The 111,472-nt window shown below is 63.4% G+C and carries 110 protein-coding genes, 2 tRNA genes, 1 pseudogene and 1 riboswitch (1 of these 114 running past the window's edge); of the genes and pseudogenes, 58 read left to right on the forward strand and 55 right to left on the reverse strand.

Annotation, left to right across the window (positions count from 1 at the left end):
• From M1D43_RS14160 to M1D43_RS14170, 3 genes are all read left to right on the forward strand, one after another.
• Positions 1–822, forward strand: partial view of an ABC transporter substrate-binding protein gene (locus M1D43_RS14160; RefSeq protein WP_003529687.1) — the 3' portion only. It extends 132 nt beyond the left edge of the window; only the last 822 of its 954 coding nucleotides appear in the window; its start codon lies off the left edge, out of view; the stop codon is at positions 820–822.
• A gap of 170 nt (positions 823–992) precedes the next feature.
• The gene (locus M1D43_RS14165; RefSeq protein ID WP_010970498.1) at positions 993–1,871 is read left to right on the forward strand and encodes an ABC transporter permease; all 879 of its coding nucleotides are present in this window, start codon (positions 993–995) and stop codon (positions 1,869–1,871) included.
• Positions 1,868–2,662 carry an ABC transporter ATP-binding protein gene (locus M1D43_RS14170; RefSeq protein ID WP_003529683.1) on the forward strand — a complete coding sequence of 265 codons (795 nt, stop codon included), beginning with the start codon at positions 1,868–1,870 and terminating at the stop codon, positions 2,660–2,662. The genes M1D43_RS14165 and M1D43_RS14170 overlap by 4 nt, the downstream gene beginning before the upstream one ends.
• 133 nt (positions 2,663–2,795) lie before the next feature.
• Here M1D43_RS14170 and M1D43_RS14175 read toward each other — a convergent pair whose 3' ends face one another.
• The gene (locus M1D43_RS14175; RefSeq protein ID WP_153315080.1) at positions 2,796–3,437 is read right to left on the reverse strand and encodes a LysE family translocator; all 642 of its coding nucleotides are present in this window, start codon (positions 3,435–3,437) and stop codon (positions 2,796–2,798) included.
• 212 nt (positions 3,438–3,649) lie between these two features.
• On the opposite strand from M1D43_RS14175, the gene M1D43_RS14180 reads away from it, so the two are divergent.
• Positions 3,650–4,867 carry an argininosuccinate synthase gene (locus M1D43_RS14180; RefSeq protein WP_003529681.1) on the forward strand — a complete coding sequence of 406 codons (1,218 nt, stop codon included), beginning with the start codon at positions 3,650–3,652 and terminating at the stop codon, positions 4,865–4,867.
• Between the two features lie 62 nt (positions 4,868–4,929).
• On the opposite strand, the gene M1D43_RS14185 is transcribed toward M1D43_RS14180, so the two are convergent.
• Both M1D43_RS14185 and M1D43_RS14190 read right to left on the reverse strand, forming a co-directional pair.
• A complete protein-coding gene (locus tag M1D43_RS14185; protein WP_003529680.1) occupies positions 4,930–6,168 on the reverse strand; it encodes a multidrug effflux MFS transporter in 1,239 nt (412 codons plus the stop codon).
• Positions 6,165–6,644 carry a MarR family winged helix-turn-helix transcriptional regulator gene (locus M1D43_RS14190; protein WP_003529679.1) on the reverse strand — a complete coding sequence of 160 codons (480 nt, stop codon included), beginning with the start codon at positions 6,642–6,644 and terminating at the stop codon, positions 6,165–6,167. Before M1D43_RS14190 ends, M1D43_RS14185 begins: the two co-directional genes overlap by 4 nt.
• 335 nt (positions 6,645–6,979) lie before the next feature.
• Here M1D43_RS14190 and leuC point away from each other — a divergent pair, with 335 nt between their 5' ends.
• On the forward strand, positions 6,980–8,389 hold the full coding sequence (leuC, locus tag M1D43_RS14195) for a 3-isopropylmalate dehydratase large subunit (RefSeq protein WP_027993221.1): 1,410 nt from the start codon (positions 6,980–6,982) through the stop codon (positions 8,387–8,389).
• Between the two features lie 112 nt (positions 8,390–8,501).
• Positions 8,502–9,053: a SixA phosphatase family protein gene (locus M1D43_RS14200; protein WP_027993222.1), complete on the forward strand. Its 552-nt coding sequence runs from the start codon at positions 8,502–8,504 to the stop codon at positions 9,051–9,053.
• Between the two features lie 37 nt (positions 9,054–9,090).
• Here the strand turns inward: M1D43_RS14200 and M1D43_RS14205 are convergent, their stop codons facing one another.
• Complete coding sequence (locus M1D43_RS14205; protein ID WP_027993223.1) at positions 9,091–9,639, reverse strand: L,D-transpeptidase family protein; 549 nt, start codon at positions 9,637–9,639, stop codon at positions 9,091–9,093.
• 246 nt (positions 9,640–9,885) lie between these two features.
• Between M1D43_RS14205 and M1D43_RS14210 the strand changes: the two genes are divergently transcribed.
• Positions 9,886–10,569, forward strand: a complete 684-nt coding sequence (locus tag M1D43_RS14210) for a response regulator transcription factor (protein WP_003529672.1) — start codon at positions 9,886–9,888, stop codon at positions 10,567–10,569.
• A gap of 32 nt (positions 10,570–10,601) precedes the next feature.
• Positions 10,602–11,057, forward strand: coding sequence for a cyclic nucleotide-binding domain-containing protein (locus M1D43_RS14215; protein WP_003529671.1), 456 nt, complete (start codon positions 10,602–10,604; stop codon positions 11,055–11,057).
• Between the two features lie 13 nt (positions 11,058–11,070).
• Here the strand turns inward: M1D43_RS14215 and M1D43_RS14220 are convergent, their stop codons facing one another.
• From M1D43_RS14220 to M1D43_RS14230, 3 genes are all read right to left on the reverse strand, one after another.
• A complete protein-coding gene (locus tag M1D43_RS14220; protein WP_003529670.1) occupies positions 11,071–11,877 on the reverse strand; it encodes an exodeoxyribonuclease III in 807 nt (268 codons plus the stop codon).
• 189 nt (positions 11,878–12,066) lie between these two features.
• Positions 12,067–12,969, reverse strand: coding sequence for an ROK family protein (locus M1D43_RS14225; RefSeq protein ID WP_153315079.1), 903 nt, complete (start codon positions 12,967–12,969; stop codon positions 12,067–12,069).
• Between the two features lie 15 nt (positions 12,970–12,984).
• Positions 12,985–14,271, reverse strand: coding sequence for an ROK family transcriptional regulator (locus M1D43_RS14230; RefSeq protein WP_192923499.1), 1,287 nt, complete (start codon positions 14,269–14,271; stop codon positions 12,985–12,987).
• 81 nt (positions 14,272–14,352) lie between these two features.
• On the opposite strand from M1D43_RS14230, the gene M1D43_RS14235 reads away from it, so the two are divergent.
• From M1D43_RS14235 to M1D43_RS14260, 6 genes are all read left to right on the forward strand, one after another.
• Entirely contained in the window at positions 14,353–15,096 is a 744-nt protein-coding gene (locus tag M1D43_RS14235) for an ATP-binding cassette domain-containing protein (protein WP_028010545.1), read from the forward strand.
• Between the two features lie 44 nt (positions 15,097–15,140).
• A complete protein-coding gene (locus tag M1D43_RS14240; protein WP_028010544.1) occupies positions 15,141–16,121 on the forward strand; it encodes an ABC transporter permease in 981 nt (326 codons plus the stop codon).
• Between the two features lie 38 nt (positions 16,122–16,159).
• On the forward strand, positions 16,160–17,173 hold the full coding sequence (locus tag M1D43_RS14245; RefSeq protein WP_153315078.1) for a sugar-binding protein: 1,014 nt from the start codon (positions 16,160–16,162) through the stop codon (positions 17,171–17,173).
• Positions 17,174–17,665: 492 nt separating this feature from the next.
• Entirely contained in the window at positions 17,666–18,742 is a 1,077-nt protein-coding gene (locus tag M1D43_RS14250; protein WP_153315076.1) for a Gfo/Idh/MocA family protein, read from the forward strand.
• Positions 18,742–19,572 carry a sugar phosphate isomerase/epimerase family protein gene (locus tag M1D43_RS14255; RefSeq protein ID WP_153315074.1) on the forward strand — a complete coding sequence of 277 codons (831 nt, stop codon included), beginning with the start codon at positions 18,742–18,744 and terminating at the stop codon, positions 19,570–19,572. Before M1D43_RS14250 ends, M1D43_RS14255 begins: the two co-directional genes overlap by 1 nt.
• The gene (locus M1D43_RS14260; protein WP_153315072.1) at positions 19,569–20,378 is read left to right on the forward strand and encodes an alpha/beta fold hydrolase; all 810 of its coding nucleotides are present in this window, start codon (positions 19,569–19,571) and stop codon (positions 20,376–20,378) included. Before M1D43_RS14255 ends, M1D43_RS14260 begins: the two co-directional genes overlap by 4 nt.
• A gap of 208 nt (positions 20,379–20,586) precedes the next feature.
• On the opposite strand, the gene M1D43_RS14265 is transcribed toward M1D43_RS14260, so the two are convergent.
• The 5 genes from M1D43_RS14265 to tesB form a co-directional block, all read right to left on the reverse strand.
• Positions 20,587–21,249 (reverse strand): outer membrane lipoprotein carrier protein LolA, encoded by a 663-nt coding sequence (locus M1D43_RS14265; RefSeq protein WP_003529654.1) that lies wholly within the window; start codon positions 21,247–21,249, stop codon positions 20,587–20,589.
• A 135-nt stretch (positions 21,250–21,384) separates the two neighbouring features.
• Positions 21,385–24,036: an FtsK/SpoIIIE family DNA translocase gene (locus M1D43_RS14270; RefSeq protein ID WP_003529653.1), complete on the reverse strand. Its 2,652-nt coding sequence runs from the start codon at positions 24,034–24,036 to the stop codon at positions 21,385–21,387.
• A 327-nt stretch (positions 24,037–24,363) separates the two neighbouring features.
• Positions 24,364–25,719 (reverse strand): ammonium transporter, encoded by a 1,356-nt coding sequence (locus M1D43_RS14275; protein WP_127597017.1) that lies wholly within the window; start codon positions 25,717–25,719, stop codon positions 24,364–24,366.
• A 27-nt stretch (positions 25,720–25,746) separates the two neighbouring features.
• Positions 25,747–26,085, reverse strand: coding sequence for a P-II family nitrogen regulator (locus M1D43_RS14280; protein ID WP_003529649.1), 339 nt, complete (start codon positions 26,083–26,085; stop codon positions 25,747–25,749).
• A gap of 236 nt (positions 26,086–26,321) precedes the next feature.
• On the reverse strand, positions 26,322–27,206 hold the full coding sequence (gene tesB / locus M1D43_RS14285; RefSeq protein WP_003529647.1) for an acyl-CoA thioesterase II: 885 nt from the start codon (positions 27,204–27,206) through the stop codon (positions 26,322–26,324).
• 88 nt (positions 27,207–27,294) lie between these two features.
• Between tesB and M1D43_RS14290 the strand changes: the two genes are divergently transcribed.
• Entirely contained in the window at positions 27,295–28,521 is a 1,227-nt protein-coding gene (locus M1D43_RS14290) for a ubiquinone biosynthesis hydroxylase (protein WP_234889502.1), read from the forward strand.
• Positions 28,522–28,700: 179 nt separating this feature from the next.
• Here the strand turns inward: M1D43_RS14290 and M1D43_RS14295 are convergent, their stop codons facing one another.
• The 5 genes from M1D43_RS14295 to M1D43_RS14315 all read right to left on the reverse strand — a co-directional run bounded on the left by M1D43_RS14295 (position 28,701) and on the right by M1D43_RS14315 (position 32,840).
• Complete coding sequence (locus M1D43_RS14295) at positions 28,701–29,864, reverse strand: IS4-like element ISRm16 family transposase (RefSeq protein WP_003537933.1); 1,164 nt, start codon at positions 29,862–29,864, stop codon at positions 28,701–28,703.
• A gap of 392 nt (positions 29,865–30,256) precedes the next feature.
• Positions 30,257–30,445, reverse strand: a complete 189-nt coding sequence (locus M1D43_RS14300) for a Trm112 family protein (protein ID WP_003537577.1) — start codon at positions 30,443–30,445, stop codon at positions 30,257–30,259.
• 8 nt (positions 30,446–30,453) lie between these two features.
• Positions 30,454–31,134 carry an LON peptidase substrate-binding domain-containing protein gene (locus M1D43_RS14305; protein ID WP_003537574.1) on the reverse strand — a complete coding sequence of 227 codons (681 nt, stop codon included), beginning with the start codon at positions 31,132–31,134 and terminating at the stop codon, positions 30,454–30,456.
• A 144-nt stretch (positions 31,135–31,278) separates the two neighbouring features.
• Positions 31,279–32,271 carry a thioredoxin gene (gene trxA, locus M1D43_RS14310; RefSeq protein WP_153313652.1) on the reverse strand — a complete coding sequence of 331 codons (993 nt, stop codon included), beginning with the start codon at positions 32,269–32,271 and terminating at the stop codon, positions 31,279–31,281.
• A 59-nt stretch (positions 32,272–32,330) separates the two neighbouring features.
• Positions 32,331–32,840, reverse strand: a complete 510-nt coding sequence (locus tag M1D43_RS14315) for a prolyl-tRNA synthetase associated domain-containing protein (protein WP_033049458.1) — start codon at positions 32,838–32,840, stop codon at positions 32,331–32,333.
• Positions 32,841–33,096: 256 nt separating this feature from the next.
• On the opposite strand from M1D43_RS14315, the gene M1D43_RS14320 reads away from it, so the two are divergent.
• Positions 33,097–33,171, forward strand: a tRNA-Gly gene (locus M1D43_RS14320).
• 256 nt (positions 33,172–33,427) lie between these two features.
• Here the strand turns inward: M1D43_RS14320 and M1D43_RS14325 are convergent.
• The 6 genes from M1D43_RS14325 to M1D43_RS14350 all read right to left on the reverse strand — a co-directional run bounded on the left by M1D43_RS14325 (position 33,428) and on the right by M1D43_RS14350 (position 38,422).
• Positions 33,428–34,417: a CobW family GTP-binding protein gene (locus M1D43_RS14325; RefSeq protein ID WP_003537568.1), complete on the reverse strand. Its 990-nt coding sequence runs from the start codon at positions 34,415–34,417 to the stop codon at positions 33,428–33,430.
• Positions 34,418–34,674: 257 nt separating this feature from the next.
• Positions 34,675–35,691: an aldose epimerase family protein gene (locus tag M1D43_RS14330; RefSeq protein WP_153313651.1), complete on the reverse strand. Its 1,017-nt coding sequence runs from the start codon at positions 35,689–35,691 to the stop codon at positions 34,675–34,677.
• A gap of 80 nt (positions 35,692–35,771) precedes the next feature.
• Complete coding sequence (gene metA / locus M1D43_RS14335) at positions 35,772–36,767, reverse strand: homoserine O-acetyltransferase MetA (RefSeq protein ID WP_107608530.1); 996 nt, start codon at positions 36,765–36,767, stop codon at positions 35,772–35,774.
• Positions 36,763–36,840, reverse strand: a riboswitch (SAM riboswitch). Its footprint overlaps the gene before it by 5 nt.
• A gap of 188 nt (positions 36,841–37,028) precedes the next feature.
• Positions 37,029–37,409, reverse strand: coding sequence for a RidA family protein (locus M1D43_RS14340; RefSeq protein ID WP_153313650.1), 381 nt, complete (start codon positions 37,407–37,409; stop codon positions 37,029–37,031).
• Positions 37,410–37,417: 8 nt separating this feature from the next.
• Positions 37,418–38,023 carry a 3-isopropylmalate dehydratase small subunit gene (gene leuD / locus M1D43_RS14345; protein WP_003531292.1) on the reverse strand — a complete coding sequence of 202 codons (606 nt, stop codon included), beginning with the start codon at positions 38,021–38,023 and terminating at the stop codon, positions 37,418–37,420.
• A gap of 147 nt (positions 38,024–38,170) precedes the next feature.
• Entirely contained in the window at positions 38,171–38,422 is a 252-nt protein-coding gene (locus tag M1D43_RS14350) for a hypothetical protein (RefSeq protein WP_027992471.1), read from the reverse strand.
• A 121-nt stretch (positions 38,423–38,543) separates the two neighbouring features.
• On the opposite strand from M1D43_RS14350, the gene M1D43_RS14355 reads away from it, so the two are divergent.
• Positions 38,544–39,446, forward strand: coding sequence for an HpcH/HpaI aldolase/citrate lyase family protein (locus M1D43_RS14355; protein ID WP_003531287.1), 903 nt, complete (start codon positions 38,544–38,546; stop codon positions 39,444–39,446).
• Positions 39,443–39,649 carry a DUF1737 domain-containing protein gene (locus M1D43_RS14360; protein ID WP_003531285.1) on the forward strand — a complete coding sequence of 69 codons (207 nt, stop codon included), beginning with the start codon at positions 39,443–39,445 and terminating at the stop codon, positions 39,647–39,649. Before M1D43_RS14355 ends, M1D43_RS14360 begins: the two co-directional genes overlap by 4 nt.
• Positions 39,650–39,733: 84 nt before the next feature.
• Here M1D43_RS14360 and M1D43_RS14365 read toward each other — a convergent pair whose 3' ends face one another.
• Entirely contained in the window at positions 39,734–40,168 is a 435-nt protein-coding gene (locus M1D43_RS14365; RefSeq protein ID WP_003531284.1) for a metallopeptidase family protein, read from the reverse strand.
• Between the two features lie 142 nt (positions 40,169–40,310).
• Between M1D43_RS14365 and M1D43_RS14370 the strand changes: the two genes are divergently transcribed.
• The 5 genes from M1D43_RS14370 to bfr all read left to right on the forward strand — a co-directional run bounded on the left by M1D43_RS14370 (position 40,311) and on the right by bfr (position 47,141).
• Positions 40,311–41,291 carry an ImuA family protein gene (locus tag M1D43_RS14370; protein ID WP_017266097.1) on the forward strand — a complete coding sequence of 327 codons (981 nt, stop codon included), beginning with the start codon at positions 40,311–40,313 and terminating at the stop codon, positions 41,289–41,291.
• Between the two features lie 40 nt (positions 41,292–41,331).
• Positions 41,332–42,747 carry a DUF6504 family protein gene (locus M1D43_RS14375; RefSeq protein ID WP_234889469.1) on the forward strand — a complete coding sequence of 472 codons (1,416 nt, stop codon included), beginning with the start codon at positions 41,332–41,334 and terminating at the stop codon, positions 42,745–42,747.
• A complete protein-coding gene (locus M1D43_RS14380; RefSeq protein WP_153313648.1) occupies positions 42,744–46,097 on the forward strand; it encodes an error-prone DNA polymerase in 3,354 nt (1,117 codons plus the stop codon). The genes M1D43_RS14375 and M1D43_RS14380 overlap by 4 nt, the downstream gene beginning before the upstream one ends.
• Positions 46,098–46,378: 281 nt before the next feature.
• Positions 46,379–46,690 (forward strand): (2Fe-2S)-binding protein, encoded by a 312-nt coding sequence (locus M1D43_RS14385; protein WP_003531270.1) that lies wholly within the window; start codon positions 46,379–46,381, stop codon positions 46,688–46,690.
• Positions 46,656–47,141 (forward strand): bacterioferritin, encoded by a 486-nt coding sequence (gene bfr / locus M1D43_RS14390; protein ID WP_003531268.1) that lies wholly within the window; start codon positions 46,656–46,658, stop codon positions 47,139–47,141. Before M1D43_RS14385 ends, bfr begins: the two co-directional genes overlap by 35 nt.
• Before the next feature lie 216 nt (positions 47,142–47,357).
• Here the strand turns inward: bfr and M1D43_RS14395 are convergent, their stop codons facing one another.
• From M1D43_RS14395 to rplU, 14 genes are all read right to left on the reverse strand, one after another.
• A complete protein-coding gene (locus M1D43_RS14395; protein ID WP_107608525.1) occupies positions 47,358–47,885 on the reverse strand; it encodes an RNA pyrophosphohydrolase in 528 nt (175 codons plus the stop codon).
• Positions 47,886–47,945: 60 nt separating this feature from the next.
• A complete protein-coding gene (locus M1D43_RS14400; protein ID WP_153313647.1) occupies positions 47,946–49,148 on the reverse strand; it encodes a divergent polysaccharide deacetylase family protein in 1,203 nt (400 codons plus the stop codon).
• Positions 49,149–49,328: 180 nt separating this feature from the next.
• On the reverse strand, positions 49,329–50,651 hold the full coding sequence (locus M1D43_RS14405) for a S41 family peptidase (RefSeq protein ID WP_003531244.1): 1,323 nt from the start codon (positions 50,649–50,651) through the stop codon (positions 49,329–49,331).
• Complete coding sequence (locus tag M1D43_RS14410) at positions 50,641–52,065, reverse strand: murein hydrolase activator EnvC family protein (protein ID WP_498813997.1); 1,425 nt, start codon at positions 52,063–52,065, stop codon at positions 50,641–50,643. Before M1D43_RS14410 ends, M1D43_RS14405 begins: the two co-directional genes overlap by 11 nt.
• A gap of 105 nt (positions 52,066–52,170) precedes the next feature.
• On the reverse strand, positions 52,171–52,653 hold the full coding sequence (gene rlmH / locus M1D43_RS14415) for a 23S rRNA (pseudouridine(1915)-N(3))-methyltransferase RlmH (RefSeq protein ID WP_153313645.1): 483 nt from the start codon (positions 52,651–52,653) through the stop codon (positions 52,171–52,173).
• A gap of 152 nt (positions 52,654–52,805) precedes the next feature.
• Positions 52,806–53,297, reverse strand: coding sequence for a ribosome silencing factor (rsfS, locus tag M1D43_RS14420; RefSeq protein ID WP_003531234.1), 492 nt, complete (start codon positions 53,295–53,297; stop codon positions 52,806–52,808).
• A gap of 44 nt (positions 53,298–53,341) precedes the next feature.
• Positions 53,342–53,908: a nicotinate-nucleotide adenylyltransferase gene (locus tag M1D43_RS14425; protein WP_234833882.1), complete on the reverse strand. Its 567-nt coding sequence runs from the start codon at positions 53,906–53,908 to the stop codon at positions 53,342–53,344.
• A 56-nt stretch (positions 53,909–53,964) separates the two neighbouring features.
• Positions 53,965–55,248, reverse strand: a complete 1,284-nt coding sequence (locus M1D43_RS14430; RefSeq protein WP_153313644.1) for a glutamate-5-semialdehyde dehydrogenase — start codon at positions 55,246–55,248, stop codon at positions 53,965–53,967.
• Positions 55,241–56,422: a glutamate 5-kinase gene (gene proB, locus M1D43_RS14435; RefSeq protein ID WP_107608521.1), complete on the reverse strand. Its 1,182-nt coding sequence runs from the start codon at positions 56,420–56,422 to the stop codon at positions 55,241–55,243. The genes M1D43_RS14430 and proB overlap by 8 nt, the downstream gene beginning before the upstream one ends.
• A 2-nt stretch (positions 56,423–56,424) precedes the next feature.
• Complete coding sequence (gene obgE / locus M1D43_RS14440) at positions 56,425–57,435, reverse strand: GTPase ObgE (RefSeq protein WP_003531226.1); 1,011 nt, start codon at positions 57,433–57,435, stop codon at positions 56,425–56,427.
• A gap of 177 nt (positions 57,436–57,612) precedes the next feature.
• Positions 57,613–58,200, reverse strand: a complete 588-nt coding sequence (locus tag M1D43_RS14445; RefSeq protein ID WP_027992459.1) for a GNAT family N-acetyltransferase — start codon at positions 58,198–58,200, stop codon at positions 57,613–57,615.
• On the reverse strand, positions 58,197–58,829 hold the full coding sequence (locus M1D43_RS14450; RefSeq protein ID WP_003531222.1) for a GNAT family N-acetyltransferase: 633 nt from the start codon (positions 58,827–58,829) through the stop codon (positions 58,197–58,199). Before M1D43_RS14450 ends, M1D43_RS14445 begins: the two co-directional genes overlap by 4 nt.
• A 130-nt stretch (positions 58,830–58,959) precedes the next feature.
• Positions 58,960–59,229 carry a 50S ribosomal protein L27 gene (gene rpmA / locus M1D43_RS14455; RefSeq protein ID WP_003531206.1) on the reverse strand — a complete coding sequence of 90 codons (270 nt, stop codon included), beginning with the start codon at positions 59,227–59,229 and terminating at the stop codon, positions 58,960–58,962.
• 33 nt (positions 59,230–59,262) lie between these two features.
• Complete coding sequence (gene rplU, locus M1D43_RS14460; protein WP_003531204.1) at positions 59,263–59,634, reverse strand: 50S ribosomal protein L21; 372 nt, start codon at positions 59,632–59,634, stop codon at positions 59,263–59,265.
• Positions 59,635–59,935: 301 nt separating this feature from the next.
• Here rplU and M1D43_RS14465 point away from each other — a divergent pair.
• Positions 59,936–60,025: transfer RNA gene (locus M1D43_RS14465), tRNA-Ser, on the forward strand.
• A 71-nt stretch (positions 60,026–60,096) separates the two neighbouring features.
• Here M1D43_RS14465 and M1D43_RS14470 read toward each other — a convergent pair.
• From M1D43_RS14470 to M1D43_RS14485, 4 genes are all read right to left on the reverse strand, one after another.
• Positions 60,097–60,732, reverse strand: a complete 636-nt coding sequence (locus tag M1D43_RS14470; RefSeq protein WP_153313643.1) for a hypothetical protein — start codon at positions 60,730–60,732, stop codon at positions 60,097–60,099.
• A 42-nt stretch (positions 60,733–60,774) separates the two neighbouring features.
• Positions 60,775–61,500: a DUF6998 domain-containing protein gene (locus M1D43_RS14475; protein WP_234889468.1), complete on the reverse strand. Its 726-nt coding sequence runs from the start codon at positions 61,498–61,500 to the stop codon at positions 60,775–60,777.
• 8 nt (positions 61,501–61,508) lie between these two features.
• Positions 61,509–62,801, reverse strand: coding sequence for a PAN domain-containing protein (locus M1D43_RS14480; protein ID WP_234889467.1), 1,293 nt, complete (start codon positions 62,799–62,801; stop codon positions 61,509–61,511).
• 303 nt (positions 62,802–63,104) lie between these two features.
• Entirely contained in the window at positions 63,105–63,608 is a 504-nt protein-coding gene (locus tag M1D43_RS14485) for a hypothetical protein (RefSeq protein ID WP_153313641.1), read from the reverse strand.
• Positions 63,609–63,877: 269 nt separating this feature from the next.
• Between M1D43_RS14485 and M1D43_RS14490 the strand changes: the two genes are divergently transcribed.
• Positions 63,878–64,039: a hypothetical protein gene (locus M1D43_RS14490; protein ID WP_153313640.1), complete on the forward strand. Its 162-nt coding sequence runs from the start codon at positions 63,878–63,880 to the stop codon at positions 64,037–64,039.
• A gap of 61 nt (positions 64,040–64,100) precedes the next feature.
• Here M1D43_RS14490 and M1D43_RS14495 read toward each other — a convergent pair whose 3' ends face one another.
• Positions 64,101–65,408 (reverse strand): amidase, encoded by a 1,308-nt coding sequence (locus M1D43_RS14495; RefSeq protein WP_027992443.1) that lies wholly within the window; start codon positions 65,406–65,408, stop codon positions 64,101–64,103.
• A gap of 125 nt (positions 65,409–65,533) precedes the next feature.
• Between M1D43_RS14495 and M1D43_RS14500 the strand changes: the two genes are divergently transcribed.
• The 4 genes from M1D43_RS14500 (at position 65,534) to M1D43_RS14515 (ending at position 70,286) form a co-directional block, all read left to right on the forward strand.
• Entirely contained in the window at positions 65,534–65,755 is a 222-nt protein-coding gene (locus M1D43_RS14500) for a KTSC domain-containing protein (protein ID WP_003531190.1), read from the forward strand.
• Positions 65,756–65,911: 156 nt separating this feature from the next.
• Complete coding sequence (locus tag M1D43_RS14505) at positions 65,912–67,474, forward strand: alkaline phosphatase D family protein (RefSeq protein ID WP_153313639.1); 1,563 nt, start codon at positions 65,912–65,914, stop codon at positions 67,472–67,474.
• Positions 67,475–67,609: 135 nt separating this feature from the next.
• Positions 67,610–69,436, forward strand: a complete 1,827-nt coding sequence (typA, locus tag M1D43_RS14510; protein WP_010970399.1) for a translational GTPase TypA — start codon at positions 67,610–67,612, stop codon at positions 69,434–69,436.
• A 343-nt stretch (positions 69,437–69,779) separates the two neighbouring features.
• Positions 69,780–70,286: a GNAT family N-acetyltransferase gene (locus M1D43_RS14515; protein ID WP_003531187.1), complete on the forward strand. Its 507-nt coding sequence runs from the start codon at positions 69,780–69,782 to the stop codon at positions 70,284–70,286.
• A gap of 46 nt (positions 70,287–70,332) precedes the next feature.
• Here M1D43_RS14515 and M1D43_RS14520 read toward each other — a convergent pair whose 3' ends face one another.
• Positions 70,333–70,935: a hypothetical protein gene (locus tag M1D43_RS14520; protein WP_003531186.1), complete on the reverse strand. Its 603-nt coding sequence runs from the start codon at positions 70,933–70,935 to the stop codon at positions 70,333–70,335.
• A gap of 157 nt (positions 70,936–71,092) precedes the next feature.
• Here M1D43_RS14520 and ppa point away from each other — a divergent pair, with 157 nt between their 5' ends.
• Entirely contained in the window at positions 71,093–71,626 is a 534-nt protein-coding gene (ppa, locus tag M1D43_RS14525) for an inorganic diphosphatase (protein WP_003531185.1), read from the forward strand.
• Between the two features lie 143 nt (positions 71,627–71,769).
• Here the strand turns inward: ppa and M1D43_RS14530 are convergent, their stop codons facing one another.
• Entirely contained in the window at positions 71,770–72,063 is a 294-nt protein-coding gene (locus M1D43_RS14530) for a YggT family protein (RefSeq protein WP_003531184.1), read from the reverse strand.
• Between the two features lie 236 nt (positions 72,064–72,299).
• On the opposite strand from M1D43_RS14530, the gene M1D43_RS14535 reads away from it, so the two are divergent.
• The gene (locus M1D43_RS14535; protein WP_153313638.1) at positions 72,300–73,547 is read left to right on the forward strand and encodes an MFS transporter; all 1,248 of its coding nucleotides are present in this window, start codon (positions 72,300–72,302) and stop codon (positions 73,545–73,547) included.
• Positions 73,548–73,718: 171 nt separating this feature from the next.
• On the opposite strand, the gene M1D43_RS14540 is transcribed toward M1D43_RS14535, so the two are convergent.
• From M1D43_RS14540 to hemC, 6 genes are all read right to left on the reverse strand, one after another.
• Positions 73,719–74,477 carry a glutamine amidotransferase gene (locus tag M1D43_RS14540; RefSeq protein ID WP_107608514.1) on the reverse strand — a complete coding sequence of 253 codons (759 nt, stop codon included), beginning with the start codon at positions 74,475–74,477 and terminating at the stop codon, positions 73,719–73,721.
• A 2-nt stretch (positions 74,478–74,479) separates the two neighbouring features.
• Entirely contained in the window at positions 74,480–74,959 is a 480-nt protein-coding gene (locus M1D43_RS14545) for a tellurite resistance TerB family protein (protein ID WP_027992438.1), read from the reverse strand.
• A gap of 35 nt (positions 74,960–74,994) precedes the next feature.
• On the reverse strand, positions 74,995–76,692 hold the full coding sequence (locus tag M1D43_RS14550; protein ID WP_153313637.1) for a heme biosynthesis protein HemY: 1,698 nt from the start codon (positions 76,690–76,692) through the stop codon (positions 74,995–74,997).
• 18 nt (positions 76,693–76,710) lie between these two features.
• Positions 76,711–78,027, reverse strand: coding sequence for a COG4223 family protein (locus M1D43_RS14555; protein WP_153313636.1), 1,317 nt, complete (start codon positions 78,025–78,027; stop codon positions 76,711–76,713).
• A gap of 218 nt (positions 78,028–78,245) precedes the next feature.
• Positions 78,246–78,953 (reverse strand): uroporphyrinogen-III synthase, encoded by a 708-nt coding sequence (locus tag M1D43_RS14560; protein WP_153313635.1) that lies wholly within the window; start codon positions 78,951–78,953, stop codon positions 78,246–78,248.
• Between the two features lie 4 nt (positions 78,954–78,957).
• A complete protein-coding gene (gene hemC, locus M1D43_RS14565; protein WP_153313634.1) occupies positions 78,958–79,887 on the reverse strand; it encodes a hydroxymethylbilane synthase in 930 nt (309 codons plus the stop codon).
• A gap of 172 nt (positions 79,888–80,059) precedes the next feature.
• Between hemC and tsaD the strand changes: the two genes are divergently transcribed.
• The 5 genes and pseudogenes from tsaD (at position 80,060) to M1D43_RS14590 (ending at position 83,590) form a co-directional block, all read left to right on the forward strand.
• Positions 80,060–81,157, forward strand: a complete 1,098-nt coding sequence (gene tsaD / locus M1D43_RS14570) for a tRNA (adenosine(37)-N6)-threonylcarbamoyltransferase complex transferase subunit TsaD (protein ID WP_028003767.1) — start codon at positions 80,060–80,062, stop codon at positions 81,155–81,157.
• 10 nt (positions 81,158–81,167) lie between these two features.
• Positions 81,168–82,169, forward strand: a complete 1,002-nt coding sequence (locus M1D43_RS14575) for an NAD(P)H-dependent glycerol-3-phosphate dehydrogenase (protein WP_153313633.1) — start codon at positions 81,168–81,170, stop codon at positions 82,167–82,169.
• A 17-nt stretch (positions 82,170–82,186) separates the two neighbouring features.
• Positions 82,187–82,480, forward strand: coding sequence for a YciI-like protein (locus tag M1D43_RS14580; protein WP_003531173.1), 294 nt, complete (start codon positions 82,187–82,189; stop codon positions 82,478–82,480).
• A gap of 6 nt (positions 82,481–82,486) precedes the next feature.
• Entirely contained in the window at positions 82,487–82,918 is a 432-nt protein-coding gene (locus M1D43_RS14585; protein ID WP_003531172.1) for an EVE domain-containing protein, read from the forward strand.
• Between the two features lie 14 nt (positions 82,919–82,932).
• Positions 82,933–83,590, forward strand: a pseudogene (locus tag M1D43_RS14590) (class I SAM-dependent methyltransferase).
• 639 nt (positions 83,591–84,229) lie between these two features.
• Here the strand turns inward: M1D43_RS14590 and M1D43_RS14595 are convergent.
• Positions 84,230–84,850 (reverse strand): hypothetical protein, encoded by a 621-nt coding sequence (locus M1D43_RS14595; protein WP_153314820.1) that lies wholly within the window; start codon positions 84,848–84,850, stop codon positions 84,230–84,232.
• A gap of 304 nt (positions 84,851–85,154) precedes the next feature.
• Between M1D43_RS14595 and sdhC the strand changes: the two genes are divergently transcribed.
• The 5 genes from sdhC (at position 85,155) to msrA (ending at position 89,332) form a co-directional block, all read left to right on the forward strand.
• Complete coding sequence (sdhC, locus tag M1D43_RS14600; protein ID WP_003531169.1) at positions 85,155–85,547, forward strand: succinate dehydrogenase, cytochrome b556 subunit; 393 nt, start codon at positions 85,155–85,157, stop codon at positions 85,545–85,547.
• A gap of 10 nt (positions 85,548–85,557) precedes the next feature.
• Positions 85,558–85,938 carry a succinate dehydrogenase, hydrophobic membrane anchor protein gene (gene sdhD / locus M1D43_RS14605; protein WP_003531168.1) on the forward strand — a complete coding sequence of 127 codons (381 nt, stop codon included), beginning with the start codon at positions 85,558–85,560 and terminating at the stop codon, positions 85,936–85,938.
• A 7-nt stretch (positions 85,939–85,945) separates the two neighbouring features.
• Positions 85,946–87,787, forward strand: coding sequence for a succinate dehydrogenase flavoprotein subunit (sdhA, locus tag M1D43_RS14610; RefSeq protein WP_127596339.1), 1,842 nt, complete (start codon positions 85,946–85,948; stop codon positions 87,785–87,787).
• 18 nt (positions 87,788–87,805) lie between these two features.
• Positions 87,806–88,585, forward strand: coding sequence for a succinate dehydrogenase iron-sulfur subunit (locus M1D43_RS14615; RefSeq protein ID WP_003531162.1), 780 nt, complete (start codon positions 87,806–87,808; stop codon positions 88,583–88,585).
• A 150-nt stretch (positions 88,586–88,735) separates the two neighbouring features.
• Positions 88,736–89,332 carry a peptide-methionine (S)-S-oxide reductase MsrA gene (msrA, locus tag M1D43_RS14620; protein ID WP_153314818.1) on the forward strand — a complete coding sequence of 199 codons (597 nt, stop codon included), beginning with the start codon at positions 88,736–88,738 and terminating at the stop codon, positions 89,330–89,332.
• A 219-nt stretch (positions 89,333–89,551) separates the two neighbouring features.
• Here msrA and M1D43_RS14625 read toward each other — a convergent pair whose 3' ends face one another.
• The 3 genes from M1D43_RS14625 to M1D43_RS14635 are packed head-to-tail and all read right to left on the reverse strand — an operon-like array spanning position 89,552 to position 92,571.
• The gene (locus M1D43_RS14625) at positions 89,552–90,193 is read right to left on the reverse strand and encodes a ThuA domain-containing protein (protein ID WP_010970384.1); all 642 of its coding nucleotides are present in this window, start codon (positions 90,191–90,193) and stop codon (positions 89,552–89,554) included.
• Positions 90,194–90,222: 29 nt separating this feature from the next.
• Positions 90,223–91,323: a Gfo/Idh/MocA family protein gene (locus M1D43_RS14630; protein ID WP_153314816.1), complete on the reverse strand. Its 1,101-nt coding sequence runs from the start codon at positions 91,321–91,323 to the stop codon at positions 90,223–90,225.
• Between the two features lie 42 nt (positions 91,324–91,365).
• Entirely contained in the window at positions 91,366–92,571 is a 1,206-nt protein-coding gene (locus M1D43_RS14635) for an ROK family transcriptional regulator (RefSeq protein ID WP_003530236.1), read from the reverse strand.
• Between the two features lie 231 nt (positions 92,572–92,802).
• On the opposite strand from M1D43_RS14635, the gene M1D43_RS14640 reads away from it, so the two are divergent.
• The 17 genes from M1D43_RS14640 to lpdA all read left to right on the forward strand — a co-directional run bounded on the left by M1D43_RS14640 (position 92,803) and on the right by lpdA (position 111,302).
• Complete coding sequence (locus M1D43_RS14640) at positions 92,803–94,107, forward strand: ABC transporter substrate-binding protein (RefSeq protein ID WP_003530238.1); 1,305 nt, start codon at positions 92,803–92,805, stop codon at positions 94,105–94,107.
• A 78-nt stretch (positions 94,108–94,185) separates the two neighbouring features.
• The gene (locus M1D43_RS14645) at positions 94,186–95,124 is read left to right on the forward strand and encodes a carbohydrate ABC transporter permease (RefSeq protein WP_003530241.1); all 939 of its coding nucleotides are present in this window, start codon (positions 94,186–94,188) and stop codon (positions 95,122–95,124) included.
• Positions 95,117–95,965 (forward strand): carbohydrate ABC transporter permease, encoded by an 849-nt coding sequence (locus M1D43_RS14650; protein ID WP_003530243.1) that lies wholly within the window; start codon positions 95,117–95,119, stop codon positions 95,963–95,965. The genes M1D43_RS14645 and M1D43_RS14650 overlap by 8 nt, the downstream gene beginning before the upstream one ends.
• Before the next feature lie 36 nt (positions 95,966–96,001).
• On the forward strand, positions 96,002–97,072 hold the full coding sequence (locus tag M1D43_RS14655) for an ABC transporter ATP-binding protein (protein ID WP_013844902.1): 1,071 nt from the start codon (positions 96,002–96,004) through the stop codon (positions 97,070–97,072).
• Between the two features lie 195 nt (positions 97,073–97,267).
• On the forward strand, positions 97,268–97,807 hold the full coding sequence (locus M1D43_RS14660) for a protease inhibitor Inh/omp19 family protein (protein WP_003530248.1): 540 nt from the start codon (positions 97,268–97,270) through the stop codon (positions 97,805–97,807).
• 217 nt (positions 97,808–98,024) lie between these two features.
• Positions 98,025–98,303 carry a type II toxin-antitoxin system RelE/ParE family toxin gene (locus tag M1D43_RS14665; protein WP_003530250.1) on the forward strand — a complete coding sequence of 93 codons (279 nt, stop codon included), beginning with the start codon at positions 98,025–98,027 and terminating at the stop codon, positions 98,301–98,303.
• Complete coding sequence (locus tag M1D43_RS14670; RefSeq protein ID WP_003530252.1) at positions 98,278–98,577, forward strand: HigA family addiction module antitoxin; 300 nt, start codon at positions 98,278–98,280, stop codon at positions 98,575–98,577. Before M1D43_RS14665 ends, M1D43_RS14670 begins: the two co-directional genes overlap by 26 nt.
• 41 nt (positions 98,578–98,618) lie before the next feature.
• Positions 98,619–99,773 (forward strand): cell division protein ZapE, encoded by a 1,155-nt coding sequence (gene zapE / locus M1D43_RS14675; RefSeq protein ID WP_318854092.1) that lies wholly within the window; start codon positions 98,619–98,621, stop codon positions 99,771–99,773.
• Between the two features lie 182 nt (positions 99,774–99,955).
• Positions 99,956–100,918 carry a malate dehydrogenase gene (gene mdh, locus M1D43_RS14680; RefSeq protein ID WP_003530257.1) on the forward strand — a complete coding sequence of 321 codons (963 nt, stop codon included), beginning with the start codon at positions 99,956–99,958 and terminating at the stop codon, positions 100,916–100,918.
• A 33-nt stretch (positions 100,919–100,951) separates the two neighbouring features.
• Positions 100,952–102,148 (forward strand): ADP-forming succinate--CoA ligase subunit beta, encoded by a 1,197-nt coding sequence (gene sucC, locus M1D43_RS14685; protein WP_003530260.1) that lies wholly within the window; start codon positions 100,952–100,954, stop codon positions 102,146–102,148.
• Positions 102,149–102,154: 6 nt separating this feature from the next.
• Positions 102,155–103,057 carry a succinate--CoA ligase subunit alpha gene (sucD, locus tag M1D43_RS14690; RefSeq protein ID WP_003530262.1) on the forward strand — a complete coding sequence of 301 codons (903 nt, stop codon included), beginning with the start codon at positions 102,155–102,157 and terminating at the stop codon, positions 103,055–103,057.
• A gap of 280 nt (positions 103,058–103,337) precedes the next feature.
• The gene (locus M1D43_RS14695; protein WP_028011346.1) at positions 103,338–106,334 is read left to right on the forward strand and encodes a 2-oxoglutarate dehydrogenase E1 component; all 2,997 of its coding nucleotides are present in this window, start codon (positions 103,338–103,340) and stop codon (positions 106,332–106,334) included.
• A 122-nt stretch (positions 106,335–106,456) separates the two neighbouring features.
• Positions 106,457–107,710, forward strand: a complete 1,254-nt coding sequence (gene odhB / locus M1D43_RS14700) for a 2-oxoglutarate dehydrogenase complex dihydrolipoyllysine-residue succinyltransferase (protein ID WP_010970379.1) — start codon at positions 106,457–106,459, stop codon at positions 107,708–107,710.
• A 255-nt stretch (positions 107,711–107,965) separates the two neighbouring features.
• Positions 107,966–108,610: a LysE family transporter gene (locus tag M1D43_RS14705; protein WP_003530269.1), complete on the forward strand. Its 645-nt coding sequence runs from the start codon at positions 107,966–107,968 to the stop codon at positions 108,608–108,610.
• Positions 108,610–109,110 carry a hypothetical protein gene (locus tag M1D43_RS14710; protein WP_010970378.1) on the forward strand — a complete coding sequence of 167 codons (501 nt, stop codon included), beginning with the start codon at positions 108,610–108,612 and terminating at the stop codon, positions 109,108–109,110. The genes M1D43_RS14705 and M1D43_RS14710 overlap by 1 nt, the downstream gene beginning before the upstream one ends.
• Entirely contained in the window at positions 109,107–109,859 is a 753-nt protein-coding gene (locus M1D43_RS14715; RefSeq protein WP_153314814.1) for an SDR family oxidoreductase, read from the forward strand. The genes M1D43_RS14710 and M1D43_RS14715 overlap by 4 nt, the downstream gene beginning before the upstream one ends.
• Positions 109,860–109,895: 36 nt before the next feature.
• Positions 109,896–111,302 carry a dihydrolipoyl dehydrogenase gene (gene lpdA, locus M1D43_RS14720; RefSeq protein WP_153314812.1) on the forward strand — a complete coding sequence of 469 codons (1,407 nt, stop codon included), beginning with the start codon at positions 109,896–109,898 and terminating at the stop codon, positions 111,300–111,302.
• The last annotated feature ends 170 nt before the right edge of the window (positions 111,303–111,472 follow it).

A 111,472-nucleotide genomic window follows, 5' to 3' on the forward strand; every position in this document is an offset into this window, starting at 1 on the left:
GATGCGCTGGCCGCCGCCGGCTACAAGGAAGGCGAGAACCTCAAGTTCATCTACGAGTCGGCGCAGGGCAACCCGGCGACCGCAGCGCAGATCGCCCGTCAGTTCGCGGGCGAAGCCCCGAGCGTGATCGTGCCGATCTCCACCCCGTCGGCCCAGGCCGTGGTTTCCTCTACCCGCGATATTCCCGTTGTCTTCACCGCCGTTTCCGATCCGCTGGGCGCGCAGCTCGTCAAGGACATGGAGAAGCCCGGCGGCAACGTCACCGGTCTTTCCGACCTTTCCCCGGTTGCCGAGCACGTGGCGCTGATCAAGGAGATCCTGCCGAACGTCAAGACCATAGGCTATCTCTACAATTCGGGCGAAGCGAACTCCGTCTCGCTGCTGGCGGTCCTCAAGGAAGAGGCTGAAAAGGCCGGCCTGAGCGTGATCGAATCCGCCGCGACGAAATCGGCCGAGGTCCAGGGTGCGGCTCGTGCGCTCGTCGGCCGCGCCGACGCGATCTATATCCCGACGGACAACACCATCATCTCCGCCCTCGAAGGCGCTGTCGCCGTCGCCGAGGAAAGCAAGCTGCCGCTCTTCACTGCCGACACCGATTCCGTCTCCCGCGGCGCGGTTGCGGCGCTCGGCTTCAATTACTATGACGTCGGCAAGCAGACGGGCGAGGTCGTCGTTCGCGTCCTCAAGGGCGAAAACCCCGGGGATATCGCCGTCAAGGTCGCCGCCGGAACCGATCTCGTGATCAACAAGGGCGCCGCCACCCGGATGGGCGTCACGCTGCCGGAGAGCGTCGTCGGCCGGGCGACCCGCACGATCGAGTAGCGATCCGCCCTAACCGGACGATCATTGTCTTTTTGCCGCCCCCGTTTCATACGGGGGCGGTTCGCTTATCGAGCGGGATGCGGAAATGGTGTGCATCCTGCTTCAACTTCAGAATACGTGTTCCGCATGCGCCTTAGCCTGCGGAACATCCGAGAAGAGGACTACCGGCGTTGAGTCAAATCGCTTTCTGGGGAGCCGTGGAACTGGGGCTTGTCTATGCCTTCGTCGCCGTCGGCGTCTTTCTCGCCTTCCGGGTGCTCGACTTTCCGGATCTGACCGTTGACGGCTCCTTTCCGCTTGGCGCCGCAGTCACCGCGGTCCTGATCATCGCCGGCGTCAATCCCTGGCTTGCCGCAGCGGTGGCGATGGTCGCCGGTGCCGCCGCAGGCATGGTGACGGCCCTGTTGAACGTGCGGTTCAAGATCCTGAACCTGCTCGCCTCGATCCTGACGATGATTGCGCTTTTCTCGGTCAATCTCCGCGTCATGGGCAAGCCGAACGTCGCATTGATCAATGCCGACACGATGCTTTCGCCCTTCTACGGCCTCGGTCTGCGGGACTTCTATGTGCGCCCGCTTTTCGTCGGGATTCTGGTCGCCTTTGCCGTCGTTCTCGTCTGGCGCTTTCTTGAAAGCGATGCGGGCCTCGCGATGCGGGCGACCGGCGCCAATGCCCGCATGGCGCGGGCACAAGGGGTCGACACCAGCAGGCAGATCTATCTCGGCATGGCGATCTCCAACGCGCTCGTCGCCCTCGGCGGTGCGCTCTTTGCCCAGACCAACGGTTTTGCCGACGTGACCTCGGGTGTCGGGACGATCGTCGTCGGGCTTGCCGCCGTGATCATCGGCGAGACGCTGCTCGGCGCCCGCGGCATTCTGATCGCGCTCATCGGCTGCGTGCTCGGGTCGATCCTCTACCGCATCGCCATCCAGGTGGCGCTTTCGACCGATACGCTCGGCCTGCAGGCTTCCGATCTCAATTTCGTGACCGCGCTGCTGGTGACTATAGCGCTCATCCTGCCCCGTCTGCGCCGCGGAGGTGCCGCATGATCAACGTCGAAAACATCCAGGTCGTCTTCGGCAAGGGCACGCCGCTCCAGAAGCAGGCGTTGAACGGCGTCAGCCTGACCATCGAGGAAGGCTCCTTTGTCACGGTCATCGGCTCGAACGGCGCCGGCAAGTCGACGCTTCTCGGGGTTCTTGCCGGCGACGTGCTGCCGAGCGGCGGCCGCGTCACGATCGGCACGACCGACGTGACGCGCAAGGGCACGGCGGCCCGCGCCGGGCTGGTGGCGCGCGTCTTCCAGGATCCGCTTGCCGGCAGTTGCGGCGCTCTCTCGATCGAGGAAAACCTGGCGCTGGCCGCAAGGCGCGGCGAAAGCCGCGGCCTGACGCCGGCGCTCGGCTCGAAGCGGCGCGAGCATTTCCGCGAGCGCATCGCCGAACTCAATCTGGGTCTCGAAAACCGCATGCGCGACCGCATGGACCTGCTTTCGGGCGGCCAGCGCCAGGCGGTCTCGCTGGTGATGGCGACGCTTGCCGGCTCCGAGGTGCTGCTGCTCGACGAGCACACGGCGGCACTCGACCCGGGCATGGCCGAGTTCATCATGAACCTCACCCAGAAGATCGTCTCGGAGCGCAAGCTGACGACGCTGATGGTGACGCATTCGATGCGCCAGGCGCTCGATTTCGGCCACCGCACCATCATGCTCCATGGCGGCGAGATCGTGCTCGACGTCGCGGGCGATAGCCGCAAGACGCTTCAGGTCGAGGACCTCATCGCCATGTTCCGCCGCATCCGCGGGCAGACGCTGGACGACGATGCGCTACTGATCGGGTAGCGTTCCTTCCCGGACTTTGCCCCTCATCTGCCTGCCGGCATCTTCTCCCCGCTCGCGGGGAGAAGAGCGTATGCGGCAAGGCCGGAACAAGGCGGCAGCCGGATGAGGGGTCACGCTCCGGGAGCGACGAAACTCAGCGCGTCTGCGTGAAGAAGATCTTGACCGCGAATATGGAAAAGACGCCGGCGAAACCGTAGTCGATCGCCCGCATCACGCGCCTGTTGCGCTGCAGCCAGGCTGCGAGCCAGTCGGCAGCAAGAACGACCAATGCGTTCACCGGCATGCCTATCGCGATGAAGAAGAAGCCGAGGAAGAGCAGCTTGCCCGTCACGGCGGGATCGTTCGCAGTGACGAACTGCGGCAGGAAGGTCATGAAGAAGATCACCACCTTCGGGTTCAGAATGTTGACCGAGAAGCCGGTCGCGATGTTCGAAAGGATCGTACCCTTCGCCTCCGTCACCTTCGTCACCGACAGGCTGGACCCGTAGCGGATCGCCTGGATCGCGAGCCATAGGAGATAGGCGGCGCCCCCGGTCTTCAGCACCAGGAAGGCGGTCGGGGATGCGGTGATCAGCGCCGAGATGCCGAAGGCGACGAGCAGCGTATGGACGACGATGCCGAGCCCGGTGCCGACCACGACGAAAAGGGCGGCCTTCCTTCCCTGCGCCAACGCCCGGCTGATCGAAAGCGTCATGTCGGGACCCGGCGTCGCGGCGAGCAGGAGGCTTGCAGCGGCGAATGCGATGAGCGTCGGCAGGCTGGGAACGAAGTCCATGGCGCATTCCTCGAGAGGCGGTTCTTTCTGATACCGCCGGCCCGGCGCTTTTGCCAGCGGATTCGCGGGAGCTGGCCTACAGATCGGCTACGATCAGAGGAAACTTGCAGTTCCGCTTGTATCCCCGCAAGTTCTGGCTAAAGTGCCGCAGATTTTCGATGCGGCAGCGCCGCACCCGAGAGCCTGACAAAACGAGCAGACGGACAAAAACCATGGCATCGCATAAAGACGTGAAGAAGGTCGTTCTCGCCTATTCCGGCGGTCTCGACACCTCGATCATCCTCAAATGGCTGCAGACGGAACTGGGCGCCGAAGTGGTGACCTTCACCGCGGACCTCGGCCAGGGCGAAGAACTGGAGCCGGCGCGCAAGAAGGCGGAGATGCTCGGCATCAAGGAGATCTATATCGAGGACGTCCGCGAGGAATTCGTGAGGGACTTCGTGTTCCCGATGTTCCGCGCCAATGCCGTCTATGAAGGCGTCTACCTGCTCGGCACCTCCATCGCCCGTCCGCTGATCTCCAAACACCTCATCGATATCGCCAGGAAGACCGGCGCCGACGCGATCGCCCATGGCGCGACCGGCAAGGGCAACGACCAGGTCCGCTTCGAACTTTCGGCTTACGCGCTCAATCCGGACATCAAGATCATCGCCCCCTGGCGCGACTGGTCGTTCAAGAGCCGCACCGATCTGCTCGAATTCGCCGAGAAGCACCAGATTCCGGTCGCCAAGGACAAGAAGGGCGAGGCGCCTTTCTCCGTCGACGCCAACCTCCTGCACTCCTCCTCGGAAGGAAAAGTGCTGGAGGACCCGGCCCGGGAAGCTCCCGAATACGTGCACATGCGCACCATTTCGCCGGAAGCGGCACCCGACAAGGCAACCGTCATCAAGGTCGGCTTCGAACGTGGCGATGCCGTGTCGATCGACGGCGTGCGCATGTCGCCGGCAACGCTTCTTGCGAAGCTCAACGAATACGGCCGCGACAACGGCATCGGCCGCCTGGACCTCGTCGAGAACCGTTTCGTCGGCATGAAGTCGCGCGGCGTCTACGAAACCCCCGGCGGCACGATCCTGCTTGCGGCCCATCGTGCGATCGAGAGCATCACGCTCGACCGCGGCGCGGCGCATCTGAAGGACGAGCTGATGCCGCGCTATGCCGAGCTCATCTATTACGGCTTCTGGTTCTCTCCGGAGCGCGAAATGCTGCAGGCGGCGATCGACAGGAGCCAGGAGCATGTGGAAGGCGAAGTGACGCTGAAGCTCTACAAGGGCAATGTCATGGTCATCGGCCGCGAAAGCGGCAAGTCGCTCTATTCCGACAAGCTCGTCACCTTCGAGGACGATCAGGGCGCCTACGACCAGAAGGATGCCGCCGGCTTCATCAAGCTCAACGCGCTGCGTCTGCGCACGCTGGCAGCGCGCAACCGGTAAGCTCCGAGGGCATTACAAGTCGGGAGCCGCGGTGGATCACTCCGCCGCGGTTTTTTTCTTGCTCACTCCGCCGCTTCGCTCAGCGGCGTCTCCGCAGCCGCCGGCGCGACCAGCGGTCTCAGGCGAACCGTCCTGCGGTACCAGAAATAGCTTGCAAGCGAGAGAAGGCCGAAGCTCGGAATGATCGTTCCGAGCGCCATGGCCGGTACGCCGACGAGAGCGGCAAGCGCGCCGCCGAGAAGCCCGGCGCTCATCTGGATGAAGCCCATCATCGCCGAAGCCGTGCCGGCGATATGCGGGAAGGGGGCCATCGCCGCCGTCATCATGTAGGGCATGACGAAGGCGATGCCGAAGGCATAGATCCCGATCGGCGTCATCACCGAGAGGAAGGTCGGTTCCAGCGCATGCATGGTGAAGGCGAGGGCGAGGCTCGCCGCGCCGATGAAGAAGAGACCGGCCGGCACGAGCGCCTGCGGCGTGAAGCGACGCATCATGAGGCGCATCGTGACCGTGCCCGAAAAGAACAGGCCCGATTGCATGAGCATGCCGATGCCGAACTCGGTCGGGGTGAGCCCGACCTGGCTGATCAGCACGAAGGGCAGCATGGTCGCCCATGCGTAGAGCGCGCCGACCGCGCCGGCGATCACCAATGTCGAGGACACGAAGCGGCCGTCCCTCATAAGCTCGCCATAGGCTGCGAGAATGGGCCTGAAATGCCCCTTGCTGCGGTCCGGCGTCGTCGTTTCCGCCATGAAGAGCTGCACGATGAAGCACGCCATCAGCGCGAAGCCGACCATCAGCAGGAAGATCGACTGCCAGCCGAAGAGGCCGAGCGCGATACCGCCAAGGGTGGGCGAGACCGCCGGCCCGAGCGCCAGCATCATGCCGATCATGTTCATGATGCGCGCCGCCGTCGTGCCGGTGAACTGGTCGCGAACGATGGCGCGCGCCACGGTCATTCCGACGGAGGCGCCGATTCCCTGCACGAGGCGGCCCGCGAGCAGCACAGGGATGGAGGGCGCGAAGGCCGCCATCAGGCTGCCTGCGAGATAGATCGCCATGAAGATCAGCGTTGTCCGCCGCCGGCCGATAACGTCGGAAAGCGTTCCCGAGACGAGCTGGGCAAAGGCGAAGCCGCCGAAATAGAGCGACAGCGTCATCTTGATCGCTGCTTCGCTGGAGGCGAAGGCACGCACGAGCTCCGGCATCGCCGGCGTGTAGAGCGCCATCGAGATGGGGCCGAGCGCCACCAGGAAGGCGCCGATGATGCTCGTGCGCCGCTCGCTCATCCTGAGCGTCATTCGGCCGCCCCCTTCTCCCTGCCGGCGAGGCACGGGTCGAGGCGGCGGAGACTGTCCCGCAGGATTCTCAGGTTTGCGCGCAGGACCTCCCGTCCGTCGTCGCCCAGATCCTCGGTGTAAGCATTCATCATTTCACGCAGGCCCGACATCAGCTCGGTGATGAGCGGGTCGGCCTTGTCGGTCACGACGACGTTCTTGGCGCGCCGGTCCGCCGGATCCGGCACGCGCGCCACGAGGCCCATCGCTTCCAGGCGGTCGAGATAGGCGGAGAGGGTCATGGGCTCGATCCCCATGCGGGTCGCGATCTCCGCCTGCTTGATGCCCTCGGTGACGGCCACCTGGACCAAGGTGCGCGCCTCGCCGGGCGTGATCCCGAGGTCCATCGCATTGACCTTGCGATCGAAGGCACCGCGCAACAGGCGGGAGACATCGGTGAGAAGCATCCCGATCGTATCGGATTCGAGTTTCCTGGGCATTTGATCGATCGCGTTGGAAATAATAAGCTTTGCTTATCATATCCGTTCCGGCCATTCAACGCGAGCACACCCGTCATCGGGCGGCACTCCTCGTGCCGCCGGATTGCCGAACTGTCAAAAAATTGATATGAGCACGGTCATGGAATCCAAATTCGGATGTCGCGAGCAGAAGATCGTCGTGCTGCAGGATCACAAGCGCCTGCCGGCACGCTTTTTTGCGCGCGTTTCAGGGGCGCTCACCAGCCGCCTATCCTGATCGCACGATCAGCTGTTACCGGCCGCATTGGCGCCGGCCCCCATTCCACATTCTTGAAAATACGATGGATACATAAGCCATGAGCGCACCGCGTACTCTCTACGACAAGATCTGGGACGATCACCTGGTGGACAGCCAGGACGACGGAACCTGTCTTCTCTACATCGACCGTCACCTCGTTCACGAGGTGACGAGCCCGCAGGCCTTCGAGGGACTGCGCATGGCTGGGCGCAAGGTTCGCGCCCCGGAAAAGACGCTCGCCGTCGTCGATCACAACGTTCCGACTTCGCCGGACCGCCATCTCGGCATCAAGAACGAGGAAAGCCGCATCCAGGTCGAGGCGCTCGCCAGGAACGCCGCGGATTTCGGCGTCGAATATTATTCGGAAAATGACAAGCGCCAGGGGATCGTCCACATCGTCGGTCCGGAGCAGGGCTTCACGCTGCCGGGCATGACGATCGTCTGCGGCGACAGCCACACTTCGACGCACGGCGCTTTCGGTGCGCTGGCGCACGGCATCGGCACGTCCGAGGTCGAGCATGTGCTGGCGACGCAGACGCTGATCCAGAAAAAGGCGAAGAACATGCTGGTGCGCGTCGACGGCCAATTGCCGCCGGGCGTCACCGCAAAGGACATCATCCTTGCGATCATCGGCGAGATCGGCACCGCGGGCGGCACCGGCCACGTCATCGAATTCGCCGGTGAAGCGATCCGGTCGCTGTCGATGGAAGGCCGCATGACCGTCTGCAACATGACGATCGAAGGCGGCGCGCGCGCCGGGCTGATCGCACCGGACGAAACCACTTTCGAGTACATCAAGGACAAGCCGCGCGCTCCCAAAGGCGAGGCCTGGGACAGGGCGGTCGAATACTGGAAGACGCTGCACACGGACGAAGGCGCCCATTACGACCGCGTCGTCGTGCTCGATGCCGCCAATCTGCCGCCGATCGTTTCCTGGGGCTCCTCGCCGGAAGACGTCGTCTCCGTACAGGGGGTCGTTCCCAACCCTGACGACATCCAGGACGAGACGAAGCGGACCTCCAAGTGGCGTGCGCTCGACTATATGGGCCTGAAGCCCGGCACGAGGATCACCGATATCGCCATCGACCGGGTGTTCATCGGCTCCTGCACCAATGGCCGCATCGAGGACCTGCGCGCCGTCGCCGAGGTGGTCGAAGGCCGCAAGGTCGCCCCGACCGTTTCGGCGATGATCGTTCCGGGCTCCGGCCTCGTCAAGGAACAGGCGGAAGCGGAAGGCCTGGACAAGATCTTCAAGGAAGCGGGCTTCGACTGGCGCGAGCCCGGCTGCTCCATGTGCCTGGCGATGAACGACGACCGGCTGAAGCCTGGCGAACGTTGTGCCTCCACATCGAACCGCAACTTCGAAGGCCGTCAGGGCTTCAAGGGGCGCACGCATCTGCTTTCTCCGGCAATGGCGGCTGCGGCGGCGGTCGCCGGTCATTTTGTCGACATTCGCGAGTGGAAATAGCCGGTTCTGAGCTTTTCCGGCGTTTGAGCCGCCCTTCGGGGCGGCTTTTTTTATACTCATGATGATGCGACAATGCGCTGCCGCCCCCAATTCGCTGCCCTGAGGAGCTCTCATGCCCGATGACGCCCGGCCCTCGACACGCCGACTCATGCTGCTCCGCCATGCGAAGTCCGCCTGGCCGGACGGCGTTGCCGACCATCGCCGGCCGCTTTCGGAGCGCGGACGGAAAGCGGCGCCCGTTGTCGGCGCCTTCATGGCCCGGCAGGGGCTTGCTCCGGACCTGACGCTCGTTTCGACCGCGCGGCGCGCAAAGGAGACTTGGGAACTCGTCGCCGAGGCTTTGCCGCACAAGATCCCCGAGCGCGATGCGGTCGGCATCTACGAGGTCGCCGCAACGGCCATTCTCGACGCCATCCGCAGGATCGAGCCGACGGTGGAGAAACTGCTCCTCGTCGGCCACAATCCGGGAATGGCCGACCTCGCGCTCCTGCTTGCCGGGCGGGGCGATGCAGCTGCGCTGGAGCGGCTGAGGGAGAAGTTTCCGACAGCCGGGCTCGCGGTCATGGATTTCGACATCGAGCGCTGGTCGGACATAGAGCCCGGCACCGGCCGCCTGGTTCGCTTCGTGACGCCGCGCATGCTTGAGGAGGAACGGTCGGGCTGATTCGCAGTGCCCGTTCGGCTTTGTCGCGGGGCCGAAGCTAAACGACCTTCACGACCGTCCCGCGATGCATTTGCCGGATCAGTCGCCGCATTGCCGAAAGGCTGACGGCCACGCAGCCCTCGGTCGGCTCGTAACCCGGACGGATGAGGTGGAAGAAGATCGCCGAGCCGGCATTGCGCCTGCGGGAGGAAATGTTCCAATCCATGACGAGGCAGATGTCATAGAGCCCGTCGTCGCGCATCATGCGTTCATGTCCGGCACGAAACGGCGCCCTGACGGGGCGATTATAGCACGGATGCTGCGGGGCATCGCACCAGAGCATGTCGCCGCGGACGGCCCGCATCGGCAGGCGCGTCGGGGGCAACGGGACACGATCGCGCCTGACAAAGCCGCCGATGAGCCGCATCGCCGCGCGGGGCGTCGCCCCGTCGCCTTCGCGCTTGATGGCAGTGACGCCGCTTCGCCCGATCGCAGCCTGCTCGACCCGTCCGTCGAAAAGCACGAGGGCGCGCTTCCGGTCGCGCGGAGCGGTTCTGACGAGGATGGTCCCTTTTCTCGATCCTGTTGTCGACGCCTTCTTGCGCATCAGTCTCACAAATTCTTGCTTTGCCGTGATCTCGCCGCGACCTTAAGCCGGTTTTCATATATGACGATGCCTGCAGCGCCGTGCGTCTCATCAGACGCGCAGACGTCGCTGCGGCCACTTTCAGTTGCGGCCTGTCTCTATCCTAAATAGGTTAGGATTTAAGGAAACATGCGGCAGCGACCGCCGCGCTTGCCAAGATCGGCATTTGAGTTAGTTTTGATTCAGGAAGCAAACAGGAACTGTCCCATGGCGACTCGCACCATCCTCCTTGTCGACGACGACGATGATCTGCGTGAGACGTTGATAGAACAGCTCTCCCTTTACGAAGAGTTCGACCTACTGCAGGAATCGACCGCCGGGAAGGGCATTCAGATGGCGCGTGGCCGGCAGGTCGACCTCCTGATCATGGATGTAGGTCTGCCGGACATGGACGGGCGCGAGGCGGTGAAGCTCTTGCGCAAGGGCGGCTTCAAGGCCCCGATCATCATGCTGACCGGCCACGACACCGACTCCGATACGATCCTCGGCCTCGAAGCCGGTGCCAACGATTATGTGACGAAGCCGTTCCGCTTCGCCGTGCTGCTTGCCCGCATTCGCGCCCAGCTTCGCCAGCACGAGCAGAGCGAGGACGCGACCTTCAATGTCGGCCCCTACACATTCAAGCCGAGCCAGAAGCTGCTTACCATGGAGAACGGCCAGAAGATCCGCCTGACGGAAAAGGAAGCCGCAATCATCCGCTATCTCTACCGCGCCGACCAGAAAGTGGTCACCCGCGACGTGCTGCTCGAGGAGGTCTGGGGCTATAATTCCGGCGTCACGACCCATACGCTCGAGACGCATGTCTACCGGCTGCGCCAGAAAATCGAGCGCGACCCTTCCAATGCCGAGATATTGGTGACAGAAAACGGCGGCTACAAGATCGTTCCCTAAGCCGGACGACATGACCGGGGGAGATTTGCCGCTTGGCGCTCAATGACGACATCGCACTCTTGTCCAACGTGTCGCTCTTCGCCGACATCGGCGAGGACAAGCTGAGGCTGATCGCCTTCGGCGCCGAGCGCCGCCGGGTGGCCAAGGGGCACGAACTCTTCCGGGAAGGCGCGCCGGCCGATTGCGCCTATGCGGTTGCGGCCGGCAGCTTCGCGCTTTCGAATGCGAACGCGCAGGGCCGCCAGCAGCAGGTGATGACCGTCGGCCGTGGCGCGCTCCTGTCCGAGCTCGCGCTCATCTCGATGGTCGAGCGCAAGTTCACCGCGACGGCGCAAGAGGACAGCGAGGTGATCCGGATCAACCGGCCGCTCTTCCGCCGGATGCTCGAGGAATATCCCGAGGTGACCGCCATGGTGGAAGCCCGCATCCGGGAAAACATTCAGGCGATGATCCGCCGCGTGGAGGCGCTTGCCGGGCGGTTTGCGTAAGCGGACGGCGTCGTCAAAGCTCGAAATGCGCTATGACAGGCACATGGTCGGACGGGCGCTCCCAGCCGCGCGCTTCCTTGAGGATCTCGACGCGGACGAGCTGGCTTGCGAGATCGGCGGAGGACCAGATGTGGTCGAGGCGGCGTCCGCGGTCGGCGGCGGTCCAGTCCTTCGCCCGATAGCTCCACCAGGTGTAGAGCTTTTCCGGCGGCGGCGCGTGGCGGCGCATCAGGTCGACCCAGGCGCCTCCGGTCATCACCGAAACCAGGCCCTCGGTCTCGACCGGCGTATGGCTGACGATCTTGAGAAGCTGCTTGTGCGACCAGACGTCGTGCTCGAGCGGCGCGATGTTGAGATCGCCGACGAGGATCGACGAGACGCCGGCCTCGGCCTCCGCGTGCAGGAGCTTCATCTCGTCGACGAAGTCGAGCTTGTGTCCGAACTTCGGATTGACCGTGCGGTCCGGCTCGTCGCCGCCGGCCGGTACATAGAAATTATGGAGGCGGATCGTCTTTCCACCGGCCGCGAAGACCACGGAGAGATGACGTGCATCGCCGACGCCGCAGTAGTCGCGGCGGTCGGACAGCTCATGAAGCGGCAGGCGAGAGATGGTGGCGACGCCGTGATAGCCCTTCTGCCCGTGCATCTCGATATATTCGTAGCCGAGCTTCCTCAGCGGCGCGGAGGGGAACTGGTCGTTCCGACACTTGATTTCCTGCAGGCAGAGGATGTCCGGCTGCCATGTCTTGAGGAAATGTTCGACCAGCGGCATGCGCAGGCGAACGGAGTTGATGTTCCATGTGGCAATGGAAAGAGGCATTCCTCGTTCTCCCGGGAAATTGCCGGAAAAGGATCACGCGTCCGGCAACGGGAGCGTTTAAACAGGTTCGGCACCGATCGACAAGCTTGAAAAAGCCGCCGGTACGCAGATCGCGCAAGGCTTCCTTCGGGCGCTGCTTTCGCAGCCGGCAGTCAAGACGCATTGGAGCGCGGATCATGCCCGGCGGAATTAAGCCACCATGTCGCCAAGACGAACGGCACCGAAAATGGCTGCCTGCCACCCCAGTGTGGCCCAGCGTATGTCGATGGAATGAATCGAGCCGGCATGCGGTAATGCGCCAAAAACGCGCTGCGTGAGCGTGTCGCGTGGATAGTCGTCCATGTCGATGACGCCACCCCCCAGCAGAATGATGCGTGGCGAAAACAACACCGTCGCTCTGGCAACGGTTATCGCCTGCTGCCACAATATGTCATCAAGAGCGTCGTTTAATTTCGGCGACTGGGCAGCGGCCTGGAAGAGGTCCTTCACGGCGACGCCATGTGCAGATGCGAGGTCCACCAGAGTCGCACCAGAGGCGTACGCCTCGATCCGCTTGGGGGATTCCTGGCGGTCACCCGGCTCGAGCACCGGCATGTGGCCGATTTCAAGCGCCCACCCGCCGCCGCGAAAAATGCCGTTCTCGCCCAAGTAAGCTGCACCGATACCGGTGCCGAAGTAGACCGCCAACACCTCGCATTCGTTGGCAATTGCGCCGGAGGCGCTTTCCCCGAGCAACTGCAGAACCACGTCCCGCTCCAACTGGACGGGTACCGAAAGCGTGGAAGCCAGTTCGGAGGCCAGGCGAATCCCGTTTAGTTCGGGGATGTTTGCGGCATGGATGATTGTATCGCAGTCACGTCCGATGAACCCTGGGACAGTTGCCACTACCCGCTCGATGGTCAGGCCGGCATCGACTGACGCACATTGCAGGAGCCCGGCGAGTTGTGCCGCAGGAGCGCCGCGCCGAAGATCACTCGTCGAAAAGGTGCGCGTGACTTCGAGCGGCACACCATGATCCGCAAAACCGATCTTGACCGAGGTTCCCCCGATTTCAGCAACGGCGATCGTTCCGGAGACGGCTTTGAGCGTCATGAAAACTCCTGTCTGTCAAAGAGCGGCGACATCGCGCGTATGCGGGCGCGTATTGCCTGCAAGCATCGCCTGATGCAGAAGATAGGCAGCACCCAGGGCAGGCCCGTCATTGCCGGTGCTTGACGTTTCAATGCGCGGCATCGGATAGCCTTCAATGAGAGACGCGGCCAACGAAGCCTCCGCTTGTTCGGCCACGAAGGGATAGATCGCGCTGACCGATCCGGCGAGGATGATGCGGCCCGGCTGCAGGACGCAGGCAAGGGTCGCCAGCCCTCGAACCAGCCAGCGAGCCCAGTCGCGGGCGCAGGCAAGCGCGGTAGGGTCACCCGACGCCAGCACTGCGATAAACGCGTCAAGCGAACTGATGACGCCGCCGATATGCGCATATCGGGCAAGGATGGCGTCCTTGCCAATGAATGTTTCCCAACGACCAGGACGCACAGCGTCATAAACGAATCCGGCCTCTCCGATCGGCATGTGGCCGATCTCGCCAGCGCCGCCCAACTGCCCGCGATGCAGCTTGCCATGGCTGACGATGCCGCCCCCAACGCCATTCTCTATGAGAACGACGAGGCTGTCATCGCCCTCGCCGTACGGGGGAGCCGAACGATAGGTCTCGGCCACGGCCACCGCGTTGGCATCGTTTTCGAGGAGGACCGGGACATCGAGGTCGATGGACTCGGAAATCAGTTGCGCAAGGCTGACCCCGTGCCAGCCCAATATGGCGGCATGAAAGGTTTCGCCGTCCCCATCCAGGAAGCCCGGCAGCGCTACGTTGAGGCCATGGGGCCGTGCGCCGGAAGGCAACGTACTACGTACCTCGTCAACCAGTGCTACAATGAGTTCCATCGCTTGAGCGGGCCTGCTTGCCGGACCCGAGAATGGGCGAGTGGCCTTCGCGCGGACCGTTCCCGACAGGTCGATGGCGATGACGTCGATCCGGTTCACGCCGATGTAGGCGCCGAAAAAACAAACACCGCTGCCGGCGATTTCAACGATGATCCCGGGGCGCCCGACCTTGGCTTCTGCTTCGTTTCCCGTTGTCGAGTCGCGTTCCCGCACCAAACCAGCATCGACAAGGTTTTGCACCAGAATCCCCGTTGTCGAGCGGGTCAGATCGAGCTCACGCGCCAAGGATGCGCGAGTTAACCCACCCGTGCGAAACAGTGCCGAAAGCGCGCGCGCCTCGTTCGGACGAAAAAGCAGTGTGTTTGACAATTTGCAGCCTATTTGTTCGATAAAATTACTAATGTGCGCAGACGGGCCTGTCAATTGAGTCAATTTTTTGATGCATTGCAGCATCGAAAAGGACGTGTGGCGCATTGACGGTCGAGGGAAACGGTGTTTTGTTCGGAAACACTACAAAACTTCCGGTAGGGTGCGATGACGGTTTTGGCGCGACTCGAAAATATCGTGAAGGATTTCGGTGCCGTCCGCGCACTCGATGGTGTCACTCTCGAGATCACCCAGGGTGAGATTCTTGGCCTGATGGGGGACAATGGGGCCGGCAAGTCGACATTGGTGAAAACCATTGCCGGAAACTTCCAGCCGTCTTCCGGTTCCTACATCCTGGAAGGCGAGCCCGTGGTCTTTTCCGGACCGGCAGAAGCTCGTCGCCATGGAATAGAGGTCGTTTATCAGGATTTGGCGATCTGCGACAACCTGACCGCTTCGGCGAACGTTTTTCTCGGCCGCGAATTGATGCGGCAGGTCGGGCCGTTCAAGGTACTCGATCACAAGCGCATGAACGCCCGCTCGGCCGAGATATTCAAGGAACTCAAATCCGAGACCCGACCGGCCGATCTCGTGGTGCGCATGTCCGGCGGCCAGCGCCAAGCGGTGGCAATTGCTCGTACCCGGCTCGCCAGGTCGAAAATCGTCCTTATGGACGAGCCTACGGCGGCAATCAGTGTCCGGCAGGTCGCGGAGGTGCTGGCCCTGATCCGCCGCATGAAGGCACAAGGCCTCTCCGTGATCCTGATCAGCCATCGCATGCCCGACGTCTTCGAGGTCTGCGACAGGGTCGTGGTGATGCGTCGGGGTCGCAAGGTGGCCGACAAGATGATCGGGCAATCAAGCCCCGAAGAAGTGACCGGCCTGATAACCGGCGCGATCCAGACTGCCTGATCCCGGAGAAACAACGCATGAGTGCTCCCGAGGAAGTTCCCCACATGGATGTCGATCTCCTGAAGGGCTCCGACCGCCCTTTCTGGAGCCGCGTATTCCTTGCGCAGGAAACGTGGATAGCACTGGCTATCCTGGTGATCGGCTTGGTCGTGTCGGTCATCTCGGCAAAGTTCGCGACTTCGGGAAACCTCCTCAACATTTTCCAGAATGCCTGCTTCATCGGGATCATGGCGCTCGGCATGACGCCGGTGCTCATCAGCGGCGGTATCGATATCTCCGTCGGATCGATCCTTGGCATGTGCGGAGTGACGCTTGGCATCGTGCTCAATTCGGACATGCCGCTCGCCGTCGGCATCCTCGCGACTCTCGCGATGGGTGTCGCCTGCGGTATGGTCAACGGAATCATCATCTCCTACGTCAAGCTCCCGCCATTCATCGTCACTCTTGCCACCTTGTCCATCGGGCGCAGCCTCGCGCTGGTGCTCACGAACAACGAGGTGTTCTACGAATTCGGACGGGCCACCAACGGTATCATCGCGCTCGGCGGTGGCTACAGTTTCGGACTGCCTAATGTTGTCTATGCTCTCGTCGCGGGCGTGATCATCCTGCATTTCCTGCTGACCATGACGCGGTGGGGCCGCTACCTGTTCGCCATCGGCGGCAACGAGGCTGCGGCGCGACTGGCCGGTATCCCTGTGGACCTCATCAAGGTCTCGGCCTACGCCTTCAACGGCCTGATGGTCGCGATAACGGCCGTGTTCCTGGTCGGCTGGCTTGGCGCCGTCACCAACGCGATCGGAACCGGATACGAGTTGCAGGTCATCGCGTCGACGGTGATCGGCGGAGCGTCGCTGACAGGCGGGTTCGGCACGGCGCTCGGCGCAGCCATCGGCGCGATCCTCGTAGAGGTTATCCGCAACGCCCTGCTCATCGCAGGGGTAAACCCGTTCTGGCAGGGAATGTTCGTGGGAAGTTTCATTCTAGCCGCGGTCCTGCTCGAAAGAATCCGCTCGCTGCGTCGGTGAGCGCAATCCGCGTCAACAAGGAAAAGGGAGGAACTTCAATGCAACCAGTACGCACTCTCACGGCAGCCCTTTCGGTGGCCTGCCTGGCCGCCGGCTTGACTGCGCCCCAGGCCAACGCTGCCGATCGCGAATTCGCCCTCGTCTTCAAGGTGCTCAACAACGCCTTCAGCCCGCCGATCCAGCAGGGGTGCGAGGCCGCCGCGAAGAAGCTGGGCGACGTTACCTGCACCTATCTTGGCCCGACCGAGTATGACGAAGCCAAGCAGGTCCAGCTTGCCCAGGACATGGTCACCCGCGGTGTGGCCGGCCTCGGCGTTTCGGCCGGCAACCCGAAAGCCATGGCTCGCATCATGAAAATGGCCCAGGATAAAGGCATTCCGGTCGTGACTTTCGACACGGACGTACTGCCCGAAGATGCAGGCCTGCGCTCGACCTACATCGGAACCGACAATTATGAGTTCGGCATCGCGTTGGCGCAGAAGGTGCTCGAGAGCAAGAAGGACGGCGGTACCGTCTGCATCCAGTCGGGTGCGCCTGCATCCGAGAACCTGAAAGCCCGCGTCCAAGGCATCCGCGACACTCTTGCCGGCGTCACGAAGGACAAGGGTGCGGAAAAGCTGACAGGCCAGAACGGATGGACCGAGCCGGCAGGTTGCCCTGTCTACAACAATGACGACATCACGCTTGCCGCCCAGCAGGTGCGCGACGTCATGACGAACAACCCAGAGCTGAGCGCTTTCGTTGCGGTGGGCGGCTGGGCCCAGTATGCCCCGCAGGCTTACAAGCAGGCCATGGAGCCGCTCAAGGCACGCCTCGACAGAAAGGACCTGGTTGTGGTGTTCGGCGACAATTTCGGCCCGCAATTGCCGCTGCTGGCCGAAGGACTAAGCCATTACAACATCGGCCAGCGTCCCTATGATATGGGTTACGAAACCATCATGGCGCTGGACAAGCTGACCAAGGGCGAAAAGGTGGAGCCGTTCATCAAGACCGGTACCGAGGTGTGCACCCCCGAGGATGCGCTGACGACCTGCGGCAAGACTGCGAACTAGGCCTTTTCCATTCCCCATCTCGCCCTTGTTTCGGCCGGGATGGGGACTTGTACTCAGCAGACCGCCCGCCGGGCGCAGGCTCTCCATCATTCAAGGGCCGATGGCCTCGACGGACTTTTGCATGGCTTCTCGACGTTTCAGACGACTGCATGTTTCCTTTAATCCTATCCGATTAAAGGACAAAAACATGCAGCAGATCGAAGTGCTACAGCGACCTTTGCGCGTCTGATAAGACGCGCGGCGCTGTAGTGCATGTTTCCTTTAATCCTATCCGATTAAAGGACAAGAACATGCAGCAGATCGAAGTGCTACAGCGACCTTTGCGCGTCTGATAAGACGCGCGGCGCTGTAGGTATGGTGGGTGGCGGTCGGGGCGCCTTCTTGGTGCGGTCCACCGCCGCGCGGCGGCGATGACGCACCGTTTCGAGTTCGTCGCCGGTGCGCTGTCCGACGGGTTGCCGCTCTATGAACAAACCCTTGGGGAACTCTAGAATGCCAGCAAAACAGGAACGCCGCCTTCGAGTGGGTGTGCTCGGTGCCGGGCAGATCGCCCAGGCCGCTCATTTCGAGGCCTGCACGAAGGCTGCCAATGCCGATCTCCATGCTATCTGCGATGTCGCCGATGACCTGCGCGAACGCATGGCGATCACCCACGGTGCGGCGAAGACCTACAACGACTACGACAGGATGCTCGCCGATCCCGATCTCGAAGCCGTGATCATCGCGACCGCCGACGCCTTCCACGTCCCGGCCTCGCTGCGCGCACTCGAAGCCGGCAAGCATGTGCTCTGCGAAAAACCCGTCGGCGTGACGGTCGAGGAATGCATTGATCTCAAGGAGGCCGTCGAAAAGTCCGGCAAGATCTTTCAGGTCGGCCACATGAAGCGCTTTGATGCCGGCCTCCAGGCGGCGAAGGCCTTCATTGCCGACGAGATGGGCGAGATGATCGCCCTCAAGGCTTGGTATTGCGACAGCACGCACCGCTATGCGATGACGGATGCCGTCCAGCCGCTGATCGTCACCAGTGCCAAGGCGAAAAAGCCCTCGGCCAATCCGAAGGCGGATCTGCGCCGCTACTACATGCTAGCCCATGGCTGCCACCTGATCGACACCGCGCGTTACTTCGGCGGCGACATCGTTTCGGTGCAGGCGCGGCTTTCCGAGCGGGCCGGCATCTGGTGCTGGTTCGTCGACGCCGAGTTCGCTTCCGGCACGCTCGGCCACCTCGACCTCACCGTGCAAGTCCGCATGGACTGGCACGAGGGTTTCCAGATTTACGGCGAGAAGGGCAGCGTTCTCGGCAAGACCTATAACCCCTGGTACTACAAGACGAGCGAGGTGGACATTTTCCGCGAGGCCGATGGCGCGACGCATCGGGTGCTCGGTGCCGACGGTCACTTCTATCGCCGCCAGGTCGAAGGTTTTGCACGCACCATCCTCGATGGTGCGCCGATGGAAGGCGCCGGCATCGACGACGGCCTCGCCTCGGTCCGCGCCATGGTCGCCATCGCCCGTTCGGTGGAGAGCGGCAAGGCGGTTGCACTTTCTGATGTCGACGGTGGCGTCTGATGAAGCTCGGGGTCTTCGCCAAGACCTTTGAAGGTACGCAACCGGGTGCGGTGCTCGATGCCGTCGCGGCTGCCGGGTTTGCCGCCGCGCAGTACAACATGGCCTGCTCGGGCCTCGCCTCCATGCCTGAAGCCATCGACGAGGGGCAGGCGTGCGCGGTTGCCGACGCGGCGAAGAAGGCCGGCATCGAAATCGCGGCGGTCTCCGGCACCTACAACATGATCCATCCCGACCAGGCGATGCGCGAGGCCGGCCACCGCCGGTTAGCCGTTCTGGCGGAACGCAGCCACGCGATGTCCACCCGCCTCGTCACGCTTTGCACCGGCACGCGCGATCCACTCGACCAGTGGAGGGAGCACCCCGAAAACGACACGCCGGAAGCCTGGCGCGATCTGCTCCAGGCCATGGAAACGGCGATCGGCATTGCAGACCGCTGCGACGTCGATCTCGGCATCGAGCCGGAGCTTGCCAATGTCGTCAACTCGGCGCAAAAGGCCCGCCGGCTGATCGACGAGATGCGGAGCCCGCGTATAAAAATCGTGCTCGACCCCGCCAATCTCTTTGAAACGACAACGCTTGATGAGCAGCGGACGACCGTGTCCGCGGCAATCGATCTTCTCGCCGACCGCATCGTCATGGCGCATGCGAAGGACCGGAACCCGGACGGCAGCTTTGCGACCGCTGGAAAGGGTGTGCTCGACTACGCACATTATCTCGGTCGCCTGAAGGCCATCGGCTTTACCGGCAGCCTGATCACTCATGGGCTTGTAGCAAGCGAGGCCAAGGACGTTGCCCGCTTCCTCTCCGAAAAGCTTGAGGCGGGGCGATGAGCATCAACTTCGAGACAAGCGACGGCACGCGGCTGAATGTCGACACGGCGGGCGAGGGCATGCCGGTTGTCTTCCTGCACGGACTTTGCGGCGACGCGGGCCAGACCTCCGAAGCGTTTCCCACCGAACCCGGCTACCGCCGCGTCACGATCGAGGCTCGCGGTCATGGCCGATCGCAGTCCGGCGGACTCGACAGGCTTTCGATCGAAACCTTCGCGAATGACGTCGCTGCCTATGTCGAGGCCAATCTGGAAGTGCCTGTCATCATCGGCGGCATTTCCATGGGGGCGGCGATTTCGCTTCGCCTTGCCGTAAAGCGTCCCGATCTCGTCCGCGCGCTTGTCCTCGCCCGGCCCGCCTGGCTGACGGCATCGGCGCCGGAAAATATGATCCCGAATGCCGAAGTCGGCCACCTTTTGACCCATCTGCCGCCGCCAGCGGCAAAGGCCGCTTTCCTGGCAGGTCCCCTCGGGCAGCGTCTTGCGGCGGCCGCGCCGGACAATCTGGCCTCGCTGACCGGCTTTTTCGCGCGGGAACCCATCGAGGTCACCGCCGCGCTCCTCACCGCGGTTTCCAAGGACGGCCCGGGAGTCACGGAGGCCGATCTCGCCCGCATCGCCGTCCCGACGCTCGTCATCGGTCATGAACGCGATCTCGTCCATCCCATCGCCCACGCGCGTGCGCTGGCGGAGAAAATCCCCGCTGCACGCTTCGTCCAGATCACCCCCAAGGCGGAGGACAAGGCGCGATACGTCGCCGATTTCCACCGCGCCCTGCGCACGTTCCTGAAGGATGTTCAGAGATGACCGTCGCGACAAGCGGGCAAGGTTGTCGAGCGCGTCGGTCAGCGCGAGATTTGGGTCGACATGCCGCGTCTGCGGCGCGGGAAGCGTTCTTTCAGCCCAAGGACTTGGTCTGGCGGGATCCCGAACCCCAACAGGCTTACTTCCAGAAAAAGCGTGTAACGGTTTTCCGTTCGGAAGTGCCTCGCTTCAAAGTCGGAGCATTTCGTGATCAGCCGCCGCGGCGCTTGTTGCGCACCTCGTCATAGGGGATGCGGAAGACCTTGTCGTCGAGCGCGATGCCGGTCCGGACGTTGAAGATCATCACCGACGTGTCCTTCTTCTGCGCGTCGGTGATCGTCCACTGCCGCAGATTGTAGCTCTTCGGGTCGAACATCATCGTGATGGTCGAATCTCCGAAGATGGAGCGGTCGCCGAGTACGATGGTGATGAGGTCCGCTTCCACCCTCACGTCGCGTACCATCCTGCTTCTCAAGTCGATCCTTTCGCTGAGCAACAGATTGAGCGGGGTCTTCGAGAGCGGATAGATATCCCAGGTCTTGAGCTTCATATTGCCGATGACGACGGACTTGCCGTCGGCGATGACCCGCATCGGCGAGGGTGCTTCGTAATTGAAGCGGATGCGTCCCGGCCGGCGGATATAGAACTTGCCGCCCGTCTGTTCGCCGCGCGGGCCGAACTGGACGAATTCGCCGGCCATCGTCTTCACGGACGAGAAATGATCGGCGATCCTCTGGGCAACGGCGGACGCCTGAGCCGAAGCGTCGCCCGCGCCGAACGTCGTGGCGCCGAAGCCGGCGAGGGCCGCCAGGCCGCCAACGAAGACGCGCCGCGAGATTGCCCCGTTGCGGCCGTCGGTTTTGGTCTCCATCATCGCAGTCTCCTTCATTCGTGATCATTTGAAGGGCAAGTGGGGCGCCTTCAAGGCGTTGGAAAACCCCGAAAACACGACGCCTTCAAATGACCGTTACCGCCCGCCGCGCGCTGATCACGCCGCTGTGGCGCTGTCTTACCGGCCGGTGATCTCAGCCTCGGTCGGCACCAGTATCTCGCGCTTTCCGGCGTGGTTCGCGGGGCTGATGATGCCTTCCTGCTCCATCCGCTCGATCAGCGAGGCGGCCCTATTATAGCCGATACCGAGGCGCCGCTGCACGTAGGAGGTCGAAGCCTTGCCGTCGCGCAGCACGATCGCCACCGCCTGATCGTACGGGTCCTCGGAATCGGCGAGGTTGGAGGTGCCGGCCGGACCGCCGCCATCATTCTCGTCCTCGTCGTCCTCGGTGATCGCGTCGAGATATTGCGGCACGCCTTGCGTCTTCAGATAGGCAACGACCTCTTCGACCTCGGTGTCAGAGACGAAGGGTCCGTGCACGCGCTGGATACGGCCACCGCCGGCCATGTAGAGCATGTCGCCCATGCCCAGGAGCTGTTCGGCTCCCTGTTCGCCGAGGATGGTGCGGCTGTCGATCTTGGAGGTCACCTGGAAGGAGATGCGCGTCGGGAAGTTCGCCTTGATCGTACCGGTGATGACGTCGACCGAGGGACGCTGCGTCGCCATGATGACGTGGATGCCGGCGGCGCGCGCCATCTGGGCGAGCCGCTGGACGGCGCCTTCGATATCCTTGCCGGCGACCATCATCAGGTCGGCCATCTCATCGATGATGACGACGATATAGGGCATCGGCGAAAGGTCGAATTCCTCCGTCTCGTAGACGGCCTCGCCGGTCTGGCGGTCGAAGCCGGTCTGGACGGTGCGCGTGATCGCCTCGCCCTTGGCCAGCGCCTGCTCGACGCGGCTGTTGAAGCCGTCGATGTTGCGCACGCCGATCTTCGACATCTTCTTGTAGCGCTCTTCCATCTCGCGCACGGTCCATTTCAGCGCCACGACCGCCTTCTTGGGGTCGGTCACGACCGGCGAGAGAAGGTGCGGGATGCCGTCATAGACGGAAAGCTCGAGCATCTTCGGATCGATCATGATGAGGCGGCACTGATCGGGTCTCAGCCGGTAGAGCAGCGACAGGATCATGGTGTTGATCGCCACCGACTTGCCCGAGCCGGTGGTGCCGGCGACGAGCAGATGCGGCATCTTGGCCAGATCGGCAACGACGGATTCGCCGCCGATCGTCTTGCCGAGCGCCATGGCGAGCTTCGTCTTGGTCGTCTCGAAGTCGCGGGAGCCGATCAGTTCGCGCAGATAGACCATCTCGCGCCGCTGGTTCGGCAGCTCGATGCCGATGGCGTTGCGGCCGGGTACGACGGCGACACGTGCGGCGATCGCGCTCATGGAACGGGCGATGTCGTCGGCGAGACCGATGACCCGCGACGATTTGATCCCGGGCGCCGGTTCCAGCTCATAGAGGGTGACGACGGGGCCGGGACGGACATGGATGATCTCGCCCTTGACGCCGAAATCCTCGAGAACGCCTTCGAGCATGCGGGCGTTCTGCTCGAGCGCATCGGCAGAAAGCGAGGCATCGCGCGCGACATTCTTCGGCTCGGCAAGGAAGTGGATCGGCGGAAGCGTGAAATCGCCGTCTTCATCGACGAACGAGCGCTGCGCCTCGCGTTCGACGCGCTGCCCGGCTTTCGGCCGCGGCGGCGGCGGGGCCACGCGCGAACCCGCCATTGCCAGAGCCGGCTTCGGCGGTGCAGGCCGCGGAGCCCAGTCTGCGGCGACGTCGTCTTCGTCGTCGTCCGGCAGGATGCCGGCAGGCCGTCGCTCGTCGATATCGAAGGGCGGGTCGTCTTCGTCGCCCATGATCGGCGGCGGTGTGACGATGCGGCGCTCGGAACGATCGAGCGAGGGCTCGATACGACCGGCCTGCGCCTTCGGCCGGACCGGCTCGTTCAATGTGCCGAATTCGTCGTTGTTGAAGTCGTAGGGCTCGTCATACTGACGCTTCGCCGGCTTTGCTCCCATGCCGAAGGCGCGGCGCAGCCTCGCCTGCGCCGTGTAGCGCATATGGGCGAGCGACCCCATCAGCACAGTAAGAGGGCCTTCTTCGTCTTCCTCTTCGAGTTCGTCGCGTATGGTGCGCGCCTTGCTGGGTGCGGGCTCCGGCGCCGGTTCCGCCTCTTCATCCTCGCTGACGCCGATGAGGCCGGCGCTGTAGACGAGGCACCAGGCGGCTGGTGCGGTGAAGAGGCAGGCGAGGACGGTCGCAAAGGTGCCCGTCGGGAAGGTTCCGGTGAAGAGCGCCGGAAAACGCAGGATCATGTCGCCGAAGACGCCTCCGAGGCCGTTCGGCAACGGCCAGGTGATCGGCGCCGGAACGCAGCTCAAGGCCGCGCTCGCCAGTACCGAGCCGGCGAACCACAGGCCGAGCCGCTTGAGCACCTTGTCGAAATGCGTGCCCCGGATGAGAACGAGAGCCCAGGCGACGGCCGGGAGCAGCGCCACGACGCTCGCAAGGCCGAAGAACTGCATGAAGATATCCGCGAAGACGGCGCCGCCATAGCCGAGCAGGTTGGTCGGCTCGTTCGAAGTTGCATAGGAAAAGCTCGGATCCGCGACGTTCCATGTCGAAAGGGCAGCAATGGCGAGTGCCAGCGCACCGACGAGTACGAACCCCGCCAGCGAGGCGATCTGCCGCCAGACGAAGTGGGTCAGCACGAACCGGTTGGAACGGCTGTCAAGCGTTGCGGTATTGCTTCTGCTCATGTTGCCTGCTTTGCCCGTTTCGATCCGCCGGAACGAGAGCGCGCGAGAAGGCCGCCCATGAATATTCCAGCCCTTTTGGTGAGGAGCAGCCTTCTCACCCTTAATCCGGGCGAAAAGCGGGATGCTCCGGGCACATTGCGTGCCCATGGAATCAACCTAAGCGAAGTAGGGTTAATGTGACATTAACCATCCGCGTGTGCCGGAAAAATTGCGGCTGGGATGCGTATGCAGCGCAAAAAAAGCCCGGATCGCGAGATCCGGGCCAAGGGCGATCCGCAGGATGCGGACCGCGACGGGACTGTTGGCGGCGTCGTTTGACGACGCTGCTCAGCTCGCGTGATAGGCGGCTTCGCCATGCGAGGAGAGGTCGAGCCCTTCCCGCTCCGCTTCCATCGATACGCGAAGGCCGACAAGCGCATCGACCACCTTGTAGAGGATGGCGGAAACGACACCGCACCAGACGATCGTGATGGCGACGGCGGTGATCTGGGTCATCAGCTGGCTTCCCATGGTCACGCCGTCGGCATAGCCGATGCCGCCGAGCGAGGAGGAGGCGAAGACGCCGGTCGCGATCGCGCCGAAGAAGCCGCCGACGCCGTGCACGCCGAAGACGTCTGCCGTGTCGTCATAGTGGAACTTGTTCTTGATCACCGATACGAAGAAGTAGCAGAGCGGCGAGACGATCAGGCCCATGATGATCGCGCCCATCGGACCGGCGATACCGGCCGCCGGCGTGACGGCGACGAGCCCGGCGATCATGCCCGAAGCGGCGCCGAGCATCGACGCCTTGCCGCGCGTCAGCGTCTCGACGAGCGACCACGAAAGGACTGCGGCAGCCGTTGCGAGGAAGGTGTTGACGGTGGCGAGAACCGCACCGCCGGAGGCTTCGAGATTGGAGCCGGCATTGAAGCCGAACCATCCGAACCACAGCATGGCAGCGCCGACGAGCGTCAGGGTCATGGAATGCGGGGCCATCATGTCCCGGCCGTAGCCGGTGCGCTTGCCGACCATGAATGCACCGACGAGGCCGGCCACGCCGGCATTGATGTGGACCACGGTGCCGCCGGCGAAATCGAGCGCGCCCATGCCGAAGAGCAGGCCGTTTGCGTCCCAGACCATGTGCGCGATCGGGAAATAGACGAATGTCGCCCAGAGGATGGCGAAGAGGATCGCGGCCGAGAACTTGATGCGCTCGGCAAAGGCGCCGACGATGAGCGCCGGGGTGATCGCGGCGAAGGTCATCTGGAACAGCATGAACAGATATTCCGGAATGACGACGCCATCGGAGAAGGTCGCCGCGGTGCTGTCGACGGTCACGCCCGCGAGGAAGAGCTTGGCGAAGCCGCCGAAATAGGCGCTCGTCGAGCCGCCGAAGGCGAAGGAATAACCGTAGACGACCCAGACGATCATCATGGCGGCGCCGATCACCGTGCACTGCATCAGCACCGACAGCATGTTCTTGGCGCGCACGAGGCCGCCGTAGAATAGGGCGAGGCCCGGGATCAGCATGAACAGGACGAGAAGCGTCGAAAGGAACATGAAGGTGGTATCGGCCTTGTCCGGCACCGGTGTTGCGGCCGCGGCGGGCGCGGCTTCCTGGGCAAATGCAACGACCGGCGCGAGCATCGCGGCAGCGGTCGCTCCCACGCGTCGAAGAGAGTTGGAAAGGGTGAATGACGACATCGAAAATAGCTCCCTGAACGGCGTGGTTTACAACGCTTCTGAGTCGGTCTCGCCGGTGCGGATGCGCACGGCATGGTCAATCGAGTAGACGAAGATCTTGCCGTCGCCGATCTGGCCGGTCTTGGCGGCCGAAGCGATGGCTTCGACGGCCCTGTCGACGATCTCCGTCGCGACCGCGATCTCGACCTTCAGCTTAGGCAGAAAGCTCACGGCATATTCGGTGCCGCGGTAAATCTCGGTGTGCCCCTTTTGGCGGCCGTAGCCCTTCACTTCGGTCACGGTCAAACCCTGGATGCCAACGGCAGTGAGGGCTTCGCGAACCTCATCGAGCTTGAACGGCTTGATAATGGCCATCACAATTTTCATCGAGTTCCCATCCTTGTCTGCCTCCAGCGGAGGCCGTCTCTCCTTGCTGCTTGAGCGCCTGACGCGCTGGCAACCGGACAGCTACATTCAAGGGGCGTGCCAGATTCGATGAGGCAGAACAAACCACTGAAAACTAATGGAAAAAACACGTCCGGCGAGGGGGCTGCCGCGGAACGCTAAAAATACGCCAGTCGGAATGATTAAAATATAAGCAGAATCCGAAAAATGGCAAAAATTTACGCAATTGCCTTTTTGCGGATCAATCCTTCCTGCGCGACGGAGGCGATCAGAACGCCCGAGCGGTCGAAAAGGCTGCCGCGGGTCATTCCGCGGGCACCGTGCGCGCTGGGGCTGTCCTGGGTATAGAGCAGCCAATCGTCCATTTTCGAGGGCCGGTGGAACCACATGGCGTGGTCGAGGCTGGCGACCTGGAGGCTGCGGTCGAAGACCGATGTGCCGTGTGCGTAAAGAGACGTGTCGAGGAGCGTCATGTCGGAGAGATAGGCGAGGACGGCGGCCTGGAGATGGCGCTCGTCCGGCACCGTCCCGACCGCTTTCACCCATACGTCCTGCTTCGGGGATGCCTTCGCGCGCGAGAAATAGTGTTCGAGCGAGACGGGCCGGATTTCGATCGGCCGCGGCCGTTCCCAATAGCGGCGGATCGCCTCCGGTGCGTGGACGAGAAACTTCTCCTTGAGTTCCTGCTCTCCCGGCAGCGTCTCCGGCATCGGCACGTCCGGCATGTCGAACTGGTGCTCGAAGCCATCCTCGTCGTACTGGAAGGAGGCAGACATGGCGAAGATGGCCTTGCCGTGCTGGATCGCCACCACGCGCCGCGTCGCGAAGCTCGAGCCGTCGCGGATCCGGTCGACCTCGTAGATGATCGGAACGGAAGGGTCGCCCGGACGCATGAAATAGGCGTGCAGCGAGTGAACGTAGCGGCCCCCGTCGACCGTGCGCTGGGCGGCGACCAGCGCCTGGCCGATCACCTGGCCGCCGAAGACCCGCTGCCAGCCGACCTGCGGGCTCAAGCCCCGGAAGAGGTTTTCCTCGAGCTTCTCGAGGTCGAGTATCGCAAGGAGCGCATCCATGGGCGTGGCGGTCTCGGTAGGGCGCGACATTTCGGCGGTCTCCGATGGTAGGAACGGCGTTGGCATTGATCTATATAGGCACGAGATGATGCTTCAAGTGCGACGGGAGACGAGGCGGATGATCGACGTTCTGATTGCCGGGGGCGGCTATGTCGGCCTCTCGCTTGCCGTATCGCTGAAAAAGGCGGCCCCCCATCTCGGTGTCATGGTCGTCGATGCCGCGCCGGAAGGCGTGTGGACGAAGGACGAACGGGCATCGGCCGTCGCCGCCGCTGCCGAGCGGATGCTCGACGTCCTCGGCGTCTGGCAGGCGATCGCGCCCGAGGCCGAGCCGATCCTCAGAATGGTGATCACCGATTCGAAGACGGCCGATCCGGTCCGACCGGTCTTCCTTACATTCGAGGGCGGGGGCGAGGATAATGGCGGCGACGGCCGCCCCTTCGCCCATATGGTGCCGAATACGGCGCTCGTCGGTGCGCTGCGCCGCGCCTGCGACGAACTCGGCGTTTCGATCCGGCAGTCGACCGTGGTGGAGAGCTTCAAGAGCGGAGATCATTCCGTCGCCGTCACTCTGGCGGGCGGCGAGACAATCGAGGCGCGGCTGCTGGTCGCCTGCGACGGCGTTCGTTCGAGGCTGCGCGAGGCGGCGGGCATCAAGGTCGTCGAGTTCGATTACGGCCAGTCGGGCATCGTCACCACCGTCGAGCACGAGCGTCCGCATGGCGGGACGGCGGAGGAGCATTTCCTGCCTGCCGGTCCCTTCGCGACGCTGCCGCTCAAGAACAACCGTTCCTCGCTCGTCTGGACCGAGAGCACCTATGATGCCGAGCGTCTGGTCAAGGAGGACGATTTCATCTTCGAGGAGGAACTGGAGCGCCGTTTCGGCCATAAGCTCGGCCGTCTCAAGGTGGTCGGCGGCCGGCGTGCCTTCCCGCTCGGCCTCACGCTTGCCCGCGACTTCGTCGCACCGCGTTTCGCGCTCGCCGGGGATGCCGCGCACGGCATCCACCCGATTTCCGGCCAGGGACTCAATCTCGGCTTCAAGGATGTCGCGGCCCTCGCCGAAACGATCGTCGAGGCGGACCGCCTCGGCCTCGATATCGGCTCGCTCGCGGTTCTGGAGCGCTACCAGACGTGGCGGCGCTTCGATACCTTCCGGATGGGCGTTACGACGGACGTCCTCAACCGGCTCTTCTCCAACGACATCATGCCCGTGCGGGTCGTGCGCGACCTCGGCCTCGGCCTCGTCGATCGCCTGCCGTCGCTCAAGAAGTTCTTCATCCGCCAGGCGGCGGGCACTCCCGGCAGAACCGATCCGCGGCTGCTCGCCGGGGAGCCGATTTGAACGCAACCGTTTGTGCCTCTGTCCGCCCCTCATCCGTCTGCCGGCACCTTCTCCCCGCGCAGGCGGGGAGAAGGGACAAGCGGCGCCGACTGAACCCCGCATTCACCGCCCGCCCGAGGGAGCGAGCGGGCGCGGCATATCCCTTCTCCCCGCCTGCGGCAGGGCTGTCCGGGGAAAATTCATGCATAGCGGAAGACCATTTGGTTTGGGATGGTCCGGGGTTTTGGTCGGCTTGGATTGACCTGCGGCGGCTTGTGGATTTCGGCGATGCTTTTGCGCTGGAACAGGCACTGGGTGACGAGGTCGGTGAAGCGCAGGATCGGTAGAGGGACGCGGGCGAGGCGGGCGGCGATGCGCAACAGTGCATAGGCGATCATCGCCGCGAAAATCTGCAGGCGGATGGCGTTGTCGTTGTTGCCGAGGAACTTGCGGATCTTGAGGTGCTGTTTGATCCAGCGGAACAGAAGCTCGATCTGCCAGCGATCCTTATAGAGCTGGCCGATCTCGACGGCGGAGCGCTCGAGGTCGTTGGTCAGAAGCGTGATCGTATCGCCGTCCTGGCGCTTGACGATTACCCGGCGCAAGCCGATCGGCAGCTTGGAATCGCCCTTGCTGGCGAGGCTGACCTGGCTGTCTTCGAGGACCAGGAAGCCATCGCCTTGAGGTTGCTCAACGGGGCGTTCAGCGACCAAAGCCAGTCCCATGTTGGTCTTCGGCCGGGTGACGAAACTGGCGCCGGCTTCGGCGATCGCCGTCCACCAGCCGTAATGGCAGTAGCCCTTGTCGAAGACATAGGTTGCGCCCTTTTCGATGGTGATCGTGCGGCCGATCTGGGCGTCGTTGACGTTGGCGTCGGTGATGTCGAGGATGCCTGGACAATCGGCCTTGGGATCATAGACGACATGCAGCTTCATGCCGCGGATGCGGCCGTTCGACTTGGCCCAATCGTACAGCTTACCCAGCGGGATCGGGGTCGAATCGATCAGCCGCAGCATCTTGGTGCCCTCCCGGCGCGTCTGCCGGTCGAGCTGACCGGCCAGAAGCGCGAAGGTCTCGGCGAAGACGGCGACCGGGCGGCGGCGGTTGGCGTCCGACAGCGTCGAGCGCATCAGCCGGCCACTGCCGAGATGGTAATGATGCTGACTGTTGGCGTTGAAGCTCGCCTCCAACCCGCGCAGGCTGGTCGTGGCGCTCAACTGGGCATAGATCAGTGCCACCAGATGATCCCAGCTGGTAAAGCACTTGTCGTAGGCATCCCCGGCATGACGATCCACAATCGCCTGAAAGCTGCGGCGATCAATCGCTTTCAGCAGCTGGGCGAAAATGCTAGGGGTGAACCGCATGCTCCGTCTCCTTTTCTGAGTCTCGACAACCAGAAAATAGACGGAAAAACGCCGTCTGACGGGGCATGCGCCTGCGACATTTCGATTCACCCGGAACTTTCCCCGGACAGCCCTGCGCCTGCGGGGAGAAGGTGGCGGCAGGCGGTTGAGGGGCAATCCCGACCGAGCGGGGTTGAGGCGGTTGGGTTCCCGAGGGATCCCTTTCATGAGCAGTATCCGCCGCACCGGCGCGACAAGCGGCAAACGCATCAATTCCCTCTCGCCGCTTGCGGGAAGAGGGTTAGTCCTCGGGTTGAACCCGAGGAGAAGGGCAAATCCCCGCGTGGGGGTTAACCCGAGAAGAGGGGCAAACCAGAAGCTCAGGCAGCCTGGCCGCACCGAAACGTCGACCCTCAATCCTCGATCTTGCGCGCCTCGGAGACCAGCATGATCGGCACGCCGTCGCGGATCGGATAGGCGAGGCGGGCCTTTTCGGACACCAGTTCGTTGGCTTCCGGATCGTAGCTGAGGCGGCCCTTGGTCAGAGGGCAGACGAGCAGTTCCAGGAGTTTCGGATCGACCTTGCTGGCGTTGATGTCCATCGCTCTTTTCATTGAAGAATATTGTCGAGGTCGCCGAAGTTGCGGGCGAGCACGATCTCGGTGATGGCGATCAGCGTTTCGGCCCGCGTCTTGAGGTCGGGAGCCTCCAGCAACGCCTGTTTCTCCGCCGGTCCATAGGGCGACATCATTGCCATGGAGTTGACGAGGGTACGATTGCTGGCGCGTTCCACGCTTTCCCAGTCGGCCTCGAGCTTGTTGGCGTCGAGATAGGCCCGGAAGGCTGCGAGGAGCGCCTCCCGGTCGACGAGGCTCTCATCGTCCGGATTTTCGAGATCGCTCCCGAACGGGCCGATGCGGAAACGGCGATAGCCGCGGCAGCCGGCCACCTCCGCGAAAAGCCGGAAGCGGCACACGCCGGTGAGAGAGGTGATGTAACGGCCGTCGCCGGTCTCGGCGAAAGAGGTGATCCGGCCGATGCAGCCCACCTGGCAAAGCGCCGGCACCGACGAGGCGTCGATGTCGTTGCGGCCTTCCGCAAAAGAGGGCTGAACGATGCCGATCAGCCGGTTGCCGGCGAGTGCATCGTCGAACATGGCGAGATAGCGCGGCTCGAAGATGTTGAGCGGGAGCTGTGCGCCGGGAAGCAGGAGCGCGCCCGTCAAGGGAAACACCGGAAGAATCTCCGGTAAGTCCTTCGGACCGAGATAGCGCGCATTTCCGACATGCATTCCGACAGATCCTGCAGATAGCGGCCGCGCCTTATCGAGGCGCGGTGCCGTAGGACCAAAAAATGGTGCGGCCCTTCGAAATCTCAAGGGAGAAGTACACCGGAATCGATCGGGCGGGGCTGAAAAATTCGACGCGAAGGCCGCTTACGAAAAGAGAATCGACGACAGCTTGCGCCGCGCGGCGATCGTTGCCGGGTCCTTCGGGCCCCATACCTCGAAGAACGACAGCAGTTCGCGCCGGGCGCCGTCGTCCTCGAAGCTGCGGTCGCGCTTCATGATCGTCAGGAGATGTTCGGCGGCGGCGGTGCGGTCGCCCTCGACATTGCGGAGCTTGGCGAGCTTGAGCCGTGCCGCGTGGTCATCCGGATCGAGCGCGAGTTGGCGCTCCAGCGCGGCCGGGTCGCCGAGCTTGCGGGCCTCCTCGATCTGGTCGAGCTTTTTCGAGACGGCGGCGACGGCCGCTTCCCCGGCAAGCGCTTCCGGCAGACCGGAAAGCGCCTGGCGCGCCTCGGCGACCTGCCCGAGCGCAATCATGCATTCGATCATGCCGGCGACAGCCGCGGCGTTTTCCGGGTCGGCCTGGAGAACGGCACCGTAGAGACCGGCGGCGTTCTGCGCGTCGCCTGCATCGATCAGCGCCTTGGCATCGGCAAGCACGCTCTCGATCTCGGCCTTGCCATCGTCTGCGGCCGGACCGGCGATCCGATCGATGAACTCCTTGATCTGGCTCTCGGGCACGGCGCCCATGAAGCCATCGACCGGACGCCCGTCGATAAAGGCGATCACCGCGGGAATGGACTGAATGCCGAGCTGGCCGGCGATCGATGGATGGTCATCGATGTTCATCTTGACGAGCTTCACCCGGCCGGCGGCTTCTCTCACCACCTTCTCGATGACGGGCGTCAGTTGTTTGCAGGGCCCGCACCAGGGCGCCCAGAAATCGACGAGCACCGGCTGCTGGCGCGATGCCTCGAGCACGTCGCGGGTAAAGGCGGCGGTTGTCGTCTCCCTGATCAGGTCGTCCGGGATCAGGTCGTTCGGGCCGCTCGCGGTGCTTGCCGGCTGTCCGCCGAACGAGGCCGAGCCCGTCATCTGTGTGCCGAAGGAACCTTGATAGGGATTGTCGCTACCGCTCATTCTTCTCTCCTCGCGGACTTGGGCGTCCGGCTTCATGCATTCGCGCCAAAGATCGTATGTCAGGCCGTCACTTTCAAGACAAGCGGCTCGTGCCCGGTTGCCTCCATGAAGCGCAGCATGTCCTTCGACGCGATCGAGGTCGTCTGGTCGTTCGAGAGCGGATGGCAGTTGATCGTCTCGAACGCCATCAGCGTCTCGTCGAGAATGATCTTCACCTTGCCCTCGGTGTCGTTGATCGCGCCGAAGGCGGTGACGGCGCCCGGTATCACGCCCAGATATTCCATCAGCTTGTCCGGCTTGCCGAAGGAGACCTTGCTTGCCGCGCCGATGGTCTGATGAACGGTCTTCAGGTCCACCGTCGCGTGTTCCTCGACGGTCAGAAGGAAATAATTGTCCTTTTTGTCCTTCAGGAACAGGTTTTTTGTATGTCCGCCGGGGATTTCATCGCGCAGCGCCACCGATTCGGCGACCGTGAAGACCGGCGCGTGCCGCTTCGTCCTGTGTTCGATCCCGAGTTCGTCGAGAAAACGGAAGAGATCTTCCGCAGTCTTCGGCTCAGCCTTGTTCATGGTCATCCTTTCCGCAGTCGCGATCTTCTCTCGGCCTGCTTTAAGGAGGAGCGAGACGTTCCGCAATCTCATGCGCGGCGCAGCGCAACCGGAAACGCGGCATTCCCGGCCTTGGAATGCACTCGCTAAAAAATTCTTGGCGTTCGCGTCATTTCCCTGTTGCATTTGAAAAGGGCTTGGGCCATATAGCGCCCGTCGCCGCAACACGGGGCGACACCCCTGGTCCATCGACTACCCCCGGGCCTGGGTCTTATGAGCGGGTGTAGCTCAGGGGTAGAGCACAACCTTGCCAAGGTTGGGGTCGGGCGTTCGAATCGCCTCACCCGCTCCAAATTCCTCGGACAATTCAGCAGGTTGATGAGCCCTTCGGGCGCTTTCCGTTTGGCACGGCCGTGCCGCGTAGCGGCGTTTGTCTATGCTTTTCGCGCGCCGGAGCGCGCTTTGCCGGCCGCCCTCAGAGCTGTGAGCATGTAGACCGGTGCAACTGGCCCCAAAGCTGAAGCAATATTGCGAGCTCCCTTCTCGCCACCGGTTTGCCGCATAGCCTTTGCGGACATACATCCGCAAAGGCTGCCAATAGCTCTCGACTATCCCACGACGGCCGGGTTCGCGCAGCATGCCATGAAGCCGTCGGTGATGACGTCCTTGGGAAGGTTGCGGCCGATGAAGACGAGGCGCGAGACGCGCTCTTCGCCCTCCTTCCAGGGGCGCTGGTGGTCGCCTTCCACCAGCATGTGGACGCCTTGGACGACATAGCGGTCGGTGTCGCCGGCAAAGGCGATGATGCCCTTCATCCGCAGCATGTCCGTGCCGAAGGCCCGGGCGGTCGTCTGGAGCCAGCGGAAGAATTTTTCCGGGTCTACGGGTCGGCGTTCGACCAGTGAAAAACTGGCGACATGGTCGTCATGCTCGTGATCGTGGTCCGCTTCGAGAAAGTCGGGCTCGACCTCGAGAATGCGGTCGAGATCGAAGGCATTGCGATCGAGCAGGCTGGCGATCTCGAGATTGCAGCGCTGCGTCTTGAGGATGCCGGCCGTCGGATTGATGCGGCGGATGCGATCCTCCACGGCCTGCAGGCCTTCGGGCGATACGAGATCGGTCTTGTTGAGGATGATCGTGTCGGCGAAGGCCAATTGCTCCTGCGCTTCATGTGCGCGGTCGATCTCGCCGAGAAGGTGCTTGGCATCGACAACGGTAATGATGGAGTCGAGCCGTGTCTTGGAGCGGACATCCTCGTCGACGAAGAAGGTCTGGGCGACCGGCGCGGGGTCGGCGAGGCCCGTCGTCTCTATCAGGATGCCGTCGAACCGTTCGCGCCTGCGCATCAGCGCCTCGATGATGCGGATCAGGTCCCCGCGCACCGTGCAGCAGATGCAGCCATTGTTCATTTCGAACACCTCCTCGTCGGCATCGACGATGAGATCGTTATCGATGCCGACCTCGCCGAACTCGTTGACGATGACCGCGAATTTCTTGCCATGCGGCTCGGAGAGGATGCGGTTGAGAAGCGTGGTCTTTCCTGCTCCGAGATAGCCGGTAAGGACGGTGACGGGGGTGGGGGCAAGCTGATCGGGCATTGGCGAGAACCTCACTGTCGCATGGACGGCCGGAGGCTATGTTCCGGCTTCATGGATACGTTATTACATTTCACTTTATAAACGTAATAACGTAACATAGCCGGGGTTTGTCAAGTCCGATCCAGGCGCTGAAACGCTGAGATTCTCTTTCTTTCCTCGCCCGCAGCCGAATTCGTCACCGGTATCGCGCTGCCGGTGGAAGGCGGCGTCGATTAGCGGCGGTGAAACTGAAAGTGCTCTAACGGCCTCTAACTGCCTCAGCTCTTGGTGAAAACGTAATCCGTTTCCTGCCGGAGCGTTTCGCCCGGTCTCAGCACCGCCTTCGGGAAACCTTCGTGGTTCACCGCATCGGGCCAGATCTGCGTTTCGAGGCAGAAGCCGGCGAAGGGGCCGTAACGGCGGCCTTCGAGGCCGGGGACCGGTACGTCGAGCTTTTCTCCGGTATAGAGCTGCACGCCGGGCTCCGTCGTCAGCACTTCCAGCGACACACCGGAATTGATGCTGCGTACGAGCGCCACGGAGCGCTTCTGCACGCGCTCCGGCGAGAGGCAGAAATTGTGGTCATAGGCGATTCCGCCGCCGTCCAGCTGCCTTCCAAGCGAGGTCATTTCGCGCAGATCGAAGGCGGTACCGGCGACGGGGCGGATCTCGCCCGTCGGAATCTGCCGCTCGTCGGTGGGCAGGTAGTGGTCTGCCGCAATCATGATGTCGTGGCCGAATGCGTCCGAGCCGCCGTCGAGGTTGAAATAGCTGTGCTGGCAGACATTGGCGAGGGTCGGCGCGTCGGTCTCAGTTTCGTAGACGACGTTGAGCGTGCCGCCCGGTTTCAGCGTATAGGTGCAGGTGATCGTGCAATTGCCCGGGTAGCCGGCACGGCCGTCCGGATCGGTGATCTCGAGCGTTACGCTGTCTTCGGCCTGCCTGCGGATCGACCAGTTGCGCTTCGCGATATTGTCGCTGCCGCCGTGGAGATGCGTGGCGCCGTTCTCGTTGAGCTCGAGTTGATAGGCCTTGCCTTCGAGCGCGAAGCGGCCGGCGCCGATACGGTTGGCGTTGCGGCCGGGGGTGGCGCCGAAATAGGAGGAATGGGCCGGATAGCTTTCGAAATCCTCGAAGCCGAGCACGAGCGGGGCTGCATGTCCTTCGAGCCGCAAATCCTGTATGACCGAGCCCCAGGTGATCACCGACGCCGTCAGCCCGCCGCCCTTAAGCGTCAGGCGCTGTACGGGCTCGCCGGAGGGCAGGTGGCCGAAGATTTCCGTGTCTGTTCCCATGCATCTCCCCATTTCCGCGAGTCGGCGTCAACCTGCTGCATTTCCGCCGAGGCGGCAACCGGAAAGTCATACTTTTTGCTTCAGCGCTCTCCGGTTCCGATCTTCGCCAGCTCGTAGGGCGTCGTCTGGTAGATCTCGTTGATCCAGTTGCCGAAGAAGAGATGTGCATGGCTGCGCCAGCGGTTCTGCGGCGGAAGTGCGGAGTCATTGTGGGGGAAATAGTCGTGCGGCAGCTTGATCGGCACGCCGGCATCGACGTCGCGGAAATATTCCTCCGACAGGGACGTCGAATCATATTCGACGTGATTGAACATGTAGAGCCGGTTGCCTTTCTTCTCGTGTACGAGGCAGACGCCCACTTCCTTGGATTCCATCAGGGTTTCGAGATCCGGCACCCGGTCGATATCGGCGCGGCGCACCTCGGTCCAGCGCGAAACGGGAACGGCGAAATCGTCGGAAAAGCCGTTTAGATAGACCGAAGAGGGCTGCAAGTTCTGATGGCGGTAGACGCCGAAGGCCTTTTCCTTCAACGGATATTTCGGAACCCCGTGGAAATGGTAGATCGCAGCCATCCCGCCCCAGCAGACGTTCAGCGTCGAATGGACGTTGGTCGTCGTCCAGTCGAAGATGCGCTGCAACTCCTTCCAGTAGGTGACCTCTTCGTATTCGAGCGTCTCGATCGGCGCGCCGGTGATGATGAAGCCGTCGAACTTGCGGGCCTCCACCTCCTCGAAGGTCTCGTAAAAGGCGAGTAGATGCTCTTCGGGCGTGTTCTTCGGCCGGTGGCCGTTGACGCGGACCAGCGTCAATTCGACCTGAAGCGGCGTGGCGCCGATCAGCCGCGCCATCTGGATCTCGGTCTTGATCTTGTTGGGCATGAGGTTCAAAAGCCCGATCTGCAGCGGCCGGATGTCCTGGCGGATCGCCTCGGTCTCGGTCATCAGCCGCACACCCTCGTGAACGAGAGTTTCGAAGGCGGGCAGCGTATCGGGTATCTTGATGGGCATGGGCGTCCACTCGATCGAATACAAAAAAACCGGCGGCGAAACGATCGCGACCGGTCCTCGGAAATCCATTGTTCCCTCGGCCCTTTAGCGACTTCTTTAACGTGGCTGCAAGCCGGCCGGCCAAATCACCACGGATCATTTGATAGCGCGAGGAGGACCGCGCGGTCAATGAAAAAGGATTCGACGGTGTCGAGGCGGCCCTCATCCCGCTGCCGCGACCTTCTCCCCGCAAGCGGGGCGAAGGGATGGGCGGCACTCTTCCAGTCCCCGCGCCCCGCTTGCGGGAGATTGGGTCATGGTGAGGGGGCAGCCCTTGTCCGTCGTTCTGCCTTATCCCCGAAACGCCGTGACCTCGATCTCGATCAGCATTTCCGGGCGGATGAGGTCGCAGACGATCATCGTTGCGGCCGGGCGGATCTCGCCGAAGGTCTCGCCGAAGATCGGGAAGACGCGGTCGGCAAAGCTCGCATCGGTGACGTAGTAGTGGTTGCGCACGACGTCCGACAGCGAGAAGCCGGCTTTCTTCAGGGCGCCTTCGATCGTCTTCAGGCAGTTGCGCGCCTGCTCCTCCACCGTTTCCGGCATGGTCATGGTCGCATAGTCGTAGCCGGTCGTGCCGGAGACGAAGCACCAGTCGCCTTTCGCGACGGCACGCGAATAGCCTGCCGTCTTTTCGAAGGGCGAACCGGACGAAATGAGCTTGCGGGTCATCCGGCAGCTCAGGCCCAGGGGCGGGAAGCGGCGGTCGCCTTCTCGTAATTGTCGATGGAACCGCCCTTTTCGAGCGTGAGGCCGATATCGTCGAGGCCGTTCAGCAGGCAGTGGCGCTTGAAGGCATCGACCTCGAACTTGATCGAGCCGCCGTCCGGACCGGTGATCTCCTGCGCTTCGAGATCGACCGTGAGAATGGCATTGGAGCCGCGGCTGGCGTCATCCATCAGCTTGTCGAGGTCTTCCTGGCTGACGACGATGGGCAGGATGCCGTTCTTGAAACAGTTGTTGTAGAAGATGTCGGCGAACGAGGTCGAAATGACGCAGCGGATGCCGAAATCGAGAAGCGCCCAGGGCGCATGCTCGCGCGAGGAGCCGCAGCCGAAATTGTCGCCTGCGACGAGAATCTTGGCGTTCTGGTAGGCAGGCTTGTTGAGGACGAAGTCCGGATTGGGGGTGCCGTCCTCGTTGTAGCGCGCCTCGGCGAAAAGCCCCGTGCCGAGGCCGGTGCGCTTGATCGTCTTCAGGTAATCCTTCGGAATGATCATGTCCGTGTCGATGTTGACGACGGGCAGGGGAGCGGCAACGCCGGTGAGCTTGACGAACTTGTCCATGACTTGGCCTTCGATTTCAGCGGAAATGTTCGAGAAGCGTTTAGATCAGTTTTGCGCCGAAATGAAGGGGAATCTGCTTTCATGGAGCGGGAGGCGGGCGGAAAACCGCTTCACAACTTGCCTCATCCCGCTTCCGGCAATCCCATTCTAAAGATCGATGATCGTCCCGCGCCCGTCGTTCCATACCCGCATCTCGCGCGGAGTGCTTCCCGGATTGGCGCGTGCGCGCGCACGAGCCTGCACGGGCCGTCCGTTGAGCTTGGCGGCGATCGCGCTGCCGACGGCAATGATGGCGGCGATCCCGGCGAGCGCCAAGGCCAGCGAGGCGGTGAACACGAAGGCCACGAGCGTGATGGTGATGGCGGCGGCCGTGAAGAGAACAGAGCGGATGCTTTGCATGATTGTCACCTTTCTGTTCGGCATGTGGGTGCTGGCCACGCCGCTTGCAAGAGGGTCCGCTCGTCTCGGCTTGCGCAAAGGTTGAAAGGCAGGCACAACGAACGGCATGACAGGGAACGGCATGAGAGCGATCGACCATCATCCCGTGCGGCTGCGCCGCTCGGTGCTTTCGGTTCCGGCCGACAATCAGCGCGCACTCGCCAAGGTCCGTGAACTGGCGGCGGACGCCGTGATCTTCGACCTCGAGGATTCCGTCTCGCCGGACCGCAAGGCTGCGGCGCGCGATGCGCTCGTCCGGCATCTTGCCGGCAACCGGCCGCAGGGCGAAACGGTCATCCGCGTCAATGCGGCGGGCTCAGGCTTCGGCGAGGCCGATCTCGCAGCGGCTCTTGCCGCGCGGCCCGATGCCATCCTCCTGCCCAAGGTCGAAAGCCCCGCCGATATTCAAGGCGCGCTCGACTGGCTTTCGGAAAGGGACGCGCCGGATGAGCTGAGGCTCTGGGCGATGATCGAGACGCCGCGCGGGGTCGTGAACGGGCCGGCGATCGCCGAGACCGGCCGCACCTCCGGCGGCCGGCTGGACTGCTTCGTCGTCGGGCTGAACGATCTTCGCAAGGAGACGGGCGTGCCCGCCCTTCCGGGCCGGACCTATCTCGTTCCGTGGCTGATGCAGATCCTTCTTGCCGCGCGCGGCAGCGGGCTCGACGCCATCGACGCGGTCTTCAACGATTTCCGCGATCCGGAAGGGTTCGAGGCGGAGTGCCGGCAGGGACGCGACATGGGCTTTGACGGCAAGATGCTGATCCACCCGGCGCAGATCGATGCGGCCAATCGGCATTTCGCCGCGGACGAGGCTGCGGTCGAGGAGGCGCGCGCGATCATCGAGGCCTTTGCCTTGCCGGACAATGCCGGAAAGGGTGTCATCAACCTTCATGGGCGGATGGTCGAGCGCCTCCATCTCGAGCAGGCGATGAAGATCGCCGCCAAGGCGGACATCATCGAAAAACGAAAGGCAAAATCTTGAAGCTCTATCGCTTTCTCACCGGCCCCGACGATGCCTCCTTCTGCCACAAGGTGACGGCGGCATTGAACCAGGGGTGGACGCTGCACGGTCCGCCGACCTACGCCTTCAATGCCGACACCCAGCACATGCAGTGCGGCCAGGCGGTGGTGAAGGAAGTGGAGGGCAAGGATTATCATCCCGACATGAAGCTGTCGGAGCAGTAGGGATCGTTTCGGGTCGGACTTGCCCCCGCGCGCAGGGATGAGGAAATCAGGCAGGCGCGGCGGGTATCCGAATCTCAACAGGCCTCAGCCGCCCACGTGTTCCACGCTTTCCTCGATCCGCTCCATGTCGTCGTCCGACAGGCCGAAATGGTGGCCGATCTCGTGGATCAGCACATGGGTGATGATATCGCCGAGCGTTTCCTCGTTTTCGGCCCAGTAGTCGATGATCGGGCGGCGGTAGAGGGTGATGCGGTTCGGGAACTCCCCGGTTTCCATGGTGAAGCGTTCACCGAGGCCGCGGCCTTCGAACAGGCCCAGCAGGTCGAACGGCGTTTCGAGCGCCATGTCTTCGAAGACATCGTCGCTTGGAAAGTCGGCGATTTCGATCGTGAGATCCGTCGTCAGCTTGCGGAATTCCTCAGGCAGGTGGCTGTAGGCTTCAAACGCGAGCTGTTCGAATACGGTAAGCGACGGTGCGTGGCGTTCCCGCCAATCATCGGTCTGGTCAATGCGGGCCATGGGCACTCCTTGTTGCCCCTCATATAGCGATTTTGCCTTTGTTTTTCGAGTGATGAATTCTATCCCGAGAAGAAAGAGGAATATATTCTCAACATTGGTTGTTGACTCTTGAGGGCAGCTCTGGAATCCATAAGAACATAACATGAACATGCAGATGGAGCTGACCGTCATGGCCGGAAACGCCGTGCAACGGCAAACCGTTCTTTCCCTTCGCGAGACCATTGCGCGGATTGAAGATCGCGGGGTGCCGGGATGCGTCCGGTCGGCCAAGACGGCCGACCCTGCCGGCTTTCGCCGCGGCAAGGAGGAGGCCACGCGCCGCAAGATCCTGCCGCTCGGCGTCCCGCAATTCGATGAGGTCCTCCAGGGCGGGTTGCCGCTCGAGGGCATGATGGAAATCCGCAATGCCGAAACCCGGGATGCGGGCGCGGCCGCCGGCTTCGTGGCGGCGCTTGCGGTGCTCTATCAACGGCAGAAGAAGGAGAATGGCCGTCTGGCCCCGGTCCTTTGGATCAGCCAGACGCTTGCTGCCTGTGAGGCGGGTCAGCCTTATGCGCCGGGCCTCAAGGCCTATGGACTCGATGCCGAGCGCTTCCTCTTCGTTTCGGCGCGCACGGTGAAGGATGCGCTGTGGATCGCAGAGACGGCGCTTTCGGTACCGGTCTTCGCCGTGGTCGTTCTGGAAATCCGCGGCAACCCTGCCTGTCTCGCCCTGAGCGAGAGCCGGCGTCTGCATGTGAGGGCCCGGGCGGGCGGCGTGCCTCTTCTCGTCTTGCGTCAGGCGGGCGAGGAGGAGGCGAGCAGCGCCTTCTTCCGGCTCCAGGTCAAGCCGGCACCGGCCGGCGAACGTCCTCTTCCCGATGGTTCGGTGCTTTGCGGCAGCATCGGCCATCCCGCCTTTCACCTCCTTGTCGAAAAAAGCAGGCGCCAAGCCTCCGACGACATCTTTCTCGAATGGAACGCCCATGACCGCCGCTTCTACTCACTCGATGAGCGCCGGAGCGCCGCTCTTCAGACAAACGACGAGCCAACGGATCCTGTCGATCCACTTTCCGCATCTGCCGACCGACCGCGTCGCGCGCAGCCGATGGGGCGCCTCCTGGCTTTCGCGCGGGCGTCCTGACCATCCGCCCGTCGTCTTCGCCGCCAAGATCGACAATGCCATGCGGCTCGTTGCGCTCGATACTTTTGCAGAGCGTATCGGCCTGAAGCGCGGCCAGGGGGCGGCGGAGGCCCGCGCCATGTGTCTCTCGCTCGACGTGATCGCCGCCGATCCGGCCGCCGACCAGGCCTTCCTGGAGGCGCTTGCCGACTGGTGCGACCGCTATACGCCGCTCGTGGCACTCGACGGCACGGATGGCCTGTTCCTCGACATCACCGGCTGCGCCCATCTTCATGGCGGCGAGAAGGCGCTCATCAGCGATGTCCTGTCGCGTCTTTTCTCTCTCGGCGTCGAGGCACGGGCGACCGTCTCCTCCGCAGCCGGGCTTTCCTGGGCTGTCACCCGTTACGGCGATGCCGACGTCATTGCGCCCGGGGATGGAGACCCGGTGCTGGCACCCTTGCCGGTCGCCGCGCTGCGATTGCCGGCGGACACCGCGGCCGCACTCGAACGGGTCGGGCTGAAACAGATCGGCGATCTTCTCGAAGCGCCGCGGGCGCCGCTCGCCCGCCGCTTCGGCTCCTCCCTTCTCCTCAGGCTCGATCAGGCGAGGGGCTTCGAGGACGAGCCGCTTTCGCCCCGGCTGCCCGTGCCGAGCTTCTCCGCCGAACGCCGGCTCGCCGAGCCGCTGCAGGACGAGGAACACATTCTCGAACTGACCCGTCACCTCGCCAGGGATGTCCGCTCCTCGCTGGAGCGGCATGGCGAAGGCGGGCGGCTCTTCGAGCTCCTCCTGTTCCGCGTCGACGGCCGGGTATTCCGCGTTCGAGCCCATGCGGCCGTGCCCTTGAACGATGCCGTCCGCATCGCCGCCCTCTTTCGCGAGCGGCTGCAGGCGGTTCATGACGATCTCGATGCCGGATATGGTTTCGAAATCGTCCGGCTCTCGGTCCTCAGAAGCGAAAGGCTCGATCCGGCGCAGCAGGATTTTTCCGGCGCCCCCGACGAAAGCCAGCCGCTCGCGGCCTTCGTCGACAAGGTCTCCGCCCGTTTCGGGCCCGGTTGCCTGATGCAGGCGACCCTTGCCGAAAGCCATCTGCCGGAACGGGCGGGCGGATTTGCCGCCGTGACGGACGTGGCCGCGGTCCTGAGGACGCCTGCCCTTGAAGAGAAGGCTTTCCCCGAGAACCGTCCGCTTCGGATTTTCGCGCATCCCGAACCGGTGGAGGCGACGGCGGAAGTGCCCGAGGGTGCGCCGCGCAGCTTCAACTGGCGCAAGACCCGCTACCGCGTCGCCCGTGCCGAAGGGCCGGAGCGCATCGCCGCCGAATGGTGGATCGACGGGGAGGATCATCCGACGCGGGATTATTTCCGGATAGAGGATCAGGAGGGCCGCCCCTTCTGGCTGTTTCGCGAAGGTCTCTACGGAAGGGAGACCGCCTCGCCCCGCTGGTTCATGCACGGAGTTTTCGCATGAGCGCGGATGCTGTCTTCTGCGAGCTCGGTGCGCGCACGAATTTCTCCTTTCTCGAAGGGGCGGCGCCGGCCGAGGAGATGGTCGTATTCGCCAAGAAGGCGGGGCTTGCCGGTCTCGGCATTGCCGACCGCAACAGCGTCGCCGGCGTCGTCAGGGCTCATGCCAAGGCGAAGGTGGAGGGCTATCCCTTCCAGCCGGGCGCCCGCCTGGTTTTTGCCGACGGCACGCCGGACATTCTCGCTTATCCGAAGAACAGGCGGGGCTGGGGGCATCTCTGCCGCCTGCTCAGCGCCGGTAACCTGCGCTCGAAGAAGGGCGACTGCACGCTCCATCTCGCCGACCTGCTCGAATGGCAGGAGGAGCTTCTTCTGATCGTCATGCAAGGCGAAGGGCGGCCGGAACCGGAGAGCCTGGAAGTGCTGCTCGGGACATTGAAGGAGCATGCGGGCAACCGGCTCTATCTCGGACTGGCGCCGCATTGTGACGGTTTCGACCGGCATGATTTTGCCGTTCTGGCCGCAATTGCCCGAAAGGCCGGCATCGGGTTGCTCGCCACCAATGACGCGCTCTATCACGACCCGCATTACAGGCCGCTCGCGGATGTCGTCACCTCCATCCGGGAGCATGTGCCGATCGCCGGCGCCGGTTTCCTTCTGCAGAAGAATGCCGAAAGGCATCTGAAGGGCCCAAGGGAAATGGCCAGGCTTTTCAGCGACTATCCCGAGGCGATCGCCAATACCCGGAAATTTTTCCGCGAGCTCGCCTTCAGCCTCGACGAGCTCAGCCACCAATATCCGGATGAAAACGCCGATGGCGAGACGCCCGCCGAAAGCTTGCGGCGGCTCGTCGCGGAAGGTGCGGCGGAGCGCTATCCCGAAGGCGTGCCGGAAAAGGTGATGCGCCAGATCGACTATGAGCTCGAGCTCATCCACGACAAGAAATACGAGCCTTATTTCCTGACCGTCCACAAGCTCGTGAAATTTGCCCGCAGCGTGAATATTCTCTGTCAGGGGCGGGGATCGGCGGCCAATTCCTCGGTCTGCTTCTGCCTCGGCATCACCGACGTCGATCCGCAGAAATTCACCCTGCTGTTCGACCGATTCCTGTCGAAGGATCGCGACGAGCCGCCCGATATCGATGTCGACTTCGAGCACGAGCGGCGCGAAGAGGTGATCCAGTATATCTACAGGACTTACGGCAAGGAGCATGCGGGCCTGACCGCCGCGGTGATCAGCTATCGCTCGCGCTCCGCCGGGCGCGAGGTCGCCAAGGCCTTCGGCCTTTCGGAAGACGTTCAATCGGCTCTCGTCAGTTCGATCTGGGGCTGGGGCACTTCGCCTTTCACCGAGGAGCAGGCGAAAGGGGCGGGGCTCGACGCGGCGGACCCTCTCACCAGGCGCGTGCTTGCCTATGCCAGTCTGCTCATGAATTTTCCGCGCCACCTCTCGCAGCATGTGGGCGGCTTCGTGATTACCCGCGACAGGCTCGACGAGGTCGTGCCGATCATGAACACGGCCATGCCCGACCGCTACATGATCGAATGGGACAAGGACGATCTCGACGAGCTGAAGATACTGAAGGTCGACGTGCTGGCGCTCGGCATGCTGACCTGCCTTGCCAAGGGTTTCAAGCTTCTGGAAGCGCATTACGGCGAGCCGATAACGCTGGCCGAAATCTACCAGGATCATCGGGACGCGGTTTACGACATGATCTGCCGCGCCGATACGGTCGGCGTCTTCCAGATCGAAAGCCGGGCGCAGATGAGCATGCTGCCGCGCCTGCAGCCGCGCGAAATGTACGATCTGGTGATCGAGGTAGCGATCGTTCGCCCCGGTCCCATCCAGGGCAATATGGTGCATCCCTATCTGAAGCGGCGCGAAGCCCAGCGGGAAAGAGGGGAGCCTATTAACTATCCGAGCCCGGAGTTAAAGGCGGTCCTGGAAAGGACGCTGGGCGTGCCGCTGTTCCAGGAGCAGGCGATGCAGATCGCGATCACCGCGGCCGGTTTTTCACCCAGCGAGGCCGACCGCCTGCGCCGCGCCATGGCCACCTTCAAGCGGACCGGTACGATCCACACCTTCGAGCGGAAGATGGTGGAGGGCATGGTCGCGAATGGCTACGAGAGGGAATTCGCCGAGCGCTGCTTCAACCAGATCAAGGGATTCGGCGAATACGGCTTCCCCGAAAGCCATGCTGCCTCCTTCGCCTCTCTCGTCTATGCCTCGGCCTGGCTCAAGACCTATTATCCGGACATCTTCTGCGCCGCGCTCCTGAACGCACAGCCGATGGGTTTCTATGCGCCGGCGCAACTGGTGCGCGATGCCCGTGAGCATGGGGTCAGGATGCTGCCGGTCGATATCAATCATTCGGATTGGGATGCCCTGCTCGAAGGCGAGGGCGCCTTCGACAAGAATGCTGTCCACCCGCGCCACGCCAGCATGCGGGAGGTGATCAAAACCCGGAAGGCCGTGCGGCTGGGCTTCCGGCTGGTCAAGGGCCTGAAGCAGACGGATATGAAGGCGCTCGTCGCGCGCCGGGGGGAGGGATACCGCTCCGTTCATGACCTGTGGCTTCGATCAGGGCTCTCCCGCTCCGTTCTGGAGCGCCTTGCGGATGCCGATGCCTTCCGGTCGATAGGCCTCGACCGGCGGGCCGCCCTCTGGGCGGTAAAGGCGCTCGACGAGCAGTCGGCGGTGGAGCGATTGCCGCTTTTCGAAGGGGCGGGTTCCGACGATCTGCAGATCGAGCCCAAGGTCGCTCTTCCCGATATGCCGGCAGGCGAACAGGTCATTCATGACTATCGCACCCTGACGCTCTCCCTGAAGGCGCACCCCGTTTCCTTCATGCGGGAGGATTTTTCGCGAATGGGTATCCTGCGCAGCCGGGATCTGGCGGCAACCGCAACTGGAAGATGGGTGACGGTGGCAGGCCTTGTACTGGTCAGGCAGCGGCCGGGCTCTGCCAATGGCGTCATCTTCATGACGATCGAGGACGAAACAGGGATCGCCAATATCATCGTCTGGGAAAAGACGTTCCAGAAATACCGGCGGCAGGTCATGGGATCGCGGCTTGTGAAAGTTCGCGGCCGCTTACAGAACCAGAGCGGCGTCATTCACGTGGTCGCCGATCATCTGGAGGATATAACGCCGATGCTTGGCCTGCTGCGCCGGGAGGCGCGGCGTTTCGGCGTCAACGACCGCGCGGACGGGGCCTTGCGGCCGAGCGCGGACGCCCGCGAAAAGAAAAAACTCCGGCAATTGCGCCTGGGCCTGCCCGCTCGCGCAGCGCCGGAGGGCGAGGCGGCCGCCCAGGTAGCGGAGGTCATGCCGAAGGGGCGCAATTTTCATTGAGCCCCAGTCGTTACGCGCATCGAAGTCGCCTTGCGCTTGAGGCCTCCAGGGCGCGCCCTGTGTAAAAATGTCGCAGGCACCGCTGCCGGAATTACAAGTCATGGAGGAAAAATCCTCTCCTTAGAATCGCCTAATGTAATGAAAATGCGATGATTTCCGTCAAGTTTAGAATCGCTCTAATGCATTCCTCAACCATATGGAGAAGAGTTTTTAGTTGACGGCAAATGTCCTCTTTTGCTTTATCGCAAAATCAGAGCGTTGCGTATGATGGACACGGCGAAATGCTGGTTTGCAGTTGCAATTTCATCACCGAGAAAGAGATCGAGGACACGATCGTCGGCCTCCTCGACGAGGACTGTTGGCAGTTGATCGTGCCGGCGAAAGTTTATCATGCGATGGAAAAACGCGGCCGTTGCTGCGGCTGTTTTCCCAATGTCGTCGACATCATCATCCGCACCACCGAGCAATATCACGCCCGCCGCGACTCGACGGACGCCGATATATTTGATTTCATGACCCGCCTCAGACAATTCCATGAAGAAAACCGGAGGGCGGATCTTGAAAGGCGACGCAAAGGTCATCGAGCAGCTTAACGAAGCGCTCTATCTCGAACTCGGTGCCGTAAACCAGTACTGGCTGCATTACCGCCTTCTCGAAGATTGGGGCTATACGCTGCTCGCCAAGAAGGAGCGCGCCGAGTCGATCGAGGAGATGCACCACGCCGACAAGCTCGTCTCCCGCATCATCTTCCTCGAAGGCCACCCGAATCTGCAGACGGTCGCGCCGCTGCGCATCGGTCAGAACGTCAAGGAAGTCCTGGAAGCCGATCTTGCCGGCGAGTACGACGCGCGCACGGCCTATAAGAACTCCCGCGACATCTGTCACGCGGCCGGCGATTACGTCTCGATGAAGCTCTTCGAGGAACTGCTCGCCGACGAGGAGGGCCACATAGACTTCCTCGAAACACAGCTCGATCTGCTCCGCAAGATCGGTGAGGAAAAATACGGCCAGCTCAACGCCGCTTCGGCCGACGAAGCCGAATAAGTTCCAACCTTCTCAAGGGGCGGCGAATTGAATCAGCCCCTCATCCGGCTGCCGCCACCTTCTCCCCGCCTGCGGGGAGAAGGGACACGCCGCTCTGCCTTGCCCCGCATTCGACGGCGGAAGAGGCCTGGCGTTTGCCGCTTGTCTCCTTCGCCCCGCTTGCGGGGAGAAGGTGGCCGGCAGGCCGGATGAGGGGCGACATGCCGGTCTTTTCTCTCATCGCACCAAATGCGAAAACGCAGCGACGACCTCTTCATAGGCCTTGCGCTTGAAGGGCACGATCAAGCCCGGAAGTTCGTGCATGGGCTTCCATTCCCAGGCGTCGAATTCCGGCTCGTGGCCGCCGGGCGGCGGGTTGATGGCGATCTCGCTTTCGTCGCCCTCGAAGCGGAAGGCGTACCAGCGTTGCCTCTGGCCGCGGTACTTGCCCTTGAGCCCGATCCCGATCAGGTGCGACGGAAGGTCGTAATGGATCCAGTCCGGCGCCTCTGCGAGGAGCGAGACCGAGCGGATGCCGGTCTCCTCGTAAAGTTCGCGATAGGCGGCCTCGAGCGGGTCCTCGCCCTCGTCGATGCCGCCTTGCGGCATCTGCCAGAGCTGCGGCGAACCGTCATATTCGGAATTGCCGACGGCGAGCCGGTGCCCGGCCCAGACAAGTCCCTGCCGGTTGAGAACCATGACGCCGACACATGGCCGATATGGCAGATCCTCAGCCGTCATGACGCGCCCCTTATCCTTCCCCATATCGTCTTTCCTTTGCATGTTGCCGCGAGCCCTATGACCCGGTGGTCTACTGCGCTTAAATCAGTTTTGTTTCGGATCTTTGACGAGTGCGGCCACGCCGACCACCTCGATGCCCCGTCCGCCGGCTTCTTCGATCCATTCGGCAATGGCCGCCACGCTTTCATCGAAGGCGGAAGCGACCCCGATCGCGGTGCCGTTCCTCCGCGCGATCCGCTCCAGCTCGTCCAGCCTGCGCAAGACGGCATTGCGGCTGAGTTCGCCATCGAGCACGAGATCGGCAAAACCGTGCGGCACCTCGAAGGCCCCGGCGAGCGTTCCCGAGAGCGATTGCGCCGACGTCCCGTCGTCCAGGAACAGAAGGCCCCGCTTGCCGAGATCGCGCATGACCGGCTCGAGTGCATCCGCATTGGAGAGAAAACGGCCCCCGAGATAGTTCATGACGCCGGTGTAGTTGGTGATCTGTCCCATGCTGCGATGCAGTTCCGCAAGGTTCTTTCCGGCATCGGAAGAAACGCGCAGCGCGTGCGGGCCCGGATCGTTGGTGGGGTAATCGAATGGTTCCATCGGCACCTGCAGCAGGATCTCGTGCCCGTCACGCCTCGCCTCCTGCATCCAGCGCTGCAGGCTGTTTCCGGCCGCAGCGAAGGCGAGCGTCACTTCCGGCGGCAGATCGCGGATGGCGCGCTGCGTCCCCGTCTGGCTGAGGCCAAGGCCGCCGACGACGATGGCGATCCGCGTTCCGCGCGCGCCGGACCAGGGGCGCGCATACTGCTCCATCGGCCTCAGCCCGTCCGGGCCGATGACCGGCAGGCGGCCTTCGGGGCGGTCTTCCAGCAGGCTTTCATTCGGAAGGGCTGCCATGCGGGGGTCCTGTCCGCGCGCCGGCTCGACATCGATCAGTGCGGGGCCGCCGGTTTCGCGCGAACGCGGCGTGTATTTCCTGACCGTCGCGCCATCATCGGTCAGAACTTCCTCGACATGTGCGCCGGAGAGAGCACCGCTCCGGTGGAGCGCCCCGGGTCCGTTGCCTTGGCCCTCTGAGGGTGGCGCTGGTTCGGTGGCGAGGGTCGCTTCGGTCGCTGCGGGCATTGCAGGCGAACGGGTCCGGTGACCGGGAGAAAGGGCGCTCCATGCCGAGATACCGATGACCGCAAGGGCTCCGAGACCGAGGCCGCAATAGCGCAGGACGCGACCGAGATCGCGCTTGCGTGCCGGGCTCTCCTTCCGGTTCTGGCCCAGGGGGGCATTGAGGTCAGTTGCCAAACGGGGCCTCGGTCGAGCTTCGATCCTGGCGCGAATCGCCGCTGGCCATGACGATGGACTTGAAGGAGGCCAGAATCATCGCACATGCGGCTGCATGCCGATGGATAATATAAAGGCGCCGGGTTGAACAGCCCGGCGCCTCCTTGATTCATGTTGCCCAGAACTCTGCGGGCGAGGGGGCTATTCCTTCAGCTGCGCCTGTTCCGGATTGGCCGGGAAGGACGGATCCGTCTTCTTGCCGCGCAACAGGTCGAACGCATAGTTCAGTTGAATGTCGTCCTTGGTTTCCGGCGGCACGTAGGCTACCGAGCCGGAGCCCTCTTCGGTCTCCTCCTGGCCCGGAATGTGGCCGCGCAGATCGGATTCGCCCTGCGCTTCCACCTTGCCCAGAAGCTCGGGCGGCAGCGGCTGCTCCACCTTGATGTCGGGCGTGATGCCGGTGCCCTGGATCGACTTGCCGGACGGCGTGTAATAGAGCGCCGTCGTCAGACGCAGCGCGCCGGCGTCGCCGAGCGGGATGATCGTCTGCACCGAACCCTTGCCGAAGGAGCGCGTGCCGAGAACGGTGGCGCGCTTCAGGTCCTGGAGAGCGCCGGCCACGATTTCCGACGCGGATGCCGAACCGCCGTTGACGAGCACGACGACGGGCTTGCCGCCGGCCAGATCGCCCGGGGTCGCATTGAAGCGGCGGGTTTCATCCGGATTGCGGCCGCGGGTCGAAACGACCTCGCCACGCTCCAGGAATGCGTCCGAGACATTGATCGCCTGGTCGAGCAGGCCGCCCGGATTGAGGCGCAGGTCGAGAACATAGCCCTTGAGCTTGTCCGCGGGAACTTCCGCCTGGATCTTCTCGATGCCCTTCTTCAGGTCCTCGAAGGTCTTCTCCGTAAACGAGATGACCCTGAGATAGCCGACATCTCCTTCGACACGGACCTTCACCGCGCGTACTGCGATCACGTCGCGTACGATCGTCAGCTCGATCGGCTTTTCGGCTCCCTTGCGCAGGATCGTCAGCTTGATCGGCGTGCCGACGGCACCGCGCATCTTGTCGACCGCTTCCTCGAGCTTGAGGCCGCGGACGTCCTGACCGTCGATCTTCGAGATGAAATCGCCTGCGAGCACACCGGCGCGCGCGGCGGGCGTGTCGTCGATCGGACTGGTCACCTTGACGAGATCTTCCTCCATGGTGACCTCGATGCCGAGGCCGCCGAACTCGCCGCGCGTCTGGGTGCGCATATCTTCGGCGTCGGTCGAATTCATGTAGCTCGAATGCGGGTCGAGAGACGTGAGCATGCCGTTGATCGCGTTCTCGATCAGCTTGTCGTCCTGCGGCGGCGTCACGTATTGCGCGCGCACGCGCTCGAAGACGTCGCCGAAGATCGCCAGTTCGCGGTATGTCGACGAATTTGCTGCCACGGCCGGCATGGTTGCCGAGTAGACGACGCCCATCGCCGTCGCGCCCATCAGCGCCCCGACCAGGACAAGTGAAGCTCTACGTATCATTTCGCGCCCTTCCAACCTCTGCTGCGGTCCACCACGGTCGGGAATCAACCGGCTTCCCGTCTTTTCTGAATTCAATGTAAAGCGTTGGCCTGTCGGTTTCCAGCGCCAAGGCCGCCGCACTCGCCACTCTTTTTGCACCCATCGCCGCCACCGGCTCCCCGGCCACGACGAATTGCCCCGGCCGGACGCTGACGTTCTCCATGCCGGCGAGCACGATATGATACCCGTCGCCGGCATTGAGAATGATCATCTGCCCGTAGCTGCGGAAACTCCCGGCATAGACGATCCACCCGTCCGCCGGCGTGGTCACCAGCGCGCCTGCATTGGTCTCGAGCATGATCCCCTGCAGCGAATGCCCTGTTCCGTCCGCGTCGCCAAAACGGCGCACAAGCGAACCCGCAACGGGATAAGCCAGCCGCTCCCGCAGCTCGGAAAAGACATATGCCGGCGCAATGCGGTTTTTGTCGGGCACCGCACTCCTGGCGAGCTCCCGCGCAGCCTCGCGTTCGGCCTCGCTCATGCGGCGGCGTTCCTCCTCCTCGGCGCGGGCGGCGGCGGCCGCTTCGCGCACGGAGGAGATCTCGTTTTCGAGCGATGAGATCAGGCCCCCGAGGTTCTCCGCCTGCAGGGCGAGTTCCTCGGCCTTGCGCTGTTCGGCCGCCAAATCGGCCGCATTGCGTTGCCTCAGCTTCTCCTTTTCGGCAACGAGCATCGACATGCGCCGCTCTTCCTCGAGCCGGGCGGTCATTGCCGCGGTCAGTTCCTCGCGTTCCCTGGCGATGCCGCTGCGGATATCCGCAAGCGCCTTCAGGTCGGCGACGAGGCTGTCGGTCTGCTCGCGTATTTCGGGAACGACGGCGCCGAGCAGAATGGCGCTGCGGACGGAGCCGAGCGCGTCCTCCGGGGTCACGAGGATTGCCGGCGGCGGATTGCGGCCCATGCGCTGGAGGGCGGCGAGCACTTCGGCCAAAAGGCCGCGGCGGGCGCGCAGCGAGCGCCGCACCACATCCTCCTTGACGCGCAGATCGCCGAGCGTTCTTTCGCCGTCTGAAATCCGGCGTTCGAGTTCCTGCCGCTTGGCTGCCGAATCCAGGAGGGCGTCACGCAGGGTCTCGTTGCTCTTGTCGATCTCGGCAATCGTCTTTTCGAGTGCCTCGGAGCGATCCCGCGAGAGCGTGATCGTCTTCGACAGCGCCTCGAGCTCGCTCGCGGTACTGTCGCGCCGAACCGCCAGATCGGCAGCCGGATCCGGCGGCGTCGCCTTGGCGGCCCCCGCATCGGCCGGCGCGGCGGCGGGCGCGTCCTGAGCCGCAGTCGGGCCGATCACCGACAGGAAGAGCGCCGCAACCGCAGCGCTGCGGCGGATCCGCCGCGCGCCGGATAGCAAACCGGCTCTGTTCGTTGGAGGTTTCATCCCGTCTCGTAAGTCCAAAAGTTAGGAGACCCTAATCCGATTTGGCTGGGCACACCAATACATATTCTCGTTATTGGCGGGGAGGGGCCGTCTTCGACCCGTGGTCTACGCCCGATGATAAGGATGTCCCGAAAGGATCGTCACGGCGCGATAAAGCTGTTCGGCGATGAGGATGCGCACGAGCTGGTGCGGCCAGGTCATCTTGCCGAGGTTGAGCACGGCGTCGGCGCGGGCGTGGAGTGCTGGATCGAGTCCGTCGGCACCGCCGATCGCTATCATCAGATCGCGCTTGCCGCTGTCTCTTAAGGTACCGAGCAGGCGCGCGAAGGCTTCCGAGTCGAGCGACTTGCCGCGCTCATCGAGCAACACGAGAAGGCTGCCGTCGGCGAGCGCTTTTTCAAGCTGGCCGGCTTCCTCGCGCTTGCGCGTCTCCGCATTGGCGGCGCGGCTTTCGGCGGTCTCCACGACGCGGGCCAATTCGAGGCCGACGGCCGGACCGGCCTTGGCGAACCGGTCGAGATAGCGGCCCGCGAGATCCTTTTCCGGCCCCGCCTTGAGGCGGCCGACTGCGAAAAGTCCGATACGCATGACCCGATCCGTCCCCGCCGGTGCCGATCGGAAATTATCGACCGGCAAAATTCTTGCCGCCATCCGCCTTATCGGCGATGGCAACCGCATGTCATCTTCGGCACCGGCCGCCGCTCCGTCCTGAGTCGATGGTCAGGATCGGGCGACGTGTCTCAGTGCAGGGTACCGTCTTCGATCTCGGGAGCCGCCCACATCTTTTCGATGTTGTAGAACGCCCGGATCTCCGGCCGGAAGATGTGAACGATCACATCGCCGGTGTCGATCAGTACCCAGTCGCCACCCTCGAGACCTTCGACGCGAGCCCTGCCGAGGCCGTCGTCCTTCAGGTCCGTGATCAAGTGGTCGGCAATGGCCATCACATGCCTGTTCGATCGCCCGGAGACGACGACCATGAAGTCTCCCAGCGCCGATTTTCCGGCAATGTCGATGGTAACGATATTTTCTGCCTTCGAGTCCTCTAGGCTTTCGAGGACCAGTTGAAGCGCACGGACAGCGGCTTCGTCGCTCGATTCCGTGCTGCGCGGGAATGCGGATGCCGCAAATCCCTTGGCGTGTGCTGTTGTCAGGGTTTTTCCTTTCCAAATGAACAGAACAGGCACGTTCGATTCGAAATATTTCTTCGAACCGTACCTAAATGTAGGCATCAAACCTATACGGTTTCAAGACACGAGATCCGAATTACGGGAATTCACCCGGATTTGGCCGAACGAAGCGCCGTCGAGCTCAAGCCCGAACGGGGGCCATGAATGAAGGTCCAGGCGGGCGCGCGGCGGAAAGCGAGGGTTCCCGCATCATCCTCGTCGACGCGGGCGCTGCTGAAAGCCCTCGCCATCGGCGAGGACAGATAGGCAAGGGTCGATCCCGGCCGGTCGACGACGGCGATCGGGAAAGTGGCGACGATCTTGCGCCAGTCCTGCCAGCGGTGAAAGTTCTTGAGATTGTCCGCGCCCATGACCCAGACGAAACGGACATCGCGGTTGCGGGCGCGGATCACTTCCAGCGTGCGGGCCGTGTAGCTCTGACCGAGCGCCTGCTCGAAAGCGGTCACCTTGATGCGCGGGTTGCGGGCGATCTTCTCACTCTTGGCGATACGTTCGCCAAGCGGCGCGAGATGGTTGCGGTCCTTGAGCGGATTGCCGGGCGTCACCATCCACCAGAGCTGGTCGAGCCCGAGCCGGCGCAATGCGGTCTCGGCGACGAGCGCATGCCCGTCATGCGGCGGATTGAAGGACCCGCCGAACAGGCCGACGGCCATGCCGGACTCGACATGCGGCATGCTGAGGTAGCGCGCATTCACTTCGCTCGGTGTCGTCAGGGCCGCACCTGTCCGGTGCCGCGCACACGATACTTGAACGAGGTCAGCTGCTCGACGCCGACGGGCCCGCGGGCGTGCATCTTGCCGGTGGCGATGCCGATCTCGCCGCCCATGCCGAACTCGCCGCCGTCGGCGAACTGCGTCGAGGCATTGTGCAGCAGGATCGCCGAGTCGATCTCGGAGAAGAATCGCTCGACCACCGCAGGGTCCTCGGCGATCACGGCTTCGGTATGGGCGGACGACCAGGTGTTGATGTGCTCGATCGCGCCGGAAATGCCGTCGACCAATCTCGCCGAAATGATCGCGTCGAGATATTCGGTCGCCCAATCCTCGTCGGTCGCAGCTTTCAGGCCGGGCATTACACTTGCGAGGTCATCGGAGGCGCGCACCTCGCAGCCGGCATCGACGAGCGCCTCAAGGAGGGGCTTTGCGAATCTCTCGGCGGCGTTGCGGTCTATCAGCAGCGTCTCGGCGGCGCCGCAGATGCCGGTCCGGCGCATCTTCGCATTGACGACGATCTTCTTCGCCATGTCGCGATCGGCCGACGCATCGACATAGATGTGGCAGAGACCTTCGAGATGGGCGAAGACCGGCACCCGCGCCTCGTTCTGGACGCGCGCGACCAGGCTCTTTCCGCCGCGCGGCACGATCACGTCGATCGCGCCGTTCAAGCCGGTGAGCATGGCGCCGACGGCAGCACGGTCGGCGACCGGCACCATCTGGATCGCATCTTCCGGCAGGCCCGCGGCCTTCAATCCCTCGGTCAGGCAGGCATGGATCGCCCGCGACGAGTGAAAGCTGTCGGAGCCGCCGCGCAGGATCACCGCATTACCGGCTTTGAGGCAGAGCGCGCCGGCGTCCGCCGTGACGTTCGGACGGCTTTCATAGATGACGCCGATGACGCCCAGGGGCGTGCGCACCCGTTCGATGTGGAGCCCGTTCGGGCGGTCCCATTCGGAGATCACCTCGCCGACGGGGTCCCTGAGTTCGGCGATCGCGCGGATGCCGTCCGCCATGTCGCGGATGCGGCTTTCCGTCAGCGTCAGCCGGTCGATGAAGGCGCTGGCGACGCCGCTTTCGCGCGCGTTTTCGAGGTCGAGCGCATTGGCGGCAAGGATTTCCGCGGTCCGTGCGACGATGACGCCTGCCATGGCGACGAGTGCCGCATGCTTGCGCTCGGCGCTTGCGGTCGCGAGCGGCCGGGCGGCCGCTTTGGCGCGGCGTCCGATCTCCAGCATCATCGCGTTGACGTCCTTGTCCTTTTCCACCGTCTCAAGCATGGAGCTTGCCCTTTCCCTCGTCGCTTTCCTCTACAAGGCGCGCGCCCGATGGAGCCGTCATGACCAGATCGTCGCGATGCACCATGGCGGTGCGGCCGGCATAGCCGAGGATGGCGGCGATCTCGGCCGACTTCTTGCCGGCGATCTGGCGCGCCTCGTCGGCATCGTAGCCGGCAAGTCCGCGGGCGATCTCGCGGCCGGAAGCGCCGATTATCGCAATCGTATCGCCGCGGCTGAAGCTTCCCGTCACCTGCCGGACGCCGGCCGGCAGCAGGCTCTTGCCGGAACGCAGCGCCGTTTCCGCTCCGGCATCGATCGAGAGCGAACCGGCCGGCAGGAGCTGTCCGGCGATCCAGGTCTTGCGGGCGGTCACCGGAGAGCCTGATGGCGCGAACCAGGACGAGCGCGCGCCCGCCTCGATCGCGGCCAGCGGATGATCCGGCTTGCCGGAGGCGATGATCATCGCGCAGCCGGCAGTGGTTGCGATCTTGCCGGCGTCGATCTTGGTGCGCATGCCGCCGCGCGAAAGCTCGGAGGCAGCGCCGCCCGCCATTGCCTCGATTTCGGGCGTGATTTCGGCGACCGTTTCGAGGAAACGGGCGTTCGGATCGAGATGCGGCGGCGCGGTATAGAGCCCATCGATATCCGAGAGCAGGACCAGGAGATCGGCGCCGACCATGGTTGCGACCCTCGCTGCGAGCCGGTCGTTGTCGCCATAGCGGATTTCTGTGGTCGCGACCGTGTCGTTCTCGTTGATGATCGGCACCGAGCCGAGCTTCAGAAGCTGGCCGATCGTCGCGCGGGCATTGAGGTAGCGCCGGCGCTCCTCGGTGTCGCCCAGCGTCAGGAGGATCTGGCCGGCGACGATCGCATGGGTCGAGAGGCTCTCCGACCAGGCACGCGCCAGCACGATCTGGCCGACGGCGGCGGCCGCCTGGCTCTCTTCGAGTTTCAGCGCACCCGCCGGCAGGTCGAGCACCGTGCGTCCAAGCGCAATCGCTCCCGAGGAGACGACGAGCACTTCCACGCCCTTGGCCCTGAGGGCCGCAATGTCGGAGCAGAGCGCGTCGAGCCAGCTCTTCTTCAGCCCCGTCTTGCGGTCGACGAGGAGTGCCGAGCCGATCTTGATGACGACCCGGCGGTAATTCTCGAGCGCTTTGCGGGCCTTGGTCATGCTTAAGCTTCCTCTTCGCCCGCCTTGGCCGCGGCGATGACGCTGCGCAATGCTCTCAGCGCCTCCGTCATACCCTTGTTGGTCACGGCGGAGATGAGGAGCGGCGGCGTGCCGCAGGCTTTTCCGAGCGCCTTGGCCTTCGCCTTCAATTCCTCCTCGTCAAGCACGTCGATCTGCGACAGAGCTACGATCTGGGGCTTCTCCTCGAGCCCGCCGCCATAGGCCTCGAGCTCGTGCTTCACGGTCTTGTAGGCCTTGGCGACATCCTCTTCCTGCGCGGAGACGAGATGCAGCAGCACCCGGGTGCGCTCGACATGGCCGAGAAAGCGGTCGCCGATGCCCACGCCCTCATGCGCCCCTTCGATCAGCCCCGGAATGTCGGCGATGATGAATTCCTTTTCATCGATGGTCGCAACGCCGAGATTGGGATGCAGCGTCGTGAAGGGATAATTGGCGATCTTCGGCCGAGCCCGGGTGCAGGCGGCGAGAAAGGTCGACTTGCCGGCATTCGGCAGGCCGACGAGACCGGCATCGGCAATCAGCTTCAGCCGCAGCCAGATCGTCTTCTCCTCGCCCTCGAGGCCCGGATTGGCCCAGCTCGGCGCCTGGTTGGTGGAGGACTTGAAATGCGCGTTGCCGAAGCCGCCATTGCCGCCGGCGGCGAGCCGGTAGCGCTGCCCTTCCGCCACCATGTCGACGATCAGCGTCTCGTTGTCTTCCTCGAAGATCTGGGTGCCGACCGGCACCTTCAGCGTCACGTCGCCGCCCTTTGCGCCGGTGCGGTTGCGGCCCATGCCGTGCGTGCCGGTCTTGGCCTTGAAATGCTGCTGATAGCGGAAGTCGATGAGCGTATTGAGGCCGTTGACGGCTTCCACCCAGACATCGCCGCCGCGGCCGCCGTCGCCGCCGTCGGGGCCGCCGAACTCGATGAACTTCTCGCGGCGGAAGGAAACGGCGCCCGCGCCGCCATCCCCTGACCGGATATAGACTTTCGTTTCGTCGAGGAATTTCATCGGTTCGCCATTTCTGCGTGATCGCTTCAAGTTGAGGACGGAATGCGGGGCAGCCCGCGCACGTTCCCGATCCCGCTCTGCTTTTGCGCCATCGATATAGGCGCTTCCGGCAGAGGTCAAAGATTATCGACATGAAGAACCCCGCCAGGAGCGGTACTGGCGGGGTTCCGTATCCGTTCAGTCCGGGCGGCGCAGGTCCTCGGCCGCAAGCCGGGTTTCGATATGCGCGACCATCGCATTGCGGGCGAGCGCATAGATCTGGCTGCAGCCGGTTATCCGGAAGCCGAGCTTCTCCTGCACCTTGAGCGAGGCCGGATTGTCGGCGAAGACGCCCGAATGCAGCACCGTTTCCGGCATGCGGCGGAAGAAGCGTTCGACCGCGGCATGGACCGCCTCGCTCGCCAGCCCCTTGCCCCAGTAGAACCGGTTCAGCCAGTAGCCGACATGCCATTGGCCGTGCCGGAGCTCGATGCCGATGCAGCCGATATGGACGTCGTCGCCCGGGGTGGTGATGGCGAGCGTCCAGTCCGGCAGCATATCGGCCGTCTGGCGGTTGAGCCAGTCGAGCGCATCCTGGTGGTGGTAGGGCGCCGGAACGCGCGAAAGCATCCGCGCCACCTGGAAGTCGCCGAGCGACTCGGCGATGGCCGCCGCATCGGAAAGCCGGTGCGGCCGCAGCCGCAGCCGTTCCGTTTCGATGACCGGAGCCGGGCCGGGGCCGGGGCGGGCGACGGCCCGGGCGCGCTCCGTGACCGGTGCGTTCATCGGACACCTCCCCAGCTTCTTAAGGAGACCCAGGTCTTGCGGTCGAGCCTGTACCATTCGACCGGGACCATGCCGCCGAGCGCCAGGCTGCCGACCATGCCGGAACCCTGGAACTGGAAGCCGCACTTCTGGATGACCCGGCGCGACGCGATGTTCATGACCCGGCAGCGCGCATCGATCTGGTCGATGTCGCGGGTGCGGAAGGCCATGTCGGTCAGGGTCTGTGCCGCCTCGGTCGCATAGCCCTGGTTCCAGTAGGGCTCGCCCAGCCAATAGCCGAGCTCGACGGTCCTTTCGTCGGCGTGCGGCTCGACACCGCAGCAGCCGAGGAATGCCCCATTGTCCGCTTTCGTGATCGCGTAGACGCACTTGCCAATCGTGCCGGCTTTTGCGCGTCGCACGAAATCGGCCGCATCCGCCGTCGTATAGGGGTGCGGCATGCGCGAGACCATGGTGGCGATGTTGGCATTGTTGGCAAGATGGGCAAGGGCGTCGATATCGTCTTCATGGGGCGCGCGCAAAACGAGCCTGGGCGATAACAATATCGGGCAATCGGTCCTTGACCGCTGAGGCCTCAGCCTTTGTTCGGGAGACCGGGATTGGTCTTCCCTGACGAGCTCGGTTTGCATGGTTCTTCCTCCAGACATGCGAAAAGGGGAGTTGGGTATCGCCCCATCTCCCCTTTGAAGTCTGGCTTTTGAACCTTGCGGTGCGTCAGCCGGGTCGATGAGACGCCGGCTGTTTTAGAGCGCTACCGGCTTATTCCGCTGCTTCGGCTTTCGGCATTACAGACACGTAGACTCGGCCGTTGGCCTTCTTGCGGAAGTCCACATTGCCCGTCGTAAGCGCAAAAATCGTATGGTCCTTGCCGAGGCCTACATTGGCGCCGGCATGCCACTTCGTGCCGCGCTGGCGCACGATGATGTTGCCTGGAATGACGGCTTCGCCGCCGAACTTCTTCACGCCAAGGCGCTTGGACTCGGAATCGCGACCGTTACGCGACGAACCGCCAGCTTTCTTGTGTGCCATTGGTGTTCTCCTTTAAACCTTCGATCCCGGAACTCAGTTTGCAGCTTCAGCGGCGGCTTCGGTCTTCTTCGAAGCCTTCTTCGCCTTGCCGCCGGCGGCAGCGATGTCCAGGATACGGACGATCGTCTGATGCTGGCGATGGCCGCGCGAGCGCTTGGAGTTCTGGCGGCGGCGCTTCTTGAAGGCGATGACCTTCTTGGCGCGGCCCTGGTCCACAACTTCGGCGCTGACGACGGCACCTTCGACAAACGGAGCACCGATGGTGGCATCGGCGCCGACGCCGACCATCAGGATCTCGGTGAATTCGATCTTGTCGCCAGCAACGCCTTCCAGCTTTTCGATGGTAATGACGTCATTGGCCGCCACGCGGTACTGCTTACCGCCGGTCTTGATGACTGCGAACATATTTTGTCCTTTCATGTTCGGTCCGGCTCTTTGCCCGAAGACAAGGCCGTCTTTTTGTCAGTCGCTAACGTGGAGCGAAGCGCCTCGGAAATCCTCGACCTTCGCCAGTGAACGGGCACAACACTTACCCGGCGCGGCGGAGGCTAAGCCCACACCACCTCATGGCGCGGATTACGGGAACGGCCCTTGCTTGTCAAGGCGAAAGCCACCATATCGCAGATATTCTTATCGGAAGCCCTTGCCAGCGGCAGAAACTGCCGCTATGAACCGGCCGCGCTTGAACAGCGCCAACCGGCCCCGCGGAGAGGTGGCAGAGTGGTTGAATGCACCGCACTCGAAATGCGGCATGGGTGCAAGCCCATCGGGGGTTCGAATCCCCCCCTCTCCGCCATAAACCTCAACATCTTCGGATGCGGAAGGCGGCTCAAGTCGACCTGAATCGCGGCAACTTGTCGGCATCTTTCATCGCAGGGCCACGACCTCGGCACTAAACGGGTCTGCGCCGCAGTATTCCACGGCTCCGGTCGCTGAAACGAGCGCGATGTTAATGCCGGCCCGATTCGCTCGGGGTGCCATCTTGATCGCGAGATCGCGCGTTGTGTTTGTCAATGGCGCCACTGCAATGTTGACCTCACCTACCCCTGATCTAGTGAGAAGTTGACCGGCCGCCTCGTGCAGTCCTTTCCGCAGACGAGAGACCTGTCCCGCGTGTCTTGTATTGACGATGCCGCCCTTGCATTCGGCAACAATCGGGTGACCTCCGATCGTGGCAACGACATCGCCCTGGCCCGGCTTCACATGGACCTCAACCACCAAGTTGCCGTTCAGATACCGACCAGCGTAGCTTGTCGTTCCCCAGCCTTCCCGCCACGTGAAGCCGTGTGTCGCCAGCCAAGCTTGGATCTCGAACCGTTTACCGTGTTCGCCATCTGGGTGGATGGATACCTTTTGAGCGCCGTGTTTGAATAAGTGCATCGCAAATGCGAGCATCACGGCAGCTTCGCTCATATGATGCTCGACGCCACCCTCGGCTTTGGCCAGCCGTTTCTCCGGCGGCTCCATGACCAGTATGAGATTTTGCAACTCTGAGAAGCGCATAGAATTCCCTCGCTATTCGTGACGGTGGCGACGATCGCAAGCTCAAAGCGCGCTGGCCGGGCTGGTCATAGTGGTCGCCGGGCTGCTCCTGGCGTTCAGCGCACGAATGACATCCGTTCCAAGCTGCTGGGTGTTCTTCAATCCACCCTTCGAGTTGAACAGATCCACACCCACCTCGGTTGCTATTGGTCGCAACACCTCCTTGACTACGCCCGCCTGCACTTCCCCGTGGCGACGAATACGTATCGCGCCGCTTTCGTATTGAACGATCTCGAGGTCGGCGTAGGCGGCACGAGCGGTGATTTCCAAATCTTCGACTGGCCGCTCTTCCCGATTCCCCCGAACGATCGAATAGATAAACTTGCCGTTTCGGGATCGCATGAGCGTCTGTCCGTCATTCGCCGGGATGTCGAGCAGTTCCTCGACCGAGACACCCTTCTCATCATCGACGTTTACCCGGAGCACCATGATGCGATCAACGTGGTGGAAAGTGTTCTGATTGAAACTGACGTGGTTGGAGGTCGTGACCGTCTTGACTGAAACTCGCTCATTAGACGCTGAAACGACGTCGTATCCGTGCTGATTTGTATCGAGCGCCATCTGCCCGCGCGTGATCATCGCGGCGTAGAGCTCGCCGATACGTCCGGTCAAATGATTGAGTTCGCCTGGACTTACTCCCCAACTTACCTCCTTTTCGAACCAGGAGAGGGCTTCAGCGAGTGACTGGATAATCTGAACCTGGGTGAGGGTAGGGCGGTCGGAATTCACTTCATTCCTCAATCAAGGCTCAAGACTCGTGCTGGTGAAAATGTTTCGAGCGTCTTAAGCCCGCTGACCATGTTTCTTCCAAACATTGGTTTTCCGATCGCTGCTTTAAGCCAGCACTCCTTTTTTGCCTTGATGTAGGTAAAGGCAACGCATTGCGCCTCATCTACGCAGGCCAGTCTGCAATCGAGAGGCGTTCTCGCCGACCGGTGCGGATATCGCGAAAGATCACCACCAGGCAAATCGACGTCGTTGAAGAGAGCACTTTGCGGATCAATGGTTCCCAGGGTGAATGTCGGTGGATCGGGATCGGCGCCGCTGAGAAAGCGACCGGAGAACGCCACGCTATTGCCGTCGGCCCTGCCAGCGCTCGCCTTTAGGAAACAGTTCGGCCCCTTCCGGATTTTTGGATCGGTGTTGAAGGTAAAGGCCTTGCACTGCCCGTTCATCAGTAGACAGCCTTTTGCGCACGCCGCCGCGTCGTCGACTCGGATCGACGAGATATCGTCACCGAAAAGATCCAGGCCGGTGTAGATTGCGATCCTATTCGGGCGCTTTGTGAACTCCTCGATAGGGGACAACTTCGTCTGAGGACTAAGACCTGCCTGCAGAGAACTAGATGTCGTCGAGTCGGACGTGGACACCCCTGGCATCGCCTTGGTGGACAATTGATCCGCACTTGCCGCGCCGCCGCTCGAGGTTGCGGGAACGTTGACGACGGTCGGTGTCTTATTGTCTCCAGACCGATTTAGGCCATATCGGGTGATCTCGTCCTGGCTGAACACATGCATGTCGTCAGGCGGCGTCTTGAGCATGACGTGCATCACGTCCATCGGCGTGTCGAAGCGATTCAGAACTTCGATGATGTCCGAGATTGCGAGCTGCGCGCCGACGAGGTTCGGGGAGTCTGAAGATAACTGATGAACACCGAGCTCTCCGTCGACTTTGCGCTCTTTACCGGCCAGGAAGACGAAGGAACATGCTGAATAGCATTTACTTTCTTTGGGGATATACGTTGCGAGTTTTCGCTGATGGATATCGTCGGCGATCAGCAGCCCCATCTGCACGTCGCCACCGGGGCTATTAAGTGTGATCAGCTTGGCATTCGGAGCAGCCTGGAGCGCACGCCGGAAGTTCAGCGCTGAGCCCGCATCAAGCAAGCCGTTCAGCGTGATGAGTTCTGGTTTTGTGCTGTCGACTAGGAACGGGCCGAATGTCTGATCTTCGGCAAACGATTCAGTCGCGGCCGCAACAAGCAGTATGGCGAAAACGCCCATGACGGCAGAACGAAGTGTCTTACGCATACGTAGCCCCTCAGCCCGTTCATGAAACTACAACTGGCGCTTGATGACAAGGATGGCGGGCGTCAAGCGTTACGAGCAGTTAATGTCTGCGTGCCGGGATAATCCTAGGCTTTTCCCCAGGCGGCCTACGCGTGATCGACAACATCCCTTTGGAGATCATGATGGCGACGACCCGCTAGCTCGGGGAGTCTCGCAACAACTGCTTCTCGACACGGTTGTTATCCGCCGCAGACCTGGAAGTCATCGTCGCAGCGCCGCTGCCGGATGCTGGCGCCATCTTGACGTCAGTCTGGAAGGGCCGCATCACTCCCCCGCATTCCTCCTGAGCCACACCCCCAACCCCGCGATCACCGACAGCCTCAAGCTGGCGTTGCGCGTCAGCGCCCGGGCAAGCGGGCGGCCGTCGGGTGGGAAGCCCAGTTCGGCCATCACGTCGTCAGGTTTCAGCCGGCGCCGGGCCATTATCGTTCTGATCTCGGCGATTGCCGAGGGAAGCAGGTAGCGGCCGCTGGCGATCGGGGTTTCGGCGGGCTGCGGGCCGGCATCGGGCGGGGCGGCGGCGGGCGCGGGCAGCGTGCCTTTGGTTTTGAGCCAGGCGAGGGAGCTTTCGCGTTCGGCATCGTTTGCCTTCGCCCAGGAGTTCTTGAGCTTCTCCAGCCGGCTGCGCTCCGGCTTCAGGCCGGCGAGGACCAGCGCCTGGCGCAGCGACGGGATCTTGCCGGCGGCGAGGGCGGCGTGGATTTCCGGAAATTCGGCCTTGAGGCGGTGCAGGTCGGGGGCGTCGTCGCCTTTGGTTTTCTTCGCCATCTTGGCTCCGCTTGTGACTCTCCCGGGCGGTCTAGAGCATTTCAACGTTTCATAGAAACACTGAAATGCTCTAACGGATCCAACGCAGTTTCGGACGGAAAACCGTTACACACTTTCCTGGAAGCGCTCCAGCGCGCCGGGGGCGAGCGAAATATCCGGTGTCCGCTGCCCCTTCGTTTGAAAGCCGGTCTCGCTCCAGTTCTGCACAAGTCAGCCTTTCTAACGTCGCCGGACAGCCGTAATGAATGCGGCGAAGGAAGGACGATTCGATGTCTGACGATTTTGAGCGCTACAGCGACCCGCAGGATGCGACCGTGGCCCTGTACCTCATGAACAATGACGGCGGCGAGCTGACCGACGTGCTGGTCGCTGCGCTCGAAGACGCGTTCCGGATTCTCAAAGAGGAATGGCCGAGCCGGTCGATGCATTGAGGCATTGCCGGTAAAGCCTGTCCCTCGAACGGCCATCCGGCGCGAGGGAACGCGAAGCCGTTCACCCGTTCTTCAGCAGATCCTCCATTGCGGCCGCAGCACCAAGCAGCATCGCGTCCGCGCCGTGCCGGCCCATCAGCATCAGCCCCGCCGGCCGGCTCGTGCCTGCCATCGGCAGGCTTATTGCGGTCAGGTCGAACTGGTTGGCGACCTGGGTGTTGCGCAGCAGCAGGTCCTCCACGCGGCGGTATTCGGCCCTGTCCTCCTCGACCGAGGCGATGCTGACGGCGGGGATGGGTGTGGTCGGCAGCAGCGTGAGATCGAAGGGTGCCAGCCGCTCGTCCATGGCGCGCATGAGCTCTTGCCGCGTCCGCAGCAGGTCCTCGATCGCGGCGTCGGGGACCGTGAGCCGGCGGCGCAATGTGGATCTTACGCGGATGTCGACCGGCGCATTGTCGTCCAGGAGCCAGTCCGCGTGCACACGGCTTGCCTCGAGGCCAGCAAGCGAACCGATCGCGGTTGCCTCGGCGAAGCGGGCGAGGAGATCGTCGATCCCGCATGCGGCGAGTTTCGCACCCGCGCGGGAGAACGCTTGCAGGCTTCTTTCGAAAGCCGCCGCAATTTCCGGCGCAAGCCCTTCGAGAAGAGCGCCTTCGGGGATGCCGAGTTTAAGGCCGGCGAGCGGCATGGGCTCGAGCGGTCTCGGCGTATCGCCGGCCATGACCGCGTCGGCGGCCGCGCAACCGGCGACCGTGCGCGCAAGCGGGCCGATCGAATCGAGGCTGGGGGACAGGGGAAAGGCGCCTTCCAGAGATATGCGGCGGGCGGTGGGCTTGAAGCCGACGAGGCCCTGCAGGGCGGCCGGAATGCGCACCGAGCCGCCGCTGTCGGAGCCGATGGCGATCTCGCTCGTGCCCTCCGCCGCCGAGACGGCGGCGCCCGAGGAGGAACCGCCGGGAATGAGGCTCGGGTCGATAGCGTTGCCGGGCACCGGGTAATGCGGATTGAGGCCGACGGCGGTAAAGGCGAATTCCGTCATGTGAGACTTGCCGATGATGACGGCGCCGGCCGCGCGAAGGCGCCGGACGATCGCCGCGTCCGCTGTTGCCGGAGGCGCCGCGCGGCGGATGATGGAGCCCGCAAGCGTCGGCTCGCCCGCGATGTCGAAGAGGTCCTTGATGGAGACGATCCGCCCGTCGAGGGGCCCGAGGCTTTTGCCCTCGCGCCGCCTCCCGTCGGCAGCGTCCGCTTCCGCGCGGGCTGTCTCGGGATAGAGCTTCACAAAAACGCGTTCACCGTTCCGCCGCCCGTCGAGGCGGGCGAGAACGGTTTCGAGGCGGTCGCGGGCGGGCGTATCTGACGGGGGCAAGGAAGGACCTCGTGAATTGCGGGCCAAGTCCGGAAGGAAGTCCTTGGAAGCGCTCCAATATTTAAAGGATCGCACGATTGATGTACAATAGGGGGCGATAGGGACAAGCAATCGGGAAGACGCCGATGCGAATTCTACGATCCTCCGCAATCCTCGACTCCTCCGCGATCCATGAGGTCAGATACGATGTACCGCGCCGGACGTTGAGCGTCTGGTTCCTCGGCAACCGCAGGCCCTATCATTACCTCGACGTTCCGGAAGAGGTTTACGAGGAACTGCTGCATGCGGATTCCGCCGGCAACTATTTCAATCGGCACATACGCCATCACTACGGGTTCCTGCATTAGGGATTGCCCCTTATCCGCCGGCAGGCAGCCCCCTTCACAGAACTGTCGCCAAACCGTCCGAATAGTTTCATCCGCCTGTAAAGCCGCTGACATCTGGCTCGCCAATGGTCCGCTCGCGAGAACCGACGATTCGCGAAACGGAACCGGAGGCAGGGATTGGCCGCTCTTCGAAACACCCTCACCAGGCGTTCTTTCCTCTTCTCCGCCGGCGCCGCCGGTCTTGTCGCTTCTTCCGGTCTCGCCACGCCGTTCTACGCGCGCGGCTACGGACGGCCGGAATTCGCCCATGGGGTACAGTCCGGCGACGTCGATACGGGCTCGGGGATGATCTGGACGCGGGTCGATCGGCCGGCGCGCGTTTCCGTCGAGTATTCGACCACGGAAAGCTTTTCGAATGCCGTCAGGCTTGCCGATATCGATGCGACGCCGCTGACCGACTGCGCCGTCAAGTGCCGGCTCGACAGTCTGCTGCCGGACCAGGACATCTTCTATCGCTTCATCGCGACCGATCTCTACGACGCCAATCGCGTCTCCGAACCGGTCGTCGGGCGCTTCCGGACGGCTCCCTTGCGCCGCCGCTCCGTGCGCTTCGTCTGGTCCGGCGACACGGCGGGGCAGGGCTGGGGCATCGACGAGGTCGGCATGAAGACCTATTCGACCATGCGGCTGCACGAGCCGGATTTCTTCATCCATTCCGGCGACACGATCTATGCCGACAATCCTATCCCCGACGAGATCAAGCTGCGCGACGGCGGCATGTGGAAGAACCGGATCGTCACGCCCGAGAAGCGAGACGTCGCGCGGACGCTCGAGGAATATCGCGGCCAGTGGAAATACAACCTGCTCGACGAGCATGTGCGGAGGCTCCATGCCGAATGTCCCACCTTCTATCAGTGGGACGACCACGAGGTCCTGAACAACTGGTCGGCCTCGACCGATCTCAGCGACGACCCGCGCTATCCGGAGAAGGATGTCGCCGTCTATGCCGCCCGCGCGGCCCGCGCGTTTCACGAGATGACGGCGATCCGCACGCTGCCGACGGAGCCCGGCCGCATTTTCCGCAAGATCGCCTATGGTCCGCTGCTCGACGTCTTCTTCGTGGATCTGCGCTCCTATCGCGGCCCCAACCAGGAAGAGGGGGGTGGCGGCCTCTTCGGCTGGCGGCAGGCGGACTGGCTGAAGCGCGAGCTTGCGGCGTCCAGCGCCACCTGGAAGGTGATCGCCTGCGACATGCCGGTCGGCCTCATCGTCTGGGACGACTATTCGGCAAGGCGCGGATCGGATGCCATCGCCGACGGCGACCATGGCGCGCCGAAGGGGCGCGAGAGCGAATTTGCGGATCTCCTGCGCTTCGTCCGCGACAATGCGATCGAGAACCTCGTCTGGCTGACGGCGGACGTGCATTACACGGCGGCGCATCACTACGATCCCTCGCGGGCCGCCTTCAAGGACTTCTCGCCGTTCTGGGAGTTCGTCTCCGGGCCGCTTCATTCCGGCACCTACGGGCCGAAGGAGCTCGACATGACCTTCGGCCCCGAGGTTCGCTTCATGAAGGCGTCCGGCGGAGGAATCGACAGCAACCTGCCGCCGTCGGCGGACCTTCAATTCTTCGGCATCGTCGATATCAGCGGCCAGACGCGGCAGATGACGGTGCGGCTGATGGACCGGCAGGATCAGGAACTCTGGCGGGTAACCCTCGATCCGGCGGTTTCCGCTTGAGCCGGCGGCGCCTCACGCAGGTCAGCCCTGCGCGCCGGCCCCCTTTCGCTTCCGGGAAAAAACCTGTATGAGCGCGGCAACTGAAAAGCGGTACCTGCCTCGTCGCGCGTGCCCACGAACTTTCCGAGACAAAAAATGAGCATTCGTAACATCGCGATCATCGCGCACGTCGACCATGGGAAAACCACGCTCGTCGACGAACTTCTGAAGCAGTCGGGCTCCTTCCGCGAAAACCAGCGCGTCGCCGAGCGCATGATGGATTCCAACGAACTGGAAAAGGAACGCGGCATCACCATCCTCGCCAAGGCGACTTCGGTCGAGTGGAAGGGTACGCGCATCAATATCGTCGACACCCCCGGCCACGCCGATTTCGGCGGTGAAGTCGAGCGTATTCTGTCGATGGTGGACGGCGCCATCGTTCTGGTCGACGCCGCCGAAGGCCCGATGCCGCAGACGAAATTCGTCGTCGGCAAGGCGCTCAAGGTCGGTCTTCGGCCGATCGTGGCGATCAACAAGATCGACCGACCCGATGCCCGTCACGAGGAAGTCATCAACGAGGTATTCGATCTCTTCGCGGCGCTCGATGCGACCGATGAGCAGCTCGACTTCCCGATTCTCTACGGTTCCGGCCGTAACGGCTGGATGAACGTCGCGCCGGAAGGTCCGCAGGATCAGGGCCTGGCACCGCTCCTCGATCTCGTTCTCGATCACGTTCCGGAGCCGAGCGTCGGCGAAGGTCCGTTCCGGATGATCGGCACCATTCTCGAGGCCAATCCCTTCCTCGGCCGCATCATCACCGGGCGCATTCATTCCGGTTCGATCAAGCCGAATCAGGCGGTCAAGGTCCTCGGGCAGGACGGCAAGGTGCTCGAGTCCGGGCGCATCTCCAAGATTCTTGCATTCCGCGGCATCGAGCGTCAGCCGATCGAGGAAGCCCATGCGGGCGACATCGTGGCGATCGCCGGCCTCTCCAAGGGCACCGTCGCCGACACGTTCTGTGATCCGGCCATCAACGAGCCGCTGAAGGCGCAGCCGATCGATCCGCCGACCGTCACCATGTCCTTCCTCGTCAACGATTCCCCGCTCGCCGGCACCGAAGGCGACAAGGTCACTTCGCGCGTCATCCGCGACCGTCTGTTCAAGGAAGCCGAGGGCAACGTCGCATTGAAGATCGAGGAATCCTCCGAGAAGGACTCGTTCTACGTGTCCGGCCGCGGCGAACTGCAGCTCGCGGTTCTGATCGAAACGATGCGCCGCGAAGGCTTCGAGCTCGCCGTCTCGCGTCCGCGCGTGGTCATGCACAAGGATGAGAACGGACAGCTCCTGGAGCCGATCGAAGAGGTCGTCATCGACGTCGACGAGGAGCATTCGGGCGTCGTCGTCCAGAAAATGTCCGAACGCAAGGCCGAAATGGCCGAGCTTCGTCCCTCCGGCGGCAACCGCGTCCGGCTGGTGTTCTTCGCGCCGACCCGCGGTCTCATCGGCTATCAGTCGGAGCTTCTGACCGATACGCGCGGCACGGCGATCATGAACCGCCTGTTCCACGACTACCAGCCCTATAAGGGTGAGATCGGCGGCCGCGTGAACGGTGTTCTGCTCTCGAACGACGCCGGCGAATCCGTGGCCTATGCGATGTTCAACCTCGAAGATCGCGGCCCGATGATCATCGACGCCGGCGAAAAGGTCTATGCGGGCATGATCATCGGCATCCACACGCGCGACAACGATCTGGAAGTCAACGTCCTCAAGGGCAAGAAGCTCACCAACATGCGCGCGTCCGGCAAGGACGAGGCGGTAAAGCTGACGCCGCCGATCCGCATGACGCTCGACCGGGCGCTGTCATGGATCCAGGACGACGAACTGGTCGAGGTCACGCCGAAGTCGATCCGGCTTCGCAAGATGTATCTCGATCCGAACGAGCGCAAGCGCTTCGAGAAGTCGCGGACGGCCGGCGCTGCTTAAGGGGCTAAAAGCGAGCCCCTCATCCCGCTGCCGCGACCTTCTCCCCGCATGCGGGGAGAAGGGGTATGCCGCGCCGCCTCCGTCCGCTCTCCCCGCGAGCGGGCTAGTCCTCGGGTTAAAGCCGAGGAGAGGGGCAAGTCCAACCTTCTGATTTCGTCGATCTACAAACCCCCGGAGCGATCCGGGGTTTTTGCTGTGTGTGCCTTTCGCGGGCGGCTTGCGGATAAAGTTAAAAAGGCGTTAACCTTGGGGCAGGTGCCGTTAAAGTTGCCTGTGGGTTAACGCCGCGCGACAGCCCGGCGGGATTCCTGTCCGCCGCGTCGTGTGATTAGAGTCGCAAGTCATGAAGACTGTTTCGATCGAGGTTCGGCCTGGGGAGCCGCATGAGGCGGCGGCAATCGCCGACGTGCATCGCGTTTCCTGGTTGCAGGCCTATGGCGGCATCATTCCGCACCGCCCCCTTGTCCGAATGGTCAATCGCCGCGACGAGACCTGGTGGCGCAAGGCCACGCGCGGACCGGCGACCCTTCTCGTCGTCGACGTCGCCGGCACGATAGCCGGCTATGCGACGCTGGGCCTGAGCCGGGCGCGGGCGCTGCCGCAGGAAGGCGAAATCTACGAGATATATCTCAGGCCCGAATATCAGGGCATCGGCCTCGGGCGTGTCCTCTTCGGCGAAGCAAAGAGCCTTCTGAAATCGCTCGGCTGCGAAGGGCTCGTCGTCTGGTGCCTGGAAGACAGTGCGAATGCCTATAATTTCTTCCATTCGGCGGGCGGTCGCGACATTGCCGAAGGCATGGAGGATTTCGGCGAGAAGCACCTGAAGAAGGTCGGCTTCGTCTGGAGTTGAGGAGTGCCGCAAGACGCCGTCATCGGTCCGGGCGTCTCGCAGAGCCTCATTTAGGCAGGAAGTGCATGGGTTCGCCCGCCTTCTCGCCGCGGTTTCCGTGATAGGATGCCTGGTCCGTGCCGCAGCGGAAGCTTGCGGCTCTTTCGTCGGCTATCCTGCGCGCCAGCGTGTTCGCATCGGCATTGGCGAGCGCGTCGACATAGCCGATGACGCAGCCGTCGCCGTCCTCCTTCTGCGCGACCTTCGAGATCACCAGAACCTGTCCCTCGAACGCCTTGGTGCTCCTGTCCGTCTGGGGATCCGGGTTCTCGATGATCCAGCGCAGGATGGCGGCGACCGGCTTCCCGTTGGCGTCGAGGCGCCATTCGACGGTCGTTTCGGCATGGTTGAAGGGACCGAAACTCTCGAAGCCGTTCTCCAGATAGCTTTGCCTGGCATGGCCGAAGAAGAAGCTCTGGCGCATATCGCTCTCGATGAAATGGACGGGATAGTCGCCTATGCCGGGACAAAGCATCTGCGACGAGGCGCCTTCCCACTCGCGCAGGAGCCGGCACTTGTCGCGGCTGGCGTCTGTGTAGGCGCTGTCATTGGCAAGTGCAGGCGCCGAGATCAGGGCGGCGGAAAGAAAATAGCGAAGTTTCGGGCGCATTGTCTCTCCTGCGAAGATAAATATCAGCCCTGCCCCTTTTTGGCCGCGCGGCGTGCCTACAGCAAATCCGCCCGCCCGGAACCAAAGTCATGTTGCATCGCGGCATGTTTCCCTTTATCCGACGGGACGACTTTTCAAACGACCCCTGGAGGTGCTCATGCGGATCGACGCGATTTCCATCGGAAAGAATCCACCGGAAGATGTCAATGTAATCGTGGAAGTCCCGGTCGGCGGGCATCCGATCAAGTACGAAATGGACAAGGAGGCCGGCACGCTGGTGGTCGATCGCTTCCTCTACACGCCGATGACCTATCCGGGCAATTACGGCTTCGTGCCGCACACGCTTTCCGACGACGGCGATCCGATCGACGTGCTGATCTGCAATACCCGTCCGCTGGTTCCGGGCTGCGTCATCAATGTCCGCCCGATCGGCGTGATGATGATGGAAGACAATTCCGGTCAGGACGAAAAGATCATCGCGGTCCCCTCCGCCCATCTGACCAAGCGCTACGACAAGGTGCACGATTACACCGACCTGCCGGAAATCACCCTCAAGCAGATCGAGCACTTCTTCGAGCACTACAAGGATCTGGAGCCCGGCAAGTGGGTGAAGATCTTCGGCTGGAAGGATGCCAGCATGGCCAAGCAGCTGATCCGGGAAGCGGTCGAGCGCGCCAAGACGAAGAAATAATCGTTTCGCTGTTTTACTGAGACATGAAAACCTCCGGCTCGGCCTCGATCCGGAGGTTTTTTGCGCTTTAGTCTAGATCACGATGATTTTAGGTGGAGTCGGCCTGCACGGGCGAAACCGCACACACTTTCCTCATTCCCGCTCTAACGCAGCAGCGCCGGAGCGATGGTGGTGTTCAGGAAGAGCTGGATGAAATAGAGGATCACCAGCACGACGAGCGGCGAAAGGTCGACGCCGCCCATGTCGGGCAGCACGCGGCGGATCGGCCGGTAGAGCGGCTCGGTCAACTGATAGAGCGAGCGGCCGATCATGTTGATCGCCTGATTGTTCACGTTGATCACGTTGAACGCATAGAGCCAGGAGAAGATGGCCGAGGCGATGATCAGGAACCACGCAATGTTGATGATGAAATTCAAAGTGCCGATGACAGCAAGCATGCCGGTCTCCAATTCGTTGTTGACAGACATGTAGACATTAGGAACTAAACGAGCAAGTACGCCGGCCTGCCTCGCGTGATCATGTTTAATGGCACGGAGCGCGCCATTCTTCCCTTCCCTGCAGTGCTCAGCGGTTTTTCCGATGCGCAAGGATCGTTGCAGGATTTCAGTTTCTGCACGCTCCCGCTGCTCGGTCGGCGACGATATCAGGAGCCTGCAAGCAGGAGCATTCCAGCATGTCGGCCGTCCATGCCGCGCACCGTTTCGCCGCCTTCAGGCATGTCGGATACCGGCGTTATTTCTTCTCCCGCCTGCTCGCCTATTTCGCCGTCCAGATCATGTCCGTGGCGGTCGGCTGGCAGATCTACGATCTGACGCGCGATCCTTTCTCGCTCGGTCTCATCGGCCTCTTCCAGTTCCTGCCCTCCCTCGTTCTCATTCTCGTGACGGGCAGCGTGGCGGACCGCTACAATCGCCGGGCGATCATGGGCATCTGCATGCTGGTCAGCACGCTCTGCGGCGCAGCACTTCTCCTTTTGACGGTGACGGGACTGTTTTCACCCTGGCCGGTTTACGCGATCCTTGTCGTGTTCGGCATAGAGCGGGCTTTCTTGGGCCCCGCTTCACAGTCGCTGGCGCCCAATCTGGTGCCTGCGGAAGATCTGCCCAATGCGATCGCGTGGAATTCGACCTCGTGGCAGACGGCGATGATCGTCGGCCCGGTGGCTGGCGGGCTTCTGTACGGATTCGGCCCGACCGTGCCCTATGCGGTCAGCCTCGGCTTCTTCGCTGCCGGCGCCCTGATGGTCTTCGCCGTGCCGAAGCCCGCAAGGCGCTCGCCGCCGTCGGCCGCAAACTGGCAGACGATCACCGCAGGGTTCCGCTACATCAAGGCCGAGAAGATCGTGCTGGGGGCGATCTCGCTCGATCTCTTCGCCGTGCTGCTCGGCGGCGCCGTCGCGCTCATGCCGGTCTTCGCGCGGGACGTCCTGACGCTCGGGCCGTGGGGCCTCGGCCTCCTGCGGGCCGCACCCGGTGTCGGTGCCGTCGGCATGGCGGTGTGGCTGGCCGCCCACCCGATCCGCAATCGGGCCGGTCTCTATATGTTCGTCGGCGTCGCCCTCTTCGGCCTCGCAACGGTCGTTTTCGGCCTGTCGGCGACGCCATGGATATCGATCGCCGCGCTCGTCATCATGGGCGCTTCCGACATGATCTCGGTCTATGTGCGCGAGATCCTGATCACGCTCTGGACCCCGGATGAGCTGCGCGGCCGCGTGAACGCCGTCAACATGGTATTCGTCGGTGCTTCCAACGAACTCGGCGAGTTCCGCGCCGGCATGATGGCGTCCGGCTTCGGCACGGTTTTCGCGGTCGTCTTCGGCGGCGCAGGCACGCTTCTCGTGTCGCTCCTCTGGGCACTCGGCTTTCCGCAATTGCGCAGGATCGATACGCTGGATGTACCGGAGAAGCAGCGGAGGGGGTGAGCATCTGAACTGGAGGCCGCCCCTCATCCCGCTGCCGCGACCTTCTCCCCGCAGGCGGGGAGAAGGGACAAGACGCGCCCGCTCGCCCCGAATCGCGGGATGTTGAAGAAGGAAGCGGCAAACTCGTCCCCTCGCCCCGCTTGCGGGGAGAGGGTTAGGGGCATTCGCAACTCACGACTGCAAGCTCTTCCGGAATTCCTCCCCGCTTTCACCATTCATGAAAATCAGCTCCAGGAAATTCTCCATCCATGTCCGCAAGGGATGGTCGTGCAGCATGCGGCCCTCCAGATGCGCTTTGCCCAGTTGGGCACCGGGGAGCTCGAAGCGATGGGCACCGTGCACCACCCAGCGATGCATCATCGCCCGCGTCAGCTCGCCGTGGAACTGGATGCCCCAGGCGTTCTCGCCGTAGCGGAAGGCCTGGTTCGGGTAGGTGTCGCCGGTTGCCAGCAATTCGGCGCCCTTCGGCAGGTCGAAGCCTTCGCGGTGGAAGTGATAGACCATCGCCGGCCAGTCCATCAGCGCCTTGCCGGCCTGCGTGGCTCTCAAGGGATACCAGCCGATCTCGGTCATGCCTTCGTGATGGGCTTCGACCCTGCCGCCGAGATTGCGGGCCAGCATCTGCGCCCCGAGACAGATTCCGAGATAGGGCTTGTTTTCCAGAAGCGGCACGGACAGCCAGTCGATTTCGCGCCGGACGAACTCCTCCTCGTCATTGGCACTCATCGGTCCGCCGAAAATGATCGTCCCCGAATGCGCTTCCAGCGTCGGCGGCAGCTCGTCGCCGAGCGCGGGGCGGCGGATGTCGAGCGAAAAGCCCTTCCGCTCGAGAATGTGGCCGACGCGGCCGGCGCTCGAGCGCTCCTGATGGAGCACGATGAGGATGGGTCTTTTGGCGTCTCTCTTGGTGCCTGGGGCCTCTGGCGGCATCGTCAACTTTCCTGTTGCGCCTCGTTCTCCTCCACCATGTCGATCTTGGCCGCTGCTTCTTGGCGTTTCAAGACCCGGTCACGCCCGGAAACGCCGAGGAGGTCGGCAATCCGCCAGATCACGTGGTCTTCCATCTCGCTGCGCGCACCGTCGGCGTAAACGATTTCCCACAGCATGCCGACGAGCTCGATGCGTTGCTCCTCGGGCAGGTGCCGCTTTATGTCCGACGTGAACTGGTAGAAGTCGATCGCTTCGCTTTCGGCGCTCTCGCCGGCCGCGACCAGGGCATTGAGAGCGGCATCGTCGAGCTTGTAATGCTCCTTGATGAGCTTGCGCATCTTGCGGCGCTCGGAGCTGCGGACCGCGCCGTCCGCTTCCATGACCTGGAAGCAGAGGCCGATCACCGCCACGCGCGGGTCCCCCGCTTCAATCCGCGCCGAGCCCGTCATTCCTTCCAGAAATGCGCGAAAACGTTCAAACATGCACTATCGCCTGCAGCCTAAGGAGATGTCTGGGTTCAGAAAAGACGGAAGTTGGTGGTGGTCCGTTCCGCCGCCGCCGGCTCGCGCACGCCCGGATCGTCGGGGGGGCGGCCGAAAAAGGGATCCGGTGCCTCCTCGGCATCCTTGCCCTTTGCGGGCGATGCGGCCGGTTCCTTCCGGTCGGGAACGCTGATCGCCTTCTCCGGCCCGGCCCGTTCTCGCTCAACCCGTTCTCGCTCAACTCGTTCTCGCTCGGCCCGTTCTCGCTCGGCCCGTTCTCGCTCGGCCCGTTCTCGCTCGGTTTGATCGCGCTCGGCTGTCGGGGCAGCCTCGGCCGTCCGTTCAGGAGCCGGTTCCTCGACCGGGCGGGGCACGGTCGCGACTGGCGGGAGGCTGCGAATTGCCTGGTCGGGGTTCAGATGCCCGTCCTCCGTTGCCGCCGCGATCTGCGACGGCGGAGCCTTCCACTCGAAGGCGTCGAGGCGGCCGCTGACCGGGGAGACCGGCAGCCAGACCGGTGAGGTGACGCCGTCGGCGGTCCAGGCCGGATCGCGCGGGCTCTTCAGCGCCTGTGCCATCCAGTGACGGATGCGGCCCTCGTCGCCGGTGTCCGCCTCCTCGATGTCCGCGAGCAGCAGAAAAATGCTCTCCCTCGGCTCGAGGCGGGCGGCGGCCTCTGCCTTTGTGCGCGCAAGAGCAAGTTCGCGCGCGTCGAGCGCCGCCTCGGCGACGGTCGCCAGTGCGACGGCATTGTTGCTGCGGAGCGATTCAAGCTTCTTCGCCCGCTTCAGCCGGTCGAGGGCGGAGTCCCCGCCGCGCGCCCGCACATAGAGACGCGCGATATCGGGATGCGGATCCAATTTCCACATCCTCTCGAGGATCGAAGCACCCTTGCGCAGATTTTCCTCGCGAAAGAGCGCTTTGGCGGCAACGAGGGCCGCCGGCACGAGGCGGTCGTCGAGCTTCAGCGCCGCCTGCGCGTCGTCCCGGGCGGATTTCGGGTCTGCATCCAATCTTTCCATTGCCCGTGCGGTCAGAAGAACGGCCTTTTTCCGGTCCGCTTCGTTCTTTTCGAGCACATGGGCGGCGCGGCTCTGGTCGAGCAGGCGGATTGCCTCGTCCCACTGGCGCGCCTGGCTGCGATGGTCGAGCGTTGCCAGGGTCGCCCACGGCAAGTGCGGCGCTTTCTCGGAGGCGCGCTCGGCATATTGGCGCGCAGCCTCGTTGGCGCCGAGCCGCTTGGCTTCGAGATACAGCCCGCGCAGGCCGAGTTCGCGCGTCTCAGGGTCGTCCGCCATCGCCTCGAATTTTTTGCGTGCGTCGTCGTATTTGCCTTCGATCAGCGCCGTCTGCGCTTCGAGCAGATGGATGAGCGGCTCCTGATCCGAGCTGATGAGGTTTCGCGTGCGCGCGGCCATCTTGCGGGCGAGATTGGCGTCGCCCGCGCCGGCCGCGATCAGGCCGGTCGACAATGCCTGATAGCCGCGGTCGCGCTTGCGGGAGCGAAAGTAACGCGTGACGGTGTGCGGCGACAACCAGATCGTGCGAAGCAGCCAGACGACGATCAGAACGGCAGCGAAGAGCGAGATCAGGATCGAGGCGGCGCGCATCAGGCTCATCTCGATGAGTTGGCCCTGCCAGATCAGCGACAATTCCCCCGGACGATCCGCGAGCCAGGCAAAGCCGAGAGCCAGGCAAAGGACGAGCAGTACGAAGAACAGTATCCGGATCATATAGTCTTCTTTCTCCCGCTAACCTTGCTTGCCCGTGCGCATCATGGTGCCGGCGACGGCGGCATCGATCACCGTTTCGACGCCAAGCCGCCGGTCGAGCTTTTCCTTGAACCCCTGGCCGGCGGATTTCGCGGCTTCGGGAAGGCTGTCCCATTCGAGCGATGCGCCCTTGAGATCGCCGTTATCGAGCTTGTCTTCGATGCGGGCGATCACCGCTTCCGGCGTGTCGCCTTCGACGCTGCCGACCGGCCGCACGCGGATGCCCGACATTGCGCTGGAAACGAGGCGATCGAAAATGCCCTGATTGGGGTCTGGCCGGTGCAGCGCGTCCAGCATCGCGTCCGCCGCCGGCCGGAAACTTTCCTTCAATTCCGTCCGCGTGGGGACACCTGTCGCGGCGACATCGGCCAGTTCCTTGACGGCCGGATCCTCGGGGGCGATGCTGCGCAAGGCGTCGAGTTCGGCGAGGAACGGCCCGCCGCGATCGATCGCCGTCTTCAGCGCGGTGACGGCAACGGCTTTCGCCATCTCGATATCGTTGGCAGGCTCGTTGAGCTTCTGCTCCGCCTGGTCGATACGGCCGGCAAGTTCCGCCCTGGCGGCGTCCGCCGCCTGGCGAGCCTCGGCAAGCTCGGTCTTCAGGGCGGCCATTTCATTCGTCAGGTTGGCGACCTCGGCTTCGAGTGCCTTGACCTCGGGAGCGCCCGCCGCAGCCGCGCCGGGCTCTCGGGCCGCCTGTTCCAGGGCCGCAAGGCGGTTTTCCAAAGGGGCGACGTCCACTGGCGCCGCCGGGGCCCGTGCCTGAAGCTCCGCCTTGATCGCTTCGATCTCGCTCGCAAGGTTCTGCTCGGTGCCCGGCTGCTCCGGTCCGGGCGCCGGAACGTAGCCGGCATATTGCAGCACGCCGGCACCGGCGAGCGCTATGAGACCGCCGAGGATGCCGGCAGCAAGCGCACCTGCGCCTGTGGCCTGTCTCCTCTTTGCCTCGGGCAGTTCGCCGTTGGTCGCGTGCGGAAGCTCCGCGTCGAAGGCGGCCGCAGCCGCGTCGGCGCGTGCCTCCTCCGTCTCTGTTTCCTCTTGCGGAGTTTCCTCTTGCGGATCGCCCGCCGGCAAAGGAGGTTCGCCGATGCCGGCTTCGTTGCTTTCGACTTCGCCGGTTCTTACTTCGCCGGCTTCAGCCGCCTCGCTCGTCGAAATATCCGCCGGCTTGCTCTTCGCCGCATCCGGGCCGGCCGCTGCCTCGGCCGCCGCAGGTTCGGTCTTCTCCGCCTCGAGATCGATCGTCAGCGGTTCTTTCCCGGGTTTCGAGCGGCGCGGCGGCTTTTCCGATGCCATGGTCACCTCTTTACCGTTTCATTGCCTGTCGGTGTAGGCCTGAGCGGATCTGCAGCAGGAACGCTCCGCACTTCCTCATCCGATCTAAACGCAAACCTAGTCAGCGAGGATGACGAGGGAAAGCCCCAGACCGCGCTTTTTGACGGAAATGCCCCAGATGACCCGAGCAATGTCCAGAAGGCAGGCGGAAAACCGGCGCCGACTTTGCTGATTTGGCCTCAAAGAAGCCGCAAGAGATTTTCCTCGTCTGGCACCGCCGCGACCCCGCAGGGTAGACCGTCCGGCAGGGTCTCTCTTATCGGCCAGCTCAGGCAGAGAAAGCGCGAGGCGAGGTCCGCGGGTTCAAGCCCGCTCTCCCGCAATGCTGCGTCCAGGCGCCGCGCGCTCTCGCGGGAATAGAGCATGACCGCATCGAAGGGGCCCGCGCGGAGGAGTCCGGGCAGCGTCTCCGCAGGATAGTGGACCGGCGCCATCCGGTAGCATTCGGCGGTCCTGTGCTCGATCCGCCGTTGGTGCAATGCCCGTTCGAAACCGTCGGTTCGCGGTGAACCGGCGAGATAGACCAGCGTTTCCCCGGGGGGGAGAAGGGCAGCCACCGTCTCGGCGAGTCCCTCGCCGGTTCCCGGTCCGATGCGGATATCGGTAAATCCGAGATCGCCCGCAGCGCGCGCCGTCGCTTCGCCGACTGCAAAGAGCGGTGTTGCAAGGTGTGGCTCAAGCGCCGGTCCGAGCGCGCCGAGGACGCGGACCGCCTCCCCACTGGTGACGGCGATCGCCTGGTGGGGCTCACTCAATGCTGCCCGGGCCGCGCCGGCGAGATGCTGCGCCTGCATAAGCGGCAGGATGACCGCTTCGTGACCCATGGCGCTGAGCCTTGCCGCCGTCCTTTCGGCGGCCGGGCGTGGCCGAGTCACGAGCACGCGCATCGGATCAGCTCCAGCTCGAGAAGAAACCCGGTCCGGCCTTGGTGCGGATACGCTCGCCGGCCTCCTGCCCAAGCCTTTCCGCGTCTGCCGCTCTGCCGTCGATTTCGATCTGGTGGGAGGTGGTGCCGTCGGGCGTCAGGATCATGCCGGCAAAGCGGATATGTGTCCCGTCCGATTGCGCGTAGCCGGCGATCGGCGTGCGGCATGAGCCGTCGAGTGTCGCCAGGAAGCCGCGCTCGCAGGAAACCGCCTCGTGTGTGCGCGGATCGTCGATTGCCGCAAGCAGCGTGTTGATACGGTCGTCGCCGATGCGGGCCTCGACGCAGATCGCGCCCTGGGCCGGCGCCGGCGGAAATTCTTCCGGATCAAGCAGCTCCGTCGGCACATGCTCCATGCCGAGCCGCCTTAGGCCGGCATAGGCCAGAAGCGTGCCGTCGACCTGACCTTCGGCAAGCTTGCGCAGGCGTGTCTCGACCTGTCCGCGATAGGTGATCACGTCGATATCGGGCCGCAGCCGCCGGATCAGCGCCTGACGGCGCAGCGAAGACGAGCCGACGGTGGCGCCTTGCGGGAGATCGACGAGCCTTTTGGCCGAGCGGCCGACAAAGGCGTCGCGGATGTCCTCGCGCGGCAGGAAAGCGGAAAGGAACAGCCCCTCGGGCAGCTTCGTCGGCATGTCCTTGGACGAATGCACGGCGAAGTCGAGATCTCCCGACAGAAGCTGCTGCTCGAGCTCTTCGGTGAACAGGCCCTTGCCGCCGATCTCCGCAAGCGACCGGTCGGTGATCCGGTCGCCCTTCGTGGAAAGGATGACGATCTCGAACATTTCCGGTGGCAGACCATGTGCGGCGGCGAGCCGATCGCGCGTTTCATGCGTCTGGGCCATCGCCAGCGGGCTGCCGCGCGTGCCGATGCGGAAAGGTTTCGTTTGCATCCTTCGCCATCCGTTGTTACTGCATGCTTCCTTAAATCGGAACCGGTTTTAGGACAAAACCATGCAGCAGTTCAAAGCGTTACAGCGTCCCTTGTGCGTCTGAAGGCGCACGGCGCTGTTTGAGTTTCGTGTAGCCACCTTTCACTGCGACCGCAATCTTTGAGTATAGCACGTGACGTCCCCGCCTTTGCGCATCCTCGGCATTGAGACAAGCTGCGACGAAACCGCCGCTTCGGTCGTGCTGCGTGACGAAGAGGGCCGCGGCCGGATTCTCGGCGACGTGGTGCTGAGCCAGCTGGAAGAGCATAGTGCCTATGGCGGCGTCGTTCCCGAGATCGCGGCGCGCGCCCATGTCGAGGCGCTCGACGCGCTGATCGAGGAAGCGCTCCTGCGCGCCGGGGTGACGCTCCGGGACATCGACGCGGTCGCTGCGACAAGTGGTCCCGGCCTGATCGGCGGGCTCATCGTCGGGCTGATGACCGGCAAGGCGATCGCGCGGGCGACCGGCAAGCCGCTCTATGCGGTCAATCATCTCGAAGGCCACGCGCTGACGGCGCGGCTGACCGACGGCCTTTCATTTCCCTATCTGATGCTGCTCGTCTCGGGCGGCCATACACAGCTGATCCTCGTCAAGGGCGTCGGCGAATACGAACGCTGGGGCACGACGATCGACGATGCGCTCGGCGAGGCCTTCGACAAGACCGCAAAGCTGCTCGGTCTTCCCTATCCGGGCGGGCCGGCCGTCGAGCGGGCGGCGCAAGCCGGTAATGCGGAGCGCTTCGATTTTCCCCGGCCGCTCGTCGGCGACGCCAGGCTCGACTTTTCGTTTTCGGGCCTCAAGACCGCCGTCCGCCAGGCCGCACAGTCGCTGGAGCCGGTGACGGATCAGGATATCGCCGACGTCTGTGCCTCTTTTCAGCGCGCCATTTCCCGCACGCTCAGGGATCGGGTCGGGCGCGGCTTGAAGCGGTTCAGGGCGGACTTCGCCTCCGTCGACCAACCGGCTCTCGTCGTGGCCGGCGGGGTTGCCGCGAACCAGACATTGCGCCGGACACTGCAATCGCTTTGCGACGAGCACGGCTTCCGCTTCATCGCGCCGCCGCTCCAGCTTTGCACCGACAACGCGGCGATGATTGCGTGGGCCGGTGCGGAGCGCCTCGCGGCGGGCCTGCCGGCGGACGGGCTCGATGCAGCTCCGCGTTCGCGCTGGCCGCTCGATTCCGAAGCCAAGGCATTGATCGGCTCCGGCAGACGCGGCGCCAAGGCATGATGGACAGAAGATGAGCGGCAAATCGAAGAGCGCGCCAAAAATCGTGGTCGTCGGGGCGGGCGCCTTCGGAACGGCGCTTTCGGCCGTCGCGGCAGCGAAGGACAAGGCGAATGTCACTCTGCTTGCCCGCCGGGAAGAAGCGGCCGCGGAGTGTCGCCGTACCGGGCGGAATGACGCGGTTCTCCCGGGAATTCCGCTTCCCCCGCGCCTTGTCTATTCTTCGCAGGCGGATGCGCTCGAAGACGCCGACATCGTGCTTTTCGCGATGCCTTCGCAAGCGCATCGGGACGCGGCGCGTAGCTACGGTCCCGCGATCGGCGCCAGTGCCGTCGTCGTCACCTGCGCCAAGGGCATGGAGCAATCGACCGGCCAACTCCTCACCGACGTTCTCGAAGAGGAGTTGCCGGGCCGCCGTATCGGGGTGCTTTCCGGCCCGGGCTTCGCCGCCGATATCGCTAGCGGCCTGCCGACTGCCATGGTGATCGCCGCCCCCGATACGGCGATCGCGACGGAGCTTGCGGAGGCGCTTTCCGGGCGGACGTTCCGGCTCTATCCCTCGGCGGATCGCACCGGCGTTCAGCTTGGCGGTGCGCTCAAGAACGTGCTGGCGATCGCCTGCGGCATCGTCGAAGGCGCCGGTCTCGGCGACTCGGCGCGCGCTGCGCTGATCTCGCGCGGGCTTGCGGAAATGTCGCGCTTCATCGTCGCGAGAGGCGGCGAGGCGGACACTGTGCGCGGCCTTTCGGGATTGGGTGACCTCGTGCTGACCGCGACGAGCCACCAGTCGCGCAACCTACGCTTCGGCATAGCGCTCGGCAAGGACGGCCGGGCCGCGGCCGGAAGCAGCGAGCTGGTCGAGGGCGCCTTTGCCGCATCCGTCGCCGCCCGCGTGGCGGGCGCACTCGGCATCGAGATGCCGGTCACCGAGGCCGTCGCAGCCATCGTCGACGGAAAGCTGGATGTCCGCTCGGCTCTCGAACAACTGATGTCCAGACCGATCACCCACGAATGATGTCTTCAGGAGGATCCATGCTCTTCGCACTGCTCTGCACGGACAAGCCCGGCGCGCTGCAACTCAGGCTCGACACGCGGCCTGACCATGTCGCCTATCTCAACGACCTCAATGCCCGGGGCATCCTGAAGATCGCGGGGCCTTTCCTCGGCGCCGACGGCAAGCCGACGGGGAGCCTCGTGATCGTCAAGGCCGATACGCTCGAAGAGGCCAGGGCGCTCGCCGAGGCCGATCCCTATGCGAAGGCGGGTCTCTTCGCCAATGTCGAGATCAAGGCCTACAACTGGGTCTTCAACAATCCGGAGGCTTGAGGGGCGATGGCGTTCTGGCTCTACAAATCCGAACCGGCGAAATGGTCCTGGCAGATGCAGAAGGATGCGGGCGAGAAGGGCACCGAATGGACCGGCGTGCGCAACTACCTGGCGCGCAACAACATGCGGGCGATGAAGATCGGCGACAAGGGCTTCTTCTACCACTCCAACGAGGGGCTCGAGATCGTCGGCATCACCGAGGTCTGCGCGTTGTCGCATCCGGATTCGACGGCCGAGGGCGACGCCCGCTGGGACTGCGTCGACATCCGCGCCGTCATGGACATTCCACGGCCGGTTTCACTCAAGGAAATCAAGGAAAATCCGAAGCTCGCCAAGATGTCGCTCGTTACGTCCATGCGCCTTTCGGTGCAGCCGGTGACGGATGACGAGTGGATCGAGGTCTGCCGCATGGGCGGGCTGGACAATCCGCCCCGATAGCGCCCCTGAATATCGTGAAGACCGATCCCGAAAGCTTCATCCGCGCCAACACCGACATTCTCGCGCCGCCCGCACGTGCCGGAAATCCGCCTGCATCTTGCGGGAGAGGCGCATGAATTGTGGCTGAAGACCGAGGAAGAGCTGGAACGGATCGGGCTGCCGCCGCCCTTCTGGGCCTTCGCCTGGGCGGGCGGGCAGGGGCTTGCCCGCTATCTCCTCGATCATCCCGAGACGGTGCGCGGCCGCCGCGTCATCGATTTCGCCTCCGGTTCCGGCCTCGTCGCCATCGCGGCGAAGTTGGCCGGCGCCGATGAGGTCGTCGCCGCCGACATCGATCCTTGGTCCGAAACGGCCGCGCGGCTGAATGCCGGGCTCAACGGCGTATCGTTCGCCTTCACCGGCGACGATATCGTCGGCTCGGAACGGGCGGCCGACGTCTACCTCGCCGGAGACGTCTTCTACGACAAGAGCTTCGCCGATCTGCTTCTGCCCTGGTTCGAAGCGCTCGAACGCGCCGGTGCCGTCGTTCTCGTCGGCGATCCGGGCCGGGCCTATTGTCCACGCGGGCGGATGACTGACCTTGCGACCTACGAGGTACCGGTGACTCGGGCGCTCGAAGACAGCGAGGTGAAGCGCACGACCGTCTGGCGGTTCGGCACCCTCACGGGGTGACCGCGATTTGCAGGGAAGCCCCTCCCCAACCCCTCCCACAACTACGGCATGCACATATCTCTTGCGCGCCGGTGCGGCGGATACTGCTCATGAAAGGGATCCCTCGGGAACCCAACCGCCTCAACCCCGCTCGGTCGGGGTTGCCCCCTCAACCGGCTGCCGCCACCTTCTCCCCGCAGGCGGGGAGAAGGGATATGCCGCGCCCGCTCGCTCCCTCGGGCGGGCGGTGAATGCGGGGTTCAGTTGGCGCCGCTTGTCCCTTCTCCCCGCCTGCGGGGAGAAGGTGCCGGCAGGCGGATGAGGGGCGGGTGACCGCTAATGCCAATGTTAGCGCATACGGGTTTGATCCCAAGGACCCATCCCCAAGCCTCGCCACTGCTGGAAATACAGATGCCGCCACTCCGGAGTAAGTCCGCGAAGGGCTGGACAACAAGAGATATGTGCATGCCGTAGGTCCCCACAAGGGGGAGGGGCTTAATCTGCCGCGCCCATTGCTCATATTTCATCGGTTTCGCGGGTGTGAACGCCGGGATGGCACTGGCGCCGCAACAGGCTCTAAGCCCCTCCACCCCCCCTTTGTGGCCCTTTGTGGGGAGGGTTGGGGAGGGGTAACGACGGTCCGCAGCGCAGCCGCAAATCCTACGGCCGGACGACGCAGACGCCGTGCTCCCACGAGCATGCGCTGGCGTTTACCTGCGGCGAGACGATGATGATCTTCGCGCGCTTCGAAGACGGATTGGCTGCGACGGTTTCCCCGGCGAGATAGGCGTAGCCGCCGTCCCGGCTGAAATAGATGCCGTTCCCTTCCTCGCGGAACGCCGAAAGGCCGCCGGCATAGGTACCGATATCCGGAATGGGTGTCGGGAAGTCGTAACTCCCATAACTGTCGTAACCGCCGGATGCGTATCCGCCGCCATTGATGACGATCACGGGACCACGATCCCGCCCGCGGCGGGCGTTACGATGCCAGGGATATCTCGGCCATGGATATCTTGGCCGCACATGACGGGTGCGGGTCTGAACATCGGGCAGGCCCCTGGAATCGGCGGATGAGAAACCGCCGATGGTCGTTATTGACCGGTGGCCCTTGCGCCAGGAGTGATGGGGCGTGCGATGCTTGATCCGGACATGGCGGGTTCGGGTCTCCACATTGCGGAAACCGTCGCTTTCGGCGGCCCGTGCCGGCAAACCGGCGGGCATCGCAAGTGCGAAGGCCACGACTAGAACTTTGGTTGCGCGGATCATTCGCGAGAGGTCCATTCTCGCTGCCTCCGGATCATCGTTAACAAACAGTTAAAGTGCATCCTGCGGCAACCGGCGGGAAATGTCACGGATTCGGTTGGGTTTTTTTCCCTGTACGGTTAAAAGACCCGATGTCTCTCGAAGGCTGGAAAATGCCGTTTTCCGTCAAATCGATTAAATTGATTTTGCACTGCAAACACACTTGTCGGGAAGCCTTATGGTGATTAAAGGTCCGGGTGACTGAATTGCGCACAATCGGGTGCGATACCGGACGAAACCAGTCCAGTTTTGGACGAAAATCCGGTCATCCCGCGAGGTTCCGATGACGAATGTCACAAGAAGCCGGCCGCTCTCGCCGCATCTTCAAATCTACAAGCCGATCCCCACCATGATCATGTCGATCATGCACCGCATCACCGGCGGCGCGCTCTATTTCGGCACCGTCCTGGTGGCCTGGTGGCTGATCGCCGCTGCTTCCGGCACTGCCTATTACGACTGGGTGAACTGGCTGTTCGGCACGTTCATCGGCAAGGTCGTCCTCTTCGGCTATACCTGGGCCCTTGTACATCACCTGCTGGGCGGCATACGCCACCTCGCCTGGGATCTCGGCTACGGCTATGAGAAGCACTTCGCGACGAGGATGGCGAAGGCCATGATCGTCGCATCGGCGACGCTGACGCTCGTCATCTGGGTCGTCGGCTACCTCGCTCGTTAAGGACTTCGACATGAATATGCGCACACCTCTCGGCAAGGTCCGGGGTCTCGGTTCGGCAAAGGAAGGCACGGATCACTTCTGGCGGCAGCGCCTCACGGCCGTCGCCAGCATTCCTCTCACGATCTTCTTCGTCGTCTTTCTCGCCCATTATGCGGGCGCACCGCATGCGGAACTGATCGCGGCCCTTTCGAACCCGTTCGTGGCGGTGACCATGGGGCTGATGGTCGTCGCCGGCCTCGTTCATATGAAGATCGGCATGCAGGTCATCATCGAGGACTACGTCCATGGGGAGGGCGCCAAGATAGCGCTTCTCATGCTCAACACATTCTTCACGATCGCGGTCGGCGGGCTCTGTCTTTTCGCCGTCCTGAAGATCGCATTTGCAGGGTAATTTCGTCATGGCATCGATCAGTTCACCCGCTGCAAACGGCAAGGCATATCAATATGTCGACCATTCCTTCGACGTCGTCGTCGTCGGCGCCGGCGGGGCGGGCCTGCGCGCGACCCTCGGCATGGCCGAGCAGGGCCTGAGGACGGCCTGCATCACCAAGGTCTTCCCGACGCGTTCGCATACGGTCGCGGCACAGGGCGGCATCGCCGCTTCGCTGCAGAACATGACGCCCGACTCCTGGCAGTGGCATCTTTACGACACCGTCAAGGGCTCCGACTGGCTCGGCGATGTCGACGCCATGCAGTACCTCGCCATGGAGGCGCCGAAGGCGGTCTACGAACTCGAGCACTATGGCGTTCCCTTCTCGCGTAACGAGGAAGGCAAGATCTATCAGCGCCCCTTCGGCGGCCACATGCAGAACTACGGCGAAGGACCGCCGGTGCAGCGCACCTGCGCTGCCGCCGACCGTACCGGCCACGCGATCCTGCATACGCTTTACGGTCAGTCGCTCCGGAACAATGCCGAATTCTTCATCGAATATTTCGCCATCGACCTGATCATGTCGGATGACGGCCGCTGCACCGGCGTGGTCGCCTGGAACCTCGACGACGGCACGATCCACCGCTTCGCCGCCAAGATGGTGGTGCTGGCGACCGGCGGCTACGGCCGCGCCTATTTCTCCGCGACCTCGGCGCATACCTGCACCGGCGACGGCGGCGGCATGATCGCCCGCGCCGGCCTGCCGCTGCAGGACATGGAATTCGTGCAGTTCCATCCGACCGGCATCTACGGCGCGGGCTGCCTGATCACCGAAGGCGCCCGCGGCGAGGGCGGCTATCTGGTCAATTCCGAGGGCGAGCGCTTCATGGAGCGCTACGCGCCTTCTGCCAAGGACCTTGCCTCCCGCGACGTCGTTTCCCGCTGCATGACGATGGAAATCCGCGAGGGCCGGGGCGTCGGCAAGAACAAGGACCATATTTTCCTGCATCTCGACCATCTCGATCCCGCGGTGCTGCATGAGCGCCTCCCGGGAATTTCGGAATCGGCGAAAATCTTCGCCGGCGTCGACGTCACGCGCGAACCGATCCCGGTGCTGCCGACGGTTCACTACAATATGGGCGGCGTGCCGACCAATTATTGGGGCGAAGTGCTGAACGCGGACAGCCAGAACCCGGAGCGCATCGCGCCCGGACTGATGGCGGTCGGCGAGGCCGGCTGCGCCTCGGTGCACGGCGCCAACCGGCTCGGCTCGAACTCGCTGATCGACCTCGTCGTCTTCGGCCGGGCGGCGGCAATCCGTGCCGGCCAGATCATCGACCGCAACGAGGCGGTGCCGGAGGTCAACACGGCCGCCTGCGACCGCATCATGGAGCGTTTCGACCGGCTGCGGCACGCCAACGGCACCACGCCGACCGCCGTGCTGCGCGACAAGATGCAGCGCGCCATGCAGGAGGACGCGGCCGTGTTCCGTACTCAGGAGTCGCTGGAATCCGGCTGCCGGCGCCTCTCGGCGATCTGGAAGGAACTGCCGGACGTCAGGGTCACCGACCGTTCGATGATCTGGAACTCGGATCTCGTCGAGACGCTGGAGCTCGAAAACCTGATGGCCAACGCCATCACCACGGTCTACGGCGCCGAGGCGCGCAAGGAAAGCCGCGGCGCGCATGCGCGCGAGGACTACAAGGACGGCCCGCTCGGAGGCCGCGACGACGTCAACTGGCGCAAGCACACGCTTGCCTGGGTCAACGACGCGGGCGACGTCCGGCTCGATTTTCGTCCCGTGCACACCGAGCTGATCGCCGAAGGCATCGATCCCTACAAGATCGAGCCCAAGGCCCGCGTCTACTGATCTCGAGGACTAAGGCACATGGTTGAACTCGCTCTCCCCAAGAACTCGCAGATCACCGAAGGCAAGGTGTGGCCGAAACCGGTCGGCGCGGCGAACCTGCGCGAATACCGGGTCTATCGCTGGAATCCGGACGACGGCAAAAACCCGCGGATCGATACCTATTACATCGATATCGACGATTGCGGCCCGATGGTTCTGGACGGTCTGCTCTACATCAAGAACAATATCGATCCGACGCTGACGCTGCGTCGCTCCTGCCGCGAAGGCATTTGCGGCTCCTGTGCGATGAATATCGACGGCACCAATACGCTCGCCTGCACCAAGGGCATGGATGAGGTGAAGGGCGCCGTGAAGGTGTATCCGCTGCCGCATATGCCCGTCGTCAAGGACCTCGTGCCTGACCTCACCAATTTCTATGCCCAGCACCGTTCGATCGAGCCCTGGCTGAAGACGGTGTCGCCGACGCCGGCCAAGGAATGGCGGCAGAGCCACGAAGATCGCCTCAAACTCGACGGGCTCTATGAGTGCATTCTCTGCGCCTGCTGCTCGACCTCCTGTCCGAGCTACTGGTGGAATGGCGACCGCTATCTCGGCCCTGCCGTCCTCCTGCAGGCCTATCGCTGGCTCATCGACTCCAGGGACGAGGCGACCGGCGAGCGTCTCGACAATCTCGAAGATCCGTTCCGGCTCTATCGCTGCCACACGATCATGAACTGCGCCCAGGCCTGTCCGAAGGGGTTGAACCCCGCCAAGGCGATCGGCGAGATCAAGAAGATGCTGGTCGAGCGGCGGTTCTGACCATCCGCCCTGCAGGTGTTTTCAGCAGCATTTCAACGGCGGGCCTCGGCTCGCCGTTTTGCTTTCACGTCCGTCACATCGACGTGTTGCTAAGTGATTTGAAACGCGCGGCGAGGCAGTTAGGTAATAGCCGAGGATGGAGGTCCGCCGATGCTTCGCCTGCTGTTCGGTTTTCTCGTCACGTGTTTCCTGCTGCTGCCGGCGCGGGCGGCGGAACCGCAATATGCTATCTTTGCCGGCGGCTGCTTCTGGTGCGTCGAGAGCGACTTCGACGCCGTGCCCGGCGTTCTCGAAACGATCTCCGGCTATGCCGGCGGCAAGAGCGCGAACCCCACCTACGAAGATTATGCGAAGGGTGGACACCGCGAGGTGGTGCGCGTGAAGTTCGACCCGGACCGGGTCTCCTATGCGGAGCTCGTCGGCGTCCTGTTCCGTACGACGGACCCGACGGATGGCGATGGCCAGTTCTGCGACCGGGGCTTTGCCTATACGACCGCCATCCATGCGCTGAACGAGCGGCAGGCGATGGACGCGAAGGCGGAAAAGATCAAGGCCGAGGCGGAGCTCGGCCGACCGATCGTAACGCCCGTCGAAGGCGCAGCGAAATTCTGGCCGGCGGAAGACTACCATCAGGACTTCGGCAAGCGGAACCCCATCCGCTACTGGTACTACCGCAACGGCTGCGGCAGGAACCGGACGGTCGAAAAGCTCTGGGGCGATCGCGCCTATGCGGGCGTCGACCACTGATCCGATTGCCCCTCATCCGCCTGCCGGCACCTTCTCCCCGTTTCACGGGGAGAAGGGACATGGGGCATCCGCTCATTACGCCGCGATCACCGAGGAGTGAGGGGAGCGTGCCACTTGTCCCTTCGCCCCGCCCGCGGGGAGAAGGTGCCGGCAGGCGGATGAGGGGCAGCGCCGGATGCCAGACAGAAACGGCGGAACTCAACCGATCCGCCGTCTCCCTCAGCGCGCAGCCCAATTCGCGCCGCGGCGGAAGATCGTGCGCATCTCGGGCACCTCGAACTCTTTCGCCACATGGCCGAGCGAGGAGTAGAAGACCCGGCCTTTCCCATGTTTGCGCTTCCAGACCACCGGCATCACCACGCCTTCGATCCAGGAGGCATGCTCGCCGGAGAAGGTGGTCGTTGCCAGCACCTCGTTGGACGGGTCGACATGCATGTAATATTGCTCCGAGGTGTAGGGAAAATCGGAGATGCCCTCCATCAGCGGATCGTCGGGGCGCGTGACGTTCACGCGATAGTCGATGATGTTGCCGGGATGGGCCACCCACTGGCCCCCGATGATGAACTGGTATTCGACGCTCTCGCGGAAGGCATCGCCCGCGCCGCCGTGATAGCCGGCGATACCGACGCCGCCCTCGACGGCCGCGGCGAGATTCTTCACCTCTTCCTTCTCGATCTTCGACATCGTCATGATCGGAACGATCAGCGACAGGTCGTGGATCGACGGATCGGCGAAGGCTTCGGTCGTGTGTTCCAGATAGACCTTGAACCCGTCCTCCTGCAGCATGTCGCGGATGATATGGGCGCATTCCTGCGGCTCGTGGCCGCTCCAGCCGCCCCAGACGATCAGTGCCTCGCGCATGTCGAACTCCTCCTAATGCGATTTATGCGTTAGCGGCCGATGCGGCCGTCGACGAGCGATTCCGACAGAGGTGCCGGCCGCTCGGTTTTCGTGCTGATGCTGACGGTGGTGCTGGTGTCGGCCGCCTTGTGGAACGCTTCCATGACCTCCAGCACGTGCAAGGCGAGATCTCCGTTTGCCCGGTGCGGCCGGCCCGAGCGGATCGCGTGTGCCATGTCGGCCACCCCGATCGAGCGGTAATTGCCGTCGGCATAGGGCTCGCTCGTCGCAGTCTGCTCGAAGGCGCCGCCCTTTTTCAGCAGTTCGATCTGGCCGCCGAAATGGTTCGGATCCGGGACGATCAGCGTGCCCTCGGTTCCATAGAGCTCGAGCGGCACATGCCTGTGGCCCGCGACATCGAAGCTCATGCCGATCTGCACGACGGCTCCATTCTCGAAGGCCATGATGCCGGCGACATGGGTCGGCACGCGGACGGGGATGCGTTCGCCGTTGCGCGCTTCACTGGTGATGGTCCGCTCCTTCCGGGCCGCCGTGGCAAAGCCGGCAACCTTGGAGACCGGGCCAAGGAGGTTGACGAGGTCGGTGATGTAGTAGGGACCCATGTCGAGCATCGGCCCGCCGCCGACGTCGTAATAGAAGTCCGGATTGGGATGCCAGCGCTCGTGGCCGGGGCACATGAAGGTGGCTGTGCCGCCGACGGGCGTGCCGAGCACGCCGGAATCGACGATTGCGCGCGCCGTCTGATGCGAGCCGCCGAGGAAGGTGTCGGGGGCGGCGCCGATCCGCAGGCCCTTCTCGCGAGCCATCGCCACCAGCTTGCGCCCGTCTGCGAAATCGGTGGCGAGCGGCTTTTCGGAATAGGTGTGCTTGCCGGCCTCGAGCGCCTGCATGGCGACTGTCACGTGCGCCTTCGGCACGGTCAGGTTGACGATGAGTTCGATCGAAGGGTCCGCGAGGAGATCGGCGACGTTGCGGGCCTCGACCTTGAACTCCGCAGCGCGCTCTTCGGCGAGACCGCGGTTCAGATCAGCGATCCCGCGGATGTCCAGGATCGGAAAGGCTGCCATCGCCTTCAGATAGGCCGACGATATGTTGCCGCAGCCGATGATGCCGATACCGAGTTTTTCCATCAGTCTCCTCCCGAAATGGATAGATAAGTTCGGCGCGGCGCATCAAAGCGCCGGCGCCGGTCCGGTCGTCCCCCAGGGGGACTCGTAGAGTTCACAGAGCGCCACGACGGCTGCTCCCTGGGCCCAGGTCTCGTCGGCCGATTCGTCGAAGACGAGTTCGGCGACCGTCGAGATCGAGGGCGGGATCGCGTTCTGAAAGGATCGGCGGATGCTCTCCACGAAGACGGTGCCGAGCGACAGGCTCGAACCGACGATGACGACGCGCGGCGGTCCGAACAGCGTGACGATGTTGGCGACGGCGAGCCCGATCGCTTCTCCGGCCCGCGAGGCGGTCGCGATCAGCGCGTCGTCCTCGGCTGCGATCAGCGTCTGCGCATGCGTCATGCCCCGCCCGAGGCGTACCGCCTCGGCGAACCGCCCGTCCATCGGGTGTTCGCCGAGAATCGCGTTCTCCCCGGCGAGCGTCGAAAGGCGGACGGTGCGGCTCTCGCCGACCCCGAGCACGAGATCGCCCAGATTGTGGCTCAAGCCTCCGGCGCCTCGGAAAAGCTGGCCGCCATGCAGAACGCCGAGCCCGAGGGTCTGCTCCAGCGAGACGAGCACCATGTCGTCGAGGTCGCGGGCGCGCCCGAACCAGTGGTGCGCAAGCGTGATGGCGTGCGCGTCGCTCTCGACGATCGTCGCGACGTTGAGCCTGCTCGTCATCTCGCTTGCGAAATCGACGTCCGTTTCCCGGAAGATCGGGCTCGAGCGGACATGACCGGTGCGGTGTTCGACCACGCCCGGCAGGCCGATGCAGATAGAATCGATGTCGTCGAGCGAAAGGTCGGCGTCGACGACGCAGCGGCGCACGCCGTCCTCGATCAGATCGGCGATGACGGCGATCGGCTGGCGATCGACCCGGATCGGCAAAGTAAGATCGGAGAGCACCTCGCCGCGGAAGTTGGTGACGGCGAATACCATACGGTTGGCGGCGATCTTGGCGCCGACGACGCGAGCGGCCTCCGGGTCGAGCTCCAGCATGACGCGCGGGCGGCCCCTTGCGGCAGCATTGCGGATATCGCCCTCGTGCCGGGTCAGGATGAGGCCGTCGTCAAGCAGCGACGCGGTGATCGCGGAAACGGTGGTCGTGGACAGTTCGGTGCGCTCGCTGATCTCGACGCGTGAGATAGGGCCGTGCCGGCGGATCGTATCGAGCACGTTGAAGCGATTTATCGCGCGCATCAGTTCGGGATCGGCGGTCTTCATCGGTCTGCAGGATGCTCGCGTGCTCGATTGGCTGGCTGGGCGGGGTCAAATCATTTAGCAGGAATACGAATTAAATAACGGGCAATTAGCGTCCCCTGTCAAGCCGAGCGCCCGAAATATTCGCGGCGGCTGTTGACATTTGTCGGCATCTCCTCTGAATTAATCCGCATCGGGGACAAAATGAAGAGGACGTTTTGCCCCCTTCTGAAGGAAATATGGGAGGAGAAAGATATGATGCTCGAACGTGGGTCGGCGCCTCCGCGCGCAACCAGACTTTCTGCGCTTGCTGCAGTAGCCGGCATGGCGCTTCTCTTCGATGCGAGCCACGCATCCGCCGATACGGTGGTCAAGTGGCTTCATCTGGAGACTGTGCCGGCCTATGTGAAGATGTGGGAGGACATCGCTGCAAAGTACGAATCGGAACATGCGGGCGTCGATATTCAGCTCCAGTTCCTGGAAAACGAGGCATTCAAGGCGAAGCTGCCGACGCTCCTGCAGTCGGACGACGCGCCTCACTTCTTCTATAGCTGGGGCGGCGGCGTGCTGAAACAGCAATCCGAGACCGGCGCGCTCATGGATCTGACGGAGGCGATGCGCGCCGATGGCGGAGCCTGGGAGAAGAGCTACAATCCGGCTGCGCTCAAGGGCTTCACCTTTGACGACAGAATTTATGCGGTTCCCTTCAAAATGGGAACGATCAGCTTCTTCTACAACAAGGAGCTCTTTCAGAAGGGCGGCGTCAAGGCCGAGGATATCAAGACCTGGGACGATTTCCTCACGGCGGTGAAGACGCTGAAGGAGGCCGGCATCACGCCGATCGCCGGCGGCGGCGGCGACAAGTGGCCGCTGCATTTCTACTGGAGCTATCTGGTGATGCGCAACGGCGGCCAGCAGGTCTTCGAGGATGCCAAGAACAACGAGGGCGAAGGCTTCCTGCAGCCGGCGATCATCAAGGCCGGCGAGCAGCTCGCCGAACTCGGCAAGCTCGAGCCGTTCCAGGGCGGCTATCTCGGAGCGAACTGGCCGCAGACGCTCGGCCTCTTCGGCGACGGCAAGGCGGCGATGATCCTGAGCTTCGAGAATACCGAAGCCACCCAGCGCGCCAATTCCGGCGACGGCAAGGGCCTCGCAGCCGAGAATATCGGCCGCTTTCCCTTCCCCGCCGTCGAGGGCGGGGCGGGTGCCGCCACCGACACGCTGGGCGGTCTCAACGGGTGGGCGGTAACCAAGAATGCTCCGCCCGAAGCGCTCGATTTCCTGCGCTACCTGACCAATGCGGAAAACGAGCGGTTGATGGCGAGCGTCGGCATGATCGTCCCGGCGGCGGCAGGTGCCGAGGATGGAGTCACCAACCCGCTTGTGCGGGCTTCGGCCGACCAACTCGCGGCCTCGACCTGGCACCAGAATTATTTCGACCAGGATCTCGGCCCCTCCGTCGGCCGCGTCGTGAACGATGCTTCCGTCGAGATCGTCTCCGGACAGATGTCCTCGGAAGAGGGCGCCCGGATGATCCAGGACGCCCGCGAACTCGAATGAGTGCGTAAGCGGCGGCGGCGGGGGACCCCGCCGCCCGGCCTTCCTTCGACCATTCGGAACCACCTTTGCGAGGACCAGATGACCGACGCGACTGCGACGATGACCGCGGTGCCGGCCACGGCAAGCCGCAAGAATGTGCGCTACAAGAGCCCGACCGTGCGCGGGCGCCTGCCGGTGCTCATCCTCTTCCTGCCGCCGGCCCTGCTGCTGTTCACGGTCTTCGTCATCCTGCCGATGGGAGAGGCGGCCTGGTACAGCCTCTACCGCTGGAACGGCTACGGAACCCCGACGCAGTTCGTGGGCTTGCGCAATTTCGAGGTGCTGTTCAACAATGCGGCCTTCTCGCGGGCGCTGATCAACAACGGCATCATCATTCTCGTTTCGGTGCTCCTGCAGATTCCGCTCGCCCTCTGGCTTGCGATGATGCTCGCGCACAGGATCGCCGGCGTCGTCGCCTTCCGGCTGATCTTCTTTCTGCCCTACGTGCTGGCGGATGTCGCGGCCGGGCTCATCTGGCGCTTCGTCTATGATGGCGACTACGGGCTTGTGGCGGCGATCGCCGGCTTCTTCGGCGTGGCCACCCCTTACGTGCTCGCCGACCGCAGCCTTGCCATCTATGCGGTGCTTGCCGTCATCATCTGGAAATATTTCGGCTTCCACATGATGCTGTTCATCGCCGGCCTGCAGGCGGTCGACAGGAGCGTGCTCGAAGCTGCCGAGATCGACGGGGCGACCGGCTGGCAGAAATTCCGATACGTGACCCTGCCGCTCCTCGGTTCGACCGTCAGGCTGTCGATCTTCTTCGCCGTCATCGGATCGCTGCAACTCTTCGATCTCGTCATGCCGCTCACCGGCGGCGGGCCGTCGAACTCGACGCAGACCATGGTGACCTTCCTCTACACCTACGGCGTCACCCGCATGCAGGTGGGGCTCGGAAGCGCGGTCGGCGTGGTCCTCTTCGTCATCTGCGTCACCCTCGCCTTCGGCTACAAACGGATATTCATGCGCCATGACTGACACGACTTCTTCCGTTCGCATGACCGCAGCCACCCGCCTCTATCTCTATGTGTCGCTGTCGCTGGTGGCGATGCTGGTCTTGCTGCCCCTGGTCACCACGGCGCTCGGCGGCTTCAAGTCGCTCGGCGACCTGCGCGTCAACCCTTTCGGCCTGCCTTCCGAATGGCTGTGGTCGAACTATCTCGATATCCTTTTCGGCGACCGCTACTGGCGGCAGATGCTGAACTCGCTGTTCATCGCGGCCATAACCGTGGTGCTGACCGTCATCGTTTCGGCCATGGCCGCCTTCACCTTCGCCCATGTCAGGTTCTTCGGCTCGAACCATTTGCTGAACTACTTCCTGATCGGGCTCATGTTCCCGGCGGCAACCGCGATCCTGCCGCTCTTCATCCGCATCCGCGATCTCGGTCTGCTCGATACCTATTGGGGCGTGATCCTGCCTCAGGTGGCGTTCGGCCTCGGCATGAGCATCCTGCTTTTCCGCAATTATTTCCGGAACCTGCCGGAAGAACTCTTCCAGGCCGCCTTCGTCGACGGCTGCGGCTACATCCGCTTCTTCTGGTACATCTCCCTGCCGCTTTCGCGCCCCATCGTCTCGACGGTCGGCATCATCACCTTCGTGCATAGCTGGAACAGCTACATCCTGCCGCTGATCATGCTGAACACGGAGGCGAAATATCCCTGGCCACTCGGCATCATGGTCTATCGCGGCGAGTTCGGCACCGATTGGCAGCTCGTGCTCGCCTTCATCACGCTGACGATCCTGCCGACGGTGATCGTCTTCTTTCTCGCCCAGAAGCACATCATCGCAGGCCTCACGGCCGGCGCGGTGAAATCCTGAGCCCTTCCCTGACGCATCGTTCCAAGGAGAAAGCATATGGCATCGGTCGAACTCAGGGACATCCGCAAGAGCTACGCTGCGCTCGAAGTGGTCCACGGCGTGTCTCTCTCGATCGCGGAGGGCGAATTCATCGCGCTCGTCGGTCCCTCCGGCTGCGGCAAATCCACGTTGCTGCGCATGATCGCCGGATTGGAAGAGATCAGCGACGGCGAGGTGCTGATCGGCGGCAAGGTGGTCAATCCGCTGACGCCGCGCGAGCGCAACATCGCCATGGTCTTCCAGTCCTACGCGCTCTACCCGCACATGTCGGTCGCCGAGAACATGGGCTTCAACCTCAAGCTCTCCGGTCTCTCCCGTCCCGAGATCGACAAAAAGGTGGGCGAGGCGGCGCGCATGCTGGCGCTGACGGAGCTTCTCGATCGCAAGCCGAGTCAGCTTTCCGGCGGCCAGCGCCAGCGCGTCGCCATGGGACGGGCGATCGTCCGCGATCCGGCCGTCTTCCTGTTCGACGAACCGCTCTCCAATCTGGATGCCAAGCTCCGGGTACAGATGCGCACCGAGATCAAGGCCTTGCACCAGAAGGTCGCCACCACCTCGATCTACGTGACTCACGACCAGATCGAGGCGATGACGCTCGCCGACCGCATCGTCGTCTTGAACGGCGGCAGGATCGAGCAGGTGGGCACACCGCTGGAGCTCTACCGCACCCCGGCCAACCTCTTCGTCGCGGGTTTCATCGGTTCGCCGGCCATGAACGTGCTCGACGGAACGGTCGATGCCGATGACGGGGAGCCGGCGGTGCGCCTCGGCGACGGGTCGGCGATCCGCATCGCGCCCGAGCGCAAGGTGCGGCCCGGGCAGGCGGTCCGGATCGGTCTGCGCCCGGAACATTTCGTCGCAGGCGGGGAGGGCAATGCCATTGCCGGCCAGACGCTGCTGGTCGAGCCGACCGGTGCCCAGACGCATGTGCTCTTCGAATTCGCCGGCGAACAGATAACCGCCGTCGTCGACGGCGATCACCCGGCCCGCCACGGATCCCTCTTCAGGGCGGCGATGGACCGCAGCCAGGTCTATGTCTTCGACCGGCAGACGGGCGCGGCACTCTGAGCATCGCGCCCGGCCGCCCGCCGGGGCGGGCCCGTGTCCGTGTGAAGGCACATGCGAGCGAATTCGTCGGGCGTCTCAATCCTGCAACTGCCGGGCGCGAAATGGCTTGCCTTGATTTGAAAGGTGGTTTTGCTGTAATTCGGCCTATATTATCGCGTTGCGTTATGGTTCGCGGACAATATCGGGGGTAAAGATATGCGGGTTTCACATGCGGCGGCCGGGTTGGCGGTTGTACTTGCGCTAACCGGATGCCAGCGGACGTCCTTCGGTGGTTTCGGATCTCAGGATGTTTCTCGCGCTCCCGCTCCCCTGCAGGCGCAGCCCGTACCCTCCGTCTCGGCGGGGCAGCTGCCGCCTCCGGCCGGGGCGTCGCAGTTCCCGGCCGCACCGACGACAGGCACTGCAGCGCCCGGCGCTGCTGCCGGCACGGAAGTGGCCGCAGCCACCAATGCGCTCGACGTGACGAAGGAATCGATGGTCGGCAACTGGCGCGTTTCGAGTGCCGGCAGTTCATGCGACATGTTCCTGACGCTCACCAATCTCGGCAGCGGTTCGCGCGGCGGCACGCGCGGCTGCGCCGGCGAGCTAACGGCCATGGGGTCGTGGGAGGTGGCGGGCAAGCAGGTCGTGCTCAAGGATCGCAGCGGCAATCCGATCGCCCGGCTCTACAAGACGGCCGATGCGCGCTTCGACGGCTCGACCAATGGCGGGCAGCCGGTCAGCCTCAGCCGCTAGGGCGGAGGAGAAGTGTGTGCGGTTTCGCCCGCATCCCGCATCTCAACTTGCAGGAATCGATCACGTTCATGATTTTAGGTCGATCCGACCTAAAATCATCGTGATTAGCGCTGCTTGAGCTAGCTGTGCGTGGGCTTTCCGCCCGCGTTGCCTCATCCGATAACGTTCTCGAACCCCTCTGTTGCGCTCTCCATGTGCAGCGTGTTACGTATCGCGTATGATTCAAAGCTTCGGGAACAAGGAGACTGAAGCAGTGTTCAAGCGGCAGCGAACGCGCCGCTTTGGCGCGTTTCAGAAACCCGCTCTCGTGAAGCTTCTCATGCTTCACGCGGCTACGCGCATCGAGGATTTGCGTGTTCCGCCCGGCAATCGGCTGGAAGCGCTGAAAGGTGATCGGGCGGGGCAGTATTCGATCCGCATTAACCAGCAATGGCGGATTTGCTTCCGCTTCGAGAACGGAGACGCCTACGATGTCGAAATCAGCGACTATCATTGATCCTATCATGCCCGGCGAAATCCTCGCCAGCGAGTTTCTCGAGCCGATGAATATCAGCGCCCGCAAGCTGGCGGGTCATATCGGCGTTCCGGCGAACCGGATCACCGAGATCATCAAGGGACGCCGGAGCATTACCGGCGATACGGCTCTGCGGCTTTCCAAGGCCTTTGGTACGACGCCGGAATTCTGGATCAATCTCCAAAGCCATTATGAACTGGAACGCGCGCGTGATGCCGCAGGTGATCTGAGCATTTCTCCGCTTCACGCCGCATGATGGACCAGAGCCGCAAAACCACGAAACGATAGAAGCGCATCGTGCTCAATCCTGACGACAGCATTCTTCACAAGCTCGAGGCGCTCGTTGCCGCCGGCGAACGGCAGCGTGACCCCGCTCAATTCGCAATCGCAAGAAGGCTCGACAGCCTGACGGCAAATCTCCTGGCAAGCCGCCCCTCGCGCAAGACCAATGCGCTCGGCTGGCTCTTTGCGGCGCGCAAGAGGGACCAGCCGCCGGTCAAGGGCCTCTATATCCACGGCGGCGTCGGGCGCGGCAAGACCATGCTGATGGACATGTTCTTCGATGCGGTGCCGATCCAGCGCAAGCGCCGCGCCCATTTCCACGAATTCATGGCCGATGTGCATGAGCGCATCTACAGGCACCGGCAGAAGCTCAAGAACGGCGAGACGAAGCAGGCCGATCCGATCCCGCCCGTCGCTTCCGATCTCTTCGGCGAAGCGCGGCTTCTGTGTTTCGACGAGTTCACCGTCACCGACATTGCCGATGCGATGATCCTGGCGCGGCTCTTCGGCGAACTGTTCGCCAAGGGCTGCGTGCTTGTCGCGACCTCAAACGTCGAGCCGGACAATCTCTATCGCGACGGCCTCAATCGCGGTCTCTTCCTGCCGTTCATCGATCTCCTGAAGGCGAATGCCGAGATAATCTCGCTCGATACGGAAACGGATTATCGCCTGGGCAAGACCGATGGCGCGCCCGTGTGGCTGTCGCCGCTCGGGCCCGAAACGGAAGCCGCCATGGATCGTGCCTGGTATCGGGAGACGAGCGGAGCGCCGGCCGCCTCGGCCGAGATCGGCCGCAAGGGGCGGACGATCCGCGTGCCGGCGGCGGCCGGCCGGGCCGCGCGGTTCACCTTTGCCGACCTGTGCGCGCAGCCGCTCGGTGCCGCCGACTATCTTGCGATCGTCGCGCAGTACAGCACCATCTTCCTCGACCATGTTCCGCATCTCGGGCCGCACCTGCGCAACGAGACGAAGCGCTTCATCATTCTTGTCGATGCCCTCTACGACCAGGGCGCCCGCCTGTTCGCCTCGGCTGCCGCGGAACCGCAGCATCTGCTGACCGCCAGGAAGGGCACCGAAGGCTTCGAATTCGACCGTACGGTTTCGCGTCTGATCGAGATGCAAAGCCAGGAATATGCCGCGGCTCACCCGCAAAATTCAGCGGCGGAATGACGGTCCGGCGACATCAGTTCTTACGTTTACGTAAGAATTTTACGATCTAACCGATTGAAATTGCTCTGCCAAAAAGTATCGATTGATATTTTTCCCTTTGCCGTTTAAGGGCTTTCGCGAAGGTTTGGCGTTTGCCGCGTTTCAGGCCTTGATCATTTTGGGATCACAAAGGAAGCACTTTCATGGCGCGCAACAAGATCGCACTTATCGGTTCGGGGATGATTGGTGGCACGCTGGCGCATCTCGCCGGCCTGAAGGAACTGGGCGACATCGTCCTCTTCGACATTGCCGACGGCATTCCCCAGGGCAAGGGTCTCGACATCGCGCAGTCCTCCCCGGTCGAGGGCTTCGATGCATCGCTGACCGGTGCGAGCGACTATTCCGCGATCGAGGGCGCCGACGTCTGCATCGTCACCGCCGGCGTGCCGCGCAAGCCCGGCATGAGCCGCGACGATCTGCTCGGCATCAACCTCAAGGTCATGGAACAGGTCGGCGCCGGCATCAAGAAATACGCTCCAAACGCCTTCGTCATCTGCATCACCAACCCGCTCGACGCCATGGTCTGGGCGCTGCAGAAGTTCTCCGGCCTGCCGAAGAACAAGGTCGTCGGCATGGCCGGCGTGCTCGACTCTTCGCGCTTCCGGCTCTTCCTCGCCGAGGAGTTCAACGTCTCTGTCAAGGACATCACCGCTTTCGTGCTCGGCGGCCATGGCGACACCATGGTGCCGCTCGCGCGTTATTCGACGGTTGCCGGCATCCCGCTGCCCGACCTGATCCAGATGGGTTGGACCACCAAGGAAAAGCTCGACCAGATCATTCAGCGCACCCGTGACGGCGGCGCCGAGATCGTCGGCTTGCTCAAGACCGGCTCGGCCTATTATGCGCCGGCCGCCTCGGCGATCGAAATGGCCGAAGCCTATCTCAAGGACAAGAAGCGCGTGCTGCCCTGCGCCGCTCATCTCTCCGGCCAGTATGGCGTCAAGGACATGTATGTCGGCGTGCCCACCGTGATCGGTGCCGGCGGCATCGAGCGCATCATCGAGATCGACCTCAACAAGGGCGAGAAGGAAGCCTTCGACAAGTCGGTTGCGGCCGTCGCCGGCCTTTGCGAAGCCTGCATCAACATCGCACCCAGCCTGAAGTAACCGCCATCCGGCCTATCAGACAGGAAAGAACCCATGAACATCCATGAATACCAGGCCAAGGCTCTGTTGAAGAGCTATGGCGCGCCGGTCGCGGAAGGCGTCGCGATCTTCTCCGCCGACGAGGCCGAGGCGGCCGCGAAGAAGCTGCCGGGGCCGCTTTACGTGGTGAAGAGCCAGATCCACGCCGGCGGCCGCGGCAAGGGCAAGTTCAAGGAACTCGGCCCCGATGCGAAGGGCGGCGTGCGCCTGGCCAAGTCGGTGGACGAGGTCGTCGCCAATGCCAAGGACATGCTCGGCAACACGCTGGTGACCAAGCAGACCGGTCCGGCCGGCAAGCAGGTCAACCGCCTCTATATCGAGGACGGCGCCGATATCGACCGCGAGCTCTATCTCTCGATCCTCGTCGATCGCTCCGTCGGCCAGGTGGCCTTCGTCGTTTCGACCGAGGGCGGCATGGATATCGAAGCGGTCGCCGAACATACGCCGGAGAAGATCGTCACCGTTGCGATCGATCCGGAAAAGGGTGTGACCGCAGAAAATCTGAAGACGCTGGCCGACGCGCTGAAGCTCGAAGGCGAAGCGCGTGCCGACGCCGAGAAGCTCTTCCCGATCCTCTACAAGGCATTCGTCGAAAAGGACATGAGCCTGCTCGAGGTCAATCCGCTGATCGTCATGACGAACGGCCGGATGCGCGTCCTCGACGCCAAGGTCTCCTTCGACGGCAATGCGCTCTTCCGCCATGAGGACGTGGTCGCGCTGCGCGACACGACGGAAGAGGACGACAAGGAAATCGAGGCGTCGAAATACGACCTCGCCTATGTCGCCCTGGACGGCAATATCGGCTGTATGGTCAACGGCGCCGGTCTTGCCATGGCGACGATGGACATCATCAAGCTCTACGGCGCCGAGCCCGCGAACTTCCTCGATGTCGGCGGCGGCGCCTCGAAGGAAAAGGTCACCCAGGCCTTCAAGATCATCACGGCCGATCCGGCGGTGAAGGGCATCCTCGTCAACATCTTCGGCGGCATCATGAAATGCGATGTCATCGCCGAGGGCGTGCTCGCAGCGGTCAAGGAAGTCGGCCTCAAGGTGCCGCTCGTCGTGCGCCTGGAAGGCACCAATGTCGAGCTCGGCAAGAAGATCATCAATGAATCGGGCCTCAACGTGATTTCCGCCGATGATCTGGACGACGCCGCCCAGAAGATCGTTGCAGCCGTGAAGGGAGCCTGAGGTTTCATGTCCATCCTGATCAACAAAGACACCAAGGTTCTCGTTCAGGGCCTGACCGGCAAGACCGGTACCTTCCACACCGAGCAGGCACTCGCCTATAACGGCACCAAGATGGTCGGCGGCATCCACCCGAAGAAGGGCGGCGAGACCTGGACCGGCGCCAAGGGCGAGCAACTGCCGATCTTCGCTACCGTTGCCGAAGGGCGCGACGCGACCGGCGCCAACGCTTCCGTGATCTATGTCCCGCCGGCCGGTGCCGCCGCGGCGATCATCGAGGCCATCGACGCCGAAATCCCGCTCATCGTCTGCATCACCGAGGGCATTCCCGTCGCCGATATGGTGAAGGTCAAGGCCCGGCTCGAAAAGTCCTCTTCGCGCCTCATCGGCCCGAACTGCCCGGGCGTGCTGACGCCCGACGAATGCAAGATCGGCATCATGCCGGGCAACATCTTCCGCAAGGGCTCGGTCGGCGTGCTTTCGCGCTCCGGCACGCTGACCTACGAGGCGGTGTTCCAGACGACCAATGAAGGCCTCGGCCAGACGACGGCAGTCGGCATCGGCGGCGACCCGGTCAAGGGCACCGAGTTCATCGACGTGCTGGAAATGTTCCTCGCAGACGACGAGACCAAGTCGATCATCATGATCGGCGAGATCGGCGGCTCGGCCGAAGAGGAAGCGGCGCAGTTCCTGAAAGACGAGGCAAAGCGCGGCCGCAAGAAGCCGATGGTCGGCTTCATCGCGGGCCGTACCGCGCCTCCCGGCCGCACCATGGGCCATGCCGGCGCCGTCATCTCCGGCGGCAAGGGCGGTGCGGAAGACAAGATCGCGGCTATGGAATCGGCCGGGATCCGCGTCTCGCCTTCGCCCGCACGCCTCGGCAAGACGCTGGTCGAAGTCCTGAAGGGCTGACGAACGATCCTGCGGCGCCCGCGCGTCCTGTCGGACGCATAAAGGTCGCCGTGGCACTTTGCAGCGGGGCGGCAGACCATGCCGCCCCATTGGAGCCACGAAAGATACGATGATGAGCGTCAAGTCCGGTGCAGATGGCGAACAGCCGGAACCGGGCCGACGCAGCCGGAGCGACGCGCCTGACCGTTGAAAGGCGCCGATCCGGCAGAAGGCAAACATGACCGGGACAACCCGGCACACCAACTTAAGTCAGGAGGCGGGCTGAAGTCCGCGATAGACCATGACAAGGCAAGAGGCCAACGAGCAATTCCAGCTCACATCCTTTCTGGACGGCGCCAATGCCGCCTATATCGAGCAGCTCCATGCGCGCTACGAAGCGGACCCCTCATCCGTTTCGGCCGAGTGGCAGTCCTTCTTCAAGGCGCTTGCCGACCGGCCCGAAGATGTGGTGAGGGCGGCCAAGGGCGCCTCCTGGAAGAAGCAGAACTGGCCGATTCCCGCCAATGGCGAACTCGTCTCGGCCCTCGACGGCGACTGGGGCACGGTCGAAAAGGTCATCGAAAAGAAGGTGAAGGCGAAGGCAGAGGAAGCCGCAGCCGTTGCCGGCGTGGCGCTCAGCGAGGCCGAGGTGCATCAGTCGACGCGCGATTCCGTCCGCGCCATCATGATGATCCGCGCCTATCGCATGCGCGGCCACCTGCACGCCAAGCTCGACCCGCTCGGCCTTGCCGATCCGGTCGAGGATTACGACGAACTCTCCCCGAAGACCTACGGCTTCGAAGAGAAGGACTACGACCGCAAGATCTTCATAGACAACGTGCTCGGCCTCGAATATGCGACCGTGCGCGAGATGGTCGAGATCCTCGAACGGACCTATTGTTCGACGATCGGCGTCGAATTCATGCATATGTCCAACCCGGAAGAGAAGGGCTGGATACAGGAACGCATCGAAGGTCCGGACAAGGGCGTCGAATTCACCCCCGAGGGCAAGAAGGCGATCCTGCAGAAGCTCATCGAGGCGGAAGGCTTCGAGCAGTTCATCGACGTCAAGTACAAGGGCACCAAGCGCTTCGGCGTCGACGGCGGCGAATCGCTGATCCCGGCGCTCGAGCAGATCATCAAGCGCGGCGGCCAGCTCGGCCTCAAGGAGATCGTGCTGGGCATGGCGCATCGCGGCCGCCTCAACGTTCTCTCGCAGGTGATGGCAAAGCCGCACCGCGCCATCTTCCACGAGTTCAAGGGCGGCTCCTACACGCCCGATGACGTGGAAGGCTCCGGCGACGTCAAGTATCACCTGGGCGCTTCCTCGGACCGCGAGTTCGACGGCAACAAGGTCCACCTGTCGCTGACGGCGAACCCGTCGCATCTCGAGATCGTCAATCCGGTCGTCATGGGCAAGGCGCGCGCCAAGCAGGACCAGATGGCGACCGTATTCGAAGGCGACATCATTCCGCTGCGCGAACGCGTCAAGGTCATGCCGTTGATCCTGCACGGCGACGCGGCATTTGCCGGCCAGGGCGTGGTCGCCGAAATTCTCGGCCTCTCCGGCCTGCGCGGGCATCGTGTCGGCGGCACGGTGCACTTCATCATCAACAACCAGATCGGCTTCACCACAAACCCGGCCTTCTCGCGCTCCTCGCCCTATCCGTCGGACGTGGCGAAGATGATCGAGGCGCCGATCTTCCACGTGAACGGTGACGATCCGGAAGCGGTCGTCTATGCGGCCAAGGTCGCGACCGAATTCCGGATGAAGTTCCACAAGCCGGTGGTCATCGACATGTTCTGCTACCGCCGCTTCGGTCACAACGAGGGCGACGAGCCGGCGTTCACGCAGCCGAAGATGTACAAGGCGATCCGTGCGCACAGGACCGTCGTCCAGCTCTATTCGGACCGGCTGATCGCCGAGGGCCTGATCAGCGAAGGCGAAGTCGAGAAGATGAAGGCCGATTGGCGCGCCCATCTCGAACAGGAATTCGAGGCGGGCCAGTCCTACAAGCCGAACAAGGCCGACTGGCTCGACGGCGCCTGGTCGGGCCTGCGCACGGCCGACAACCAGGATGAGCAGCGCCGCGGGCGGACCTCGGTGCCGATGAAGCAGTTGAAGGAGGTCGGCCGCAAGCTGTCCGAAATTCCGGCCGGCTTCAGCGCGCACCGCACCATCCAGCGCTTCATGGAAAACCGCGCCAATATGATCCAGACCGGCGAGGGCATCGACTGGGCGATGGCGGAAGCGCTCGCCTTCGGTACGCTCGTCACCGAGGGCACCAAGATCCGCCTCTCCGGTCAGGATTGCGAGCGCGGCACCTTCTCGCAGCGCCATTCGGTTCTCTACGATCAGGAGACCGAAGAGCGATACATTCCGCTCGCCAACCTGTCGCCGACCCAGGCACGCTACGAGGTCATCAATTCGATGCTCTCGGAAGAGGCGGTGCTCGGCTTCGAATACGGCTATTCGCTCGCCCGCCCGAACGCCCTGACGCTCTGGGAAGCCCAGTTCGGCGACTTCGCCAACGGCGCGCAGGTGGTCTTCGACCAGTTCATCTCGTCGGGCGAGCGCAAGTGGCTGCGCATGTCGGGCCTCGTCTGCCTGCTGCCGCACGGCTACGAGGGCCAGGGGCCGGAGCATTCCTCCGCCCGGCTGGAACGCTTCCTGCAGCTTTGCGCGGAAGACAACATGCAGGTCGCCAACGTCACGACCCCGGCGAACTATTTCCACATCCTGCGCCGTCAGGTGAAGCGCGATTTCCGCAAGCCGCTGATCCTGATGACGCCGAAGTCGCTGCTGCGTCACAAGCGGGCGGTCTCGAGCCTGTCGGAAATGGCCGGCGAGAGCTCCTTCCATCGTCTCCTCTGGGACGATGCCGAGGTTATCAAGGACGGTCCGATCAAGCTGCAGAAGGATTCGAAGATCCGTCGCGTCGTCATGTGCTCGGGCAAGGTCTATTACGACCTTCTGGAGGAGCGCGAGAAGCGCGGCATCGACGACATCTACCTGCTGCGCGTCGAACAGCTCTATCCGTTCCCGGCCAAGGCGCTCATCAACGAGCTCAGCCGCTTCCGCAACGCGGAGATGGTCTGGTGCCAGGAAGAGCCGAAGAACATGGGCGCCTGGTCGTTCATCGATCCCTATCTGGAGTGGGTTCTTGCCCATATCGATGCCAAGTACCAGCGGGTGCGCTATACCGGCCGTCCGGCCGCCGCTTCCCCGGCGACGGGCCTGATGTCCAAGCATCTGGCACAGCTTGCCGCCTTCCTCGAGGATGCGCTGGGGGGCTGACGAAGCCCCTCACGGTCTGCCGATCGCTGGAGCACTTCCAGGAAAGTGCGTAGCGGTCTTCCGTCCGGGAGCGCGTAACTCAAAGAGCTAGAAACAGAAATCTGATCAACGGAACAAAACTCATGGCAACAGAAATCCGCGTTCCCACCCTTGGCGAATCCGTCAGCGAAGCGACCGTCGGCACCTGGTTCAAGAAGGTCGGCGACGCGATCAAGGCCGACGAGCCGATCCTCGAGCTCGAGACCGACAAGGTGACGATCGAAGTTCCGGCCCCGGCCGCCGGCACGCTCAGCGAAATCGTCGCGCAGGCGGGCGAAACCGTGGGTCTCGGCGCGCTGCTCGGGCAGATCGCCGAGGGCGCGGGTGCTGCCGCCGCTGCGCCGGCTGCGGCCGAGAAGAAGCCTGAACCTGCTGCCGCCACCGCTGCTCCGGCTGCGGCCGCACAGCCGGCCGCCGCTGCCGCGACGCAGACGTCCACGTCGATGCCGCCGGCCCCGGCCGCCGCCAAGCTCATCGCCGAGAACAATCTTTCCGCCGATCAGATCGACGGCTCGGGCAAGCGCGGCCAGGTGTTGAAGGGTGACGTGCTCGCGGCCGTCGCCAAGGGCATTTCGGCTCCGGCTGCAGCCGAACCGGCCAAGGTTCAGGCCCGCGCGCCGGCGCCGGCGGAAGATGCCGCCCGCGAAGAGCGCGTGAAGATGACCCGCCTGCGCCAGACGATCGCCCGGCGTTTGAAGGACGCGCAGAACACCGCGGCTATGCTCACCACCTATAACGAGGTGGACATGAGCGCCGTCATGAGCCTGCGCTCGAAGTACAAGGACATCTTCGAGAAGAAGCACGGCGTGAAGCTCGGCTTCATGGGCTTCTTCACCAAGGCCGTGACGCATGCGCTGAAGGAGTTGCCGGCTGTCAACGCCGAGGTCGACGGCACCGAGATCATCTACAAGAACTTCTGCCACGTCGGCGTCGCCGTCGGCACCGACAAGGGTCTCGTCGTGCCGGTCGTGCGCGATGCCGACCAGATGTCGATCGCCGAGATCGAGAAGGAAATCGGCCGTCTCGGAAAGGCAGCGCGCGACGGTACGCTGTCCATGGCCGACATGCAGGGCGGCACCTTCACCATCTCCAACGGCGGCGTCTACGGTTCGCTGATGTCCTCGCCGATCCTCAACGCTCCGCAATCGGGCATCCTCGGCATGCACAAGATCCAGGACCGCCCGGTCGCGATCGGCGGTCAGGTCGTCATCCGCCCGATGATGTATCTGGCGCTCTCCTACGATCACCGCATCGTCGACGGCAAGGAAGCGGTGACCTTCCTCGTGCGCGTCAAGGAAAGCCTCGAGGATCCGGAACGCCTGGTGCTGGATCTCTAGATCACGGTGATTTTAGGTCGGGTCGACTCAAAGTCATGAGACGCGGGATGCGGGCGGAAAACCGCACACGCTTTTCCTCATCCCGCTCCAGGGAATGGCGGGGGCCGCGTGCCCCCGTTTCCATCTCCACCGATGCCCGTGCCGGGACGCGCGTCTGACGGGCATCGACAGCCACGGAACCAGAGGTTAGGTTTCGGGGGCACGCTATGCGCGCATCCCGGACAGTTTGGGCATCGTAAGCACCGGTCGCAAAACATGATGAGCTATCTGATCGAACTCGCTTCGCTAATGGCGATCTTCACCTTCGCCATCGTTTCGCCCGGCGCCGACCTCGCCATGGTGCTGCGCCAATCGCTGGTGCACGGCCGCCGCGCGGCGGTCATCACCTCCTTCGGCATCGGCGCGTCGCTGATGTTCCACGTGACCTACACCATTCTCGGCCTCGGGCTGATCATCTCGCAGTCGATCTACCTCTTCAACATCGTCAAATGGTGCGGCGTCGCCTACCTGATCTACATCGGCATCAAGGCCCTTCGCGCCGGCCAGACGGAGATCGCGGTCGAAGAAGCGGCCGAGTCCGGCGAAGCCCGCCGGCAGCAGTCGGCGCTGAAGGCCTTCGGGCTCGGCTTTGCCGCCAACGCGCTCAATCCCAAGGCGGTCTTCTTCTTCCTGTCGATCTTTTCGACGGTCGTCAGCGCCCATACGCCGATGACGGTCAAATTCGGCTATGGCTTCGTCATGGCGAGCGCGCTGATCCTTTGGTTCGTCGGGGTCAGCCTGTTCATGACGACGCCGCGGATGCGGGCGGCCTTCACACGTGCGAGCAAATGGATCGACCGGGCGAGCGGCATGGTCTTCATCGCGCTCGGACTGAAGCTGGCGACGGAAAAGGCCGCGTGATGATCTGCGGCCGCAACGTTCTTTTCGCTTCGCTTATGCTTTCGGCAGCACCGGCGCTTGCGGACGAGTGCACCCAGGCGCAGGCGGTCTATGCCGATCCGGCCGGAACCTATGAGCTGCACTTCGAGCCCGTCGGATCGGAGGCGGCAGTCACCAGCAATCACTTCAAGGTCAGGATCGGGGACACCGGGGTTTTGCTCGATGGCGTCGTGATGCAGTCGGGCGAACCACTGCGGGCGAACGGGATCGTCATGAACGATTGCCCGACCGGCGACGTGACCGGCGCGGAACTCGAGGCCTGCACCGTCTGGCAGGGCCCGATCTATGCGGTCGACAAGGCCGGCCAGATCGGACTGCTTCAGCCGGAGGACGCGCCCGCAGCCGATCGGATCCTGCTTCCGGATTTCGGACCGTCGCTGCGCGAATCGAGCGCCTGGGGCGAAGGCAAGGGTACCACCGACAGTTCCGATGTCTTCCAGTTCAAGGGGTGTGGATCATGAGCGACGGACCCGTGCTTCTCGTCACCGGGGGCAGCCGCGGCATCGGCGCCGCGGTCGCGCTTGCCGCGGCCAGCGAAGGCTGGAGGGTCGCCGTCAACTATGCGTCCAATCGCGATGCGGCCGAGGACGTGGTCCGCCGCATCGCGGAAGCCGGCGGCACGGCCGTTTCCGTCGAGGGCAACGTGGGCAGGGAAGAGGGCGTGAGGGCGATCTTTGCCGCTGTCGACACCGCCTTCGGCCGTCTCGACGGCCTCGTCAACAATGCCGGGATCATCGGTCCGCCGCAGCGCGTAGACGAGGTTTCGCCCGAGCGGATCGAGCAGTTGTTCCGCGTCAACGTGACGGGCTCCATCCGTTGCGCCGCCGAGGCGGTGCTGCGAATGTCGGCGCGCCACGGCGGGCGGGGCGGTTCGATCGTCAATCTCTCCTCCATCGCCGCCGTGCTCGGTGCGCCCGGGCAATATGTCGACTACGCCGCCACGAAGGGCGCGATCGACAGCTTCACGGTCGGACTGGCGCGTGAAGTCGCCACCGAGGGCATACGCGTGAACGCGGTCAGGCCCGGCATCATCGATACGGAAATTCATGCCTCCGGCGGGCTGCCCGACCGCGCCCGCGACCTCGCACCCACGATCCCGATGCAGCGGCCCGGAACGGCCGGTGAGGTTGCCGATGCAATTCTCTATCTCCTGTCCGACAAGGCGACTTACGTGACGGGAACCATTCTCACCGTCAGCGGCGGGCGGTAGCCCTCCCAAGACTGTCCTCCCAAGAAGGATTATCAAATGGCCTATGATCTCATCGTTATCGGAAGCGGCCCCGGCGGCTATGTCTGCGCCATCAAGGCGGCGCAGCTCGGCATGAAGGTTGCCGTGGTCGAGAAGCGCAGCACCTATGGCGGCACATGCCTGAATATCGGCTGCATCCCCTCCAAGGCGCTGCTGCATGCTTCCGAAATGTTCCATCAGGCTCAGCACGGCCTGGAGGCGCTGGGTGTGGAGGTCGCAAACCCGAAGCTCAACCTTCAGAAGATGATGGCCCACAAGGACGCGACCGTTAAGTCCAACGTCGACGGCGTCTCCTTCCTCTTCAAGAAGAACAAGATCGATGGCTTCCAGGGCACCGGCAAGGTTCTCGGCCAGGGCAAGGTCTCGGTCACGAACGAAAAGGGTGAGGAGCAGGTGCTCGAGGCGAAGAACGTCGTCATCGCCACCGGCTCGGATGTCGCCGGCATCCCGGGCGTGGAGGTCGCGTTCGACGAAAAGACCATCGTCTCCTCGACCGGGGCGATCGCGCTCGAAAAGGTCCCCGCGAGCATGATCGTCGTCGGCGGCGGCGTCATCGGCCTCGAGCTCGGCTCGGTCTGGGCGCGCCTCGGCGCCAAGGTGACCGTGGTCGAATTCCTCGACACGATTCTCGGCGGCATGGACGGCGAAGTCGCCAAGCAGCTTCAGCGGATGCTGACCAAGCAGGGCATCGACTTCAAGCTCGGCGCCAAGGTGACGGGCGTCGTGAAATCGGGCGACGGTGCCAAGGTCACCTTCGAGCCCGTTAAGGGCGGCGAGGCCACTACGCTCGATGCCGAGGTCGTGCTCATCGCTACCGGACGCAAGCCCTCGACGGACGGCTTGGGTCTCGCCAAGGCGGGCGTCGTCCTCGATTCGCGTGGCCGCGTGGAGATCGACCGGCATTTTCAGACGAGCATTGCCGGCGTCTACGCGATCGGCGACGTGGTGCGTGGGCCGATGCTGGCGCACAAGGCCGAGGATGAAGGTGTCGCCGTGGCGGAGATCATCGCAGGTCAGGCCGGCCACGTGAACTACGACGTCATTCCGGGCGTCGTCTACACCCAGCCCGAGGTCGCCTCCGTCGGCAAGACCGAGGAAGAGCTGAAGGCTGCGGGCGTCGCCTACAAGATCGGCAAGTTCCCCTTCACCGCCAATGGCCGCGCCCGCGCCATGCTTCAGACGGACGGTTTCGTGAAGATTCTCGCGGACAAGGAGACCGACCGCGTGCTCGGCGGCCACATCATTGGCTTCGGCGCCGGCGAAATGATCCACGAGATCGCGGTGCTGATGGAATTCGGCGGATCGTCGGAGGACCTCGGCCGCACCTGCCACGCCCATCCGACGATGTCGGAGGCGGTAAAGGAAGCGGCGCTTTCCACCTTCTTCAAGCCGATCCACATGTGATTATTGGAGGGCGGCGCTGCCCCTCATCCGCCTGCCGGCACCTTCTCCCCGCAGGCGGGGAGAAGGGACAAGCGGCGCCAACTGAACCCCGCATTCACCGTCCGCCCGAGGGAGCGAGCGGGCGCGGCATATCCCTTCTCCCCGCCTGCGGGGAGAAGGTGGCGGCAGCC

This window comes from Ensifer sp. R1-3 (assembly GCF_056739175.1).

Bases quoted from the DNA above. Each gene is read 5' to 3' on its own strand.
- M1D43_RS14170 (WP_003529683.1), top strand. From the start codon at position 1,868: ATGATCAACGTCGAAAACATCCAGGTCGTCTTCGGCAAGGGCACGCCG.
- M1D43_RS14175 (WP_153315080.1), bottom strand. From the start codon at position 3,437: ATGGACTTCGTTCCCAGCCTGCCGACGCTCATCGCATTCGCCGCTGCA.
- M1D43_RS14180 (WP_003529681.1), top strand. From the start codon at position 3,650: ATGGCATCGCATAAAGACGTGAAGAAGGTCGTTCTCGCCTATTCCGGC.
- M1D43_RS14185 (WP_003529680.1), bottom strand. From the start codon at position 6,168: ATGACGCTCAGGATGAGCGAGCGGCGCACGAGCATCATCGGCGCCTTC.
- M1D43_RS14190 (WP_003529679.1), bottom strand. From the start codon at position 6,644: ATGCCCAGGAAACTCGAATCCGATACGATCGGGATGCTTCTCACCGAT.
- leuC (WP_027993221.1), top strand. From the start codon at position 6,980: ATGAGCGCACCGCGTACTCTCTACGACAAGATCTGGGACGATCACCTG.
- M1D43_RS14200 (WP_027993222.1), top strand. From the start codon at position 8,502: ATGCCCGATGACGCCCGGCCCTCGACACGCCGACTCATGCTGCTCCGC.
- M1D43_RS14205 (WP_027993223.1), bottom strand. From the start codon at position 9,639: ATGCGCAAGAAGGCGTCGACAACAGGATCGAGAAAAGGGACCATCCTC.
- M1D43_RS14210 (WP_003529672.1), top strand. From the start codon at position 9,886: ATGGCGACTCGCACCATCCTCCTTGTCGACGACGACGATGATCTGCGT.
- M1D43_RS14220 (WP_003529670.1), bottom strand. From the start codon at position 11,877: ATGCCTCTTTCCATTGCCACATGGAACATCAACTCCGTTCGCCTGCGC.
- M1D43_RS14225 (WP_153315079.1), bottom strand. From the start codon at position 12,969: ATGACGCTCAAAGCCGTCTCCGGAACGATCGCCGTTGCTGAAATCGGG.
- M1D43_RS14230 (WP_192923499.1), bottom strand. From the start codon at position 14,271: ATGCTGCAATGCATCAAAAAATTGACTCAATTGACAGGCCCGTCTGCG.
- M1D43_RS14235 (WP_028010545.1), top strand. From the start codon at position 14,353: ATGACGGTTTTGGCGCGACTCGAAAATATCGTGAAGGATTTCGGTGCC.
- M1D43_RS14240 (WP_028010544.1), top strand. From the start codon at position 15,141: ATGGATGTCGATCTCCTGAAGGGCTCCGACCGCCCTTTCTGGAGCCGC.
- M1D43_RS14245 (WP_153315078.1), top strand. From the start codon at position 16,160: ATGCAACCAGTACGCACTCTCACGGCAGCCCTTTCGGTGGCCTGCCTG.
- M1D43_RS14250 (WP_153315076.1), top strand. From the start codon at position 17,666: ATGCCAGCAAAACAGGAACGCCGCCTTCGAGTGGGTGTGCTCGGTGCC.
- M1D43_RS14255 (WP_153315074.1), top strand. From the start codon at position 18,742: ATGAAGCTCGGGGTCTTCGCCAAGACCTTTGAAGGTACGCAACCGGGT.
- M1D43_RS14260 (WP_153315072.1), top strand. From the start codon at position 19,569: ATGAGCATCAACTTCGAGACAAGCGACGGCACGCGGCTGAATGTCGAC.
- M1D43_RS14265 (WP_003529654.1), bottom strand. From the start codon at position 21,249: ATGATGGAGACCAAAACCGACGGCCGCAACGGGGCAATCTCGCGGCGC.
- M1D43_RS14270 (WP_003529653.1), bottom strand. From the start codon at position 24,036: ATGAGCAGAAGCAATACCGCAACGCTTGACAGCCGTTCCAACCGGTTC.
- M1D43_RS14275 (WP_127597017.1), bottom strand. From the start codon at position 25,719: ATGTCGTCATTCACCCTTTCCAACTCTCTTCGACGCGTGGGAGCGACC.
- M1D43_RS14280 (WP_003529649.1), bottom strand. From the start codon at position 26,085: ATGAAAATTGTGATGGCCATTATCAAGCCGTTCAAGCTCGATGAGGTT.
- tesB (WP_003529647.1), bottom strand. From the start codon at position 27,206: ATGTCGCGCCCTACCGAGACCGCCACGCCCATGGATGCGCTCCTTGCG.
- M1D43_RS14290 (WP_234889502.1), top strand. From the start codon at position 27,295: ATGATCGACGTTCTGATTGCCGGGGGCGGCTATGTCGGCCTCTCGCTT.
- M1D43_RS14295 (WP_003537933.1), bottom strand. From the start codon at position 29,864: ATGCGGTTCACCCCTAGCATTTTCGCCCAGCTGCTGAAAGCGATTGAT.
- M1D43_RS14300 (WP_003537577.1), bottom strand. From the start codon at position 30,445: ATGGACATCAACGCCAGCAAGGTCGATCCGAAACTCCTGGAACTGCTC.
- M1D43_RS14305 (WP_003537574.1), bottom strand. From the start codon at position 31,134: ATGCATGTCGGAAATGCGCGCTATCTCGGTCCGAAGGACTTACCGGAG.
- trxA (WP_153313652.1), bottom strand. From the start codon at position 32,271: ATGAGCGGTAGCGACAATCCCTATCAAGGTTCCTTCGGCACACAGATG.
- M1D43_RS14315 (WP_033049458.1), bottom strand. From the start codon at position 32,840: ATGAACAAGGCTGAGCCGAAGACTGCGGAAGATCTCTTCCGTTTTCTC.
- M1D43_RS14325 (WP_003537568.1), bottom strand. From the start codon at position 34,417: ATGCCCGATCAGCTTGCCCCCACCCCCGTCACCGTCCTTACCGGCTAT.
- M1D43_RS14330 (WP_153313651.1), bottom strand. From the start codon at position 35,691: ATGGGAACAGACACGGAAATCTTCGGCCACCTGCCCTCCGGCGAGCCC.
- metA (WP_107608530.1), bottom strand. From the start codon at position 36,767: ATGGATTTCCGAGGACCGGTCGCGATCGTTTCGCCGCCGGTTTTTTTG.
- M1D43_RS14340 (WP_153313650.1), bottom strand. From the start codon at position 37,409: ATGACCCGCAAGCTCATTTCGTCCGGTTCGCCCTTCGAAAAGACGGCA.
- leuD (WP_003531292.1), bottom strand. From the start codon at position 38,023: ATGGACAAGTTCGTCAAGCTCACCGGCGTTGCCGCTCCCCTGCCCGTC.
- M1D43_RS14350 (WP_027992471.1), bottom strand. From the start codon at position 38,422: ATGCAAAGCATCCGCTCTGTTCTCTTCACGGCCGCCGCCATCACCATC.
- M1D43_RS14355 (WP_003531287.1), top strand. From the start codon at position 38,544: ATGAGAGCGATCGACCATCATCCCGTGCGGCTGCGCCGCTCGGTGCTT.
- M1D43_RS14365 (WP_003531284.1), bottom strand. From the start codon at position 40,168: ATGGCCCGCATTGACCAGACCGATGATTGGCGGGAACGCCACGCACCG.
- M1D43_RS14370 (WP_017266097.1), top strand. From the start codon at position 40,311: ATGAACATGCAGATGGAGCTGACCGTCATGGCCGGAAACGCCGTGCAA.
- M1D43_RS14375 (WP_234889469.1), top strand. From the start codon at position 41,332: ATGCGGCTCGTTGCGCTCGATACTTTTGCAGAGCGTATCGGCCTGAAG.
- M1D43_RS14380 (WP_153313648.1), top strand. From the start codon at position 42,744: ATGAGCGCGGATGCTGTCTTCTGCGAGCTCGGTGCGCGCACGAATTTC.
- M1D43_RS14385 (WP_003531270.1), top strand. From the start codon at position 46,379: ATGCTGGTTTGCAGTTGCAATTTCATCACCGAGAAAGAGATCGAGGAC.
- M1D43_RS14395 (WP_107608525.1), bottom strand. From the start codon at position 47,885: ATGGGGAAGGATAAGGGGCGCGTCATGACGGCTGAGGATCTGCCATAT.
- M1D43_RS14405 (WP_003531244.1), bottom strand. From the start codon at position 50,651: ATGATACGTAGAGCTTCACTTGTCCTGGTCGGGGCGCTGATGGGCGCG.
- M1D43_RS14410 (WP_498813997.1), bottom strand. From the start codon at position 52,065: ATGAAACCTCCAACGAACAGAGCCGGTTTGCTATCCGGCGCGCGGCGG.
- rlmH (WP_153313645.1), bottom strand. From the start codon at position 52,653: ATGCGTATCGGACTTTTCGCAGTCGGCCGCCTCAAGGCGGGGCCGGAA.
- rsfS (WP_003531234.1), bottom strand. From the start codon at position 53,297: ATGCCTACATTTAGGTACGGTTCGAAGAAATATTTCGAATCGAACGTG.
- M1D43_RS14425 (WP_234833882.1), bottom strand. From the start codon at position 53,908: ATGGCCGTCGGCCTGTTCGGCGGGTCCTTCAATCCGCCGCATGACGGG.
- M1D43_RS14430 (WP_153313644.1), bottom strand. From the start codon at position 55,248: ATGCTTGAGACGGTGGAAAAGGACAAGGACGTCAACGCGATGATGCTG.
- proB (WP_107608521.1), bottom strand. From the start codon at position 56,422: ATGACCAAGGCCCGCAAAGCGCTCGAGAATTACCGCCGGGTCGTCATC.
- obgE (WP_003531226.1), bottom strand. From the start codon at position 57,435: ATGAAATTCCTCGACGAAACGAAAGTCTATATCCGGTCAGGGGATGGC.
- M1D43_RS14445 (WP_027992459.1), bottom strand. From the start codon at position 58,200: ATGAACGCACCGGTCACGGAGCGCGCCCGGGCCGTCGCCCGCCCCGGC.
- M1D43_RS14450 (WP_003531222.1), bottom strand. From the start codon at position 58,829: ATGCAAACCGAGCTCGTCAGGGAAGACCAATCCCGGTCTCCCGAACAA.
- rpmA (WP_003531206.1), bottom strand. From the start codon at position 59,229: ATGGCACACAAGAAAGCTGGCGGTTCGTCGCGTAACGGTCGCGATTCC.
- rplU (WP_003531204.1), bottom strand. From the start codon at position 59,634: ATGTTCGCAGTCATCAAGACCGGCGGTAAGCAGTACCGCGTGGCGGCC.
- M1D43_RS14470 (WP_153313643.1), bottom strand. From the start codon at position 60,732: ATGCGCTTCTCAGAGTTGCAAAATCTCATACTGGTCATGGAGCCGCCG.
- M1D43_RS14480 (WP_234889467.1), bottom strand. From the start codon at position 62,801: ATGCGTAAGACACTTCGTTCTGCCGTCATGGGCGTTTTCGCCATACTG.
- M1D43_RS14485 (WP_153313641.1), bottom strand. From the start codon at position 63,608: ATGGCGAAGAAAACCAAAGGCGACGACGCCCCCGACCTGCACCGCCTC.
- M1D43_RS14490 (WP_153313640.1), top strand. From the start codon at position 63,878: ATGTCTGACGATTTTGAGCGCTACAGCGACCCGCAGGATGCGACCGTG.
- M1D43_RS14500 (WP_003531190.1), top strand. From the start codon at position 65,534: ATGCGAATTCTACGATCCTCCGCAATCCTCGACTCCTCCGCGATCCAT.
- typA (WP_010970399.1), top strand. From the start codon at position 67,610: ATGAGCATTCGTAACATCGCGATCATCGCGCACGTCGACCATGGGAAA.
- M1D43_RS14515 (WP_003531187.1), top strand. From the start codon at position 69,780: ATGAAGACTGTTTCGATCGAGGTTCGGCCTGGGGAGCCGCATGAGGCG.
- M1D43_RS14520 (WP_003531186.1), bottom strand. From the start codon at position 70,935: ATGCGCCCGAAACTTCGCTATTTTCTTTCCGCCGCCCTGATCTCGGCG.
- ppa (WP_003531185.1), top strand. From the start codon at position 71,093: ATGCGGATCGACGCGATTTCCATCGGAAAGAATCCACCGGAAGATGTC.
- M1D43_RS14530 (WP_003531184.1), bottom strand. From the start codon at position 72,063: ATGCTTGCTGTCATCGGCACTTTGAATTTCATCATCAACATTGCGTGG.
- M1D43_RS14535 (WP_153313638.1), top strand. From the start codon at position 72,300: ATGTCGGCCGTCCATGCCGCGCACCGTTTCGCCGCCTTCAGGCATGTC.
- M1D43_RS14540 (WP_107608514.1), bottom strand. From the start codon at position 74,477: ATGCCGCCAGAGGCCCCAGGCACCAAGAGAGACGCCAAAAGACCCATC.
- M1D43_RS14545 (WP_027992438.1), bottom strand. From the start codon at position 74,959: ATGTTTGAACGTTTTCGCGCATTTCTGGAAGGAATGACGGGCTCGGCG.
- M1D43_RS14550 (WP_153313637.1), bottom strand. From the start codon at position 76,692: ATGATCCGGATACTGTTCTTCGTACTGCTCGTCCTTTGCCTGGCTCTC.
- M1D43_RS14555 (WP_153313636.1), bottom strand. From the start codon at position 78,027: ATGGCATCGGAAAAGCCGCCGCGCCGCTCGAAACCCGGGAAAGAACCG.
- M1D43_RS14560 (WP_153313635.1), bottom strand. From the start codon at position 78,953: ATGCGCGTGCTCGTGACTCGGCCACGCCCGGCCGCCGAAAGGACGGCG.
- hemC (WP_153313634.1), bottom strand. From the start codon at position 79,887: ATGCAAACGAAACCTTTCCGCATCGGCACGCGCGGCAGCCCGCTGGCG.
- M1D43_RS14575 (WP_153313633.1), top strand. From the start codon at position 81,168: ATGAGCGGCAAATCGAAGAGCGCGCCAAAAATCGTGGTCGTCGGGGCG.
- M1D43_RS14580 (WP_003531173.1), top strand. From the start codon at position 82,187: ATGCTCTTCGCACTGCTCTGCACGGACAAGCCCGGCGCGCTGCAACTC.
- M1D43_RS14585 (WP_003531172.1), top strand. From the start codon at position 82,487: ATGGCGTTCTGGCTCTACAAATCCGAACCGGCGAAATGGTCCTGGCAG.
- M1D43_RS14595 (WP_153314820.1), bottom strand. From the start codon at position 84,850: ATGGACCTCTCGCGAATGATCCGCGCAACCAAAGTTCTAGTCGTGGCC.
- sdhC (WP_003531169.1), top strand. From the start codon at position 85,155: ATGACGAATGTCACAAGAAGCCGGCCGCTCTCGCCGCATCTTCAAATC.
- sdhD (WP_003531168.1), top strand. From the start codon at position 85,558: ATGAATATGCGCACACCTCTCGGCAAGGTCCGGGGTCTCGGTTCGGCA.
- sdhA (WP_127596339.1), top strand. From the start codon at position 85,946: ATGGCATCGATCAGTTCACCCGCTGCAAACGGCAAGGCATATCAATAT.
- M1D43_RS14615 (WP_003531162.1), top strand. From the start codon at position 87,806: ATGGTTGAACTCGCTCTCCCCAAGAACTCGCAGATCACCGAAGGCAAG.
- msrA (WP_153314818.1), top strand. From the start codon at position 88,736: ATGCTTCGCCTGCTGTTCGGTTTTCTCGTCACGTGTTTCCTGCTGCTG.
- M1D43_RS14625 (WP_010970384.1), bottom strand. From the start codon at position 90,193: ATGCGCGAGGCACTGATCGTCTGGGGCGGCTGGAGCGGCCACGAGCCG.
- M1D43_RS14630 (WP_153314816.1), bottom strand. From the start codon at position 91,323: ATGGAAAAACTCGGTATCGGCATCATCGGCTGCGGCAACATATCGTCG.
- M1D43_RS14635 (WP_003530236.1), bottom strand. From the start codon at position 92,571: ATGAAGACCGCCGATCCCGAACTGATGCGCGCGATAAATCGCTTCAAC.
- M1D43_RS14640 (WP_003530238.1), top strand. From the start codon at position 92,803: ATGATGCTCGAACGTGGGTCGGCGCCTCCGCGCGCAACCAGACTTTCT.
- M1D43_RS14645 (WP_003530241.1), top strand. From the start codon at position 94,186: ATGACCGACGCGACTGCGACGATGACCGCGGTGCCGGCCACGGCAAGC.
- M1D43_RS14650 (WP_003530243.1), top strand. From the start codon at position 95,117: ATGACTGACACGACTTCTTCCGTTCGCATGACCGCAGCCACCCGCCTC.
- M1D43_RS14655 (WP_013844902.1), top strand. From the start codon at position 96,002: ATGGCATCGGTCGAACTCAGGGACATCCGCAAGAGCTACGCTGCGCTC.
- M1D43_RS14660 (WP_003530248.1), top strand. From the start codon at position 97,268: ATGCGGGTTTCACATGCGGCGGCCGGGTTGGCGGTTGTACTTGCGCTA.
- M1D43_RS14665 (WP_003530250.1), top strand. From the start codon at position 98,025: ATGATTCAAAGCTTCGGGAACAAGGAGACTGAAGCAGTGTTCAAGCGG.
- M1D43_RS14670 (WP_003530252.1), top strand. From the start codon at position 98,278: ATGTCGAAATCAGCGACTATCATTGATCCTATCATGCCCGGCGAAATC.
- mdh (WP_003530257.1), top strand. From the start codon at position 99,956: ATGGCGCGCAACAAGATCGCACTTATCGGTTCGGGGATGATTGGTGGC.
- sucC (WP_003530260.1), top strand. From the start codon at position 100,952: ATGAACATCCATGAATACCAGGCCAAGGCTCTGTTGAAGAGCTATGGC.
- sucD (WP_003530262.1), top strand. From the start codon at position 102,155: ATGTCCATCCTGATCAACAAAGACACCAAGGTTCTCGTTCAGGGCCTG.
- M1D43_RS14695 (WP_028011346.1), top strand. From the start codon at position 103,338: ATGACAAGGCAAGAGGCCAACGAGCAATTCCAGCTCACATCCTTTCTG.
- odhB (WP_010970379.1), top strand. From the start codon at position 106,457: ATGGCAACAGAAATCCGCGTTCCCACCCTTGGCGAATCCGTCAGCGAA.
- M1D43_RS14705 (WP_003530269.1), top strand. From the start codon at position 107,966: ATGATGAGCTATCTGATCGAACTCGCTTCGCTAATGGCGATCTTCACC.
- M1D43_RS14710 (WP_010970378.1), top strand. From the start codon at position 108,610: ATGATCTGCGGCCGCAACGTTCTTTTCGCTTCGCTTATGCTTTCGGCA.
- M1D43_RS14715 (WP_153314814.1), top strand. From the start codon at position 109,107: ATGAGCGACGGACCCGTGCTTCTCGTCACCGGGGGCAGCCGCGGCATC.
- lpdA (WP_153314812.1), top strand. From the start codon at position 109,896: ATGGCCTATGATCTCATCGTTATCGGAAGCGGCCCCGGCGGCTATGTC.